The sequence below is a fragment of the Streptomyces sp. NPDC020958 genome, assembly GCF_055562175.1.
This window is the reverse complement of sequence record NZ_JBVHFU010000014.1, coordinates 1-112,216: the sequence shown is the minus strand read 5'-3', so window position 1 is coordinate 112,216 and position 112,216 is coordinate 1. Positions and strand designations below refer to the sequence as shown.

Here is a 112,216-nt window from a genome sequence, read left to right as displayed (position 1 = left end):
CCGACGCTGGCCAAGCGCTATCCGTCGGTGCACGTCGATCCACGGGAACTCTTCGTGGACGACGGGGACGTCCTGACCTCGGCCGGTACGGCGGCCGGGATCGACCTCTGCCTCCACATCGTGCGCACGGACCACGGCAACGAGGCGGCCGGGGCACTGGCCCGCCGCCTGGTGGTACCGCCGCGCCGCTCCGGCGGTCAGGAGCGCTACCTCGATCGGTCTTTACCAGAGGAGATCGGCGCCGACCCGCTCGCCGAGGTCGTCGCCTGGGCGCTGGAGCACCTCCACGAACAGTTCGACGTGGAGACGCTGGCGGCGCGCGCGTACATGAGCCGCCGCACCTTCGACCGCCGCTTCCGGTCGCTGACGGGCAGCGCCCCGCTCCAGTGGCTGATCACGCAGCGGGTCCTGCAGGCGCAGCGTCTCCTGGAGACGTCGGACTACTCGGTGGACGAGGTGGCGGGCCGCTGCGGCTTCCGCTCCCCCGTCGCGCTGCGCGGTCACTTCCGCCGCCAGCTCGGCTCGTCCCCCGCGGCCTACCGGGCGGCGTACCGTGCCCGCCGTCCGCAGCCCGACCGCTCCGACGCCCCGGAACCGGCCCCGCTGCCGCCGTCGGGTCCGCTGCCGGTCCAGTACCCCGAGGGGGTGCTGCCGATGCAGACCCGCAGGACAGCGGCGGTGGGCCTGTCGGCCAGCCTGCCGGGCCCGCGCACGGGCAGCTGATCCGCGTTCCCGCCCACCCGGCTCGGCCGGGTGGGCGGTCGCGTTTTCGGGGTGGCGCCGGTGACCTCGCGCACAAGGTCACCGCACGGCCGGTCCGGCTCGCGGCGGCGCGCCGTAAGGTTAGACACATGAACGATCGCATGGTGTGGATCGACTGCGAGATGACCGGCCTCTCGCTGTCCGACGACGCGCTCATCGAGGTGGCCGCACTGGTCACCGACTCCGAGCTGAACGTGCTCGGCGAGGGCGTGGACATCGTCATCCGTCCGCCGGCCAAGGCACTGGAGACCATGCCGGAGGTGGTGCGGCAGATGCACACCGCGTCCGGGCTGCTCGACGAGCTGGCCGGCGGCACGACGCTCGCCGAGGCCGAGGAACAGGTCCTGGCCTACGTGCGCGAGCACGTGAAGGAACCCGGCAAGGCCCCGCTGTGCGGGAACTCCGTCGGCACCGACCGCGGCTTCCTGGCGCGGGACATGGCGGCCCTGGAGGGATACCTCCACTACCGGATCGTCGACGTCTCCAGCGTCAAGGAGCTGGCGCGGCGCTGGTACCCGCGGGCGTACTTCAACAGCCCCGAGAAGAACGGCAACCACCGCGCGCTCGCCGACATCCGCGAGTCGATCGCCGAACTGCGCTACTACCGCGAGGCCATCTTCGTACCGCAGCCCGGCCCGGACTCGGACACCGCGAAGTCGATCGCGGCGAAGCACGTCCTGCCTGCCCAGTAGCCGTCCCGGGGTCCCGGGAGGCCCGCCGCGAAAGCCGTGCGCGAGCACCCCTTCGGACCCTGTACACTTTTTCTCGGCCGGTCGGAGAGACCACAAAGTCACCACCGGTCATGGTGGGTGTAGCTCAGCTGGTAGAGCACCTGGTTGTGGTCCAGGATGTCGCGGGTTCGAGTCCCGTCACTCACCCTTGAATGAAAGGCCCCAGGCCTGCGGAAACGCGGGCCTGGGGCCTTTCTGTCGTTTGGCCACGGCCGAACCACGGCCCATGCACCCGGTAGCAGACTGTGCGGATCCTGTGCATCGATCCGCCGGTGAGCGACAGGATCCTGGTCAGGGACGACGGACGCGAGGAGGGCAGTGGTACTGCGGATGCGGAGTGAACCGTCGCGCCCCTGACGCCGAGGCCGGCCTGCAGGTGTTCCCGTGTCCGCGCCCGTCCGTGCATGGTTGAGAAGTGCGCCGCGTTGTCGGGGGCATCGACATTCCTGTCGATGCCCCCGCACCTGCGGAGGCGCTTGGAGGCCCGTCGGCTGGCTGCAGGCCGTTAGCCTGTCGGCATGTCAGAGCGTGTCACGTCCGGTCGCACGGACGGCCTGATCACCCTGGGTGCCGCGGACGCTCTATGGGTCGATCTGACGGCCGGCAGCGCTGTGCCGACGTCTTCCGGGGCATTCACCCGCTCTCCTGCCCGCGCCCGGGCGGGATACGTCCTGCTCGGCGGCCATGTGGTGGCGACGGTGAGGGCGAGCGGCGGTCAGTGGAGTGTCCCGGAGGTCGAGGTGCACCGGGCGGCCGCGGAACTGAACGCGGTGCGAATGGATCCGCAGGACCTGGTCCGCATCGGTCCGTTTCGTGGGGCGCCGAGGCACGAGTGCGACGAGGAGACGCCGTTGCGTTGGCGCCGTCGCATCACGGGAGAACTACAGGAGCCCGGCGGTCCCGAGCAGGCAGCACGACGTGAAGTCAGCCGGCCGTACCACCTGGCGGGGATCGACTGGCGACAGATGCTCGTGGAGCAGACCCGCGCCGGGACACAACGGACGTGGTGGCTGCCGCGCGCCGTGGTCAGGCTGCTCGACGCGGCCGAACACACCGAAACGCAGTGGACGCGAGCCGCGCGGAGCCGCCAGGCAAGCGCAGCCGCGACCGAGCCACCCTCCCACCCCCGGCAGGCAGCCCGAGACGCCGACGGGCGGCAGACGACGAAGCCCGAAGGCCCCACCGCCCCACTGCGCCCGTACCACAAGGAGCTGGAAGGCCAGCTGTACTCGGTGCTCAGCAGGAAGCCCAACACCTCCCGCAGGATGGCCGGATGGGCGTGCGCCGTCTGCCGCACCGCGCCCGCCACCGTGCTCGACCACTGCCACGAACACGGTTACGTCCGCGCCCCCCTCTGCCATTCCTGCAACACCCTGGAACGCCCCGACCACCTGTACAGCAACGACATCCGCGTGGCCCAGCGCTACACACGCCTCTTCCACACCGACACCGACGACTGGCTCCGCCACTGGCACCGCTGCCCCGGCTGCCGCGCACGCACCACCCTGCCCCTGCCGCACCTCGCCGCATGGACCGCCCACACAGCCTGCCGGTCACTGCGCCCGACCCACCCCGCCTCCCGCGGGCGCAGACCCTGTGGTGTCCTGCGCGTGTCCTGGACAGGCAGTCAGAACACGCCGCGTTCCTGCCTGCTCACCGTCACCGTCGACTTCTGCCCCTCCGGCGAGCACCGCGTCCTGGCGCAGATCCCCTACCGCGAAGCCGCCGAGCGGTTTCGTGCCTGGCTGGCAGAGACGGCCCCCGCCGTGGCCGCCGCGGCCGGCCCTGACCGCCTGGACGGCCTGCCCGCCCAGCCCCGGCCAGTCGTCGCGGACACCAGTGGCGAGGACCTGGAACTGTTCTGAGCGGGCACCGGAGCACCGAGCATGGCCATCAGACGCACCCACCTCGGCCGTTCCGGCCATCTTCACTTGCCGGGATCGGCGAGTTTACGGCCCTGCTGGACCTGGAGTCCCGTGCGCCCGTCGCGCATCTCGCACTGCCCGGCAGGGACCCCGCCGAAGCGGGCCACCAGTGGTCCCCGTCTGAACTTCCTGACTGTCCGTGCCCCTTCGCCCTCACGACCGGTCGGGTCGGGGCAGCCACCGGCCGACTGCATATCGCCTGCAGTGCTGCTAAAATGATGGCATGACCGCGATCACCATCCGGGACGTCCCGGACGACACACTCAACGCCCTGAAGGTCCGCGCCGCACAGGCGGGCAAGTCGCTCCAGGCGTACGCCCTGGACCTTCTCGCCCGGGAGGCCGCCAAGCCCACCCTCGCGGAGATGGCCACGCGCCTGGATCGTGAAACACGCACCGAGCTCAGCACGACCGACATCCTCGACGCCATCGAGGACGGGCGGGACCGCCGTTGATCGTCATCGACTGCTCCAGCCTCGTGCACTTCCTCCTCGACCACGGCAAGACGGGAACCGCGATCCGTGAGCGGCTGAGCCGCACCGACATCCTCGCAGCGCCGGGCCTGCTGGACTACGAGATCACCTCGGCCGCCTTCGGGCTGGCCCGCGGCCGACGAGGGGACAAGCCCAAGATCACGGAAAGGGAAGCCCAGAAGGCAATCACCGACTACCAGAACCTCGCTCTCGACCTGCACCCCACACTGGTCCTGTGGCAGCGCGTACGTGAGCTGTCGAACAACCTCTCCGTCTACGACGCGCATTACGTGGCCCTCGCCGAGAGCCTCGGTGTCCCGCTGATCACCAGCGACGCCAGGATCGAGCGCAGCGGGGCAGCACGCTGCAGGATCGAGACCTTCGAGGCATCCAGCACCTGACCCCAGCGGCACGCGCGGGGTCCCACCACTCCTGAACGGCCGACGAGGCTCCATCGGCGTCCGGCGCGGACCTTGCCGCGGCACCGGCTCGCTCACGGCTTGCCGGCTCTGCCTCCCCGGACCTCCGGCCGGTCCACCACGTGGCCACCTGCCGCAACGACCGTCCGCCCGCATGAACCCGTCCAGGACGGCCCGATCGGCGGGGCCGTGCGGTCACACGGACACCTCCGTCGCGCGGAGCGACGAACTCGGCGCCCTCAGACCGCGTCGTGCAGGAGTGCAGCAGCTCTGCTGTAGACGTCGAGGGCCTGCCGTTGCCTTCCTGCGCAGGCCGGCGCGCGAGCAAGATTGCGCAGAGCCCGTCCCTCCTCGCGCTGGTTGCCGGCCTCGCGCAGCATCCAGGCGGCCCGGGTGTGTGCGTCGATGGCCGGCTCGAAGCTGTACAGGCTCTGCAAGGCTCCACCAAGGTTGTTGAGCGCCTCGCCCACCTGGCCGCGGCTGCCGTGCTCTTCGAGCAAGGGGACACATGTTCGGTAGATACGGGACATCGAGACCGGACACCCGGCACGACGGCGCCGACGACGCTCACGGTTGCGACCTCGGCAGGAGCGTTTCACCCTGAATGATCAAGGGCTGACCTGTGAGAACGGGTCATCCCTTCGTCATGTCCAGGGGGTTGGGGCCGTCACGAGGTGCCGGCGTCCCGGCGGCGTCCGAGAGCGTGTGTTCGGAATCCCCGTCGACCTGCTCAGGGTCCGTCCCTTCCGGCAGCGGCGGCGACGGCGGGAACAGGCGGTCTTCCAGCACGGGCAGCCCGAGCAGCATGACAAGCGGTACCACCGGGCCGAGCAGGGCTAGCACGATCACGGCGCCTCCCCGGGAAGCTGGCGATCACGGCTGGTACGTATGGGCGAACCGGCCACCTTCACCGTGCGCCCGAACGGGGGACGCCGCATCCGGGGCCGGGGCTCTCATAGGCCGAACAGGTGAACGCGCCGCACGGGAGCGCAGCGATGCCCCGCCGGCCCGAGGGGTCGGCGGGGCATCGCTGTCGTGTCGTCGGTGGGCGTCAGCCGACGTAGCCGGCCACGTCTGCGATCACGTTCGTGGTGCTGCTCGTGTAGAAGTCCACCTTGCCGTCGGAGCCGACGGGCACGATGACCTGGTTGGCGATCGTGCTGCCCTGTGCCCAGTTCAGGTTGGAGGCCGTCGGGCGGCTGCCGCCGTCGGCCCAGGCGGAGAGGTAGCCGCTGCCGGTGGTGCCGGTGACGGTGACGGTCAGCACGACCGCCTTGACGCCGGTGGACGGGATGGCGTCGCGCCCCGAGACCTGCAGGGCCAGGGTCTTGCCGGCGCCCAGCGCCGTCGTCTGGCGGGTGTCCAGCAGCCGCAGCGGGGTGACGGTCTGGAAGGCCGAACCGCTGGTGGAGAAGGAGCCGGACACGTCGGCGATCACATGGCTGGTGCCGTGGACGTAGATGCTGACGTTGCCGTCACTGCCGATCGGCACGACCACCAGGTTGGGGATGGTGGTCCCGGTCGCCGACCAGTTGACGTTGGACGCGGTCGGGCGGGTGGCGCCTTCGGGGTAGGCCTCCAGGTAACCCCCGCCGACGGTCTGGGTGGCCGTCAGGTTGAGCACCACCGCGGTGGCGGCGGTGGGCACGCCCCCGTGGCCGCGGACCTTGAGGCTGATCACCGCGTTGGAGATCTTGCTGGTGGTGGAGATGCCGACCTTGGAGCGGGTGTCCAGCAGCCGGGCCGGGGTCAGCGCCGTGTACTTCGAGCCGGTGGTGCCGCTGGTGTAGTAGCCCTGGACATCGGCGATCAGGTGGGTGGTGCTGCTCGTGGAGAGGTCCACCACGCCGTCGCCCGCCACCTTGACGGTCGCCGAGGCGGCGATGGTCTGGCTCGCGCCGGTCCAGTCGAGGTTGCTGGTCGAGGGCTTGCTGGTGCCGTCGGCCCAGGCGACCAGCGAACCCGCGCCGGTGGTGCCGGTGACCGTGAGGTTGAGCACGACGGCGGTCACGCCGCTGCTCGGGATCCCCCCGGCTCCCTCGACCTTGACCGGGGCGGTGCCGCCCGCGACCAGGGGCTTCGTGGTCGGGAGGGAACTGAGGCCCCAGCCGGTGCCGTTGCGGGTGTCCAGCAGGCGCTTGGGGCTGCTGAGCGGGTGGAAGGTGCCGGCGCCGGTGGCGGCCGTGCCCTTGGCCGCGCACAGTGCGCTGGTCAGGCCGGCCTCCTTGGGCGAGCCGAGCCCGGTCACCTCGTCGTAGCCGGTCGCCGCCGTGTAGCCGGTGGCGTACACGGAGTTGTCGCCGCTGGTGACGTCCCAGAAGTTCGTCGGGTAGCTGCTCCGCGCGGCCTGGTAGAGGGCGGTGTTGAGGAAGCCGACCCTGCCGTTGGCCTGGCAGGCCGTACCGGCGTTGGCCTGGACGATCGCGGCGGCCCAGGTCGGGGCCGCACCGCTGGTGCCGCCGATGACGCCGGGGACGGGGCTGCTGGACTGGCTGTCGTCCTGGAAGTAGATCGGGTAACCGTCGGCCGGGTCAGCCAGCGCGGAGACGTCCGGAACGGCACGCTTGGTGGTGGTGGCGACACCGCCCTGGTAGATGACGGGAGCCCAGCGGGAGGAGACGCCGCCCCCGGTGCCGCCGGAAGCGTTGCCCCACGTCGTCTGGGTCGTGGTGCCGCCCGAGGTGGTCATCGTGGTGCCGCCGACACCGGTGACGTAGGGCTGGCTCGCGGGGTCGTCGACGGCCTTGGCGGTGGAGCCCGTCGCGCGGTAGCAGTCGCTGGAGCCGTCGTCGCCCGAGGCGGCGACGACGCTCTGGCCCTGGGCCGCGGCCTCCGCGAAGACGGTGTTCTCGGCGTTCGCGGTCGCGCTGCTCTCGACCGCCTCGCACTCACCCCAACTGGTGGAGATGACCTGCGCCTGGTCGTCGGTGACCATCCGCTGGTAGACGTCGAGCACGTTCTGGTCGGTCGCGGACTCCGCGTCCGGCCCCTGGTAGTCGATGACGGCGGCGCCGGGCACCAGGCCTATCAGGTCCTCGATGTCGAGCGCCGACTCCACGCCGACCGAACCGTCGGTGGCCGGCGCGCCGGAGCCTGCCGTCGTGTCGACGTACACGTGGGACACCGAGGTGCTGGTGCCGACGCAGGACTGGTACGCGGCGATGCTGGCGGCGTCGACGTTCTCCAGCTCGAACACGGCCACGGTCTGCCCCGCACCGGCGGTGGCGGAGGCGGTCATCCCGTAGGCGCCGGCCAGCTTGCCGGGGCTGTAGTAGTCGGTGCCGTCGGTCATGCCCGAGCCGGTGAAGTCGGCGCAGAGGGCCGGGGTGTACGTGTGGGGGGCCACCGTGCGCGCACCGCGTCCCGAGACGGCGACGGAGTGGCGCCCACCCGCCCGCCGCACCGGGGAGTGGTGGCTGCTGACGGTGTTGACACTGCTCAGCCCGACGATCCCGGTCACCGAGGAGGCCACGTTCGCGGGCAGCGAGGGGGCCGAGGTGTTGAGGTAGTCGGTGGTGCCGTCCTTGAGCCGGACGTTGTGGAAGCCGGTGCCGAAGGCGTGGGACGCCTGCGCGGCGGTGGCGGTGACCGGGATGGACAGACCGTCCGGGCTCACCTTGCCGGGAGTGAGACCGGCCGCCTTCAACGCCCCGGAGACCGCCGCGATGGTGGCCCCCGTGGGACCGAAGACCGAGGCGAACTGCCCCTTGGCGAGGTAGTGGTGGTACTGGGCGTTCCCCGGCGTGGACACCGCGGTGACGAAGTCCGCCAGCGCCTGCGGGTCACGCGGGGTCAGGTTCACGCTGAGGTGCAGCGTGGTTCCGGGCGCGGTCGCGCCGGTCACCGTCGCGCCCGCCGGGACCCGCGGGGCCAGCCCTATTCGTCTGGGCGCGTGCGATCCGGCCGTTCCTCCCTGCGCGACCGCGCCACTGGCGGTCGCGGTGACGGCGACGAGGGCGACGGCAGCGGTGGAAGCCGCCACGATCGCCCTGGCCCGTCTGCCGGTCATGACTGCCGCGCGCCCGGGACGTCCCGGCGCGGCGTGGACCTTCTTGGCCATGCACACATCTCCTAGAACTGACACACCGCCACATCCATGTGCTGTGGCGGTGGTCGAAGCGTCACTCGGCCGACAGGCGCGTCCACGTCACGAGGCGTGCAGGAGCTGTCCCTCTTAACCGAAGTGTGCGCATTTTTTATCAGGCCATGACAGTTACTGTCTCTATTCGCCCGAGAACCATGAACGGATCTTTACGTCAGCGGCGCCGAACGCGGTGGCGGAGGTGGACGGCCCCTGAGCCGAAGGTGCGGGTCTCGACGAGTTCGAGGTCCACCCGCTGCTCGGCCCGGGGGAAGAACGGGATGCCGCCGCCGACCAGCACCGGGTGGACGATGGTGCGGTACTCGTCGATCAGGCCCAGCCCCGCCGCCTCGACGGCGAGGGTCGCGCCGCCGATCGCGATCTCGCCCTCGCCCGGTTCGGCCCGCAACCGCTCGATCTCCTCCGCCACGCTGCCGGAGGCCAGCCGGGCGTTGCCCTGCACCGTCGACAGGGTGGTGGAGAAGACCACCTTGGGGAGCGGCTTCCACAGCGCGGCCCACTCCAGCATCGGGGCGTCGAGCGACGGATCCTGGTCGGCGGTCTCCCAGTAGAGCATCGTCTCGTACAGCCGCCGCCCCATCAGGTGGACGCCGACCCCCCGGATCTCGTCGATCCAGTAGCGGAAGACGTCCGGGTCGGGCGCCGCCCAGTCGAAGCCGCCGTCCGGTCCGACGATGTAGCCGTCGAGCGAGACGCCCATCGAATAGGTCACGCTGCGCATCAGGGGCCCTCCTAGGTGACGAGTTCGACAGTACGACCGCCCGGCGCCACGGAACTCATCGCGGCGCCCGGTTTCTCAGCCGCCCCTCCCCTGCCGGGCCGCGCCGACGCCGTAGCCGTCGCATGTGGTCCCGCACCCGCACCAGCAGCCCGGGGACCGGCACACCCTGCGCTCGATGCGCACCGCCCCCGGACGCGGCGGAGCACGCCCGTCGGGCCACGGGCGGGATCGCCGAACTCCTGCGGCCGGCGCTCAGGGTGCCGACGGGGCCGGGCCGGGGGCCGGGTGGCTAGGAGGACGCCCGGATCACCAGTTCCGTGGGGAGCACCGCGTGCCTGCGTTCGGGGCCGCGGGACTCGGCCGGGCGGCGGTCGGCGATCTCGGTCAGCAGGAGGTCGATCATCGCGCGGCCCATCTCCACTATGGGCTGGCGGACGCTGGTGAGCGGCGGTTCCATGTGGCGGGCGATGGCCGAGTCGTCGTACCCGACCAGTGCCACGTCGTCGGGGATGCGGCGGCCCGCCTCGCGCAGCACCTGGCGGGCGCCCGCCGCCGTCACGTCGGAGCCGGCGAAGACCGCGTCCAGTGCGGGCTCGCGCTCCAGCAGCCGGGTCATCGCGCGCCGGCCGCCCTCCTCGGTGAAGTCCCCCGGTTCGATGAGGAGTTCGTTCACCTGGTGGCCGGCGTCGCGCAGGGCGTCGCGGTAGCCGTCGACGCGCCGCTGGGCGCCGTACACGTCCAGGCGGCCGGTGATGTGCGCGATCGTCCGGCGGCCGCCGGCCAGCAGGTGCTCGACGGCCGAGCGGCCGCCGCCGTAGTTGTCGGAGTCGACCGACGTCAGCGACTCGGCGGCGGAGCGCGGGCCGCTGATCACCGCGGGGATCTCCAGCTGGGCGAGCAGGTCGGGCAGCGGGTCGTCGGCGTGCACGGACACCAGCAGGACGCCGTCCACGCGGTGGGCGGCCAGGTACTGGGCGAGCCGCTCCCGCTCCCGGTCGCTGCCCGCGAAGATCAGCAGCAACTGCATCTCGGTGTCGGAGAGTTCGGCGCCCACTCCGCTGAGCATGTCGGAGAAGTACGGCTCCGCGAAGAACCGGGTCTCCGGCTCCGGTACGACCAGGGCGATGGCGTCCGTGCGGTTGGCGGCCAGCGCGCGGGCGGCGGTGTTGGGCACGTAGCCGAGTTCGTTGACGGCCGCCTCGACGGCCGCCCGGGTCGCATCGCTGACCCGCGGCGAGCCGTTGATCACCCGCGACACCGTGCCGCGGCCCACGCCGGCCCGGGCGGCGACCTCCTCCAGGGTCGGCCGCCGGGCGCCCCGGCCCCGCTCACCCTTGACCGTCATGGTCGCCGCCTTCCGTTCGCAGCTCTCAGGCCAGGAATGTAACAGCCGTGCCGGGTCAGCCCTGGTGGGCGGCGTCCGGCAGGGCGTTCTGGCGGATCACCTCCGCGTACCAGTGTGCGCTCGCCTTGGGGATGCGGCGCTGGGTGCCGTAGTCGACGTAGACGGCGCCGAAACGCTTCGAGTAGCCGTAGGACCACTCGAAGTTGTCCAGCAGGGACCACAGGAAGTAGCCGCGGACGTCCGCTCCGTCGGCGACGGCCTGCCGGACGGCGTCCAGGTGGGCGTGCAGGTAGGCGATCCGCTGCGGGTCGTTCACCCGGCCCTCGGGGGAGACGTAGTCGTCGAAGGCGGCGCCGTTCTCGGTGACCATCAGGGGCAGCCGGGGGTGCGAGGCGGCGAGGCCGGTCAGCAGGGTGTGCAGGCCGCTCGCGTCGATGGCCCAGTTCATCGCGGTGAGCTGGTCGTTGGCCAGGTGGAAGGCCACGTCGTCGGCGCCCGTCCACGGGGAGTGGTCGCTCGCGCCGTGCCCGTCGTCGCGGGTGCTCGCGTCGCCCTCGACGGCCGCGGAGACCACGGTCGGGGAGTAGTAGTTGACGCCCAGCAGGTCGATGGGGCGGGAGATGTCGGTGAGGTCGCCGTCGTGGATCAGCTCCGCCCAGTCGACGAGGTGCGCGGTGTCGGCGAGCAGGTCCTCGGGGTAGGCGCCGTCCAGGATCGGGCCGGTGAAGATCCGGTTGCCGACCGCGTCGATACGGCGGGCCGCCTCGGCGTCCGCGGCGCTGTCGGTCAGCGGGCGCACCTGGTGCAGGTTGAGGGTGAGGGAGGTCTGCGCGGTCGCGGGGAGGTTGTCCCGCAGCGCCCCGACCGCCCGGCCGTGGGCCAGGTTCAGGTGGTGCGCGGCGCGCAGGGTGGCCGCCGGGTCGGTACGGCCGGGGGCGTGCACGCCGGAGCCGTAGCCCAGGAAGGCGCTGCACCAGGGCTCGTTGAGGGTGGTCCACACGCCGACGCGGTCGCCCAGGGCACGGGCCATGATCTCGGCGTAGTCGGCGAAGCGGTACGCGGTGTCGCGCTGCGGCCAGCCGCCCGCGTCCTCCAGTTCCTGGGGCAGGTCCCAGTGGTAGAGGGTGACGACCGGGGTGATACCGGCGGTGAGGAGTTCGTCGGTGAGCCGCCGGTAGAAGTCCAGCCCGCGCTCGACGGCGGGTCCGCGGCCGGTGGGCTGCACCCGGGACCAGGAGACGGAGAACCGGTAGGCCTTGAGGCCGAGGTCCTTCATCAGGGCCACGTCGTCCCTGTAGCGGTGGTAGTGGTCGGCGGCGATGTCACCGGTGTCGCCGTTGCGGACCTTCCCGGGGGTGTGGCTGAAGGTGTCCCAGATGGACGGGGTGCGGCCGTCCTCGGCGGCGGCCCCCTCCACCTGGTACGCGGCGGTGGCGGCCCCCCAGACGAAGCCCGGCGGGAAGGAGGTGTGGGAGGCCGACTGGGCGGTGGCCTCGGTTCGTACGGCGGTCATGGTGAGAGCGCTCCCGAAGTGGCGTGGGAAAGGGGCAAGGGAGTCGGACAGGGTTGTGCTCTGGGGGATGGCGGGGGTCGCGGGGATGGCGGGATGGCACGGCCACGGCCCGGGGTCAGCCCTTGACGGCGCCCGCCATGATTCCTCCGACGATCTGCTTGCCGAAGATCACGAAGACCAGCAGCAGCGGGAGGGTGCTGATCAGCGCGCCGGCCATGACGATGCTCTGGTCGGGGGTGTAGGAGGCGCTGAGCTGGCCGAGGGCGACCTGGAGGGTGGGGTTGTCCTGGTTCAGGGCGAGGAAGGGCCAGAAGAAGTCGTTCCACGCCTGGACGAAGGTGAGCATGCCCAGCACCATCATCGCGGGCCGGGCGGCGGGCAGCACCACGTTCCACACGATGCGGATGTTGGTCGCGCCGTCCACCTTGGCCGCCTCGATGAGTTCGTAGGGCAGGGCCTCCAGCAGGTACTGGCGCATGAAGAAGACGCCGAAGGCGCCGACCAGAGTCGGGAAGATCACCGACTCCAGCTTTCCGCCCCAGCCGATGTCGGCCATCATCATGAACAGCGGTACGACGCTGAGCTGCGGCGGGATCGTCAGGGTGGCGATGACGGCGGTCATCAGGGCGCCCCGGCCGCGGAACCGCATCTTGGCGAAGGCGTAGCCGGCCAGGGTGCAGAAGAACAGGGTGGCCGCGGTGATGCAGCCCGACACGATCACGCTGTTGATGATGGCCTTGCCCAGGTTGGCCTGGTCCCAGGCGGTCTGGAGGTTGCTCCACAGCCTGCCGCCCGGCAGCAGCGGGGGCGGGCTGTCGAGGACCCGCTGCTGGTCGTGCGAGGCGGCCACCAGCGTCCAGTACAGCGGGAAGACGGAGCCGAGGCCGACGACGACCAGGGCGAGGTAGGTGAGGGGGCCGCCCTTGAGCTGCTGTCCGGCGCCGAGCTTGAGCCGTACGCGGTTCCTCGACGGGGCGGCGGCCGGCGGCAGCGGGTCGAGGCCCGGCGCGGTGTTGGTGGGGCTGGTCGTGGTCATCGATATCGCTCCCGTCAGGCCGCGCTCTTGCGCAGGAACCGGCCGACGATCAGGTTGATCAGGGCGATGAGCAGCAGCAGGGCGAGCATCGCCCAGGCGACCGCCGCGGCCGGACCGAGATGCCCCAGCTTCCAGCCGTAGTTGTAGAGGTAGATGCTGAGGGTTTCGTACTGGTGCTCGTTGCCGCCGGTGGAGCCGAGCGTGCCGCCCTGGAGCAGCAGCGGCTCACCGAACAGCTGCATGGAGCCGATCGTCGAGATGACGATGGTGAACAGGATGGTCGGCCGCAGCGAGGGGATGGTCACCTTCCGGAACTGCTGCCAGCGGGTCGCCCCGTCGATGGACGCGGCCTCGTACAGGTCGGTGGGCACCGCCTGCATGGCGGCCAGGTAGATCAGCGCGTTGTAGCCGGTCCAGCGCCAGATCACGATGACCGAGATGGCGATCTTCGAGGTCCACTCGCCGTTGCCCCAGTCGGTGTTGCCGATGCCGACGAAGTGCAGCACCCAGTTGAGGATGCCGCCGTCGGCGCGGAACACCAGGGCGAAGACCAGGGCCGCGGTCGCCACCGAGGTGGCGTACGGGGTGAGGACGACCGTCCGCCAGAACGTGCTGGCGCGCAGCTTGTAGTTGAGCAGGTGGGCGAGGCCGAGGGCCACGAGCAGCTGCGGGACGGTCGAGATGACGCCGATCAGGAAGGTGTTGGAGACGGCCGTCCAGAACTCCGAGTCCTGGAGGATCTTGGTGAAGTTGTCGAAGCCGACCCACTCCGACGTGCTGAGGCTCGTCATCTCCACCCGGTGCAGGGCGATCCACCCGGTGTAGATGAGCGGGTAGAGCCCGAAGGCACCGAAGATGAGGAAGAACGGGGCGATGTACGCGTACGGGGACGCGAGGTCGTCGAAGCGCCACAGCCGGCTGCGCCAGGCGCCGCGTCCGTTCGGCGCGGTACCGGAGCCGCCGGCGGGCGGGGTGGGGGCACCCCGTGTGGGTGTTGTCGTTGCCACGGGGGATTTCCTTCCTGGGGGTTCGGCCGGGGAACGGGGCGGGACGGGGCCGGTGGGACGAGGCCGGGCGGGACCGGGCGGGGCGACGGTGTCGGGGCCGCCGCGGCGGGAGCACCGCGCGTCGGTGTCCGGCACGTCCTACCCACGTGCCGGACACCGCGGTGCGGACCGCCGCCCGTACCGACGGGTCCTGGTACGGAGGTCCCGTCCGCCGGTCCGGGTGACGGCGTTCGGGGCGGCGGCCGCTCCGGTCGCGGCAGCGACCGCACGGCCCCGGACGCCACAGCGCGGTGCGGGCGGCCGGTGGGCCGCCCGCACCGCGGGTCGTCAGCCGATCACCTTGTCGATCGCGTCGGTCGCGGCCTTCCACGCGTCGGCGGGCTTGGTGCCCCGCTGCTCCATGTTGTTGATCTGCGTGGAGATCGTGTCCTTGATCGTCGCGTCCTTCGGGCCGAGCACCGCCTCGGGGATGGACTTGGCCTCGTCGGCGTAGATCTGGCCGATCGGCGCGTTGTTGAAGTACGGCAGCGTCGCGTTCTTCACGCTGGCGAGTTCATAGGCGCCCTTGTTCGACGGGAAGACGCCGATCGCCTTGAACACCTCGGCCTGCTGCTCCGGCGCGGTCAGCCACTTGACCAGCTCGGCGGCCTCCTTGGTGTGCTTGCCGCTCTTGGGCACGGCCAGGAAGGAGCCGCCCCAGTTGGCGGCGGTCGTACCGGGTGCCTTGGCGATGTCCCACTTGCCCTTGAAGGCGTCACCGGAGTTGGTGGAGATCTGGCCGGCCATCCAGGCGGGGCAGGCCACGGTGGCCACGCTGCCCTTGCGCAGCGCCGCCGTCCAGGCGTCGGTGAACTGCGCGAGGCCCTGGGTCAGCTTCTTCGACGCGGCCTCGGCGGCCAGGTTCCAGCCCTGCTGCACGGAGGGGCTGTTCTTGTAGATCGCCTTGCCGTCGGCGTCGTAGTACTGCTGTGCGGAGGAGCTGACCACCGCGTTGTACATGGCGCTCGCGGAGTCCATGAAGTAGGTCCCGGACGGGGCCTTCTTCTTGTACTGCTCGCCGAGCTTGAGGTAGTCCTCCCAGCCGCCCGCGACGGCCTTGGCGACGGCGTCACGGTCGGTGGGCAGGCCCGCCTGCTGGAAGAGGTCCCGGCGGTAGCACAGGGACATCGGGCCGATGTCGGTGCCGGCGCCTATGACCGTGCCGTCCTTGGCGGTGGCCTGCTTCTCCTTCCAGGAGACCCAGTCGTTCACGTCGATCGTCTTGCTCAGGTCGGTGAACTTGGCCGCCTGGGTGTCGACGACCTCCTTGATGCGCCCCACCTCGATGCCCGTGACGTCCGCCAGGCCACTGCCCGTGTTCAGCTGCTGAAGGAGCTTGGGGTAGTAGTCCTGCTCGTTCGCGGTGGTCTCTTCCTTCACCGTGATGTTCGGGTGCAGCTTGTGGTACTTCGCGAACAGGTCGGCTTCCTTGTAGCCGAACTGGCCGAAGTCGGCCACCTTGAGAGTGATGTTCCCGTTGGAGTCCGAGCTGTCCGAGTTGCTGTCGCTGCTGCAACCGGTCAGCAGCAGGGCCGAGGCGGTCAGAACCGTGGTGGTCAGGGCCGCAGCTCTGCGGCCGCGACCGCCGGGACGGGTGATGCGCATTCCACTACTCCTTGTTCCAGTGGGGAACGGGATCTCAGGAAGCAGACCGCCGGGGTCCGACGGTCCGGACCTGCCCTCTCGGTGCGAGCAGCGGCCGGCCCACAGCACTCGGTGTGCGGTGAAAAGGTGCTGGTCAACGGGGTGCGGTGACAACAGAGGGAAGGACCATGGGGTGGTTCGGTGCACACGGGAGGCGTTCCCCCGACTACCCGTGGGACCGCTCCCACGCGGCATGCCGGAAGACTGGTTCCTGCCGGGCCAGCTGTCAAGACTTGAAAACGGCGTTGTTGCCCAAGCGTGTTCCGTACGTCACGGGAATGTGTCGCCCCGCCGGGTTTCACCGGCCGGACACCGGCTCGTCTCGTCCTGGAATCACGCAGGTCACGGGCGCGCCGATCCCAGGGGTCACAGGGGTTGCAGGTCGGGAGGGGGTGGCGGCGGGGATTTCCGCGACGGGACGCGGGGGGCCGGGAAGGGCCGCCGGAAGGTGAACGAAGAGCTTCACGGGGGTGGCTGCCGCCGGGTATCCGGGGGGGGCGCGGGCCTGGCTCCCGCCGGTGCCCCTGCCGGCAAAGGCCCCTCCGGGGCGCCGGCAACCCGCCTGCCGCAACGCGAGCGTTCCCGGCCGCGGGCCCGCCGCGGCTCGGCGCACAGTTCCCGCGCCCCCCTGCGGTTGCCCCGACCCGCCCCCGAAGCCCGGGCGCCGCCGCCCCGGCAACCCGCCTGCCGCGACGCGAGCACTCCCGGCCGCGGGCCCGCCGCGGCTCGGCGCGCAGTTCCCCGCGCCCCCCTGCGGTTGCCCGGAACCGCCCTGTGGTTGTTCGGTGGGTGGGGTTTGTCGTGGGAGCGCTCCCATGCATAATGGGGGCCACATCGACCCATGGGAGCGCTTCCATGCCCGAACCGCTGACCGTGACCTTTCCTCCGGCCTTCCTCTGGGGCGCCGCGACCTCCGCCTACCAGATCGAGGGGGCGGTGCGGGAGGACGGCCGCACCCCCTCGATCTGGGACACCTTCAGCCATACGCCGGGCAAGACGGCCGGTGGCGACACCGGCGACGTCGCTGTCGACCACTACCACCGCTACCGCGACGACGTGGCGCTGATGGCGGACCTCGGCCTGACCGCGTACCGGTTCTCGGTCTCCTGGTCGCGGGTCCAGCCGACCGGGCGGGGCCCGGCGGTCCAGGTGGGCCTGGACTTCTACCGCAGGCTGGTGGACGAGCTGCTGGCGAAGGGCATCAAGCCCGCCGTCACCCTCTACCACTGGGACCTGCCGCAGGAGCTGGAGGACGCGGGCGGCTGGCCGGAGCGGGACACGGCCCACCGGTTCGCCGAGTACGCGGGGATCGTCGGTGAGGCGCTCGGCGACCGCGTCGACCAGTGGATCACCCTCAACGAGCCCTGGTGCAGCGCCTTCCTGGGCTACGGCTCCGGCGTGCACGCCCCCGGCCGTACCGACCCGGCGGCCACCCTGCGCGCCGCCCACCACCTGAACCTGGCGCACGGCCTGGCCACTTCGGCGCTGCGTTCGGTGCTGCCGGGCCGCCACCAGGTGGCGATCAGCCTCAACTCCTCGGTGGTGCGGCCGCTGTCGCAGGACCCGGCGGACCTGGCGGCCGTCCGGAAGATCGACGACCTGGCCAACGGGGTGTTCCACGGCCCGATCCTGCACGGCGCGTACCCGGAGTCCCTGTTCGAGGCCACGGCGTCCGTGACGGACTGGTCGTACGTCCTGGACGGCGACCTGGCCACCGTCCACCAGCCGCTGGACGCCCTCGGGCTGAACTACTACACGCCCGCCCTGGTGTCCGCGGGCGCCGGCGAGGCGGGCGGCCCGCGCGCGGACGGACACGGTGGCGGCGACCACTCGCCCTGGCCGGGCGCCGAGGACGTGACGTTCCACCAGACCCCGGGCGAGCGCACCGAGATGGGCTGGACGATCGACCCGACGGGCCTGCACGAGCTGATCATGCGCTACTCCCGGGAGGCCCCGGGGCTGCCTCTGTACATCACCGAGAACGGCGCGGCCTACGACGACAAGCCCGACCCGGACGGCACCGTCCACGACCCCGAGCGCATCGCCTACCTGCACGGCCACCTCTCGGCGGTGCGCCGCGCCATCAGCGACGGCGCGGACGTGCGCGGCTACTACCTGTGGTCCCTGATGGACAACTTCGAGTGGGCGTACGGCTACGGCAAGCGGTTCGGCGCGGTGTACGTCGACTACGCGACCCTCGCCCGCACCCCGAAGGCCAGCGCGCACTGGTACGCGCAGGCGGCCCGCACGGGCACCCTGCCGCCGGCCCGGGCGGCGGCGGTCTGAGCCGAGGGGGCGCGGCCCTTGGGGGGTGCCGCGCCCCCTCCTCCCTCCCCTCATGTGCCGGCCCCACCGCCACCGGCGGGGGCGCGTCAGCCGAACGTCCTGAAGGCGTTCGAGAAGGCGAACGGGTTCTGGACGACCGAGCTGCAGGTGGCGTCCGCGGTGGGCTTGGCGCCGCCCGCGCACTGCTTGTCGCGGGTGGCCGACCACATCGACAGGCCGCCGAGGCCCTTGGACCTGGCGAAGTCCGCGAGCTGGGTGGCGTCGTCGACCTTGAACACCTCGGAGGAGACGTCGTTGACGCCGATCATCGGGGTGACCGCGACGGACTTCCAGGCGGCGGCGTCGGAGAGGCCGAGGACGCTCTTGATCTGAGCCTGGGTGGCGGTGGCGGCCTGGGTGGCGTAGGTGCCCATGTCGCCGTTGTAGGAGGCGCCGTAGTCCATCGCCATGATGTTGACGGTGCTGATCTTCACGCCGTTGGCCTTGGCGTCGGCGAGCAGGTTCACGCCGTCCTGGGTGAGGCCCTCGGGCATCACCGGGAGGGTGAAGGAGACGTTCAGGTCCGGGTGGCTCGCCTGGAGCCTGGCTATCGCCCTGGCCCGGTTGGTGTTCGCCGTGGCGTTGGGCAGCGCGCCGCCCTCCACGTCGAAGTCGACCTTGGTCAGCTTGTAGGCGTCCACGACCTTGCCGTACGCCGTCGCCAGCGCGTCCGCCGAGGAGCAGGTGGTGGCGAGTTCGGAGCCGGACGCGCCGCCGAAGGAGACCCGGACGTCTCCGCCCTTCGCGCGCAGCGCGCCGATCTGGGCGGCGACCCCGTCGCTGGACAGGTCCGACACCCCGCCCCACTTGGGGGTGCAGCCGCCGCCGTCGGTGATGAAGGCGAGGTTGTAGTTCTTCACTCCGGTCGCGTTCACCGCCGCGAGCAGGTCGAACGCCGGGTAGAGGGAGGTGTCCACGTAGGGCGCGAAGCCGGCGGAGGCGGTGGTGCCGGTTCCGGTGCCCGTTCCGGTGCTCTGGGTGGGGGTGGGGGTGGGGGTCGACGTGGGGGTCGGTGTGGGCGTGGGCGTGGGGGGCTGGGTCGGGCGGCCGCTGGGCTCCGGGGGCGTCGTGCCGCCCGCCGAACAGCTCGCGTCGTCGATGCGGCAGCCGGTCGGGTCCCCGCTGCCGGTGACGACGAATCCGACGGTGACCGACTTGCCGACCGCGAGGCCGTCCGTGTCCCACTTCGCCGGCTTCACGGTGACGTGCTGACCGCTCACCGTGGACTCGGCGTTCCACAGGGAGCTGAGCTTCGCGCCGGCCGGCAGGTCGAACTCCAGGGTCCAGTCCTTCTCCGTCGCACCGCTGTTGTTGGTGACGACGTACTGCGCGGTGTACCCCGTGGACCAGTCGCTGGTCCTCGTGTACGCGGCCCCTGCCCCGGCGGCCTGCGCGATGCCGCTGAACACGATCGCGCCGCCACCGACGACGGCCGCCGCGACCAGACCGCCGATCGCCTTGTTCCTGTTGCTGATCCTGCGCCGGTGCGTGCTCATGCGCGTGCCTGCCTTCGCCTGCCGAGAGGGGGTGGGATGCGGCAGCACGCTAGCGACCGGGAATCGGACAAACGGCTTGATAGGGATGGCTGTTCGGGATCTTAGGGCGCGCTTAAGGAAGGGATCGGGACCGATTAAAGGTCGAGACCAATGGTGCGCGTCCGGTGCCCGGCCCGGCGCCGGCGCACGCTCCCCCGATGCCCCGTGCGCTCCGGTTTCCGGCCGCCCAGCTGGATCCAGATCCGCACCTCGGTCCCGCCGAGCACCGACGAGCCGATCCGCACGTCGCCGCCCGTCGACTCGGCGAGCCGGCGCACGATGTCCAGCCCGAGCCCGGTCGAACCGGCCGCTCCGGACCCCCGGCCACGGGCCATCGCCGCCTCCGGGTCCCGGATGCCCTGACCGGCGTCGGAGACCAGCACGATGACCGCGTCGTCCGCGTTGTGCACGTCGACCGCGAAGGCGGTGCCCTCGGCGGTGTGCCGGAAGACGTTGCCGAGCAGCGCGTCCAGGGCGGCGGCCAGGTCCGCGCGGGCGACGGGTATGCGGACCGGCCGGTCCACGCCGGCCACCCGCCACTTGCGGCCCTCGTCCTCCGCGAGGGCCGACCAGAACCCCATCCGCTCCCGCACCACCTCGGCCGCGTCGCAGCCGGCGCCCGGCCCGACGGCCGCCGTCTGGGGCTTGGCCTCCCGGGCGGTACGGATGATGGTGTCGACCTCGCGCTCCAGCTGTGCGACGGCGGCCCGGGTCTGCTCGGCGGCGGTCCCGTCCCCGAGCGAGGCCGCGTTCAGCCGCAGCACGGTGAGCGGGGTGCGCAGCCGGTGCGACAGGTCGGCCGCCAGCTCCCGCTCGTTGGCCAGCAGTTGTACGACCTGGTCGGCCATGGAGTTGAAGGCGACCGCCGCCAGCCGCAGTTCGGTCGGACCCTCCTCGGGCACCCGCGCCCCCAGCCTGCCCTCCCCCAGTTCGTGCGCGCCCTCGACCAGCCGCTGGGCGGGCTGCACCATCCGCACGCCCAGCCGGTCGGCGACGGCGACGGAGCCGACGATCAGCGCCAGGCCGACGGCGCCGAGCACCGCCCAGGCCGCGAGGACGCCGTGGTTCACCTCGGACTCGGGGACGTACACCTCGACGACCGCGATGGCACCGGAGCCGAGCGCGACGGGCTGCAGCAGGGTCGATCCGCCGGCCACCCCCGTGGTGGAGGCCCGCCCCAGCTTCCGGACGGTGGCGATGTCCCCGTCGGCGGCGCGCTGCCGCCCGATGTCGACGGCCGCCTTGCCCCCGGCGGCGGGTATGTGCACGGCCATGCCCCGGTCGGCGCCCGCCGAGGCCACCACCCGCTCCAGCTTGTCCCGGTCGGTGGTGATGGACAGGGCGGGGGCGACGGCGGCGGCCTGTCGCTCGGCGTTGGAGAAGGCGCGGTCACGGGCCATCTCCTTGATGACCAGGCCGAGCGGGACCGCGAAGGCGACCACGACCATCGCGGTGACCGCCAGACAGACCTTGACCAGTGCCCATCTCATCCGACCGGCCTCACTTCCCCGCCCGGTGGCTCCAGCTTCACGCCGACCCCCCGAAGGGTGTGCAGATAGCGCGGCCGGGCCGCCGTCTCCCCCAGCTTCCGGCGCAGCCACGACAGGTGGACGTCGATCGTCTGGTCGTCCCCGTAGGACTGCTGCCACACCTCCGCGAGCAGTTCCCGGCGGGGCACGACGACCCCCGGCCGTCCCGCGAGGAACGCCAGCAGATCGAACTCCCGCCGGGTCAGATCGAGCCGTACGCCGTCCAACTCGGCCTGCCGGCGCAGCGGATCGACGGCCAGCCCGCCCACCCGCAGCACACTCGACGGCGGCGGCTCGCCCCCGCCGGACCGGGCCCGGCGCAGTACCGCCGCCATCCGCGCCGACAGGTGCTCGACGGAGAACGGCTTCGTCAGATAGTCGTCCGCGCCGGCGTTCAACAGCCGCACGATCTCCGCCTCGTCGTCCCGCGCGGTGGCGATGATCACCGGCACGTCCGTGATCCCGCGCAGCATCTTCAGGGCCTCGGAGCCGTCCAGGTCCGGCAGTCCGAGGTCCAGGACGACCACGTCGAAACGGAAATGGGCGACCTCGCGCAGCGCCTCCAGTGCCGTACCGACGCTGCGCACGGTGTGCGAGGCGTCGGTCAGCTGCCGGATGAGCGCCGAGCGTACGAACTGGTCGTCCTCGACCACGAGCACACTTGCCATGCGCCGCACCGTACGCCATGCGGCGGGACCCGGTCGGGGCCTGTGGACAACTCGGTGCGCGTGCGCACGGCGCTGCCGCTGGGGCAGTATGGCCCGCGATGCGCAGAGGACTCGTACACGTACTGGCCTGGCTGCTCGCCACGGGCGCGGCGGCCACGCTGTCGTGGTGGGGCGTGCACACGGTGCTGGCGGGCACGGCCTACGACCCGCCGCGCGCCCTGCCCGTGACGGCGACGGACGACGTCCCGACGACCCAGGGCGCCCGGCCGCCGACGGCACCGGCGTCCGGCCCGCCGTCGCGGACCGCGGCCCCGCCCCCGTCGGCGACACCCGCCCCGGCCCCCTCCCGCACCCCGGCGACGGCCCCGGGGCCGTCGGCCACCGCCACCGCGTCCGCCACCGCCTCCGGGCAGGTCAAGGCCTACGACACCGACGGCGGGCGGGCGGTCTTCGACCTGGGCGACGCCGACGCGACCCTGGTCTCGGCGACGCCGGGCACGGGCTGGTCGATGCAGGTGTGGAAGACGGAGACCTGGATCCGCGTCGAGTTCAGCAGGAGCACGGACCGGGTGACGGTCTTCTGCACCTGGCACGACGGCCCACCGCAGGTGCAGGTGGAGACGTACTGACCCGCGGACTCACCGGAAGACCGAGGGCGGCGGAGCGGGCGACGCCACGGCCGCCGCATCGGTCACGGCCACCGCACCGCCGGTGAAGTCCCGCAGGGTCCGGCCGTGTTCGAGCCGCCCCGGGTGCGGATCGGACGCACAGCGCCGGGTCAGCTCGGCGACGGGCAGCTGCGTGTCGGCCGCCACCAGCACCGCGTTGCCGAACCGTTTCCCCCGCCAGAGCGCCGCATCCGCGACCACCGCGACCTCCGTGAACCGCGCCGCCGCGGTGGCGATCTGTCCCCTCAGGTGGGCGAGCGGCGGCCCGTCCGCGAGGTTGGCCGCGTAGGCACCCCCCGGCCTCAGCACCCTGCGCACCTCGTCCAGGAACTCGGTGGACGTCAGATGCGCCGGGGTGCGCGCCCCGCTGAACACGTCCGCGAGGACCAGGTCCGCCCACGCCTCCGGGATCTTCCCGAGCCCCTCCCTGGCGTCCAGGGACCGCACCCGGATCCGGGCGGCCGGATCCGGCGGCAGCTCGCGGCGCACCAGCCGGACCAGGGCCGCGTCCCGCTCCACCACCTGCTGCGTGGAGCGGGGCCGGGTCGCCGCGACGTACCGCGCCAGCGTGAACGCCCCGCCGCCGAGGTGCACCACCTGCACCGGCCTGCCCGGCGGTGCGACGAGGTCGATGACGTGGCCGAGGCGGCGCTGGTACTCGAAGGAGAGGTACGCCGGGTCGTCGAGGTCGACGTGGGACTGCGGGGCGCCGTCGATGAGCAGGGTCCAGGCGCGGCCGCGGTCGGGGTCGGGTACGAGCTGCGCGAGGCCGCCGTCGACGGCCTCGACCACCGCTTCGGCGGCGGCCGGCCGGCGCCGGGTGTTCCTGGACTTGCCCATCGGGCCATTCTCCCAGGCGGCGACCGCCGGGGAAATCCAGGCGGCCACGGTGGCGGTCAGCGGCAGCTGTCCGCGGCCCTGATCAGTCGCGCCGCTTCCCAGAGCGCCCGGCGCAGCACCGCCGGGTCGGTCGCCGGGTCGGCCTCGCCGGGCGGCAGCAGCCAGTCGGAACCCTCGACCGGCGGTTGCGGATTGAGTCGCAGCCCGCGCCCGTCGGTGCCGGTGCAGGTGCTGCCGGGGACGTCCCAGCCCGCCGCCGTGCCGGCCGGCACCACGAAGCCGAGCGTGCCGCCCCCGTCGTGGTGGAGTACCGGCCCCACCGCCTCTCCGGCTCCCCGGCGCAGGATGTCGACGGCCTCCAGGCCCTGCCGGGCCGGCACCGTCACGAGGTCGCATCCCGCATCGTCTGCCGCCGGAGCCTCCGGCGGCGTACAAGGATCGTTGCTCTGGCTGGTCTCCATCCCGGCCTCCACCGCGCAGCCCTCTTGCAGTCCATGGGGTCCAACGCGCCACCGCGTCAACGGCTACGGCGGAAGTCAGCCGCAAAGGATGGCAGTTCATGGCAGATCGTGGATGAGATATCCGGTTTGTAGCTAAACACTGCGTCACGGGTCCGACACAGCAGGTACGTTCTTGCCCGCCGGAATCAAGGGTCCACTCGGACAACTCACCACGAGTCCGGCATGGTTCGACGGTTCGCACGAGAGGACCCGGCCATGGCGTCGTCCACCACGACCTCGTCGCAGCCCGATCGGCCGGCACGGCCGAACCTCGCCTTCCGGCAGCTGCGCGGCCGGCACTCGCCGGCCGAGTTCGCCGCGCTGGTACGGCGTGCCGCCCGCGAGATCGGCGAGCGGGTGAGCTGTGACGCGCGCTACATCGGCCGGGTCGAGGCGGGTGAGATCCGCTGCCCGAACTACGCGTACGAACGGGTGTTCCTCCATATGTTCCCCGGCCGCACGCTGGCCGACCTCGGTTTCGCGGCCCGCTCGTCCGTTCGCGGACGCGCGGCGCGGATCCCGGAGGACGTGCCCCACGCGTCGCTTCCCCGCACCGGGACTGAGACGCCGAGGGGCGCCGAGCCGTATGACCCGCAAAACCCGCACCGCCCGCATGAACCGCCTGAGACGCGGAACCCGCAGGACCCGTTCGAGACGCACGACAACTACGAGGAGAGCGACGTGCTGCGTCGCCTATTCATGACCGGCGGGGGCGCCACGGTGGCCGCCACCGCGCTGGGCCCCCTGGGCTTCACCATCGACGCGGTGGCGGCGGACCGGCCGGTGCGCCGTGCCGGGACCGCGCACGCGACCGCCCTGGAGGAGGCCGTACGCCGGATCCGGCTGCTGGACGACCGGCACGGCGCTGACGGGCTGTACCGGCGCGCGGCGGCTCCGCTGCGCGCGGCCTACGCGCTCCTTGACGCCGGCGCGACCCGGCAGACGACCGCCGAGCGGCTGCACTCGGGCGCCGGTGAACTGGCCATCTCCGTCGGATGGCTGGCACACGACTCCGGCCGCTTCGACGACGCCCGCTCGCACTACGCCGAGGCGCTGGCGACCGCGCGGATGACCGGGGACCCCGGCCTGGAGGCGCATGCCTTCTGCAACACGGCGTTCCTGGCACGGGACGCCGGGCGGCCCAGGGAGGCGGTGCGGGCGGCCCAGGCCGCGCAGCGCGTCGCGCGCCCGCTGGGCTCGGCCCGCCTGATGTCCCTGCTCGCGCTGCGCGAGGCGGGCGGCTGGGCGGGGCTCGCCGACCGCACCGGCTGCGAGCAGGCGCTGGCCCGTGCGCAGGCCCTCTTCGAGCGGGGCCACTCGGACGCCGATCCCGAGTGGATGAGCTTCTACGGAGAGGCCGAACTGGAGGGGCTGGAGGCGCAGTGCTGGTCGACGCTGGGCGACTGGCGCAGGGCCGCGCGGCACGCGCGCCGGGCGGCCGAGCTGCAGGACCCGCACTTCACCAGGAACATCGCCCTGTACACGGCGGAACTGGCCGACGACCTCGCGCGCGGCGGGCGCCCCGACGAGGCGGCGACGGCGGGGATGCGGGTCCTGGAGCTGCTGGACCAGGTCCAGTCGTCGCGGATCCAGGGGATGCTGGCGGGGACGGCGCGGGTGCTGCTGCCGCATCGGCGGGCGAGCGGCGTCCAGGAGTTCCTGGACCGGCACGCTTCGACACCCAGGGTGGTGTAGAGCGACCCCGTCCAGGGGCGCCCCGGCCGGCGTCAGCCCGCCAGGTGCCCCAGGTCGTTCCAGCTCTCGATGGCCGGCTCCCCGTAGGCCCAGCCCAGCACCGAAAGCGACGTCGGGTTCAGCCGGATCCGGGCCGCGAAGTCCAGCGGCAGGCCCAGCCACCGCGCGCCGATCGACCGCAGGACGTGCCCGTGGGCGAAGACCAGCACGTCCCGGTCGGCGGAGCGGGCCCAGGACACCACCTCGTCCGCCCGTGCGGTCACCTCGGCGAGCGTCTCGCCACCGGGCACGCCGTCCCGCCAGATCAGCCAGCCCGGGCGGGCGGCCTGGATGTCCGCCGGGGTCAGCCCCTCGTACGCCCCGTAGTCCCACTCCATCAGCGTGTCCCACACGTCGGCCCGGTCGCCGAAGCCCGCCAGTTCGCACGTCTCGCGCGCGCGTGCCAGCGGGCTGGTGCGCACCTCGGCGTCGGCGAGCCCGTCGTACGGCGGCCGGTGCAGCCGTTCGCCGAGCAGCTTGGCCCCCCGGCGGCCCTCCTCCAGGAGCGGTACGTCGGTCCTGCCGGTGTGCTTGCCGGACAGCGACCACTGCGTCTGTCCGTGCCGGGCCAGCAGGATGCGCGGTGCCATGGAGGGTGAACCTTTCGGGAGATGTTCGCAAGCGGGACACCTCCATCATCACCCACGCCGGGAACCCGCAGGCAACACGCAGGGACCACGCGGAGCAGGCAGCGGGCGCGGGCAACCCGGCGGGCGTCCACCGCGTCTTTGAGGGCTGAGCCGCCCCGCGTGGGCGGGAGTGCGCACACCGTAAAGTGTCACGGTCGGCCCGCCGGGCGCCGCGCAGCCAGGACGAGAAGGGGGAGGCAGTCGGATGCCGCAGACCGAGAAACCGGGCACCGAGGTGGCTGTGCGAACCCGGTTGCGCTGGTGGACCGAGCTGCCGCTGATCCTGCTGGTGTACGGCTGCTACACGGCCGGCCGGCTGCTCGCGCGCGGGAACACCTCCAGCGCCGTCGACCACGGTCTGGCGATCCTGCGCATCGAGAAGGACCTGCGCCTGAACGCCGAGCACCCGCTCAACCGCCTGTTCACGCACGAACCGTGGCTGGGCGTCCCGGCCGACTTCTGGTACGCCTCACTGCACTACCTGATCACCCCCCTGATATTGGTCTGGCTGTTCCGCAGGCGCGCCGAGATCTACCGGCGGGCCCGCACCTGGCTGATGACGTCCACGTTCATCGGCCTGATCGGCTTCACCCTGCTGCCCACCTGCCCGCCCCGGCTGCTGGCCGCGAAGTACGGATTCGTGGACACGATGGCCCAGTACAGCTCGTACGGCTGGTGGGGCAGTCAGGCCAGCGCTCCGCGCGGGATGGGCGGCATGACCAACCAGTACGCGGCGATGCCGAGTCTGCACTGCGGCTGGGCGCTGTGGTGCGGGGTGATGCTGTGGCGGTACGGCAACAGCCGGCTGACGAAGGTGCTCGGGGTGGCCTACCCCCTGCTGACCGCGATCGTCGTGATGGGCACCGCCAACCACTACTTCCTGGACGCCGTCGCGGGCGTCGCCGTGATGGGCGTCGGCTACCTGCTCGCGCCGTCCGTGATGCGGGTCGCGGACCTGGTCCGGGCCCGGGTCGTCCCGGGCGCCTCGCTCGTCGCAGCCCGCTCGGAGGGCGCGGGTTCCCCGATTGTCAGTGGCGGATGCCAGACTTCGGCGGGTGAGCGAATTCCATCGCAGCGCGAGTCCCGGCCCCGCTCCGGAGCCGAGCCGGACCCTGCCCCCACAGACGCGGGGGACGGCGCTCCGGCACCGGCTCGCTGAGCTGCGCGGCCCCGACGTCCCCGCCAAGGCCCTCGACGCGCGTGCCCTCGCGGCGCTCGCCGCGAACCCGGGGTGCAGGCGGCGGGCGATCCTGGACGGCGCCGGGGTGGACAAGACCGCGCTGGCGAGCGCGCTGGGTTCGCCCTCGGCCTTCGGCCAGTCACAGTTCGCGCTGACCCGGGGCAACGCGTTCGAGGCCAAGGTGAAGGCGGACGGCGGCGCGGAGTTGCTGCGGCTGGTGCGCGCCCACCTCGACCCGGGCGCCGAGCCGGCCGAGCGGGTCGCCGTGCCCGACCTGTCCGCGATCGGCCCCGAGGGGCGCACGGCCCGTACGGCGCTCGCGCTGCGCGAGGCGGCCGGGGCGGGCGGCTGGACGCTGCTCGACCATCCGATGCTGGCCCTGGAGGTGGCCGGCTCCCCCGCGTTCCTGGAGCCGGACGCGGTGGTCGTGCACCCCGACGGCGGCTGGACGGTCGTGGAGATCAAGTCCTTCCCGATGCTGGACGGTTCGGCCGACCCGGCGAAGGTGGGCGCGGCGGCCCGCCAGGCGGCGGTGTACGTGCTGGCCCTGGAGGAGGTCGCGGCCCGGCTCGACCCGGCCCCGCGGGTGCGCCACGACGTGCTGCTGGTCTGCCCCAGGGACTTCTCCAACCTGCCCACCGCCTCCGCCGTGGACGTCCGCAAGCAGCGTGCGGTCACCGCCCGCCAGCTGGACCGGCTCACCCGGATCGAGGAGATCGCCGAGGCGCTCCCGGAAGGCACCTGTTTCGCCCCCGACCTGCCGGCCGAGCAGCTCACGGCGGCCGTGGCGGCCGTCCCGGCGACCTACGCGCCGGAGTGCCTGTCCGCCTGTGAACTGGCCTTCCACTGCCGGCAGCACTCCCGCGCAGCCGACGAGGTCACCGCGCTGGGCCGCGCGGTCCGCGCCGAACTGGGCGGGCTGACCACCGTCGAGGAGGTGCTGTCGGCGGCGCGCGGCGAGAGCGGTGACCCCGGGGACCCGGCGGTCGCGGCCCTGCGCCGCGCGGCGGCCCTGCGGGCCGAGGCCCTCCAGGGGGCCGCGTGTCCCTGATCACCACCCTCGCCCGCCTGGAAGCCGTGAGCACGGGCACCGCGCAACCCGCCGCGACCGTCCGCCACCGGCACCTCTCCGGGCACCCGCTGGTCTTCGTGCCGCTCACCACCTCCGGCGAGGCCGGTGCCCCGCTGGGCGCCCTCGTCGGCACCGACCGGGACGCCCCGCGCCTGCTGGTCGTACCGCAGCCGCGCGACCGCGACCTGCGGTTCGCGTTCCTCGCCGCACTCGCCGACGTCGTGCTGCCGTACCTGGACTCCTACGCCGGGTCCGTGGAGGCCGCCGAGCGCACCGAGACCGACCCGGAGACCGGCAAGCGGGTCAAGGTGGAGGTCGAACTGTGCGCGGACGCGCCGCAGTTGATCGTCCCAGGGCGCGCGGGCATCGAGTACGTACGACTGCTGGGCCGCTCGATGCGCTTTCGGCGCACGGCGGAGCAGGATCCCGAGGCACCCTTCCCGGCGCCGCCCCGGGTGCCGTTGCTCGGCCGCTGGCTGACCCACTTCGGGGAGCGCGCCCGGGTCCCCGGCTCCTCCCTGCTGCTCGCCATGACGGACCTGCTGTCCCGGCACTGGGCGACCGGTCAGTCCGGCATCGAGGACCAGCACCTGGGCGCGCTGCTCGCCTGGATCGACCCTCCGCAGGGCAGCACGGGCGCGGCGGCCGCGCGCACGGCCGAGCTCGCGCGGGACGCGGACGGACAGCTGGTGTGCCCGCCGGCCGGCCCCGCCACCGACCCGGCGTTCGACAACAAACTGCTCGCGCCCGCCTTCGAGCGTTACGACCGGGCCCGCACCGCCCTGGCCACCGCCGAGGACGGCCTGCAGGCCGACGCCCGGCTGGCCATCCTCACCGCGGCCGAGCGGGAGATCCGCGACCTGGTCGAGAGCCGTACCCGGCCCACCTGGGACGCGGTGTGGCACGGCCTGGACCTGCTGCGCCGGCTGCCGGAGGGGGCCCGGGTCGAGGAGCGCTGGACGCGCGACCGCTGGTCCTTCACCGGGCACCGGGACCGGGTGCTGGCCGGTGAGCCGCCGCAGCCGCGCCGGGACGACGCGGTCACCGCGGCCAACAAGCTGGCCACCCGCGAGCGGGAACAGGCCCGGCTCGACGCCCAGGAGGCGCTCGACGACCCGCTGGTGATGGCGGGACGGCGGCTGGCCGGGGAGGCGTTCGCGGGCGAGGTCCTCGACGTCGTCATGGCGTACGGCGAAGGCAAGCGGCCCAGTCCGCGCCCGCTGGTGACCGTGCGCACGGAGGACCGGCCGCAACTGGCCGAGCGCGTGCGGACGTACCGCTCACTGGGCGGCAAGCCGCAGTCGATGGAGTTCGTCGGGTACGAGGGCGAGGGGGTCGTCGTGCTGCGGGTGCTGGACAAGATGGGCCGGGGGAAGGAACCGGAGCCCGGATCGGTCCCGGAGAAGGGCGACCGGCTCACCCTCACCCTGTTCGAGCACGAGCAGCGCGGCGGGGCGAAGCTGCCCGATGCGGAGGCGACCCCGTGGACGCACGGCGGCCCGCCGGGCGAGGGCGTGCCGGAGCCGGCCGACGCGATGACCCAGGAGGACGTCCTGTGACGACCACGGCCTTCGACCCGGGCGCCGAGGCCGCCCGCGCCACCGCCGCGATCCTCCACGACACCCTGCACGGCACCGACCGGGGTGTGGTCGTGGACTCCCCGCCGGGCGCGGGCAAGTCCACACTCGTGGTCCGCGCGGCCCTCGAACTCGCCGACGCGGGCCGCCCGCTGATGGTGGTCGCGCAGACCAACGCCCAGGTCGACGACCTGGTCCTGCGCCTCGCCGAGAAGAACCCGGAGCTGCCCGTCGGACGGCTGCACAGCAGCGACTCCGACCCGTACGACAAGGCGCTGGACGACCTGCCCCAGGTCCGCAAGTCGGCGAAGGCGGCCGATCTGCGCGAGACGCCGGTCGTGTTGTCCACGGCCGCGAAGTGGGCGCATGTCACGGTGGACGAGCCGTGGCGGCACGCGATCGTCGACGAGGCGTACCAGATGCGCTCGGACTCGCTGCTCGCGGTGGCCGGGCTGTTCGAACGGGCGCTGTTCGTGGGCGACCCCGGCCAGCTGGACCCGTTCTCGATCGTCGGGGGCGAGCAGTGGGCGGGCCTGTCGTACGACCCCTCGGGGTCCGCCGTCTCGACGCTCCTCGCGCACAACCCGAACCTTCCGCAGCACCGCCTCCCGGTGTCCTGGCGGCTGCCCGCGTCCGCGGCCCCGCTGGTCTCCGGCGCGTTCTACCCGTACACGCCGTTCCGCAGCGGCACCGGGCCCGGTGACCGCCGGCTCTCCTTCGCCGTCCCCTCCGACGGCTCCGGCCCCGACCGGGTGATCGACGAGGCGGCGGAGTCCGGCTGGGGCCTGCTGGAGCTGCCCGCCCGGCACACCCCGCGCACCGACCCGGAGGCGGTGCGGGCGGTGGCGACGGTGGTGCGGCGGCTGCTCGACCGGGGTGGGGCGGCCGTCTCCGAGCGGGCACCGGAGCCGGCGCCGCTCACCGCCGACCGGGTGGCGGTCGGCACGGCCCACCGCGACCAGGCGGCGGCGGTCCGGGCGGCGCTCGCCGAGCTGGGGGTGGCGGACGTCACCGTGGACACGGCGAACCGTCTCCAAGGACGTGAGTACGACGTGACGGTGGTCCTGCACCCGCTCTCCGGCCGCCCCGACGCCACCGCCTTCCACCTGGAGACGGGCCGCCTCTGCGTCCTGGCCTCCCGGCACCGCCACGCCTGCATCATGATCTGCCGCGCAGGCGTGACCGACCTCCTGGACGACTACCCGTCGACGGAACCGGTCCAGCTGGGCACGGTGGTGAAGTTCCCGGACGGCTGGGAGGCGAACCACGCGGTCCTCGCCCACCTCACCGAGCACCGGGTGCCCTGGCGTCCCTGACCGAGGGAGCCGGGCCGGTGTGCCAAGCGGTGTGATCAGTGTGCGTGGTTGAAGGTCAGCGGAGGGTTGGCGTTGCCGGCGAGGGTGTGGGCGAAGTCCGGCCACCAGGCACCGGCGGGCGGATCCTCGACGCCGCCGTACTCGGGGTCTCCCGGTCCGGCCGTGCCGCGGTGGCAGGTGCCGTCGGACTGGCCGATGGTCTTCACGTACAGGTATGCGTCGGCCAAGGGGACGCCGGTCTGCGTCGTGGGACGGTTGCCGACTCCGCGGCCCGGGGCGTTGCACCAGACCTCGGCGTCGGTGTACTTGCCGGGCGGGGCGGTCCACGCACCCCGTCCGTTCCGGCTGGTGTCCAGGACGTAGTGGGTGAGCCGGTCGGCAGGAGGTGTGCCGACGTTGCTGTCGTACCAGGCGTCGGTCCAGTGCCAGGTCGAAGGATCGTCGGACTCGACAGCGTCGCCCGGGAGCCCGTCGTTGGGGGCAGCCGAGGAGTAGTACTGGCTGGCACACTGGTCGGCCCGCCCGGCGGGGTCAACGGATTCCGTGGCGTACCAGACGCATTTGGACACCCATGTGCCATAGCGGTTGAGCTGGTCGGTCGGCTGGTAGTTCGAGATGTTGAGGGCGAATCCCTGCGCCTGCCGCAGGCCCGCGTCGATCAGTCGGCCGGTGATCTCACCGACGGGCAGCCATTTGCTGTTGCCGGCGTCAAGGTAGACGGAGGTCGCCGGGTCGGCTTCCAGGGTGCCGACGGCCGATCTGACCTCGGCGATACGGGCGGTGGTGAGCGAACCTGTCGGGTCGGTGTCCGGGCCGCAGTCCTTGGGGAGCAGGGCGAGTGAGTCCGGTTCGACGATGACGACGGCCTTGTAGGTGCCGATGGCTCCGGCGACGGCCTTCACCCAGGCGTCGTAGGCGGCCGAGTCGGCCGCGCCGCCGGCCGAATAGGAGCCGCAGTCGCGACCAGGAACGTTGTAGAGGACCAGCAGGGGGACGGAGCGGGTCGCCTTCGCGGCCCGGACTATGCCTCGGACGCGATCGCCGACTTGTCGGGGGGTTCCGTCGGTCAGCCAGACCGCCTCGGGCCAGCTGGCGAGTTCGGCCATGTTGCGCGCGTCGGTCAGATGGCCGGCCCGCAGGTCGGAGAGGGCCTGGTGAGCGGCTTCGCTGTGTGGATCGACATAGAAGCGGGTGCCGCTGCCCAGTGTTCGGCTCGGTGCCGGTCCGGGGGCGGCCTGGGCGCCGGCGGGGGTGAGGCCCGTCACCGCGAGAGCCGCCACACAGGCCGCGAGGGCCAGCCGGCGGAGCGCTCTGCCATTGATCATGGGGTGGAGTCTCCCTTTCCGTAGGTGTGGGTGTGCCGGGCGACTCCGGTTGGGAGCGCTTCCAGGGTGGTTCCAAGTTGGTGATGATTGAGCGCACGAGAGCCCGTGTCAAGCCCGAAGTGGATGACGTATACGACTACATGAGCAACGAAGGCGGCGGTCGCGTCGCCTCACCCTTGCATTCATGTGCTGAACTCGGTGACCCGCAACGTCCGGATCAGCACTACCTTCAGTTCAATCGAGCTCGCTCATCGAAGTGATCGGCCCGTTCTTGTTCAACAGTTGAAGTCGAAGCTATTGACAGCCGATTACGGCGCTGTCATGTTCACCGTCACGGAGCGAAGTGCCCCCTTCTGCTGGAAGCGCTTCCAAAAAATGCCTCCACGGCCGAGCAACGGAGCTCACCATGACAGCTGGTCTCTTCACGTCGGTCCGCGGCGCGGCCACGTTGGTGGCGGCGTGCCTGCTGCTGCCCTTCTCCGCTCACCCGGCGCATGCCAGTTCCTGGGGAAGTCCCCAGACCGTCAACTCGTGGAACGTCATCAATGGGAGGTGGACCGCCAACAACGAGCTGGAGACGTACACGCCGAACTGCGTCTGGTACGACGGCGGCACCCTGATGATCAAGACGTACAAGGCCGCCAACGGGACCTACTACTCGGGCCGCGTGGAGTCGAAGGCGCTCTACGGCTACGGAACCTACAGCTTCACCGCGAACATGCCCGACGGACGCGGGCTGCTCCCGGCGGTGTGGGCGGCCTACCTGAACCCGTGGCTGCCCGAGTTCGACGCCGCCGAGATCGTCGGCCAGAACAACCGCACCGTATACCAGACACTTCACGACCAGAACAACGGGCAGACCCAGTACTCGAAGAACAACTCCTCGGGGTGGACGAACGCGTTCCACACGTATTCGTTCACGTGGTGGCCCGACCACGTCGACTTCGCGGTGGACGGCACCATCACGGGCTCGAAGTCCTACACCACGCCGGCCGGCACCGGCATGCACTTCATCGTCAACACGGCGGTGGGAGGCGACTGGCCCGGCAATCCGGACAACTCGACCTGGGCAACGGCGGACGGCGCCCGCTACCTGAAGGTCTCCTCGATCACCTACACGCCGTACTACCCGTGACCTGACCGGCGGCCGTCCTCCGGGACGGCCGCCGCCCGTGCGGGATCCCGCGAGGGCGGTCCGCACGGTCAGGCGCTGGACCGCACCACCAGATGAGACGGCAGCAGCAGGGGAGTGGGGTCCGCGCCCTCGATGACACCGACCAGCATGCGGGCCATCTCCCGTCCCAGGGCACGGATCGGCTGGTGCACGGTGGTCAGCGGCGGGTGTGCGATCTGCGCCACGGGGAGATCGTCGAAGCCCACGACGGCGACGTCGTGCGGAACCGAGCGGCTGCCCGCGCGCAGTGCACGCAGGGCCCCCGCCGCCATGTTGTCGTTCGCCGCGAACACTCCGTCCACGGCGGGATGTCTCTCGAGCAGCCTGGCCATGGCCGCGGCCCCGCTGGGCTCGTTGAAGTCCCCGGTCTCGGGGGCGTGCGGCCTCCTCCCGGCGAGCAGCATCGCTTCCCGGTACCCCTGGTAGCGCGCACGGCCCACCTCCGTGTCCAGCGGCCCGCAGATGGTGGCGATGTCGGTGCGTCCGCCGGCGAGCAGGTGCTCGGTGGCGCGCCGTGCGCCGGCGACGTTGTCTATGTCCACGTACCAGCGGGGGTCGGCGCCTCCGGGGCGTCCGCCGTAGACGACCGGCAGCTCCGTCTCCGCTGCCAGGTGCGCCAGGGGGTCGTCGGCGTGCAGCGCCATCATCATCACGCCGTCCACGCCTCGGGACCGCAGCAGGTCCCCGACCCGCTTTCGGCCCCGGTCGGAGGCGGCCAGGCAGAGCATGAGATGCAGGTCGGCCTCTTCGAGGACACTGGAGACTCCGGCGATGACCTGTCCGAAGAAAGGGTCCGCGAGCACTGAGGGATCATGCTCCGAGATGACGAGAGCCGCTGCTCCCGCCTGACGCGTGGCCAGCGCCCGGGCCCTGGGGTTCGGCACGTATCCGAGTTCCCGTACGGCCCGCTCCACCGCCTCGCGTTTGGCACGGCTGACATGCGGAGCGTTGTTGAGCGCCCTTGACGCGACGGAACGGGAGACCTCGGCGAGCGCGGCCACCTCGTCGAGCGTCGGCCGTCCCGACCGCGAGACCTCGTTCATCACTTGCCCCTTCATGTCACCGCGTACGTGGAAGCCCTTCCATTCTTGTCTGCGCCGTCCTGCGACGTGCGGCCCGGGCGGGCGTACGCAGCGTGAGTCGGCGGCCCCGGGGTGGGCTTGCGCGGGCGCGAGACAATGGACGGTGGCCATCGGAACGTACGAGGAGGACCAGACATGCCGGAGCCCACGCCGCGACCGAACGAACCGCGGCTACGCCCCGCGCCCCTGCTCTTCGAGCCCGTGGAAGCGGTCGCCGACCCGGAGCGCTTCTTCGGGCTGGAGTCGATCGAGGATCCCGGGACGCTGCTGGCACGGGCGACGGAGCTGACCCTGGCGTTCCGGGTGGCCACCGACCGGGCGGTCGAGTTCCAGGCCATGGCCGCCGCCCAGCTCGCCGACCCGCGCCGCTTCGACCGTCTCACCCCTGCCGACATCGCCGAGCGGGCCGGCTGGACCGAGGACTACGCGAAGAAGATGGTCGAGTTCGGCCGGGACCTGCTGAAGGGGACGGAAGGGACGGAGCCGGCCGAGCCCATCTAGCGGGCGGTCCATCCTGGGGGCATATGCCAGGCGGGCAAGATACTCCGCCGTGCCCCGGCCCGTACCGGTTTCCCGCAACTCGCGGCGAGCGGGCGCTCACGAGGCGTATCACATCCCTATGAGCAGCACACCGCACGAGACCTTCCCCGGCGGCCCGGCGACAGTCGAGGACGCGGCCGGGGTCACCTCCGAGGGAGCCGCCTGGCTCGCCTCCGCAGGAACGTATCCGCGGAGCACGCTCGCCCTGTGGGAGGAGCATCCGGACGCCCCGGTCGTCCTGCCCTGCGGTACCGCGTTCGACGTGGTGAACACCCCCGTGATCCACGGCCGCCGCATGCTCGACCGGCTGTGGGACGAGGGCCCGGGCTCCGGTCCCGTCGCGGTGTTCCGGGGCCGGATGCTCCTGTTCGCCGTCCCCGGCACCGCCGCCCGGCTGCCCGCGCTGCTGGACTGGGAGGAGTGGTGCGGCCGGGGCCGACCCGTACCGCCGCTGCTGTGCCACGGGACCGGCGACGCGGTGACCGTCCCGGCGCTGAACGGCGACCGCTCCCCCGCTCCGGCCGGCGCCCGCTGGCTGGTCGCCCCGGACACCCGGCACCCCTGGCTCCCCGGCCCCGAGATCCTGCTGTGGGCGGCGGTGCGGGCGGCCCGCTCGACCGTACGCATATCGATTTTTCCTCCCGCCGATCAGGATGCTAAGGTCTACGACGTCAGCAGGCGCCGCTAGCTCAGTTGGTTAGAGCAGCTGACTCTTAATCAGCGGGTCCGGGGTTCGAGTCCCTGGCGGCGCACGCGAAGTAGATGACAGATGGGCCAAGCTCCTGGAGCTTGGCCCATCTGTTCGTGCGCCTCCGGTCACAGCGCCAGGGGCTGTCCGGCGGATCATGCCGCAGACGCGGGGTCTGGCACGCCCTCCCCCACTGCCCCAAAGGCGTGGGGGGACCCCCAGCGGCGTTGTCGTCGGTCCCCGACGTCCCCCAGCCTCCGGCCGGGAGGTACCCCCACCGCGTCGCCCGCCGCGGCAGCGGCTGATCGGCCACGGCTCCTCCGCCGTGCAGCCGGACGCACCAGAGACCCCGCTCACCTCGGCCGACGAGTCACCCTTGCTTTCCTGCAACTTGATCCGCCGGACAGCCCCTAGGCCAGCTCCCTCGGGGTGATCTTCACGTTCCAGGCGCCGGACGCCGTGCGCCCCTCCACCTCCACCTTCACCCCGTCCCCGGGCACCGTGAAGCTCTCCCCGAGCGCGACCGGGGCGTCGGCCAGCGGCGGGTAGACCGAGTTCTCCCAGCAGGCCTCGGTGCGCGGATGGGCGTCGACCACCTCGATCGGGCCGCCGCCGGAGGCCGTCTCGTCCCGAACCCGGTAGACCAGGACGCCCTGCCGGCAGGCCGTGCCGTCGTCGCCGGTCGCGCCCCGCGCCTCGAAGGCCAGCGCGCTGTCGGGACCGGTGCGCACCACCGCCAGCTTGGTGCCGCCGCCGAGCCCGAACGCCGGCGCGCCCTCGGGTCCCTGCTGGGGCACCCCCGGCCCGGCGGACAGCGGCTCCAGGGTCAGCCGGGTCGGTCCGGCCCCCCGTACACACACCACCTGGCGCGGATCCAGCCAGCCCAGCTTCCACTTGTGCCAGGCGAAGAAGTCCGGGGAGAGACCGAACTGGCTGCCCATCAGGTCCCAGTCGCCGACATAGGTGTCCCAGTCGCCCTTGCCGTCCTCCGGCCGGTGGTAGAGGTCGGGGAGGTCGAAGAGGTGCCCGGTCTCATGGGCGAGAACCAGCCGGTCCGGCGGGTGCTTCTCGAAGACGGTGACCACCCGGCGCACGTCCGTGCCGTCGACGTGCGCCGGGGTGTCCAGATTGACCACCTTCGTGGCGTCCGAGTCGACGCCGGGCGCGTCCGGGTCGGCCACGAAGTACACGATGTCGTAGCGCGAGAAGTCGACCACCGGATCGGCCGCGGCGAACGCGTCCCGCAGGTAGGCGGCCCGAAGTGGCATGCTCCAGTCACGCTGTATGCCGTACGCGACCGACGGACGGGGCATTTTCAGCCAGTGCCCGAGCGGGTGCGGGCGGATGGTGAACTTCCCGTAGGAAGCCTGCTCGTAGAAGCGGCTGGTGGCCGGGAAGTGGTCGGCGGTGAGCTCCGCGGGGGTGGTGCGGGGGGTGGCGTCCGGGAAGGAGAGGAACACCATCACGGCCGAGAGCGGGCGGGTGGGGCGGGTGTAGTCGGGGTTCCAGGTGTCGACGCCCTCGGAGTGGTGCGCGTCCGTGCGGGGCAGTGCGCAGGGAGCCGTGGAGAACGGCTCGGCGGCCGACGGCCCGGTCAGGATCGTCGTCGCGACGAGCGCCGTCATCGTGGTGAGGACGGCGGCGCTGCTGCGCAGCAGGAGACGCGGCACGGAAGGACCTCCGGGGGCGGTTCGCGGGACACCGCACCCAGACTGCTGGCATTTGTCACGTTATGACCTGTTTATCTGCACCAGAAGGGTGAGGAACCCCCTGCTCGCCGGGGAGCGACCCGAACGGCCGACACCCCGACGTACTCACGGAACGTCACAAGTGATCGGGCGACTCAAGAACCCGTCCAGGTGCGGGCAGAAACGATCTGTCAGAACCACCGGTTCATCGGGGACACTGGACAGTGGCTGGAAGGCCCTCGGGCCAGCCTCTATGATCGGCACACTTTCCTGCACGGACAGAGATCGAGTGCACTGCGGGAGCGAGCGGTGAGCGGAACGTCCGAAGGGCCGACGCCCGCGGCAGACCTCGACCGGTCCGCCGTCACAGACAGTGACAAGACCTATCGGAAGTCGTACGAGACGACAGAACTGAAAACCTACGAGTACGCCTTCTCGGCCGCGGCGCTGCCCATGGTCGTGGTCGACGGCGAAGGCCTCGTCGGCGCCGCCAACGAGGCGTTCGCCACCCTGATCGGCGCCGATCGGGCCGGGCTCACCGGGCGGGTCGCCGCGGACCTGGTGGACCTGGCCTCCGACGCCCGTTCCTGGCACGCCTACCGCGAGGTGCTGCGCGGCCGGCAGGCCAAGCTGCGCTGCACCCGGCGGCTGAAGCACCCCGACGGCCACTCGGTGTGGGTCCAGGTGAGCATCGCCCCGCTGGCCAAGGGAGCGCCGGGCGTCCTGATGTCGGTCACCGACATCAACGACCGCCGTGAACTCCAGGCCCGGCTGCGCCACTTGCAGATGCACGACCCGGTGACCCGGCTGCCCAACCGGACGCTGTTCTTCGAACGGCTGTCGGCCGCCTTGGAGGCGGAGTCGTACGAGCAGAGCGGCACCGGCCGGATCGGCCTGTGCTACCTGGACCTGGACGGCTTCAAAGCGGTCAACGACACCCTGGGCCACCGGTTCGGCGACCGGCTGCTGGCCGCCGTCGCCGAACGGCTGACCAGGATCGCCGACGAGGCCGGCTGCGCGCGCGCCGGGGCGCCGCTGGTGGCCCGGCTCGGTGGCGACGAGTTCGCCCTGCTGGTCGAGGACTCCACGGGCACCGAACAGCTGGCGGACCTCGCCGAGTCGGCGCTGGCCGCGCTCCAGGCCCCGTTCGACCTGGCCGGGCAGCGGCTGTCGTTGTCGGCGTCGATCGGGGTGGTGGAACGCCATGCCGCCGGCACCACCGCGACCGGTCTCATGCAGGCCGCCGACACGACCCTGTACTGGGCGAAGGCCGACGGCAAGGCCCGCTGGACACTCTTCGACCCGGAGCGCAACGCCCACCTGGTGACCCGTCAGGCGCTCTCCTCCACCCTCCGGCACGCCATCGAACGCGGTGAGTTCGTGCTCGAGTACCAGCCGCTGGTGGGCATGGGCGACGGGCGGCTCAACGGCGTCGAGGCCCTGGTCCGCTGGCATCACCCGCAGTTCGGCACGCTGACGCCGAATCGGTTCATCGGACTGGCGGAGGAGGACGGCTCGATCGTGCCGCTCGGCCGCTGGGCCCTGACCACCGCCTGCCGCCAGGCCCGCCGCTGGCAGCTGGACCACCCCGGCGAACCGCCGATCTTCGTGAGCGTCAACGTCGCCGTCCGCCAGGTCTGGGACTCCGACCTGGTCGCGGACGTGGCCGAGACCCTCGCCGAGACCGGGCTGGCCCCGCACCTGCTGCAACTGGAGCTCACGGAGTCGGCGGTCATGGGCTCGGCGGGCCGGCCGCTCCAGGCCCTCCAGGCGCTCAGCGACATGGGGGTGCGCATCGCCATCGACGACTTCGGCACCGGTTACTCGAACCTCGCCTACCTCAGCCGTCTCCCGGTCTCCGTCCTCAAGCTGGACGGCTCCTTCGTCCGGGGCTTCCAGTACGACGACCCGGGCGACCGCCCGAACCCGGCCGACGAGGTCGTGGTGGAGGCGATGATCCAGCTGGCCCACCGGCTGGGCCTGACCGTCACCGCCGAATGCGTCGAGACGTCGGCGCAGGCCTCCCGGCTGCGGCACATCGGCTGCGACACCGGCCAGGGGTGGCTCTACTCCCGGCCGGTGACGGCGGATCGTATCTCCGAGCTGCTGGACACCCGGAGCTACGCGGACACGCCGGTCGGCAACCCGTAGGCGTCGGCGACCAGTTCGTAGGAGCGCAGGCGCAGCTCGCCGCGGTGGGCGTGCGAGGTGAGCATCAGCTCGTCGGCGCCGGTGCGCTTGTGGAGGTCGTCGAGGCCCGCGCGGACCTCGTCGGGGGTGCCGTGCACGATGTTCGACGTCCAGGAGTGCACGAACTCCTCCTCCATGGGCGAGAACTCGTGCCGGTCGGCGTCGTCCGGGTCGGGGAACAGGCCGGGTCGTCCGGTGCGCAGCCGCAGCATGTTCAGCGCGCCGGCCCGCACCTGGCGCCGTGCCTCGCGTTCGTCGTCCATCGCGAGGACGGAGACGCCGATGAGGGCGTAGGGCGCGTCGAGGACGTCGGAGGGGGTGAAGGACTCCCGGTACAGGTCCAGGGCCGGGATGGTGTTCTGCGCGGAGAAGTGGTGCGCGAAGGCGAACGGCAGCCCGAGCATGCCGGCCAGCCGGGCGCTGAACCCGGAGGAGCCGAGCAGCCAGACCGGCGGCCGGTGCGGGGACTGCACGCCGCCCGGGGTGGTGCTCTGGACGGGGCCGGGGATGGCGTGGATCCGCCGGTAAGGGTGCCCGTCCGGGAAGTCGTCGTCCAGGAACCGGGTGAGTTCGGCGAGCTGCTGCGGGAAGTCGTCGGCGCCCTCGTTGAGGGTCTGGGTGCGGCGCAGCGCGGCGGCGGTGGCCCCGTCGGTGCCCGGCGCCCGGCCGAGGCCCAGGTCGATCCGTCCCGGGGCCATGGCCTCCAGGGTGCCGAACTGCTCGGCGATGACGAGGGGGGCGTGGTTGGGCAGCATGACGCCGCCCGAGCCGAGCCGGATGCGCTCGGTGTGGGCGGCGAGGTGGGCGAGGATCACGGCGGGTGAGGAGGAGGCCACGCCGGGCATCGAGTGGTGCTCGGCGACCCAGTACCGGTGGAAGCCGCGTGCCTCGCCGAGCCGGGCGAGCGCGACGCTGGTGCGCAGGGCGTCGGTGGCGGTGCTGCCGGTGCCGACGGTCACCAGGTCCAGTACGGAGAGGGGTACGGGGGCGGTCCCGTGTGCCTCGCCTCGGATCTCGCCTGCCGCCACTTCGGCCTCCTGGTGTGTACGTCCTGCGGTCGGAGGAGCAAACAGGAGAACCCCTCCGGGTATTCCCCGGGCCGGTCGTCCCACCGCCCGGCGGCTGCGGCCGTCCGGCGTGGGCGTCCCCGGATTCGACAGCAGATGCGCGGCGCCCCGCTCCGGGGCCGGTGTGCACGCGACGAGGAGCGCATGGCCCGGCTCGTCCGAGAACTGGACCGCGGGGTGGGGCAGGCTCACGCGGCGCAGCCGCCCCCTCCCTGAACCGGCCCGCCGCGGCCCCGCCGGGCCGACGGCACCCGCCCCGCCCGGCGGTGGCCGCCGCGGAGTCCCGGGCAGCCGGCCGGCCGGCCGCTTGTCCTCACATCTGCACGACCGGTTCGCGGGTGAACAGCGTGCCCAGTGCCGGGGCGTTCACCCGCCGGTCCGCCAGGCGCAGCCCCTCCCACACCGTCACCTGGTTCGCCGTGAGCACCGGCTTGGCCAGCGTCTTCTCCAGCAGGGGCAGGTGCGCCGCCGTGTGCAGGGCGGTGTCCGGCAGGAGCACCGCCTCGGCCTCGTCCGCGTCCGCGGTGCGCGCCAGCGCGAGGACCTCCGCCTCCCCCCACGTCGCCGCCTCGGCCGCCGTGGCGGTCCCCGAGGCGCGCACGCCGGTCACCTCCAGGCCGCCGGCCCGCAGGAACTCCGCGAAGAGCCGGGCCACGTCGTCCGGATAGGTCGCGCCGACCGCCACCCGCCGCACCCCGAGTTCCCGTGCCGCGTGCACGAACGCGAAGGGCGTCGCCGACGCCGGCAGCCCGGCCGCCTGGGCGAGGGCGCGGACCTGCTGCTGGGCGCCCTCCCAGCCGTGCACGAAGCTTCCGCTGGTGCACGCCCACACCACCGCGTCCGCGCCCGCGAGCCGCAGCTCCGCCACCCCGGCGGCGAGCCGGTCGGCGGAACCCGTCGCGCGCAGCGTGTCCACCCCGCGGGCGTCCTCGCCGGGGTCGGTGTGGACGACGTCCACCCGGATGTCGCTGCCGAGGAGCTGCTCGATACGCGGGTAGTCGTCCTCGGCGGAGTGCCCCGGGTAGAGGAGTCCGAGCGCTGTCATGTCCACCCTTCCTGCTGTTCTTCCGGCAGTACGGGCCGCCAGGGCCCAACCGCTCGGGTACCCACCCTGGGCGGCGCCGCCCACATCGTGACCTGGTTGGCCGACAGGAGGGGGGTCCTCGGTGGCGGTCACGGCTGCCGGCACCCCCGTGTTGACGTGGGCGGGTTCGGGTGCCAGCGTGGTCGATCCGCGCATCTCAGACGTTTCCATCCGCCCGTGTCAGACGCCGCCGGACGCCGGGAGGCCGCCCCGCATGACGCCGCCTGTGCCCACCGTGCTGGTCCTCGACGCCGACCCGCCGCCCCGGCTCGGCCGGCTCACCGGCCGCGCCCGGATCGTGCACACCGACGCGGCGGGGCTCGCCGCCCGGCTGCCGGCCGCCGACGTCCTCCTGGTCTGGGACTTCACCTCGCACGCGGTCCGCGAGGCCTGGCCCGGGGAGGGGCCGAGGCCGCGCTGGGTGCACACGGCGAGCGCGGGCGTCGACCATCTGATGTGTCCCGAGCTGGTCGCGTCCGACACGGTCGTCACCAACGCGCGCGGGGTCTTCGACCAACCGGTCGCCGAGTACGTGGCCGCGCTGGTGCTGGCGGTCGCCAAGGACCTGCCGCGCACCCTCGATCTGCAGCGGGAGCGGACCTGGCGGCACCGCGAGGGCCGCCGGGTGGCGGGCACGCGCGCGTGCGTGGTCGGTTCCGGTCCGGTCGGGCGGGCGATCGTCCGCATCCTGAAGGCGCTCGGCGTCACGACCGCGCTGGTCGGCCGGGTGCCGCGGACCGGCGTCCACGGCCCGGACGACCTGGACCGGCTGATGTCCCGGGCGGACTGGGTGATCGCCGCCGCCCCGCTGACCGAGCAGACGCACGGCATGTTCGACGCGCACCGCTTCGGGGTGATGCAGCCGTCGGCCTGCTTCATCAACGTCGGCCGGGGCCGGCTCGTCGACGAGGACGCGCTCGTCCAGGCGCTCACCAGACGCTGGATCGCCGCCGCGGCCCTGGACGTCCTCGCCACCGAACCGCTCCCCGCCGACAGCCCGTTGTGGGAGGTGCCGGGCCTGGTCGTCTCCCCGCACATGAGCGGAGACACGGTCGGCTGGCGGGACGAACTGGGCGCCCAGTTCGTGGAGTTGTACGAGCGCTGGGCGGCCGGCAGATCCCTGCTGAACGTGGTCGACAAGAAACGCGGATACGTGCCCGGTCACTGAACCGCCGGGAGCGACCCGCTCCGCGGCGAACGGCGGCCTCCGCCATGCCGATTGCCCGTGCAATCCATGGCGCATAAGTCGGTTGGACTCGGGTAGCTGCGCCGCCATGGCTCCACCACACGGCAACGATACAGACATATCCGGGTATGAAACCAGACATTCTCGGCGGGCGGTGCTCGCGGGCATCGCCGCCGTCGGCGCACTCGCCGCCGGGTGCACGCGGGTGGCCACCGCGTCCACCAGCAATGGCGGTGACCTGCTGCAACGCCTGCGCGCCCAGGGTGTCGTACGACTCGGGATCGCCGGTGAGATCCCCTTCGGGTACATCGACAGGAACGGTCGGCTGACCGGTGAGGCACCGAAGCTGGCCGAGGCGATCTTCAAGCGGCTCGGGGTCGGCCAGGTGCAGCCGGTGCCCACCGAGTTCGGTTCGCTGATTCCCGGACTGAATTCGCAGCAGTTCGATGTCGTGGCCGCCGGGATGTACGTCACCCCGGAGCGGTGCGCGCAGGTCATCTTCGCCGATCCCGACTACCAGATGCTCGACTCGTTCGTGGTGCGCAAGGGCAATCCCAAGGGGCTGCACGACTACCGGGACGTCGTCGCGAAGAAGGCGAAGTTCGCCACGGGGACGGGCTACGCCCAGATCCAGCACGCGGTCGAGGCCGGGTACAAGCAGAGCGACATCCTGATCGTGCCCGACCAGGTCGCCGGACTGAACGCGGTGGAGGCGGGACGGGTCGACGTGTTCGCCGGGACCGCGGTCACCGTCCGCGAGGTCGTCAAGAAGTCCGCCAAGGCCGAGGGGACCAGGCCGTTCGCGCCGCTCGTGGGCGGCAGGCCGGCGATCGACGGGGGCGCGTTCGCGTTCCGGTCGGCGGAGACGCGGCTGCGGGACGCCTTCAACGTGGAGCTGCGCAAGCTCAAGAAGAGCGGCGAACTGCTGCGGATCCTGCGGCCGTTCGGCTTCACCCAGGCGGAGATGACCGACCTGACGGCCAAGGAGCTGTGCGGGGGAGGCAAGAGCGGATGACCTCCGGACTGTGGGAACTCGTGCTCAGGGGCACCTGGACGACCCTCCAGCTGCTGGTGCTCAGCGGGCTGCTGATGACGGCCGTGGCCCTGGTGGTGGGCGTGGCACGGACCGACCGGCGCTGGATCGTGCGGTTCCTCGCCGGCCTGTACACCGAGGTGTTCCGCGGCACCTCGGCGCTGGTGATGATCTTCTGGGTGTTCTTCGTGCTGCCGGTCGCCTTCGGCTGGCAGCTGGTGCCGCTGTGGGCGGGCACCCTCGCGCTGGGGCTGACGTACGGCGCGTACGGCGCGGAGATCGTGCGCGGCGCGCTGAACGCGGTCGACCCGGCGCAGCAGGAGGGCGGGATCGCGCTCAACTTCACGCCCTGGCAGCGGCTGCGGCTGATCCTGCTGCCGCAGGCCGTGCCGGAGATGATCCCGTCGTACTGCAACCTGCTCGTCGAGCTGCTCAAGGGCACCGCGCTGGTGTCGATCACCGGCATGGGCGACCTGGCGTTCAGCGGGAACCTGGTGCGGCTGGCGTTGCAGGAGAGCGCGCACATCTACACGTACCTGCTGGTCATCTACTTCGTGATCGCGTTCGTCATCACCCGGCTGATGCGCGGTCTCGAGAAGAGGCTGAAGGCCGGGATCGGCAAGGACGTGGGGAACGGGCGTGCGGCGCGGGCGGCCGAGCGCAAGGAGACGACCGGGGTCGGTGGTGTCGCGTGAAGTGGGACTGGAGTGCCGTCAGCGGGTTCATGCCGCACTTGTGGGACGGTCTGCTGGTCACCCTGCAGGCGCTGGCCCTCGGTTCGCTGATCTCGTTCTCCCTGGGGCTGGTGTGGACGCTGCTGCTGCGGACGCCCACCAGGTGGGTGCGCTGGCCGGTCGGGGTGGTGACCGAGTTCGTGCGCAACACCCCGCTGCTGGTTCAGCTGTTCTTCCTGTTCTACGTGCTGCCCGAGTGGGGCCTGACGTTCTCCGCGCTGACCACCGGTGTCTTCGCGATCGGCCTGCACTACTCGACGTACACCATGCAGGTCTACCGGGCCGGGATCGAGGCGGTGCCCGTCGGCCAGTGGGAGGCGGCGACGGCGCTCAGCCTGCCGCCCCGGCGGACCTGGACCGTGGTGATCCTGCCGCAGGCCCTGCGCCGGGTGGTGCCGCCGCTCGGCAACTACGTGATCTCGATGCTCAAGGACACCCCGATCCTGATGTCGATCACCGTGCTGGAGATGCTCGGCCAGGCGCGGCTCTTCTCTCAGCAGCACTTCCAGTTCACCGAGCCGGTGACGGTGATCGGCGTCGCCTTCATCGTCATCTCCTACCTCGCCTCCCTTCTCCTGCGCACCCTGGAGCGTCGCCTTGTCCGTTGAGACCAGCAAGCAGACCGATCAGCAGCCCGCCACGGCCGGTACGGCCTCCGCCGACCTCGTCCGCCTGGAGGGGATCACCAAGCGGTTCGGGGACAACACCGTCCTGGACGGTCTCGACCTGAGCGTGCGGGCGGGCCGGCACGTGACCCTGATCGGGCCCTCCGGCTCCGGCAAGACCACGATCCTGCGGCTGCTGATGACCCTGACGAAGCCGGACACCGGCACCATCACCGTCGACGGGCAGCGGCTCTTCCCGGCGTCGGAGAAGGAGCTGCGGGAGGTCCGCAAGCAGATCGGGATGGTGTTCCAGCAGTTCAACCTGTTCCCGAACATGACCGTGCTGCGCAACCTCACCGAGGCCCCGGTCACCGTGCTCGGCCTGTCCAAGGACGAGGCGGAGGCGCGCGCCCGGGAGCTGCTGGACCTGGTGGGCCTCGCCGACAAGGCCGACGCCCGGCCGACGAAGCTCTCCGGCGGCCAGCAGCAGCGGGTCGCGATCGCTCGCGCGCTGGCCATGCGGCCCAAGGTGCTGCTCCTCGACGAGGTGACCTCGGCGCTCGACCCCGAGCTGGTCGCGGGCGTGCTCGACCTGCTCAGGGACATCGCCCGCACCACCGACATCACGATGCTCTGCGTGACCCATGAGATGAACTTCGCCCGGGACATCTCCGACCAGGTCCTGATGTTCGACTCGGGCCGGATCATCGAGGCGGGTCCGCCGGAGCAGATCTTCGGCGACCCCGAGCAGGAGCGGACCCGGGAGTTCCTGAGCGCCGTGCTGTAGATATTTCCATCGCGACACCGTAAAGGTTTCCCAACGCAGCCCTGTGACTACAGGAAGTGAACGCACGATCAGGCGAGGTCCGGCGGTCGGGTCATTCCGCTGGCATATGCCAGCGGGCTTTCGCCGCAGTTCGGAGCGCCGGAATCTCGCCAACACCCCCTCCGCTCCAGGCGCTTGGCCGTTACCCTGGAGACGATCCGCCATCCGGACCGCGGCCAGACCGTAGAAGTGCCGATCGAGCGCAGGGGGACCACCGTGGCGCTGAAGCACGAGCCGACCGCCCCGTACCACTCCGCCCAGGACGCCCTGCGTGTCCTGGAGACGGTGGCACGGCACTCCGCCGGCGTCACCGACACCGAGCTGGCCCGCGTGACCCGCCTGGACCCCGACCGGCTGACCGGGCTGCTGCGCATGCTGCGCCGCGAGGGCTATGTCGAGCAGGTCACCGACGGCGCCTACGTCACCGGCGAGACCCTGCGCCGCCTCGGCTCCGCGCACGACCGGGAGCGGGCCCTCGGCGAGCAGCTCCAGGGCACCCTCGACCGGCTGCGCGACTCGGTCGGCGCCGCCGTCTACCTCAGCCGGTACGTCGACGGCGAGGTGCGGATCGGCCCCTACGCGGCCGGCCCGGCCACCCCCGCGGTCAACGAGTGGGTGGACTTCCGCTCCTCCGCGCACGCCACCGCGATCGGCAAGAGCCTGCTCACCCAGCTCGATCACAACGCCCGCCGCGACCACCTCTCCCGGCACAAGATGGCCCGCCTCACCTCGCACACCATCACCAGCGACAAGGTGCTGCTCTCCCGGCTGGAGGCGCAGCCGCCGACGGTGCCCGTCCTGGACCTCCAGGAGTACGCGATCGGCACGGTCTGCGCGGCGGTCCCGATCACCGCCGGTTCGGCCGTGGGCTGCCTGGCCCTGTCCCTGCCGGTGGAGCACGCCCACCGGCTCCGCCAGGCCGCCGACACCCTGAACCGCAGCGCGGCTCCGCTGCTGCTGTCCCTCGCCATCTAGGGGCTGTCCGGCGGATCATGCCGCAGACGCGGGACAGCCCCTAGGGCCGTCGAGGGCCGCTCCCGGCGGCTCGGCCCGGTGGTCGGAAGCACCCCCGCGGACCAGGTAGTATTTTCTTCGTCGCCACCGCGAGAACGAGGTTCGAACGGTCGGCGAGAGTCATGCGCCGCTAGCTCAGTTGGTTAGAGCAGCTGACTCTTAATCAGCGGGTCCGGGGTTCGAGTCCCTGGCGGCGCACCGGTGAAGGGCCTCTCGTGGAAACGAGGGGCCCTTCGGCGTCCTCGGGTGTCAGCCTGCGGTACGTCCGCTCCCCTGGCGGCCGCCACCACACCGGGTCGGCGCACCGCACCCCCTCCCCGCGCAGCGCGGCCCGCTGGATCTTGTTGGTGGCCGTCACCGGCATCCGCTCCACCACCCGGACGAACCGGGGCGCCATCTTCGTCCCCAGGTCGGGCTGGGCCAGCAGGAACTCGGCGAAGCCCAGCGGGTCGAAGCGTCCGGCGACCGTCGCCATCACCTGGTCCCCGGTCACCGGGTCCGGCACCCCGTACACGGCGACGGCGTCCGCCCCCTCGTACCGGGCCAGGATGTTCTCGATCATCGCGGCGGCCAGGTTCTCCCCGTCGACCCGGATCCGGTCGTCGGTACGGCCCGCGAAGTACAGGTAGCCGTCCGCGTCCCGGTAGAACAGGTCCCCGGTCCAGTACCACCCCCCGCGCCGCCGCTCGGCCTCCGCCTCCGGGTTGCGCCAGTACCCCTCGAAGGGGTTGGGCGCCCGGTTCACCAGCTCCCCGATCGCCTGCTCCCCGTTGAGCAGCCGCCCGCCGGAGTCGAAGACGGCCGCCGGGCACTCCTTCCCCGTCTCCTGGTCGAGCACGACGAGACCGGGTGCCGCCCGTCCCACCGCCCCGGCCGGTGTCCCCGGCGACCACTGGACGGCCGCCCCGCCCTCGGAGGAGCCGTACCCCTCGACCAGCCGCACCCCGAACCGCTCCTCGAAGGCCGCCGCGTCCACGGCCCCGGCCTCCGTCCCGAACCCGAGCCGCAGCGGGTTCTCGCGGTCGTCGGGGCGCGGCTCGGTGGCGAGGACGTACTGCACCGCGCGGCCGACATAGGTGAAGTAGGTGGCCCGGTAGCGGCGCACGTCGGCCAGGAACCCCGACGCCGAGAACCGCCGACGCAGCGCCACCCCGGCGCCCGTCACCAGCGCGGGTGCCCAGTCGGCGATCACGGCGTTGCCGTGGAACATCGGCATGCAGACGTAGTGCACGTCGTCGGCGCACAGCCCGAACCGCGCCACGAGCGAGTGGCCGGCCGCCGCGAGCCGCCCCTGGGAGCAGAGGGCCGCCTTGGGAGCCCCGGTGGACCCGGAGGTGAAGTAGAGCAGCATCCGGTCGCCGGGGCGGGCCCGGGAGGCGTCCGGGAAGGCTCCGAGGTAGGGGGCGAGAAGCGCCCCGTACTCCGGTTCGTCGGTGACGAGGACCCGCACACCGGGCAGTTCGAGCCCGGCGAGCAACGGCGACCAGGCCCGCTCGGTGACCAGCACCGGGCACTCGGTGTGCAGGATGTCCCGGGCGAGTTCGCTCCCCCGCCGGGTCGGGTTGATCCCGGCGACGGCGGCCCCGGCCAGCGCGGCCGCCCCCAGCCAGAGCGGGAACTCGGGGGTGTTGTCGAGCAGCACACCGACATGCGGCACGCCCCCGGCCGGCAGCAGGTCGTCCAGCAGGGCCGCCCGCGCGGCGGCCCCGCCGGCCACCTCGTGGTGACTGAAGACCCGCTCCCCGCACCACAACCCCGGCCGATGGTCCCCCCACCGGGCAGCCACCGCCTCAGCGACCGTGCGTATCTCAGAGGTCATGGGGAGGCAGGTTAACTGACGCTCCGTCAGATGTGGAGCGCCGCGCACCTCACGGCATCACGTCACCCCACGCCGAGAAGATCAGATGCGCCGCCCCCATGAAGGCCAGCGCGATCCCGATGAACACCACGAAGAAGGCCAGCGAACACCCCGTCCCCACCGCCAGCCTCCCCTGTGCCGGCGGCTGCGCGGTGGCCCCCTCCGGCCGCTCCGGCAGGTAGTGCACCGTCACGAAGTCACCCTCGACCACGGTCCGCGGCCCGTTCGGCTCGTCGATGCGGACGACCCGCCCCTCGGCCGTGGTGAACTCGTACACGTGGTGCAGCGTGGTCGTCACGGCCGTGTCCCCGGCGCCGCCGCTGGTCGTCGTGTACGCCCGCAGACAGCGCGCCTCGGCCGTACGCCCGTGCCGCCACGCCCGGCTGATCTCGCTCGACCGCCGCAGCGTCCTGACCACCCCGACGACCCCGACCACGACGAAGAGAGCGGGAAGGATGTAGAAGAACGCTTCCATGAAGCCCATGAGAGTCCCCCGGCCCGAACACCGGTCCGACTGACCGGCACGGCGGGAACGTACCTCCCTGGCCTGCGGCGGGTCCTCAAGCGAAGCTCAGATCCACCCGGTGTTACGCACTCGTCGAACGACTCCGGTCAGAACGTGACGTCCGAGCAGGCGTAGAACGCGTTGCCCGTGTCGGCGACCGTCCAGACCGCCAGGATCACGTGGTGCCCGCTCAGCCCCGTCGGCAGGGTGCCGCTGTGGCTGAGGGTGGCCGGCGGGCGCTGGCCGTTGTAGGGGACGGTGAGGAACGGGGTGGTGTCGAGATCCGAACGGGCGAGGGCGTGGTTCTGGTTCCAGCCCTGCCGGGTGACGTAGTACCTGAAGTCGGTGGTGGCGTGCATCGCCGTGAACTGCCAGCGGAACGTGTACGACTGGCCGCCCGTCACCCTGGTGGTGAGCCAGGCCCCGCCCGACGGCGTCCTGGGTGCGCTGAGCTGGGCGAACCGGCTGAGCCCGCCGTTGCAGAGCTGGCCGTCGGCGGGACCGGCCGCCGGGAAGCCCTTGGGGCCCTCGACGCTCTGCGGCTCGTACTGGATGTCGCCGCAGCCGGTCACGGTGCCGTTGGCGCAGAGCTTCTGCCTGCTGATGGGGAGGTCGGTGTAGCCGTGTCCGCTGGCACCGCCGGTGGAGAGCGCGAAGGCTCCGGCGGTCGCCACACCGAGCACGACGGCCGACACCTTGGTCCGTTTGCGCATGCTGCCGCTCCTGGGGAACGTGGGGGAAGTCCGGTGAGCCGTGCAGGTCTAGACCAAGTCCCCAGAATATTGCCGCCTGTTGACCGTGTCCATATCAAAGACAGGGTCCGTACCCGTCACGGCGCGGAGCCGGTGCGCCCCGAGCAGAACGCCACCGTCAGGTCCCGCACCAGCACCTTGCGCTCGTAGTCGTCGAGCTCCACCAGGCCGCGCATGGTCAGCCGGGTCACCGTGTCCTCCACGGAGTCCACGACGGAGGTGAGCACGGTGGCCCGCTGCTGGGCGTCGAGCGCGGCGATCCGGCGCCGGTGCATGACCTCGGCCACCTCCGGGGCGTACGCCACCCGGACCGGCTGCACGGAGAACACCTCCAGGCCGATCCCGGCCGCGTCCGCCGCCACCCGCCGGGTGAGCGCGTCCGTGGCGGCCTCGACCGAACCGCGCACCCCGCCGGGCATCTCCACCGGCACCCGGGCCAGCGCCGCCTCCACGCACTCGCGCAGATACGCCTCGTGGTCCTCGACGCCGAGCACGGCCCGCGCGGTGTCCCGCACCCGCCACACCACGAGCACGGCGACCCGCAGCGCCACTCCGTTGCCGTCCGCCGCCGGCATCTCCTCGCTGCGCCAGTGCCGCAGCCTGACGTCGACGCGGCGCCGCAGGTGCAGCGGGTTGATCCAGAGCAGACCGGTGCGCCGTACCGTCCCCCGGTAGCGGCCGAACAGACCGAGCACCCGGGCCTGCCCGGTCACCCCGCGCGCGAGCCCCGCGAAACCGCACACCCCGAGCGCGCCCGCCCCGGCGTACGCGGCCCACTGCGCCGGACCGAGCCCCGCGCCCGCGGACGCCGGCAGCCGCAGGGCGTGCACCGCCAGCGACGGCAGCACCCCGGCCCACCAGGAGGTGGCGAGACCGCCGGCCACCCCGCCGAGCCCGGCGAGCACCCCCACCGCGCCGGGCAGCACCCGGGCGGGGCTCTCCACCAGGTCGGGGTCGACGGCCGCGGCCGGCCGGGGTGCGGCGAGGGCCGGGCGGCGCAGCCGGGGCTGTTCGCCGGTGCCCTGCCGGCGGGCGACGACCGCGGGCCGCAACGGCACCGAGACGGGGGCGGGGTCGTCGCGGAACAGCAGGTGGACGGGGATCTCGGTGGTGGCCTCGTTCTGGATCAGCCGGGGGACCGGGCGGGTGGGCGGCCCGCTGTCGAGGGGGTCGCCCGATTCGGGGGTGTGCTCGGTGGTCGTACTCATGCCTGCCTCCAGCCTCCGCGCCAGATGCGTCAGGTGATGGGTTCGTGCGTGCTCGTGGGGGTCGTCACAGGAACAGCCGGCGCCAGGTCTCCGGGCCCGGGTAGCCGTCGGCCGCGCCGCCGCGCCAGCCCTGGGCCCGCTGGAACGCCTCGACGGCCCTGCGGTCCGCGTCGCCCCAGCGCGGCCCGGGGCCGTCGGGGTAGAAGCGGCCGTACCCCTTCTCGACCAGCCGTCTGCCGAGCCGGGTGACGTGGTCGTTCTCGGCGCCCGGACGGAAGTAGTTCTTGCCGGGGTAGCCGGGCACCCCGTGCGAGGCGGGGTCGGCCGGGGTCGCGGCCGGGCCGATGTCCTGGCCCCGGCCGGTGCTGAGCAGTTCCCAGGTGCGCGGCCCCGGCAGGCCGTCGGCGGCGGCGCCGGTCCAGCCCTGGGCCTGCTGGAAGGCGCGGGTGGCGCGCTGGTCCGCGGGGCCCCAGACCGGTCCGGGGCCCGTGCCGTAGAGGCCGCCGGCGCCCCGGGCGACCAGCATCCGGCCGAGCAGGGTGACGTACTCGTTGGCGGCGCCGGGACCGAAGTAGGCGGCCCCCGGGAACGGCCCGGCCGCCCTCCCGGCCTGCGCGCCCGCCGCACCCGGGTCCGCGACCAGGCCCTTGTAGCGGTAGGGGACGTACTTGGCGGAGTTGCTCCAGTAGGCGTACGGGGTGGTCTGGCGGCGGGCGTGCGGGGGCGCCTGCTCGTAGGCCGTGTAGGAGGTGCGGGTGTGGTCCGTCCAGCCGCCGAACAGCACCACGTGGGAGCCCTGCTCGGGGTCGGCCGTGTTGTGGAAGAGCAGCATGTCACCGGGTTGCAGCTCCGCCTTGGTGATCTTCGTGCCGAACTGGCCGAGGCTGCCGGTCCACTCGTTGCCGGTCAGCCCCCAGGCCATGGAGACGTAGCCGGAGCAGTCCTGCCGGTATCCGTCCGTCCAGTAGAGGCTGCTGCTGTACGGCACCTTGGCGGTGACCCAGCTCTTGGCGCGGTTGATGATCTCCGTACGGGTGCTGGGCGGGGTGGTGACCGGGCCCTGGACCGGTGCCCCGGCCGGGCCGTGCAGGGGGGACTTGACGCCCTGCGGGGTGGCGGGGTCGGGGTCCACGGGGACGGCGGACCGGTGCGGGGCGGGCGGGACGCCGTGGGCGGCGGCCGTCGGGGCGCCGGCGGCGAGGGCGGCGGACGCGGCGGCGGCCACGACCAGCACGCTCCGGGCCGCCGGGTGACCGCCGAAGCGGCCGGGCAGCGGGGCGGGGCCCACCCGCCGCCAGTGGACGCAGCCGGGGCATTCGCAGTCGTTCGCGGGGTCGAATTCCTCGAATACCGGGGCCGGCATGCGATTCCCCTCACACTTCGGGTGGATATGTCCGAGACCGTGCACATGGAGCAGTTTCCCAACTGTCGTCCCGGTGCGCATGCTGACGGTCCGAATGATGTACGGCAGGGGGCGGACGGGGGGCGCCCCGGTGGCCGGTGGTCGGGAGCACACCCGCCGGTCGGGTAGAGTTCTCGATGTCAGCAGGCGCCGCTAGCTCAGTTGGTTAGAGCAGCTGACTCTTAATCAGCGGGTCCGGGGTTCGAGTCCCTGGCGGCGCACAGACAGCCGAAAGGCCCTCCGCAGCAGCGGGGGGCCTTTCGGCGTTCACCCCGGATGTCAACCACCGACACGGCCGGTCCACAGCATCCCCACACGTTCCACAATGAACGCGTATGACCGGTAAACAGAGCGTTTCGCCCTTGCGATCATGCTGAGCACCGTAGAACCCTGGATGCCCAAAGTGCCGATGAATTGCGGCACTTGGGGGGTATGCAGCCGGTTGCCGGAGCCGCGGGGCGAGGGACCCCGGTCATGAATCGGTGCCGAGGGGGGCATCATGCAACCGGACGGTCACAGTCCGTGTCCATCGCGATGGAGGGCTGTGTCCCGCCATGGACGCGCCCGCGCGGGTCGAGGGGGACCCGGCCGGGCGGTGGGACCGAGGAACACGCGCTGACCTGCGTGTGGGGGGATGACTCATGACGTCGACGACGCCTGGGCACCGCACCGGCGCCCTGCGCCGGATCAAGAAGACACTGCCGAGATACGACTACGAGCACTACAGCCGGCTCGCGGGCCCCCTCACCCGGCCCGATCCGACCCGGCCCTACACGGTGCAGTACCGCTCGCTGCTCTCCCAGGAACCGCACCGCGTCCGCGCCGCCCTGATGCTGGGCGCGGCCCCGCTGCTGTCGCTGGTCCTGCTGACCTGGCTGCTGCAACCGGAGCACTGGACCCGGCGGGACCACCCGGCCCACGGCTTCCTGCCGGCGCTGGACGTCGTGATGCTGGTGTCGATCGGCCTGATCGAGTTCTTCCGCTGCATGAACGTGCTGTCCAACGCGCACGCCACCCTGGTCGCCCGCGATCCCGTCCCGGTGGTCCCCCAGACCGGCACCCGGGTCGCCTTCATCACCACGTTCGTGCCCGGCAAGGAACCCCTCGACATGGTCACCCGGACCCTCGAGGCGGCGGTCCGGCTGCGGCACCGGGGGCTGCTGCACGTCTGGCTGCTCGACGAGGGGGACGACCCGGAGGTGAAGCGGATCTGCGCGCGCCTGGGCGTGCACCACTTCACCCGCAAGGGCGTCGAGCGGTGGAACCGGCCCACCGGCCCGCACCGCGCGAAGACCAAGCACGGCAACTACAACGCCTGGCTGGAGGCGCACGGCGACGCGTACGACTTCTTCGCCTCCGTCGACACCGACCACGTCCCGCTCCCCAACTACCTGGAGCGGATGCTGGGCTACTTCCGCGACCCGGACGTCGGCTTCGTGATCGGCCCGCAGGTGTACGGCAACTACGACACGTTCGTCACCAAGGCCGCCGAGTCCCAGCAGTTCCTCTTCCACGCGCTGGTCCAGCGCGCCGGCAACCGCTACGGCGCCCCGATGTTCGTCGGCACCTCCAACGCCGTGCGCATCACGGCACTCCGGCAGGTCGGCGGCCTGTACGACTCGATCACCGAGGACATGGCCACCGGCTTCGAGATGCACCGCGCGAGGAACCCGGCGACCGGACGGAAGTGGCGCTCGGTGTACACCCCGGACGTGCTCGCGGTCGGCGAGGGCCCGAACGCCTGGACCGACTTCTTCACCCAGCAGCTGCGCTGGTCACGGGGGACGTACGAGACGATCCTCAAGCAGTACTGGAAGGGCCTGTTCTCGCTGCCGCCCGGCAGGCTCTTCAACTACACCATGATGATCATCTTCTATCCGATGTCGGCCCTCAACTGGATCCTCGCGGCCCTGAGCTGCGCGCTGTTCCTGGGCCTGGGCGCCTCCGGCGTCAACATCGACCCGACCGTGTGGCTGATGCTCTACGGCAACGCCTCCGCGCTCCAGATCGGCCTCTACGTCTGGAACCGCCGGCACAACGTCTCCCCGCACGAGCCGGAGGGCTCCGGCGGTGTGGCCGGCATGGCGATGTCGGCGCTGTCCGCACCGATCTACGCCCGCTCGCTGATGGACGCGGTGCTGCGCCGCAGGAGCCGGTTCGTGGTCACGCCCAAGGGCGAGTCCGCCAGCCCCGACACGCTGTTCGGGACGTTCCGGATCCACTGGTTCTTCATCCTGGTCTTCGGCGGTTCACTGGCCGCGGGGTTCGCCGGCGGCCACGCCCAGCCCGCGATGATCACCTGGGCGGCACTGGCCCTCCTGATCACGGCCGCGCCGATCCTCGCCTGGCGCTGCGCCCTGCTCCAGGAGCGCCGGCGCGGCGCCGAGCCCGCGGACGCGGTGCCACCGGGACACGCCCATGTCCCCCAGCAGCGGCCCCGCTGGACGCCCGCGGGCGGCGGCGACCCGGAACAGACCGTACGGATCGCGCTCGGCGGCGGCTTCGGGGGGCGTGAGGAATGACCGAGAGCGCCGGCCGCCGCCGGGCCCGTCGTCTCGCGATCGGCACCGCGGTGGTGCTCGTGCTGGCCGGGACGAACGGGCCGTGGATGTACCGCTTCGGGACCGAGCAGTACCACGAGTACGAGATCGACAGACCGGAGTACAAGGCCGCGAACGGCCACTGGGACATCGTCGAGTTCCCCGAGGGGTACCGCCAGGACACCATCCACGCGGTGCTCCTGCACACCGGGAAGGTCCTGCTGGTCGCGGGCTCGGGCAACAACCAGGACAACTTCGACGCCAAGCGGTACGACAGCCGGATCTGGGACCCGGTCAAGGGCACCGTCAAGAAGGTGCCCACCCCGGCCGACCTGTTCTGCACCGGCCACACCCAGCTCGCCGACGGCAACATCCTGATCGCGGGCGGCACCAAGCGGTACGAGAAGCTCAAGGGCGACGTCAAGAAGGCCGGCGGCGTCATGATCCTCTACAACGAGAACCCCGACAAACCGATGACCCTGCCCGAGGGCACCCGGTTCACCGGCAGACGCAACGGCAGGACCTTCCTCTCCGACGATTCGGTGCTCGTCCCGCGCGCGACCAAGGTCTTCGACCGGAGGACCGGCGCGTACCTGCGGAACAACCCCGGGTACGCGCGGGTGATCGTGGAGGCGCCGCAGCAGGGCACGCGGTACGAGACCGGCACCCAGGACAACTACCGCATCCAGGGCCTGACCGGCGCCGACGCCCGCAACACCTACGGCATCGCCAACAAACTCGGCCTCGACAAGCGGGACTTCGAGGGCATCAAGAACGCCTACGAATTCGATCCGGTCGCCGAGAAGTACATCAAGGTCGACCCGATGAACGAGGCCCGCTGGTACCCGACGCTCACCACCCTGTCGGACGGGAAGGTGCTCGGCGTCTCGGGGCTCGACGACATCGGGCAGCTGGTGCCGGGCAAGAACGAGGTCTTCGACCCGAAAACGCGCACCTGGACGTACACGAAACACCAGCGCCAGTTCCCGACCTACCCCGCGCTGTTCCTGCTGCAGAACGGCAAGATCTTCTACTCGGGTTCCAACGCCGGGTACGGGCCGGACGACGTGGGCCGCGACCCCGGGATCTGGGACGTGGACACCAACCGGTTCACCAGGCTCTCCGGGCTGAGCGACCCGGACCTGCTGGAGACGTCCGGGACCGTGCTGCTGCCGCCGGCCCAGGACGAGAAGTACCTGGTGGTCGGCGGCGGCGGGGTCGGCGAGTCGGCCCGCTCCACGAACCGGACCCGGCTGATCGACCTCAAGGACCCCGACCCGAGGTTCACGGACGGGCCCAGGCTGGCCAAGGGGACCCGCTACCCGCAGATCTCGGTGCTGCCGGACGACAGCGTGCTGGTGTCCGGCGGCTCCGAGGACTACCGCGGCCGCGGCGCCTCCGACATCAGGCAGGCACGGCTCTACGACCCCGCGTCCAACTCCTTCAGGAGGGTCGCCGACCCGCTGGTCGGCCGGGACTACCACTCCGGGTCGGTCCTGCTGCCGGACGGCCGGGTGATGTTCTTCGGTTCCAACCCGCTGTTCGCGGACAAGGCCGACACGCGCCCCGGGGTCTTCGAGCAGCGGATCGAGATCTACACCCCGCCCTACCTCTACCGGGACGCGCGGCCGTCGCTGGGCGGGGGCCCGGGGACCATCGCCCGCGGCGGCACCGGGACGTTCACCTCGCAGCAGGCCTCGGCCATCAGGAAGGTGCGGCTGATCCGCCCCGGCGCCACCACCCATGTGACCGACGTGGACCAGCGGTCGGTCGCGTTGGACTTCAAGACGTCCGGGAACCGGATCACGGTCACCGTGCCCGCGAACCGGAACCTGGTGCCGTCCGGGTGGTACATGCTGTTCGCCGACGACGACCAGGGCACACCCAGCACGGCGCGGTGGGTGAGGGTGCCGTAGGGCCGGTCACCGTGCCGCCCCGCCGGTCGGCCGGACGGGGGCGGCACGGTGGCCGCGGCGGTCAGGGCGTGACGTCGATGTGCCGGGCCAGCGCGGTGACCGAGAGGTCGCCGTGGTCGACCCATTCGGGGAACGCCAGCGTCTTGTGCTGGGTGGAGGCGGGCGGGGTGATCTCCAGGTAGGAGGCGTGCACCGCGCCCGAGGTGCCGGTGTTGGCATGGGTCCAGGCGACGACCGCCTCGGCGCTCTGACCGTCCTTCAGGACCAGGGTCTTCCTGCCCGGGTCCTTGGCGTACCAGGTGTCGCCCCAGTGGGTGTGGGTGGTCAGCGCCTTGTGCCGGGAGTTCTCCAGGCCGAGGCCGGGGTAGCCGCGCAGCGCGCAGGTCTTGCCGCTGAGGTTGCGCAGCCTGATGACGACGCCCTGGTGGTTCATCCCGCCGGCCAGCCCCTGGCCGAAGGTGGCCTTGAGCGCGGCGGCCGAACAGGTCGGCGTGGCCTTGGCGGTGCCGGCGTCCGCGGCCTCGGCGGTGCCCGCCCAGGCGAGCCCGAGACCGGCGAGGGCGGTCACGGCGAGCAGCGCCCGGCCGCGCCCGCGGCCGGTGCGGCGCCGGGACGCGGGACGGGCGAGGGTGGTCCGGTCGGTGGTGTTCCGGTCATCGTTCACGGTGACGGTGCTCCTCGTGTTCCGTGGCGCGGACCGGGCGTACGCCCCGCGCCTTCTGCTGGTGCCCTACACGAGGATTGATGCGTGCCGTGCCGGAAATGTTCGCGCGGGGCGACAGGTTTTTCACAACGGCTCAGGAATCCGTCGCTCGGGCCAGTTCCAGGGCGTAGGACGGCCACCAGTCGCCCGCCCGCGGGCCGCCCTTGCAGGTGCCGTCCGACTCACCCGGGCGTTTGACCCACAGGTAGGCGTCCACCAGGGGGTCACCCGTCCTCGTCGTAGGGGTCTCGCCGAGCGCCCGGCCCGGCGGGTTGCACCACCGTTCGGCGGGATCGCCGCCCGTGTACGGGCCGTTGCCGTTCCGGCTGGTGTCGATCACGAAGTGCTTGCCGCCCACCTGCGCCGAGAGCTGCCTGCCGTAGGCGATGGAGTCCCGGGTGGAGTAGAAGTTGGAGACGTTGACCGCGAAACCGTCCGCCTGCGCGGCGCCCGCCTGCTGGAGGGGCTGGTCGATCTGGTCGGGGTGGCCCCAGCCGGCGTTCCCCGCGTCCAGGTAGACCTTCGTGTTCTTCAGCGCCTTCAGCGTGGTGATCGCGCCGCGCAGCAGGTCGTAGCGCTCCTCGGCGAACCGGGCCGGGGTGCAGCCGTCGACCAGGTGCAGGACGGCGTCCGGTTCCAGGATCACCGTGGCGGGGCGGTCCTGGATGCCCCGGGCGACCCCGGCCAGCCACGCCCGGTACGCGTCGCCGTCGGCCGCGCCGCCCTGGCTGTACCGGCCGCAGTCACGGTGCGGGATGTCGTAGAGGACCAGCAGGGCGGTGCGGCCGGACCGCTGGGCGGCCTCGGTGAAGCCGCGCGCCTCCTGCTCGGGGTTCTCCGGGCCGATCCACTCGCCGGTCGGCTGGGCCGCGATCCTGCGGATCAGCCCGGCGTCGGAGTCCTGGCCGGCCTTCGCGTAACTCCGCACCTGGCGGGCCGCGTTGGAGTCGGGGTTCACCCAGAACGGGTCCGCCTCCCGGGGCTGCCGGGTGACGGCCGCGCCCGGGTCCGCGGCCCCCTTGCCGTCGCTCCCGCCGCCCGCGGAGCACCCGGCGAGCAGCAGCGCCGCCGCCAGTGCCACCGCCCGGGCGGACGACCGGGCCCGCCTGCTGTCGTACATCCAATTCCCCCCTGGGTGGCTGCACTTGGCCGGTCCCAATCGTGACATACCCACCGCACTCGCCACGAGTTCGCGCACGCGTTGTCGGCGAGCTGTTACAGCCCGCTGGGCCCGGGCACCCCTAGCCCTCTAGAGTCGCCAAGGGCGGCCGTCCAGCCCCCCGGCGCCGGCTTCCCAGCCTCCCGCGCCGACGCCGGGTCACTCCCGCGGCCCGAGCGCGCGTGGTCGAGGACCGGCCCGGTCGGCGGCCCCAGGGGAGCGGGCCGCCGACCGGGCGTCAGGTGCCCTACGGGGTGGTGCCGGTGAGGTACGCCGAGACGACCACGTTCGCCGTGTAGCTTCCGGTGGTCCGGTCGAAGGCGCCGCCGCAGGTGATCAGGCGGAGTTCGGCGCGGCCCGGCTCGCGGGGGCCGTAGGCCTGCCGGGCGTCGAAGTGGTCGCGGGGCAGGACCCGGGTGTCCTCGACGGTGAACTCGGCCACCGTGTTGTCGGAGCGGACCACTCGGATCGTCTCCCCCGGCCGCAGGGCACTGATCTTGTAGAAGACCGCGGGCCGGGTCCGGGTGTCGACGTGCCCGACCAGGACCGCGGTGCCCGCCGCTCCGGGGCCGGTCCCCGACCGGTACCAGCCGACCACGCCGGGCTGGTCGAAGGGCGGCGGGTCGACCCCGCCGTCGCGGTCGAGGCCGCGGGCCACCACGGGGGCCTGCACGCCCAGGTCGGGGATGTCGATGCGCTCGGGCACGGCCGGGCCCAACGGCGCGGCGGCGGACGGCAGCCCGGCGTCCGCGGGGCGGCCGACGGCGGCCATGTCACCCGTGGTGGGCCCGGTCAGGCCGTCGGGCACCTCGGTGACCCCGCGGCCCCACAGCCACAGCCCGAGCAGCAGGACGGCCCAGGTCATGCCGGTCAGCAGCCGTCCGGTCCCGGTGGAACGTTCGGTGTCGTCGGACATCGGCCCCGTCCTCAGCGCGAGCCGCGGCTCCGGCGGGCGCTCAGCAGCCCGACGGCGGCCGCGGCGAATCCGGCGAGGAGGAGGCCGGTGACCGCCTGCGCGGCGTCCGGACCGGCCGAACGGGAGTCCACCGAGGCGAGCGGAGCGGTGCCCCCGCCGCCCGCGTGCACGGGCGCGATGGGTGAGGAGAGCAGGGCGTCGGGCGCGTCCTGGCCGGACGGCGGCCGCGCCGCGACGGTGACGCTGCCGGTGACGGCCGCTCCGGCGCAGCCGACCCGGACGTCGTAGGAGCCGGGGGCCGCCGCGGAGCGGACCTGGGTCTCGCCGGTCAGCGTGCCGTCGGAGCCGCTGAGCCGGGCGTCCGAGACGAAGGCCGTCGAGGCGGCGGCGCCGGTCGTGCCGGAGCAGCCGCTGACCCGCAGGGTCACCACGGAGCCGGGGGCCGGCGAGGCCGGGGTCACGGTGATCCCCCGGCCGTCCGCCGCGGACGCGGCCGCCGGGAGGAGCCCGACGGCCGAGGCCAGGAGCCCGGTACAGAGAGTGAGGCGAAATGAGCCCATCGTGAACCTCCAGATATCTGGAGGCTCCCCCGCACCAGGCACCCACGCATCCTCGGAAGGCGCCAGATTGCTCCGTCCGGGTGAGGTCGGGTTTGGCCGCTCAGACCAGGTCGACGAGGTTCGCGATCGAGTCGACGACCTCGGAGGGACGGAACGGGTACCGGTCGACGTCGGCGGGCTGGGTGACGCCGGAGAGCACCAGGAAGGTGCGCATGCCGGCCTCCAGGCCCGCGAGGACGTCGGTGTCCATCCGGTCGCCGATCATCGCGGAGGTCTCCGAGTGCGCGCCGATCGCGTTCAGCCCGGCGCGCATCATCAGGGGGTTGGGCTTGCCGACGAAGTACGGCTTCTTGCCGGTCGCGGCCGTGATCAGCGCGGCGACGGAACCGGTGGCGGGCAGGTCGCCCTCGGTGGAGGGGCCCACGTTGTCGGGGTTGGTGGCGATGAACCGTGCGCCGTCGTTGATCAGGCGCACCGCCTTGGTGAGCGCCTCGAAGGAGTAGGTGCGGGTCTCGCCGAGGATCACGAAGTCGGGCTCGTGGTCGGTGAGGATGTACCCGATGTCGTGCAGCGCGGTGGTCAGACCGGCCTCGCCGATGACGTAGGCGCTGCCGCCGGGCCGCTGGTCGTCCAGGAACTGGGCGGTGGCGAGGGCGGAGGTCCAGATGTTCTCCACCGGCACGTCCAGGCCCATCCGCCGCAGCCGCGCGTGCAGGTCACGGGCGGTGTAGATGGAGTTGTTGGTCAGCACCAGGAAGGGCCGCCCGGACTCCTGGAGCTTCTTCAGGAAGGCGTCCGCGCCGGGGATCGGGACCCCCTCGTGGATGAGAACGCCGTCCATGTCGGTGAGCCACGACTCGATGGGCTTGCGGTCTGCCATGTGGGTGGGTCTCCTGGCGTGCGTATGCGGTGTGCGGTCATGCCTGGGCCGGGCGCGCCGGAACCACGGCGTACCGGCGCCCCCAGCCTAGACAACGCCGGGATCACCGGGGAACGCCCTGCTCACCTGCTGGTCGGCCACCGGACCGCGAACTGGCCGCCCGCGACGCACGACGCCCGTCAGGTGCCACCCTCAGGTCGACGGCCCGACGACCGCGACCTTGCGACTCCGCGCTCCGCGACTCCGGGCCACCGCGGCCCCCGCGCTCCGCAGCCCAGGACTTCGCGACCCCGCGACTCCGGGCCACCGCAGCCCGGGGGCTCCGCAGCCCAGGACTTCGCGACCCCGCGACTCCGGGCCACCGCAGCCCCCGCGCTCCGCAGCCCAGGACTTCGCGACCCCGCGACTCCGGGCCACCGCAGCCCCCGCGCTCCGCAGCCCAGGACTTCGCGACCCCGCGACCCCACGACTCCGGACCACCGCAGCCCCCGCGCTCCGCAGCCCAGGACTTCGCGACCCCGCGACTCCGGGCCACCGCAGCCCGGGGGCTCCGCAGCTGGGGGGCGGACAGCCGGGCACCCGGGCCCGGCGACCGGGCTGCCCTGGTAGCCCAGGAGCGGACAGCCGGGCACCCCGAGCAGGCAGGCGGGCTGTCCTGGCACCCGGGCTCCGGTCCACCCGGGTCACCGACGGCGGCGTGCCAGGACGAAGGCGCTCGCCCCCACGGCGAGCAGCGCGGCCGTGGCCGTGAGCAGTCCGTGGGCCACGCCGAGGCCGGTGCGGGCCAGCTCCCGGGCGCGTTCCCCGGCGTCCGCGGCCTCGGCGGCGAAGGGCAGGGCGGCGCCGTCGGAGGGGACGACTCCGGGGGTGGCCCCGGGGGAGGCGTCCGGGGTGGCCTCGCCGGAGACCGCCTCCGTGCCGTCCGAGGGGAGGGCGGAGGCCGGGGTGGCCGGGGCGGCCGTGATCGTGGGCGGCGGTGGGGGCGGCTCCTGGCCGATGCCGAAGCGGTAGTCGTTGGACTCCCCGACCCAGGCGCCGTCCGAGCCCCGCCGCTGCACGAGGGCGGCGTCCGCGGTGACCGCGTTCGGCACGGCGTCGGCGGCGAAGGCGACTCTGACCTTGACCGAGACGGTCGCCGCGGGCGCCACGGTGAACCCCGGGAAGTCGTTCCCGTCGAACACCCCGATGAGTTCGGACTCGTCGGTCCCGGTCAGCGGGACCGGGCGGGGGTGCGCGCCGTCGTAGAACTCCAGCTCGGTCTGGGAGGGCTTGAGGACACGGTGGTCGTCGACGAGGACGACGACCGGGTGGACGTCGGTGCAGGTGCGGTTCGTGGTGTTGGTGAGGTCCAGGTACCAGGTGCCGTAACCGCCGCCGGGCTCGTAGGACGTGGGGCCGCCGTGGATACGGGTGGTGAGCGGGAAGTCCCGTGCGTCGGCGCCCACACAGGACGCCTCGGCGACGAGAGGGGCCGCGGTCGCCGGCGGCACAGGCACGAGGACGACGGCTGCGGCGGCTAGGCAGAGGGACAGAGGGGTGCTCAGTCGCATGCGCATGAACAGGTGACTCTGCCGGACGCCGGCGGGGTCCGTCGGCCACCACTCCGAGCACGGGGGACAACTCCGCCCGTTCAGCCCCCCGCCCCCTCCCTCTCCCCCTCCTACCCGTCCGCCCGGCCGAAGAGCGGCGCCAGGAGCAGCTGCGCCGCGCCCTCCGCGACCGCGCGGTCCCCGCCGGGGGCGAGGCGGACGGGGACGGTCGTGCCGAGCGAACCCTCGCGCCGGGCGCGTTCGTCGAGGACGGCGGCGACCCCTCGGACGAAGGTCTCCGGCGCGGCGGCGATCGTGCGGCCGCCGAGCAGCACGAGGTCGATGTCGAGCAGCCCGGCGAGGTTCGCGGCCCCGGCGCCGAGGACCCGCGCCGCCTCTTCCGGCTCCGCCCGGCCCACCGCCGCCAGGCACAGCGCCTCGACGCAGCCACGGTTGCCGCAGTGGCACGGCGGGCCGTCCAGCTGGATGACCTGGTGGCCGAGCTCCCCCGCCCCGGTCCGCGGCCCCCGGTGCACGCTGCCGCCGATCACCAGCCCGGCTCCGAGGCCCGTCCCGAGGTGCACGTACGCGAAGGAACCGCCCTCCCCGCCGACCGCGAGCCCGAGGGCGGCCGCGTTGGTGTCCTTGTCGACGACCACCGGCACCCCGAGCCGCTCCGCGAGCGCGTCCCGCAGCGGGAACCCGTCCCACTCGGGGAACCCGGTGACCCGGTGCAGCACCCCGTGGACGTGGTCGAGCGGCCCGGGCGCCGCCACCCCGACCCCGAGCAACGAGGCGCCCCCGTACCCGATCAGCTCCCCGGCCGCCGCCGCGAGCGCCCCCAGCACGGCCACCGCCCCCGCCCCGAGGTCCAGTGCGGCGCGCCGCTCCGCCACCACCTTCCCGTCGAGGTCGACCAGCACCGCCCGCAGCTCGTCCCGGTCGAGATGCACCCCCACGGCGTGCCCCGCCTCCGGCACCAGCCGCAGCACGGTGGCCGGCTTGCCCCCCGTGGAAGCGCGCCGCCCGGCCTCCGCCGCGAGGCCCTCCTCCCGCAGCCGGGCGGTGATCTTGCTGACCGCCTGGGGGGTGAGCCCGGTCCGCCCGGCCAGTTCGAGCCGGCTGATGCCCCCGCTCCCGGCGGTCCGCAGCAGATCCAGCACCAGCGCGGTGTTGTGGCTGCGCACGGCGAGCAGGTTCGCCCCGACCGGCCCCGGCCCGCCCCTCGTGCCGCCCCGGGCACCGCCTCGCACAGCGCTGCTCCCCGTGCCGCTCGTCGTCATGTTCACACGCCCCATTCTCCCCGCCACTTGCACTTAGGCAACAGCGTTGCGAAAGTAGGACGCATGACAGCTGCCTCTCCCCTGCGCGTCGGCCTCATCGGCTACGGCCTCGCCGGATCCGTCTTCCACGCACCTCTGATCGCCGCCACCGAGGGCCTCGCCCTGGACACGGTGGTCACCTCGAACCCCGAGCGGCAGGCGCAGGCGAAGGCCGAGTTCACCGGCGTCCGGACGGTCGCCGCCCCGGCCGACCTGTTCGACCGGGCCGACGATCTCGACCTGGTCGTCATCGCCTCCCCGAACAAGACCCACGTCCCGCTCGCGACGACCGCCCTCAAGGCGGGCCTCCCGGTCGTGGTGGACAAGCCGGTCGCCGGTACCGCCGCCGAGGCCCGCGGCCTGGCCGCCCTCGCCGAGGAGCGTGGCCTGCTGCTCTCGGTCTTCCAGAACCGCCGCTGGGACAACGACTTCCTGACCCTGCGCAAGCTCCTGGCGGACGGCGAACTGGGCGAGGTGTGGCGCTTCGAGTCCCGCTTCGAACGCTGGCGCCCGCAGCCCAAGGGCGGCTGGCGCGAGTCCGGCGACCCCGCAGAGATCGGAGGTCTCCTCTACGACCTCGGCAGCCACGTCGTCGACCAGGCCCTGACCCTCTTCGGCCCGGCCACCGAGGTGTACGCGGAGGCGGTCGTCCGCCGGGACGGCGCCGAGACCGACGACGACACCTTCCTCGCGCTCACCCACGCGAACGGCGTCCGCTCCCACCTCTACGTCTCGGCGACTACGGCCCAGCTCGGCCCGCGCTTCCGGGTGCTGGGCTCGAAGGCGGGGTACGTGAAGTACGGCCTGGACCCGCAGGAGGCGGCCCTGCGCGAGGGCGACCGTCCGGGCGCCTCGGACGGCTGGGGCGTCGAACCGGAGTCGCTGCACGGCCGGATCGGCGCCGGCGAGTCCCCGGTCACCGGTGGCGGCCGCGCCGTCCCCACCCTCCCCGGCGACTACCCCGCGTACTACGCGGCCGTGGCCCGGGCCCTGCGGGGCGAGGGTCCCAACCCGGTGACCGCGCCGGAGGCGGCCGCCGCCCTGGACGTACTGGAAGCAGCCCGCCGTTCGGCGGCCGAGAAAGTGACGGTGACCCTCTGATGCACCACCCGCAGATCACCCCCCGGTCCACCCCCGAGCTCACCCCGTCGGTCGAGGAGCTGGAGGCCCAGCAACGCCGCCTGGTCTTCCCGCAGTTCACGAACGACGACGCGTGGGCGCTGGGCTCCCTGCTGGTGGAGATGGCACGGGAACGCCAGGCCCCGGTGGCCGTGGACATCCACCGCGCGGGCCAGCAGCTCTTCCACGCCGCCCTGCCCGGCTCCACCCCTGACAACGACGCCTGGATCACCCGCAAGCGCCGAGTGGTGGAGCGCTACGGCGCACCGTCCTACCTGGTGGGAGCCCGCTACCGGGCCAAGGGCACGACGTTCGAGGAGTCCTCCCGCCTGGACCCCGACGCGTACGCGGCCCACGGCGGCTCCTTCCCGATCACGGTGGAGAACGTGGGCGTGATCGGCTCCGTCACGGTCTCGGGCCTCCCCCAACTCCAGGACCACCGCTTCGTGGTGGAGGCTTTGGAGACATACTTGAAGCTGTAAACGCACGTCAGCTGGAGCGCGCCCCGAAGGGGCGCGGGGCTGTATTCGATGTGCGGCTCCGCCGCGCGGGCGCGAGCAACCACGGACTACCCGCACCCGCCCACGCAGCCGAACCCCCCGCCCCTCAGGCGTCCTTGAACACCTGCCGCTGCCGCCCGAGCCCGCCGATCTCCAGCTCGACCACATCCCCACTCCGAAGGAACGGCTTCGGCTCCGGCGCCCCCATGGCCACCCCCGCCGGCGTCCCCGTGTTGATGACGTCCCCGGGGTACAGCACCATGAACTGGCTGATGTACCGCACGACTTCGGCGACCGAGAAGATCTGCTCGGCGGTCGTCCCGTCCTGCTTCAGCTCCCCGTTCACCCACAGCTTGAGCGACAGCCCCTGCGGATCCCCCACCTCGTCGCCGGTCACCAGCCACGGCCCCAGCGGGTTGAACGTCTCGCAGTTCTTCCCCTTGTCCCAGGTCCCGCCCCGCTCGATCTGGAACTCCCGCTCGGAGACGTCGTGCGCGACGGCGTACCCGGCGACGTACGCCAGCGGGTCCTCGTCGTCCGCCACATAGCGGGCGGTGCGCCCGATGACGACGGCGAGCTCCACCTCCCAGTCGGTCTTCACCGACCCGCGCGGCACCAGCACGGTGTCGTACGGCCCGACGACCGTGTCCGCGGCCTTGAAGAAGACGACCGGCTCGGCCGGCGGCTCGGCCCCGGTCTCGCGGGCGTGGTCGTGGTAGTTGAGCCCGATGCACACGACCTTGCCGATCCGCCCCAGCGGCGGCCCGATCCGCAGCCCGGTCGCGTCGAGCGCGGGCAGCTCCCCGGCGTCGGCGGCGGCCCGGACCCGGCCGAGGGCGGCGTCGTCGGCGAGCAGCGCGCCGTCGATGTCGTCCACGACACCGGACAGGTCCCGCAGGACCCCCTCGGCGTCGAGCAGAGCGGGCCGCTCCGCACCCGCCGTACCGACTCGCAGCAGCTTCATGGTCGTCACCGTCTCCCTTGATAGCGAGCGCCCGGCCGATGGGTGCAGCCATCGGAGGACTGGTCGATCCTCCAAGATGCGCGTACAGCGGGCAAGAGCCTGTTCACGTACTGGACCGTAACCCTCCGCCCCTCGCCCCCTCACCCTCTCACCGGTACAGCACCGCGCGCTCCACCGCGCTCCAGGCGGTACTGGTCACCACGTACAGCGCGGCGGCGAGGGGCACCACGGCCACGGTGAAGAGCGTGAAGAACGACAGGTAGGGCATGACCTTGGTGACCGCCTCCACCCCCGGCACCGACTGCTCCCCCTCACCGACGACGGCGCCCGGCACCGCCGTCCGCTTCGCCCGCAGGAAGTTGAAGCCGGCGACGACGGCGACGAGGACGAACAGCCCCGCGTACACCAGTCCCGCACCGCCGAACACCCCGCCCCCGGTACCCCCCAGCAGATCGAGCCACCGACCGCCGAGCGGAGCCCCCAGCAGGTCATGGGCGAGCAGGCCGTTGTCCTGGCCGCCGATCGTCGGGTTGGAGAAGAGGTGGTAGAGGAGGAAGAACGCGGGCAGCTGCAACAGCCCCGGCAGGCAGCCGGACAACGGGGAGACCTTCTCCTCGGCGTGCAGCTCCAGCACGGCCTTCTGCAGGGCCTGCTGGTTCTTCCCGTGCTTCCTGCGCAGTTCGGCGACCCTGGGCTGGAGCGCGGCCCGGGCGCGCTGGCCGCGGGCGGCGGCTCGGGACAGGGGGTGCACGAGCAGTCGTACGAGTGCGGTGAACAGGACGATCGCGGCGGCGGCCGCGGACGCGTGGAAGAGCGGCTGGAGCAGGTCGGCGAGATGCTCGACCAGGCCGGCGAAAACGGACATGGGTGGGAGCCCTCCAGGGGGTCTCGTCGTGCCGTGGTGATGAGGTGGGACGGCATGACGACCCGCGCGGGGTCACCGGGAACGGGTTCCGGGTGCCTTACGCGGCGGTCGCCTGGAGGCGGATTCCGGGTGCTCGCGGCCTGGTACGGCCCTTCGCGTCCGGATCCCGTTGCGCGAGGAAGGCCGTGCGCCGGGCCCGGTCGCGGATCGCCGTACGGACCCGGGTGGGCGGCACGACGGGCGCGGAGCGCGCGGCGAGCAGGCAGCTGACGGCGAGGGCCGAACCGGCGGCGGCGGTCGCGGCGAGCGCGACGGTGGTGAAGAGGCTGCCGGAGTCGAGCAGCAGCAGATCGAACAGGACGAGCAGGAGCAGGGCGACGGAACGCGAGGCCAAGGCCCGGCGGCCGTATACGCGCATGTCAACTCCCCTCTCCTCACCGAACTTTATACGAGACCAGTTTCCCCCACACCACCATCCGGTACCGCGAGGTGAACTCGGGCGTGCAGGTGGTGAGCGTGATGTAGTACCCCGGCTCCCGGTACCCGTACGACGGTTTCACGATCGAACGCGGTACGGGCCGGACGACCCCGGAGTCCAGGGACGACGTCTGCGGCAGGATCTGGTCGACCGCGTAGGTGTAGGTCCCGGCGTCCGTCTCGACCTCGATCGTGTCCGCGCGCCGCAGCCGGGGGAGGTAGCGGAACGGTTCGCCGTGCGTGTTCCGGTGCCCGGCGAGCGCGAAGTTCCCGGCCTGGCCGGGCTGTTGGGTGCCCGGGTAGTGGCCGACGTACCCGTGGTTGAGCACCTTCGGCTTGCTGACGCCCTCGGCGATCGGCACGCGCAGGCCGAGCCGCGGGATGACGAGGACGGCGTACGCCTGGGAGGCGACGACCCGGGTGGTGTACGAGGTCCCCCGCCGTCCGGTGCCGGCACCGGCGGCCGACGCGGAACCCCCCGGCCCCCCTGTACCCCCCGCGCCCCCCGAACGCCCCTTGACCACGCCACCACGCACGCTCGACCCGTCGCCCTCCCCCCACTCACGCTCCAGCGCCTGCACCTTCCGCTCGGCCCCCTGCTTCGCCTCCCGGTTGGTCCACCACAGCTGGTGCACGACCAGGAGCATCAGCACCACGCCCACGGTGACGAGCAGTTCACCTCCGGTCCACAGCACCCGCCGCCCCACCCGCCCTCGCCCCACCCGCCCTCGCGCCACCCGCCGTCGCCGCACCGGCCACCGCCGGTCACCGTGCCCCACGACCCACCGCACCGCACACCTCCCGCCACCCCGCAGCCCGCCGGTTGGGCCCGCACGATAGGACGACCGCGACCAAGTCACCAGAGCTACCGCAACCCCCGCCCGAGCCCCACCCCCCAACCCCTTCCTCCACCGCTTTTAGAAAGCACTGCCACAACTCTCGACAACCCCACACGCCACACCTGATGCTTCGTGTTGGCATGCGGGGGGACGAGTCGACGCCGGTTCGGGAACCGGTGTTTGAGCCGCACGGAGAGGTTGAGAAGCAGCCATGATCCGACGCAGAACACTCCTGGCCGCCGCCGGAGGCGGCCTCCTGGGCAGCGCCCTGGCCACCGGCACGGCCCGCGCCGACGCGACGATCACCGTCAGCCCGTCGACGTCATGGGGCACCTGGGAGGGCTGGGGCACGTCCCTCGCCTGGTGGGGCAACGTCTTCGGCACCCGCGACGACTTCGCCGACATCTTCTTCACCACCAAGTCGACGACGTACAACAGCACTTCACTCCCGGGCCTGGGCCTGAACATCGCCCGCTACAACCTGGGCGCGTGCAGCTGGAACACCGTGAACGGCGAGAGCATGGTCGCCTCCGCCAACATCCCCGCGTTCAAGCAGATCGAGGGTTACTGGCAGGACTGGAACAACGAGGACCCCACCTCCTCGGCCTGGAACTGGACGGCGGACGCGACCCAGCGCGCGATGCTCGTCAAGGCCGTCAACCGGGGCGCCACCGCCGAGCTCTTCGCCAACTCGCCCATGTGGTGGATGTGCCTGAACCACAACCCGTCCGGCGCCTCGGACGGCGGCAACAACCTCCAGTCCTGGAACTACCGCCAGCACGCCTCCCACCTCGCCTCGGTCGCCCTGTACGCCAAGAACCACTGGGGCGTGAACTTCGCGACGGTGGAGGCCTTCAACGAACCGTCGTCCTCCTGGTGGACGGCGACCGGCACCCAGGAGGGCTGCCACATGGACGCGACCGTCCAGGCGGCCGTGCTCCCCTACCTCCGCAGCGAGTTGAACAGCAGGGGCCTCACCGGCACCAAGATCTCGGCATCGGACGAGACGAGCTACGACCTGGCCCGCACCACCTGGGGCGCCTTCTCCGCCACCACCAAGGGCTACGTGGACCGCGTCAACGTCCACGGCTACCAGGGCTCCGGAGGCCGCCGCGACCTCCTCTACACGGACGTCGTCACGACGGCCGGCAAGGCCCTGTGGAACTCGGAGACCGGCGACAACGACGGCACCGGCTACACCATGGCCTTCAACCTGCTCTACGACTTCCGCTGGCTGCACCCCACCGCGTGGGTCTACTGGCAGGTCATGGACCCGTCCACGAACTGGGCGATGATCTCGTACGACGCGAACACCCTGGCGGCGGGCGCGGTCACCACCAAGTACTACGTGATGGCCCAGTTCAGCCGTCACATCCGCCCCGGCATGAAGATCCTCGACACGGGCGTGAGCAACGCCGTGGCGGCCTACGACTCCTCGGCCAGACGCCTGGTGATCGTGGCCCTGAACACCGCCACCTCCGCCCAGACCTTCACCTTCAACCTCTCCGGCTTCAGCTCGGTGACCGGCGGCACCGGCGGCCTGGTCCCCCGCTGGAACACGGTGACGACGGGCGGCGACGCCTACAAGTCGTACTCGGACACCTATGTCTCCGGAAAGACGGTGGCGGTGTCGCTGCCGGCGAAGGCGGTACAGACCCTCCAGATAGACGGCGTGACGATCTGACCCTGCCCCCCACCCGCCCCGGTGCAGGGGGAACCGCCCCCATCCCCCTGCACCACAACCGACAGCCGCCCCTCCCTCTCTCCACCCCCTCCCGATCCCTCTCTCTCCTTTGTCACCGCCGGGCAGTACCGTGTCGTCCATGCGCCCCGACACGCCTGCCGAGAACGTCGTCGACCACACCGCCGAAGCGGCACGCCTGGAGCGGACCGCCGACCGCTACCCCGAAGACGCCGAAGCCCTCCTCCTCCGGGCCGCGGCCCACCTGGAACTGGCCGACGCCCGCCCCGCCGCCACCGCGCTCTACGACCGCCTCCTCGCCACCCAGGACACCCTGGAGAACGCGCCCCTCGTCCGGGCCCTCAAGGCGTCGAACCTGTGGGAGTACGACCACGAGGCGGAGGCCAGGGCGATCATCGACGGCATCCGTGCCACGGCCCCCCGCGACCCGGCCCCCTGGGTCATCGTCGCCGAATCCCTCGAATCCCACGACGAGCTGGAAGCGGCCCACGACACGTTCACGCAGGCGGCCACCCTCCTCCTGACGGACGTGGCCGAACCCCCCTACGCGACGCACCCGCTGCTCTTCGGCCGCCACCGGGTCCGCCGCATGCTCGGCCTCCCCCACGACGACTGGGACGCCCGCGCCGACACCCTGCACTCGTCCCCCGTCTCCCTGGACGAACTCCACGACCCGAAGCGCGTGTGGTCCCTGGGCTCCGACAACCCCCAGGAGCTGGAGGCAGAAATCTCGCGCCTCCGCGCCGAACTCGGCACCTACCGAGAGGCCCTCTCCCGCCCCTTCCCGGTGGCGGTCCTGCACTGGCCGGCGGAAGAACTGACGGAGCTCCTGTCGGCGTACCCGACCCTGACCACGGAGTACCCCTCCCACCCCGAGCACCTCGCGACCATAGAGTCCTCCCTCCGCGAACTCTCCACCTCCGGCACCCCCAACCTGGGCATCGTCACCGGCACGGTCCCCTCCTACGAGGCCTTCGCCGCCTCCGAGGGCTCCTCCCCCTCCGACACGACCCTCCTCCCCCAGTACGCCACGACCCTGGCAGCCCGAGGCCGCGCCGTGGCCTGGCCCCCACAGCGCACGTCGGACTGCTGGTGCGGCCAGAACCAGCCCTACGACACCTGCCACGGCGCATAGAGGAGACGTCCCTCAGCAAAGCGGCCCGCCGCGGAAACCCTCGGCGGGCCACTCAGCCGTACCGCTCCCTCAGGTGCTGCTCGTGCTGGACGACTGCAGCACCACGCAGGGGGAGTTCCACCACGGCAGCCCGCTCACAACCTGGCCGAGATCGCGCTCGCTGTAGTTCGGTGGCGCCTGAGGGATCCCGGACACTTCCAGCAGGTAGAAGTCCGCGCGGTCCGCCACGACGGAGAGAGCACCGTCCGGGAAGAACCCGAGGTTCAACCGAACCCCACCCTCAGCGCTCACCGAGGGCTCGTACTCCTGCACGGAAAACGCCATCAACGGCCGGCGTGTCGGCGTCCCGTCCCAGTGGAACGACCGCAGGCCATGGGCGATGAGGACCGCACCGTTCCCGACGCTGAACTGCTCCGCGGTACGCATCTCGAAAAGCAGCGCCGCACGATTCGACGTCGGGCACACCCTGCAGTCGAGGAGCTGCGCATCGAACAGAGCGTCGTCGTCCCTGAACGGGTCGCGGTCGACGGGACCTGCGGGCTCATGGCGGTCTCGCCGCGTAAAAATGTCTTCGATCAGAATCATGGGATCGGTAGGTGCCCCTACGGGTCGAGGTCGATAGTGTTCCCGGTCGTCGGAAGCCCACCCAGAGCAAAGAACGTCATCGGGTAACCGTGAGGACGTCCAGGAATCCCCTCCCGGTCACAGCACCACCGGGCGCCCTTCCGACCAACCCGGGTCAGGCGCTGCTCGTCGTGGACGACTGCAGCACGGTACACCGGGAATCCCACCACGGAAGGTCTTGGCGAGCCTCGTGCAGAGGCCGCTCGGGATAGAGCGGTAGAGCTTCCGGGATCCCATCGACCTCAAGGAGATGGAAGTCCGCCGCCTTGCCGCTGACGGAGAGTTCACCGTCGGGGAAAAGACCCATTCGCATCTGCCACATACGCCGGGACGCAGCGGGAGTACTCGACATGATTTTGAAAACGGCAAACATGCGCTCCAGCGGCTCTTCGCTCCATTGGAAGGAGCCCAGTCCGCGGACGACGAGGAGCGCCGCGTTTCCCGTGCGGTACTGCAGAGCGGTGCGCATGTCCAGGAGCAGCCCGGCACGGCCGGTCAGGGGGCACATTCTGCAGTCGAGCAGGCCGACTTCCTGCAGGGCGTCGGGCTCGCGCAGCGGATCCCAGTCGATGCGGTCGGCCGCCCTGCCGTCCTCTGCACCGCTGAAAAGAGCATCGATATATGTCACGGGATCGGTACGTTCCAATACAAGTTGAATGCCGCCAGAGGCTTGGCTAGAGTGCGTTTTCTTCCCTCACATGAAGCGCGCCGGAATGATCTCCAGGCTCCACACATCACCATGCCCCGGGTAGTCTCCACGGACGACATGAGGATCATCCAGGACGTGGACCGAAACCCCGAGAGAACGCGCCTGAAAGATACGGTATCCGGGCGAGCTGTCGATCACTTCCAAGACGCTGCTTCCGGGGGTCCGCTCATACTCCCGCTGGACGTCGCCCCAGCTAGTGAATGGATCGAACTGGACATCCAGTCGTTCGCGAACCTCCTCCCGCAGGTCTTGCAAATGGAGCAGCCTGTGAACTTCCAGGGAAATCGCCTGGCATGCCCAGTCTGGACCTCCACCATACGCCGCCTCGAAGAGGCCGTAGTCTCGCCGAAGAGTCCTGGAGTTCCCACGACCCGTGAAGTCGTCCACGTACGAGAGTGGAACTACAGAATCTGCCGCTTCAGGACTGTCACCGACCCCGAACCCGAGAAGCGAGCCAGTAGAGATCGCGCGGGCGATGAATTCTGCACCCGTCACCCCAGCTCCTCCCATGCCTTGCTCAAGAACTGGAGCTCGAGAGCCTGATTTTCTACGTCCTCCCAATTGTGCGCATTCATCTAATTTTGCGCAACCCTTGCTTTCTGAATCAGATCCTTCCGAAGTTCAGGACTGCTTCCGAGTGTGTCAAGAACCTTCTGAACACTCTTTTCCGACGCCATACCAGTTTTGAGTCGGATCCCCTTGGCACCTAGCCCTCCCCCGTGGCTGAAGACACGAATCTCGTCGGCGCCGACGTAGAAATGCGCTCCCTTCGGCGCCAAGCCGCGTTCACCGCAGTCGCCGTCACCTCCACCGGTCCGGGCTTGGCTCTGATTGGACTCGCGGGCGGCAGGGTCTACCACGCCCCCCAGGACGCAGACGAGAAGTGGTCGAAGCGGAGCGACGTCACCAACCTGCTCGACGCACTCGGCGACGTCACCCAGGTCACCACCGGACAGACCACCGGCGGCGACACGCAGATCGGCGTCGTCTCCGGGACCAAGACCTATCACGCCATCCGCCACTCCGACGACAAGTGGGACGCCACCGAGCAGGTCGTCGGCTACCCCGGAACCCCCAGAGCGTCGCCCTCACCGATAGCGCCGGCTGACAGCCGATGCGGCCAACGCCGCCTGAGCAATGATCATTGCCCAGGCGGTCGGCGCTCCGCAGCACTTGAAACAGTCGCACTCCGCAACCTGATGCCGGGCCCCGCGGTGGAACGTCCCCCCGATCGCGGCGTACGTTCCGCAGTCGATCCGTCACCACATTCCCGGGCGGGAAAGAGCACCACCGGACACTTTTTGAGCCCCTCCTCTCTCCGAACAACCCGCCAGCCGCCACCCCACCCGGCGTGCCCGGACGGTCGACCGCGCCCGCAACCCGGGCCAAGACCGCAGCCCACCCCGGTGGCACACCCCGCCAAGCCGCCCACTTTCCCCGGGCCGCCCGCTCGCTTCTCCCCCGTGCCGGAGCGGCCCGGGTCAAGGGTGGCCCGCAGGGCCATCGGCGCAGCCGACGCGCAGCGCCCTTGAGGCGGGCCGCGGAGGCACGACACTGGCAAAGAAGCGGGCGGTCCCTCTGCCGATGACGCCCACTCCAGTGAGGCGAGTCCTTCTCCGGCTACACGCCGAACCGCCTACGCCGGCAAAATGATCCCGTGCCGAACGTCGCCCCCTCCTCTCTTGCCGTTTCCGCCCGCATGAGCAAGCAGGTGAGCAAGGACACGGAGGCCGAGCTCGCCGTGCGACGGTTGTTGCACGCGGCCGGACTGCGATATCGCGTGGAGTATCCCGTGCCGGGCATGCCCAGGCGACGGATCGACGTGGCCTTCACTCGAGCCAAGGTCGCGGTCCTCATCGACGGCTGCTTCTGGCACGGCTGCCCCGTCCACGCCACGCACCCCAAGTCGAACGCGGAGTGGTGGCGGCAGAAGCTCGAGCGGAACATGGCGCGTGATCTGGAGACCACCGCGCATCTCGAAGCCGTCGGGTGGAACGTCTTGCGGTTCTGGGAGCACGAGGCACCCGAAGACGTTGCCCGGCGGGTCGCTGCGGTAGTGGAACAACGGGGAGCAGAGCTGAGAAGAGGGGGAACCGCCCGATGAGCCAACTGACGTTCGTCGACGTGTGCTCGGGAGCCGGTGGGCTCGCCCTGGGCCTCGAGAGGGCCGGTTTCGAGCCGAAACTGCTGCTGGACGAGGACGCCGATGCCTGCCGTACCCTCCGGACCAACAGACCGAACTGGAACGTGCTCGAAGCCGATCTGCTGGACCTGGATCCCGCTGAGCATCGAGAGTGCTACGACGTGGATCTCCTGTCGGCGGGACCCCCGAGGGTGAAGTCGAACGCCACGGTCACACGGACCGACTCGAGCACCGAGGAGCGGCTGCTGAGGGCCGCTGTCTATCTCGCCCACGCGATCAGGCCCCGGGCGCTGCTGATCGAGAACGTGCCCGGTTTCACGGACCCGAAGAAATTCCGCGGCTTCCACGACTTCGCCCACGCCGAACTGGAGCACCTCGGTTACGGGTTCAGATGGTTCATCCTCAACGCCGCCGACTTCGGAGTACCGCAGGACCGCAGGCAGGGGGTCCTGTTGGCGCTTAAGAGGGAGTGGTTCCCGGCCTTCCTGCAGCCCTCGCGCACCGCGTCGAGACACATACCGGTCGGCGAGGCCCTGGGACCTTCCATGCGATCACACGGCTGGCAGGACGCCGACCGCTGGGCGGCACAGGCGAGGTCCGTGGCGCCGACGTTGGTCGGTGGGTCGAAGAAGCGAGGCGGAGCCGATCTCGGCCCTTCCGGGACCAAACAAAAATGGGCGAGCATGGGCGTCAACGCCCATTCGCTGGGCGACACGATCCCTGGGCCAGACTTTCACTGGGACCCCGCGCTCGGCAGAGAAGGCATGGTGCAGATCACGGTGGACCAAGCGGCCCTCCTCCAAGGCTTTCCCCCGGAATGGGAGATCACCGGCAAGAAGACGGCCCGCTACCGTCAGATCGGTCACGCCTCCCCACCGCCTGTCGGTGAGGCCCTCGGCGCGGCGATCGCCCAGGCACTCCGGTCGTGAACGCAATTTCGCCGGTCAGAGGGCTGAGGACGGAGGCTCACACAGCCCCACGATCGCTACGAAAAAGATCATCACCGCCGGCTACACTCCATCCATGACCCACGCACCTCATCCGTACGCGAACCAGGACTCCCCCGTGATCGTAGATCTTTTCGCGGGACCCGGGGGCCTGGACATCGCGGCCGAGGTGCTAGGAATGCCAGCAATCGGTATCGAATGGGACAAGTCTACGCGAATCACTCGACGTGCTGCCGGCCTCCGCACCACCGAAGTGGGCGACGTCGCGAGGATGAACCCGCTCGATCCTGAGGTCTGTTCGGCCCGCGTCCTCACCGGAGGGCCGCCTTGCCAGACCTATTCGGTGGCCGGAAACCGGGAGGGGCACAAAGCGCTCGACGAAGTGACGGACCTCGCCGAGAAGGTGGGCGAGTGCGACACCCCTGAGGAGTTGGAGAAAGCCTGGGCGGAAGTGGAACGCAGAGCCGTCGAACTCGCGTGGGCCGACGAACGCACCGGACTGGTGCTCCAACCCCTGCGGTGGATCGTCGAGAAGCGGATCAAGTCGGTCCCCTACGAAGTCGTGATACTGGAGCAGGTCCCGACCGTCCTTCCCGTGTGGAAGAAGTACCGCGAAATCCTGCGAGAGCTTGGCTATGACGCCGAATGCGACATCTTCCATACCGAGGAGTACGGGGTACCACAGACGCGTCGCCGCGCGGTGCTGATCGCCCGGCTCCGCGGCGACGGTGACAGCCGGGGCGTGGAGTTTCCACGCATCACCCACCAGCGGTACCACAAGGGGGCACAACGCCTGTCCGCGGCGCGGAAAGAGACCGTTGCACAGCCGGTCGACCCACGACAGAACTCGCTCTTCGACGGTCCGGACTTGCGTCCCCGCCCGGTGCTGCCCTGGGTCTCCATGGGTGACGCACTCAAGGGGTCGCGCTCCACGGACTTTGTCGTCCGCTCCAACTACGGCTCCGGTGGCGACCCCAAAAAGCGGGGGCTCCGCACCTCCGACGCGCCCGCCGCCACCGTCACTGGCAAAGTGCGCCGCAACACGGTGTTCGATCTCAAGGGCTTCAACGCGCAGGGCGAGCCCGAACTGGGAACCGAGCAGGAACGCTTCACGTTCCGCGAGGCCGGCCTGTTGCAGACCTTCCCGGCCGAGTACCCCTGGCGGGGCACCGACGTGGCGCAGCAGATCGGGAACGCCATCCCACCGCTGCTCGCCGTGAACATGCTGTGCGCGGCCCTGCGGCTGGACGAGGGCCACAAGGAGCACGCTGTCGAGGCATTGAGGTCCTGGCAGCCCCCGCAGTCGCAGTAGCGGTGGCAATGGGGGCGGTGATCAGTCGTCCTCCATGTCCTCCGCGCTCGTCTCCTTGCCACGAACAGGCGCGTCCGTGAAGAGCTCCGCGAAGTGGTCCGTGAGGCGCTCCACCGATTCCTCGGGAACCCGTTCTTCGACGGGACCGGCGGGGAGGGAGTGGCGGTGCACGGTGACGCCTGCCTCCCCCTCGTCGATCCAGCTCCGCACGGCGCTGGCGTCCCGCTCCGCGTCCGGAGCGAGCACGTCGTACATCAGGGTCGCGGCCGCCGTGTTGACCGCCTTGGCCAGGGCGTTCGCATCTCGGCCCGTCCGTATGACCCCTCGCTTCAGCAGGCGGACCAGTGCCTGCGCGGTGGGTCGGTGGTCGATGACGTCCAGCCTCAGCACCGTGTTCAGCATGTCCTGGTTGCCGCAGGCGACGACGACAGGTTCGTAGTCGGAGCCGTCACGGAACAGTTCGGCGGACCACCAGAGTCGGGCGAACGCCTGCTTGTGGTACGGGCCCTTGAAATAGCGTGCGTTGACGGCCTTCTTCGATTCGGACAGGTGTCGCCAGACCACGAAGTCGGGGGCGACGCCCAGGGCGAGATAGTTCCACAGGGCGGAGTCTGCGGCCTCCGTGCGACTGAGGCGGAGTGTCGCGTGCAGGCGGGGCGCGAGCCAGGCGTCGGCCTGCGTGGGACGGCCGTCCCGGCACACGTACATGGCGTCCTCGACCAGGTCCCGCACCGCGCGCAATCGCCACCTCGGGCTCTCGGGCAGCGGCTCGGCGGCCTCGTTGAGGGCGATCGCCGGGACGTTGTCCTTCCCCGCCAGGAGGCCGTCCGTGAGGAACCGCACAGCCTCCTCGTCAGGCAGCCGGCCCAGGTGTTCCGGCAGATAATCTGGGGCCTGGGTCATACCTCGTCCTCACGCTTGAGCTTTTCCAGACTGCGTACCGTCTCCGAGAGCGCCCTGGGGACCTCGGCCCTGCGCATCGCCGCGTACTGGATACGCGGTTGCAGCTCGGTCCATCCCGTCGCGCCGGTACGACGGCGGTGCACCTCGCGCAAGGCGTCCTCCAAAGTCCGATCGGGCACGACATCGGGAAGCATCTCCCTTAGTACCTCGCCCTGCCAGCCGTGCGGGAACAGCGGGGTCCCGTCGTCCTCGATGTCCAGGTCGCCGATGGCCGAGTGGAAGACCGCGATCCACACGTCAGCCGCCATCTGAGACACCATCATCTCGTTGACCAATGCCTCGGGGCCCCGGCCCTCGGCTCCGAGGACGTCCGTGATGCCGGCGAAGTCGGTGTTGATGTGCACGGTGGGAAGGGTGCCCGACGCGTTCACGATCCACGGGGCGTCCGTGAACTTCCGCAGCCAGCCAGGTCCCTTCGCAAAGCCGACCTCCTTGATTTCGAAGCTCTGTTCCCGGGTCGGAGTGTCGCCCTTGGCGTCGATGATCCAGTCGTCGGCCGCCTCCGCGATAATCCGTCCCGGTACTCCGTCGACCGTGGCGACCACCTGGATCGTGAGGGCGGCGCGGTCAAAGAGGTCGGCACGCAGTACACGCAGTTCGCCGCGCCACTCGCGTCCGCCCTCCGCCTCGAGGACGAGCTTCGCCGTGACGCGGGTGTTGGTAGCTTTGTCGGTCAGCACGGCGACCACCACGACGTCGGACCACGGGGCGTCCGGGTCGGTGGCCTTGGACGGAATCGTGGCTGAGACGGTCAGCGCGGCTGCCTCCCAATCCTCCGTGTCGGCCAAGCCGAGAGCGACGACCCGCTCGACCACGGAGCGGGCCCGGGAATCGAGCCGCTCGCGCGGCTGCTCAAGTGCCTTGACGCTCGCTGCGTCCACCCGCAGGGAGACCGTGCCGCGCAATCTTTCGTACGGGAACACCTTCATGTCAGCGACTCCCCTTCACCGCTTCGCAGTTCGACGACGAGTCCGCTCAGACTCGTCCTGACGGCGTGGGTCGCGGGGTCGGTCACGCCACGGAAAGTAGCGGAGCGCCCCTCGCCGAAGCTCAGGGCACCTTCCACCACTTGACAGTTGTCCAGGCCTTCGAGCTCCGCCCAAGCGATGGCGGGACGTGGGCCGGATCGCACCTCGAACTTGGCCACCGGAACCAGCCGCCAGGAGTGTCCGCCAGTGGGGATCCGGATCTCGCCGGTCACCTCCCAGGCACCGTCGTCGCGCACCTTGGCATCCAGCTCCTCCAGCGCCGGCAGTGTCGCCGCCAAGGGTCGACGCGCCTTCTTCTGCGCGCCGACGGTCAGTCTGGGCGCCAGCCGCCCGCCGCCCGCCTTGGGCTTCTTCTTGGGACGGCTCACCAGCTCTTTGATCGCCGCGTTGGTGTCCCGGGTGAAGGCCGCGATCCTGCGGTGGGCCGACGGCGAGTAGGTGAGGTTCAACTCCTCGGTCTGACTCCATTTGTTGTGCTCCGGGGGCTCAGCAGCACGGAGGAACTCCTCGGCCTCGCCGGCGAACGGCGCCCGTGGTCCGGCGGCCGTACCGGCCAGCAGGACGGCCTGGAAGGGGGTAACCGACAGCGACAGTCCGGGAACCGCTGCGTCCCGCACTGTCATACGGTTGCCGCGCATCGCCGCGACGCGATTCTGCTTGCCGTCCGCGTCCTCGGCGTCCGTCACGAGGAGCACCGCGCGGTGCTCGCCCTGGGAGGCCCGCCCGCCTCCCTTCACCGGCAGGTTCAGCGGTACGGTGACGGCGGCCACCTGGCCGGACTCTGTCAACTGCTCCACGGTCGTGCCGTCGAAATACGCCTTGAGGGCGCGCGTGCGGGAGGGTTGGGTGACCGTGGGGTCCACACGCTCCTCCGGCAGGACCACCTCTCCGTTGCGCATGGTGCGCACCGAAGCTTCCAGCAGCGGCAGCTGATCACCCCCGCCCGTCATCGCGGCCCAGAAATTCCTGCCCAGCGCCCATACGAGCCTGTGATGCATCCGCACGATGCTGTCGGCATCGTCGCCCTCGTCGCCGTCAGCCACGGGACCGTCGTCCGCGAGACTGGCCACGTCGTGGGCTCCTACGATCAGGAACGACGTCCCGGGATCAGCACTTTCACGAGTCAGGTAGAGGGATTCGGCCTGCTCGTCGTCGGCCCACCAGGAGCGCGCCACGGCGGCTCCCTCCGACTCGGGGTCGGGGCGCCCCAGCCACGCCGGTCCCGCCCAGGGTTTGCCGTGGACCTCACGCCACGGCAGGTCCAGACGTCCGATCAATCGCCGTTCGGTACGGCCCTCGTGCGGTTCGGACAGTGTGGAGTTGATGAGCACAAGGCCCAGTCGACTCGTGGCCCACAGCGTCGCCTTGCCCAGGCCGTACGAACCGCCGGCCGAAGCACCGGACTTGTGACTGTCGAGCTGACGCCTCACCACGGCGGCGAAGCGACCGTCACCGTAGTCGTCCCCCGTCAGACCGGCGGCGTTGTAGTCGTCGACGCGCAGTAGGACGAGCCGGTCCCGCTCGTACATGTCGCGCAGCCCCGCGTCGATGGTCCTTCCGACCTTCTGCTGCTGCGCGGCGGCCGCCTCGAAGTGGGGGAAGAGGTCGTCCCACAGGATGGCCTCGCGGAACTTCGTCAGGGTCTCGCCGGTCAACTCGTGCAGGGTGTAACGCAGGCGGACCGGCAGCCCGTTGTCCCGAAGGCGCTCGTCGAGGCTGTTCTGACCAGTCTCCCGGGCCAGCACAGACACGTCCGCATCGAAGGCGAACGCGGCAGCGTTGCCCAACTCCCGCCCCCCGTCCAGGTGTCCGGGGCGGTGGTACCAGCTGACAGGGGGGCCGGCCTGAGTGTCGCTGGTGCGGGTGTGCACCGTGACCAGATCAGTGTTCAGGGCGCGAGCGATACGTTCGATCGTCTCGGGACGGGGAGTCGCCCTTCCTGTGATCCAGGCCGAGACAGCCGCACGCGTGACGTCGACGGCGCGGGCCAGCTCGGTCTGCGTCAGGTCGGCGAGCTTCAACTGCCGGGCCAGCCATGGACCGAAGTCCTCGCCTGCTTCCACGGTCACCTGCTCTCGGGTCGTGCGCGTACGTTCGGACAGCCAGCACACCCTACCGGGGCATTTGACAGAGAGGCCAGCGTCAAACAGTCTTTGACATCCCTCACTGAGCAGTTGAGTTCGAGGCGCTGGTAGACATAGCCCGTTCCACCCCGATTCGTCCCATTGCGCGCCATCGGGTGACCTCCCCCTTCGAACCCCCTTGCGGACTCTCGACGCAACCGGGTACGGTCCTTTCCGCGGCCCCACCCGCTCGGCGGAGAAGGAAATCCCCGAAGCCTTGGTAGAAGTGCGCCGCCTTCCCTCTTGAGATATTTCCCGACGATTCGCATGCAATCGGCGCGCACCTTCCTACGCATCGCCGCAAGCCATGACCCGAATTGTCACGCGTCTAACAAAAACAATTGCATCGCCTCGATGGAAAGTGCATGTCGCACGACGGAACCACCGTCACCGCGACGGCGTCCGTCCCAACAACCGCGAATGTCACGGTCCGACTCCCCACCGGTCGGACACCCGCTCGACCGACATCCCCACGACGTCGTCCCAACAGGCCGTTTCCCTCCAGGATCGGAGTCCCGTGTCACCCGAACCGAAGCCTGTGCTCGATACCGTGCTCGATCAGTCCTCCCGCGTTCTCCAGACGTACGCCGTCGATCCGGGCCTCGTCCCCGAACACGCGAACGGGGAGCGCCGGATCACCCAGGGCGGATACGGCGACAGGCAGCTCTTCGAGCTCGTGCAGAATGCTGCGGACGAAATCGCCGCCGAGCCCGGCGGCCGCGTCCACGTCGTCCTCACCGAAAAGCATCTCTATTGCGCGAACGAAGGGACCGCCGTCACGCCCGAGGGTGCGGAGACCATTCTCCGGATGAGCATGTCGCGGAAGCGCGGCGGCCAGATCGGTCGTTTCGGAGTGGGCGTGAAATCGGTTCTCGTCGTAACCGACGCCCCCCAGTTCTTCAGCACCACCGGTTGCTTCGGCTTCGACCGGGACTGGGCGCATGAGCGGATCCGTGCCGTGCCCGAAGTCGTCGCCCGGCTCGGGGAGGACTTCGAGACCCCGGTGCTGCGCATGGCTCGGGTGCTGGACGAGGCCGCCGAGCGTGCCGCCGACCCCGTGCTCGACGAACTCATGGGCTGGGCCACCACCGTCGTCCGTCTCCCCTTGCTGGACGGCGCCGCCGAGCGGCTCGCGCAAGACATGCACGGAGGTCAGTCGGCCGGTGTCCGCGAGGAGTTCCCCGCCGGATTCCAGCTCTTCTCGCCGCATGTGGGCAAGGTGGTCCTGGAGGACCGACGTCCGAGACCCGTCGTGCGACGGACGCTCACCGTGCGGCAAGAACAGGAGCTGCACACCGTCCATGAGGAGCGGCCCGGAAGGCCACCGGCCGACCACGCGTGGAAGGTGTTCACGCTCACCCACGAGCCGACCGAGGTCGCGCGTGCCGCCGCCGGTGAGCTGCACGACCGGATATCCATCGACCTCTCGTGGGCCGTGCGCGAGTACCAGAAGGAGGCCAACACCGGTCTGCTCACCTCGCCTCGGGGACGGGGCAGATTCTGGTCGTTCTTCCCGACCAAGTACGAGATGACGCTGAGCGGCATCCTCAACGGGGCCTGGAAGACCAACGAGGACCGGCAGAACCTGCTGGACTCCTCCCCCTTCAACGAGGAGATGATCCGGGTCGCCGCGCGGCTGGTGGTCGAGTCGCTGCCTCGGCTGGCGCCCACCGAGGATCCGGCCGCGTACCTGCCGTTGCTGCCCGGTCGTTCCCGCGAGTCGGAGACCGTGAGCTGGGCTGATCGCTACCTCACCGAGCGGATCTGGGAAGCAACCGCCCATCGCCCGTCGCTGCCGGACCAGGCCGGTGAGCTGCGCGTACCGCGCGACCTGAACGTCCACCCGTCGCTCGGCAAGGACAGCAAATCGCTGCTGCGCTGGCTGACCATGTGGAACGCCTATCCCGGTCGCCCCGCGAACTGGCTGCACCCTTCCGTAGAGGCCAATGACCTTCGTTCGGGCAAGGTGGAGCACGTCCTCAAGGCGGCCAAGCGCGAACGGGCTTCCGTACGGCAGTGGTTGGAGGCTTTGGTTGCCGACGGCACTGCCGAGGCGTCCAAGGCAGCCGTGCGCATCGTCGCCGACATGGTCAAGTCGTCCTCGTCGTACGCGGACGAGGCCCGTACCGCCCGGATCGTGCTGACCGAGGAGCACGGCATGGTGGCCCCGACGCTCGGGAAGGTTTTCCGACGCGTCGACCAGGACGGACTGCGCGAGTCCCTCGTGTACGTCGACACGGCACTCTCCGACGACCCGTCGCTCGCTGGTGCGCTGTCACTGCTCGGCATCCGCGAGGCGGACGTCCGAGGTCGCTTCGTGAGCGTCCTGGAACAGGGATTCACCTCGTACGGTCCCCAGGAGTGGACAAGGTTTTGGGAGCTGCTCCACCAAGCCGGCACCGCCAACCTGTCGCACGAGATCGTGCGACTCGTCCCCAACCCGCTCTCGACCCTTCACGTCCGCACGGCTGGCGGGAGTTCGCGGCCCATGCGGGACTGCCTGCTGCCCGGGCCGGTGGTGACGGCGGAATCGGACCCCACGATCGCTGTGGACACCCGGTTCCACTCCGACGACATGGCCTTCTTCCGCGAGGTCGGTCTACGTGACCGGCCGACGGCCGGTCACCGTCCGGAGGGGGAAGTGTGGTTCGGGCAGTACCGCGAGGCCGGGCACAAGGCGTACTGCTCGAAACTGCCCACCGAGGCGGCTCGGCCGGGACTCGCTCGGATGAGGCTGGAGGGAGCCGCGATCGGCGGGCCGTTGCACCTGTTGCCGCAGCTGTCTCCGGAGGCCCGCGCCAAGTTTCTCACCGCGCTGCCCGAGGAGGCCCTGGTAGACAGCTGGACACTCCAGGTCGGAGCTCAGGTCAGCACTCGTCAGGCGGTGTTCTCGCCGATCCGCTGGATGCTGCGTCGACACGGCCTCGTCCAGACCACACTGGGCCTCCGCTCGATCCCCGAGGCGGTCGGGCCTCAGCTCGACGCCTACGGTGACATCCTTCCGGTCGCGCGGATCACCTCCGAGAAGGCCCGCAAGTTGGGCCTGGCCGACAGTGTCGAGAAGGTCCCGACCGCGTTCTGGACGCAGCTCATGGAGAAGCTCCAGAGCAGCGAGGACGACGCGTTCGTCGGGAACACCTATGTGCTCCTGACCCGGCTGGGGGTGCCCTTCCCCGAGGATTCGCTCACACGCTGCCGCATCGGGGACGAGTGGGGCACGCGCCCCGACGGAGAGATCGCCGTCGCCTCGTCGCAGACGGAGTACCGCGCCCTGCGTGCCGAGAGGCAGCCGGCCCTGCTGACCGCGTCGCCCGGCGACGCCGCCCTGCTGGTCAAGCACTGGGGAATGCTGCCGTACGCCGACGTGATCAGCCGAGAGACCCGGTACGAGCCCGCAGGTGAGCCGATCCCGCTCAAGGAGGCGTACCCGGCGCTGCGCCAGCTGCGTGGTTCGCAGGTGGACCAGTACATGCTCCAGCGGTGCAAGGTCCTCGAGGAGGTGACACGCACCCCCAACGGCATGTGTCCCAGGACGTTGAACAGCAGCCTCCAGGGGGCCACCGTTCTCGTGCTGGAACCCGCCGACGCGCTCGAGGCACTCATGGCCGTGGACCGGGAACTGCGCTGGAACATGGGCGCCGCCGGCTGCCGGCAGGTTCTGGAAGCCCAGCGACGTCAGGAGGAGGACCAGAAGGTCAAGAACACGCTGAAGGCCGTGCGCGAGGCAGACGACGTGGTGTCCAAGCTGCTCCTGCTGCTGGGGGCCGACACCCTGCGGGATCGGCTCCCGACCGGTCTGCTCGACGGTGAGCGCGCCGAGAACGGCGGGGCCGAGCCCGACGGGTATCGCGTCGCGCAGATGGCGTTCAACGCCCATGGTGACAGCGTGCTGCACGAGCACGCCCGCGACCTGCAGAACCTCTACCCCACGCATGCCCCGTCGACATTCCGCGGCTCCTCCAACGCGGTGGCTTTCGTCGCCGACCTCCGTTTCCCCGACTCCTTCGCAGGCTTCCGGGCACCGTCGCTGGAGCCGCGCATCGACGTGGACGGACCGCGCCACTTCCCTCGGCTGCACGACTACCAGGAACGGTTGGCAGCCAATGTGTTCGCCCTGCTGGACCGCATGGTCCCGCAACGCGGCATGCTGTCGCTGCCGACCGGCGCCGGCAAGACGCGGGTGACCGCTGAGGCGGTGATCCGTTGGGTGAAGCAGGTCGGCAAACTCGACGGGCCGATCCTGTGGATCGCCCAGACCGAGGAGCTGTGCGAACAAGCTGTCCAGAGCTGGAAGTTCGTCTGGGAGAAGGTGGGCGCCGAGACACCGCTGGCCATCAACCGGCTGTGGTCGAGCAATGAGGCGGCCCCGGTCGTTGACCGGCCGCAGCTGGTCGTCGCCACCGACGCCAAGCTCCAGCAGCCGAACTGCCTGGCCGCCGACTCGTACGCCTGGCTGCGAAACGCGGCGCTGGTCATCGTCGACGAGGCGCACACAGCCATCACGCCCCGCTACACCGACATCCTGGCCCAGCTGGGGCTGACGGCCTCCCGCACGGAACGTCATCTCCTGGGCCTGACCGCGACACCCTTCCGGAACACCAACCAGGACGAGACGCGCCGCCTGATCAACCGCTTCGGCGCCCGGCGGCTGGACGAGGGCGTGTTCACGAGCGGCGACGCGTACGCCGAGCTGCAGCGCCTCGGGATGCTGGCGCAGGTCGAGCACCGGCTTCTGCAGGGCGGCACCATCACCCTCAACCACGAGGAGAAGCAGCACGCCGAGCAGCTCAGCGTCCTGTCGAGGGCGGCAGAGCAGCGGCTGGCGGACGACCACGACCGCAACAACCGCATCCTGGCAGAGATCTCGGCCATGCCGAAGGACTGGCCGGTGTTGGTTTTCGCCACCTCGGTCGACCACGCCAAGTTCCTGGCAGCGAAGCTCAGGGACCTGGACATCACCGCCTCCGCCGTCGACTCCAACACCTCGCCCCACGATCGGCGCCGCCGCATCGACGACTTCCGGTCGGGCCGCACCCGAGTCCTGACCAACTATGGCGTTCTCACGCAGGGTTTCGACGCGCCGGCCACGCGGGCGGTCGTCGTCGCCCGTCCCGTCTACAGCCCCAACGTGTACCAGCAGATGATCGGACGTGGCCTGCGCGGCCCCCTCAACGGCGGAAAGCCGACCTGTCGGATCCTCAACGTTCGCGACAACATCCGGAACTTCGACACCGCCCTGGCCTTCACCCAGTTCGAGCACCTGTGGAGCAGCAAGTGACCGACGCCTACGGCGACAGCCCCCTGCTCACCGACGAGCAGCGGGCCGTCGTGGAACTCCCCTGGGACACCCGGCTCCTGGTCACCGCGGCGGCGGGATCCGGCAAGACCCACACGGTCGTACGGCGCCTCGACGCACTGGTGGGGCACGAGGACCCGGAGGAGGCGCTGGAGGCCGGCGAGATCCTGGTCCTGAGCTTCTCCCGCGCGGCGGTGCGTGAGCTGCGGGACCGGGTTGCCCGCCACGGCGACCGAGCCCGCCGGGTGCGGGTCCAGACGTTCGACTCGTGGGCGTACCAGCTCCTCGTCCAGGCGTACCCCGACCAGGACTGGGCGTCCCGCAGTTTCGACGAGCGCATCCGCGAGGCCACGTACGCGATCGAGAGGGGCGCGGTGGAGGCCGGTGAGCTCGGGGCCCCTTCGCATGTGGTGATCGACGAGGCACAGGACCTGGTGGGCGACCGTCGGAACCTGGTGGAGACCCTGCTCGACTGCTACCAGCGTTCCTGCGGCTTCACCGTGGTCGGCGACTCCGCACAGGGCATCTACGGCTTTCAGGTCGAACCGGAGGAGCGCGCGGGCGAAACGGACCGGTTCTTCGACTGGCTGCGGGACTCCTACGACGATCTCGTCGAGTTGTCCCTGACGGAGAATTTCCGGGCCAAGACCCCGGAGGCCCGTACGGCACTCGCTCTCGGGCCCCGGCTGCAGCACCTCGCCCGCTCCCCGGAAGGCCAGGAGGCCGCGGCCTCCACGCTCCACGCCGAGTTGCGCGACCTGCTGCACGAGTTGCCGGGCCTCGGTGAACTGGCCGGGGGGTTCGCCCTGGAAGCTTTGAAGGCGTACCCAGGCACGTGCGCGGTGCTGACCCGCGACAACCGGCAGGCCCTCGCCGTCTCGGAACTGCTTTACGAGCATGGGGTCGAGCACATGCTGAAACGCTCGTTGCGGGACCGTCCGGTGCCGTACTGGGTGGCCGAACTGGTGCGTCGCGCCGAGTCGCTGACGCTCGCCGAGGACCGTTTTCTGGAACTGCTCGCCGAGATCCCGCTGTCGGCGGATGTGGATCCGCAGCGCTGTTGGCGTTCGCTGCGCGCCGCGACCCGCCGCACCGGGCGTGGTCTCGTCGACGTGTCCGCCGTACGGCATCTGGTGGCCGAGGGGCGCTTCCCCGACGACCTGGGGGACCCGGAGACCGCTTCACTCGTCGTCTCAACCGTGCACCGGGCCAAGGGCCTGGAGTACGACCGGGTGCTGCTGCTGTCGCCGCAGTCCGTGACGGAGTTGCGCAAGGTGCACAAGGACCTCGACGTGTCCGCCGAGGCTCGGGCCCTGTACGTCGGGATGACGCGGGCGCGAGAGGATCTGTACCACGTGGAACGTCCGGATATCGCTCGTATCCGGCGGCATCACGCCGGCCGCTGGTACGTGGGCGGTTGGTTGAAGTACGAACGCTTCGGCATCGAGGCCACGGCCGGTGACATCCACCGCGAGGAACCGCCCGGCTCGCCGGACTCCGACGGCACCGCCGCCGAGATCCAGACCTACCTGCTGGAGCATGTGCGGCCGGGCGACGCGATGACGCTGCAGCTGCGTCATCCGCTTCCCGCGGGGCCGGACCAGAGCCCGCCGTACGACCTGGTCCACGGCGACCGGGTCGTCGGCGAGGTCTCGGAGCGGTTCCGGCGGGACCTGTACTCGGTGGAGCGCGTCTCGCCCCGGTGGGAGATCAACTGGCCCACCGAGATCGTCGGGTTGCGGGTGGACACGCTGGAGACGGTCGCGGGCAGCTTGGCTGCCGGAGCCAACGCAGGTCTCGGCGACCACGGGGTGTGGATCGCTCCCCGGATCACCGGACTCGGAAGATATCAACGCGGCGAGCGCGCCGGGAAGGATGAAGAATGACGCAGGGCAACAGCCGGCACGCCGAGCACTATCGGGTCCGCGAGGAACTGGTGGCCCGACTGCGCCGCGAGCTTCTCGGACCGGACGTCGAGGCGGGTGACGACCCGGTGGAAGTCCTCACCCAGGACGCCCCGATCAGCCGTTACCCGATCGGTGTGCTGTTCCCGAGGGCGGCGGACCGTGAGGCCGAAGCACGGTTGTCGGAGGACGCCGACGCGCAGAAGGGCACGGTGGACCAGGCACCGCTGCTGAGCAGCGACGACTCCGAGGACGGCAGCAGTGTCTTCGAACCGCCGATGTCGGGCGACCGTCGCCCCTCGACCATGGGACTCACGTTCGCGGTCGAACCGGAAACCGCCCCCGAGATCATCGTCTCCGCCCGAGCCGCCGTGTACGACCCCGTCGACAGCGAGGGCCGGCCCCTGTCCGCGAAGCGTGCCGAGGCCCGGATTACCGGTGCTCAGCGCGAGCACTGGAGGCGCCGGGAACTGGAGCTGCCGGACATCCGGGTCGACGTCACCCGGCCGCAGGGCCGTACCTGGAACCTCGTCGGCGAATCGGTGAAGCTGTACGTCCTCGTACGTCCGGTCCGCCCCGACGCCGGTACCGCCACGATCACCGTCACTCTGATCAACGCACAGGTCGTGAGCGAGCGTGATCTGCAGGACGCGTTCTCCCTGTTCCAGCCCAGCCTCCGGGTCTGGGCGGCCAACGGCACATCCGCATTCGTGGAACGCCCCGCCACGCTGGCCTCGGGAGACGTGGATGTCGCCGCGAGCCGTCTGCTGTACCGCCACGCCCCGACCTTCGCGGTGGGCCACGGCTGCTCGGCTCACTGGGACTGGACGCCGCCGCAGGTCGGTCTCACCGACATAAGGCCTGCGGCGATCGACGAGATCCGCTCCGAGTTCGTGCCCTCCCACGAGGTGCTACTGACCGACTCGAACCCGGAGATCGACGACTCGGCGCTCGGAATGCTCGGCCTGGCCGACGGTACCGATGCCCAGGTACTCGACGCCCTGCGCGGACTGGCCCGAGGTTACGAGCAGTGGATCGACGCCAAGGACACCGAGGCCTCCGCCCTCGCGGGGACCGTCCATGAGGAGGCCGCGCAGGCGCAGCTCGACGCCTGCCGCGAGGCTCTCGGCCGGATGCGGCAGGGCATCCATCTGCTGGCCGAGGAACCGAAGGTCATGGCGGCCTTCAAACTGGCGAACCGGGCCATGGCGCAGCAGCGGGCGCGCAGCGAGTGGGTGAAGAAAGGCCGCGAGGGCGAGCCGAAGCTGTCCGCCCAACGCTGGCGGCCGTTCCAGATCGCCTTCATGCTGCTCTGCCTGAGCGGCATCGCAAACCCGAATCATCCCGACCGCAAGGTCTCGGATTTGCTGTGGTTTCCGACCGGTGGTGGCAAGACCGAGGCGTACCTCGGTCTGATCGCATTCACCACGTTTCTGCGTCGGCTGCGCGGCGGGGCCACGGGCGGGGGTGTCACCGTGCTCATGCGCTACACGCTGCGGCTGCTCACCCTGCAGCAGTTCGAGCGCGCGACCATTCTCATCTGCGCCATGGAGCTGATGCGCCGGAAGGATCCGGCGCAACTCGGGGACGAAGGCATCTCGATCGGCATGTGGGTCGGTAAGTCGGCCACTCCGAACAGGCTGAAGGTGGCCGCCGAACGGCTGGACATGCTGCGCGGCGGGCAGAACCTGCAGAAGGAGAACCCGGTCCAACTGCACGCCTGCCCCTGGTGCGGAACGGCGTTGGACGCCCACCACTACGCGGTGGACGAGGACGAGGTGTGCATGGACGTGCGCTGCCCCGGCCCCGGCTGCGACTTCGCCTCGGGTCTCCCGGTGCACGTCGTTGACGAGACCGTCTACGCGGCTCGTCCGACCCTCGTCATCGCCACAGTAGACAAGTTCGCCTCCATGCCGTGGCGGCAGGAGACCGCCGCGCTGTTCAACCGGGACCGCACGGGCGACGCGACACCGCCCCCGGAACTGATCGTCCAGGACGAACTCCACTTGATCTCGGGCCCGCTGGGTACCTTGACCGGCCTGTACGAGACAGCTGTCGACGCACTCTCCGGCGAACCGAAGGTGATCGCCTCCACGGCGACCATCCGTCGCGCGGCCGACCAGGGACGCAATCTCTTCGACCGCGATGTGCGCCAGTTCCCCCCAGCCGGCCTGGACGCACGTGACTCCTGGTTCGCCGTGGAGACCGACCGAGCGGCCAAGGCCAGCCGCCGTTACGTGGGCCTGCTCGCCCCCGGCACCAGCCAGTCGACGCTGTTGATCCGCACGTACGCGACGCTGCTCCACCAGGCCATGTACTCGGACACCAGTGACGAGGTCCGCGACGCGTACTGGACGCTGGTGGGCTACTTCAACAGTCTCCGTCTGCTCTCGGCCGCCGAACTCCAGGTGAACGACGACGTCGAGGACTACCTACGCCTTCTGGCCGAGCGGGACGGCACGAAAGTGCGGATCTCCACCCGCTACTCGGAGCTGACGAGCCGGGTCGAGGCGAGCCTGATCCCGGCCCGGCTCAAGGAGATCGAGAAACGCTACCCGGACCGGGACGTCCGTGACGTCCTGCTCGCCACCAACATGATCGCAGTCGGTGTCGACGTGGACCGTCTCGGCCTCATGGCAGTGATGGGCCAGCCTCAGACCACCGCCGAGTACATCCAGGCGACCAGCCGCGTGGGCCGCGCCCATCCGGGCCTGGTGGCGGTGATGCTCAACTCGACTCGCTCGCGCGACCGTTCGCACTACGAGAGCTTTCTGCACTTCCATTCCGCGCTCTATCGTGAGGTCGAGTCGACTTCGGTCACACCGTTCTCCGACAGGGCGCGCCACCGCGGCCTGCATGCCGTGATCGTGGCGTTGGTGCGGATCGCCTTCCCCGAGGCCCGGGAGAACGAGGCCGCCGGACGGATCGAGACGTATGTGGACCGTGTGTACGGCGAGATCAAACCACTGCTGATGAGTCGCGTGCAGCACATCGCTTCGGCGGAACGGTCGGACACCTCCGACGCCTTCGACGAATTCGTGGAGTGTTGGCGGGCAGCAGCAGCCGCGCACGGCGGTCTGCTGTACGAACCCCGCGGCAACACCGCTCCCGCGCTGCTCAAACCGTTCGACGACGAGTCCGACGATCCGGACGGTCCCTGGTCCACGATGTGGAGCCTGCGCGACGTCGACGCCGAGTCCGCTCTCTTCCTGGAGGCTTCCCGATGACCCCGCCGCCCAGCAGGCGCCGCCGCGGCTCCGGAGAACCGGGCGCGCGCCGCCTCGCTCTCCCCCGTCGAGGCGCGGTTCGCCGCTCGCAGATGATCACGACATACGGCGTCGGAGGGTTGATCGCCGTCGACAACGAGTCGTTCATCGTCTCCGGCATCGACGACGCCGATCGGATCTGGTCCGACGCCGAATCCCCGAGAATTTATGAGCACAGGCTCGCCCGGGTCCTGGGCGTGAGGCACTTCCGTCTGCCTCCGGCCTCCGACGAGTCGAGTCGGGACGGCGTCCGTGTCCGACGCTTTCCGTTGTGGCACTCGTGCCCTAAATGCGAGTCGTTGCAGCACGTTCGAGGCTTCAACCCGCCCCCGGGCAAGAACGTCTGCGGCGACTGCGAAGACGAGCCGCTCGTGCCGTCCAGATTCGTCGTGGCCTGCGAGAAAGGACACCTGGACGACTTCCCCTACTGGAAGTGGCTGCACCGCAAGAACCGCGAGGAAGGCACGTCCGGCCACTGCGGCGGGCAGATGAGCCTGCGCTTCGACGGCCAGAGCACCTCCCTGCGCTCCATCGTCGTGTCGTGCACGTGCGGCGTGCCGAAGGTGTCCATGGAGGGCGCCTTCCGCCGTTCGGCCCTGAGCGACCTGGGGTTGCGCTGCGAAGGACGGCGTCCCTGGCTCAAGGACGCCCCCGTTGAGTCCTGCACGCAGACGCCGCGCACTCTCCAGCGGGGTTCGTCGGCGGTGTGGCAGCCGGTGCTGAGGTCCGCGCTGTCCATCCCGCCGTGGAGCGGCGGTCTCGCCGCCAAACTCGCGGACCACTGGGACAACCTGCGGGCGTACTCCTCCCGCATGGAGATCGAGATCTACCTCAAGGGTGCTTTCCGGAACGACGACTCCGTCACCGTCGACGCGGTGATGGAACTCCTGGAGGCGGAGCAGCAGGAGGACCCGACCCCCGAGAGTGACGCGCACGCGACTGCGACGAGCCGCTACCAGGCGCTGCGCCGCCAGGAGTACGAGAGCCTCCGCTCCGGCAACGAGCTGGGAGACAAGGGACGCCAGGAGCAGTTCGTCTGTGAACCGCCGGTGTCGAACCCTGCGGCTCTCGCGCCGTTCGGCGTCGCACGGCCGATGTTGGTCAAGCGACTGCGCGAGGTGCGCGCGTTGAAGGCGTTCACGCGCGTGGCGGACCCGGAGTCGGCGTCCGAAGCGCACGAGGCAGCGTTGTCCCTCACGCGGACAGACTGGCTGCCGGCCATGGAGGTGCACGGCGAGGGGGTCTTCATACACCTCGACGAGAAACAACTCGACAAGTGGGTCGGATCGACCTCTGCGGCGACCCGGGTCGAGCGCATACGTACCAGCCACGACCGGATGCTGCGGGAACGCGCCCGTAAGGGAACGGAGCCTGCCGTTTCCCCCGCCACTCCCCGCATGGTGCTGCTGCACACGCTCGCGCACGTGCTGATCAACGAATGGAGTCTGGAGGCGGGTTATCCGTCGGGCGCGTTGCGTGAGCGCCTCTACACGGACGATTCGATGGCCGGTTTCCTGATCTACACGGCGACCAGTGACTCTGCCGGCAGTCTCGGCGGCCTGGTGGCCCAGGGAGAGCCCGAGCGCCTCGTCGAGACACTCGGTGCGGCCCTCCACCGAGCCGCGTGGTGCTCTGCGGACCCGTTGTGCATCGAGGCGGGGGCTTCCGGTTCGGGCGGCGCGAACCTGGCCGCGTGCCACGCCTGCGTGATGCTTCCGGAGACGAGCTGTGAACACAACAACATCCTCCTGGACCGCGCGCTGCTGGTCGGCACCCCGGAGGACCCGGACACAGGATTCTTCGCCGACATACTGAATCCCTGAGACCGACCTGCCATGGCGAAGGCGCCGGCCCCGACCGGCGGCGCCTTCGCCATACTTCGAGAGAGACAACACACCAGAAGCCGTCTGGCGCGACGACCGTCCGTCACCGTGCAGGTTGTCGCGTGTCCGACTCGAACTGCACCTGGGCACGGTCGAGCGCCTTATCGGTGTCGTGGCCATGGGCTCGGAGCCAGTGGAGAAGATCGGCGATGACGTCGATCGCCACCTCCTCCACGGCGGTGCCGCTCAGCCTGCTCGATCCCGCCAGTTGGGTTGGCAACCCCGCGCTGTAGAGGTGCAGACAACTCGCGGCTCTGGAGACCCGAACGTCTCTGCTGTGGCCGTTCGCCTCCGTCAGTCCCGACCCCAGTTCGACCCACGTGATCTTGCGATCGGGCAGGAGCTGGACGCCCCAGCGTTCGGACAGCGCGGCCACGAGAGCCATGCCGCGCCCCGCCTCGGCGTCGCCGGCCGAGTCGACCAGACGCGGTAAAGCCCGAGTGTCGGGATCATGGACTTCGATACGCAGGCGCGTACCGCTGACGGAGACGGCCAAAGTCGTCGGGGTGCCGGGGCCCACGTGAGTGATCACGTTGGAGATGAGTTCGCTCAGGCAGAGCTGGGCCGACTCCGTCAGCTCCGCCAGTCCCCAAAAGCCCAGACGATTCCGGAGCAAGCGCCGCAGCGTCGCCACTTCCGTCGGCTCGGCAGCGAAAGAAAGTCCCCAAGGTTCTCTCGGCGTACACGCACCGCAATCCATGTCCTACTCCTTCGTCCACCTGTTTCGTTGCGCTGCTCGTGAAGCAGTGGCCTGTCACCCTGGCGCAGGCCGCCCCTCCCAGGGCAGGAGAGAACAGGGGGCATACGCGATGCGCTTCTGCTCGCTGTGCGTGAGCGGCGCGATGTCCAAGCTAGAAGACCGCTTGGCAAATTTGCCACTCAACTCGGCAAATTAGCTCGTTCGTGGCTTGCGGGCCGCACAGCACGGCAGACTGCCCTCCGAGCCCGAGACGGAAGGATCGACATGGCCCCGAGGGCAGTACCGACGCAACGCCAGAGGCGCCTCGGTCATGAGTTGCGCAGGATGCGGGTGGCTGCGGGAGTGTCCGCGGAGCAGGCCGCGAACCTCCTCGGCGTGGACCGCGGAAAGATCTCCAACATGGAGTCCGGGGTCCGGACCATCAGCGAAGAACGTCTGCGCACCCTGGCTCACCACTGCCGTTGCGACGACGAGAAGTACGTGGCCGCCCTGGTCGAAATGGCCTCACCCAGCGCCTCCGGCTGGTGGGAGCGGTATCGCGGAACTCTTCCTCAAGGCCTGCTGGACATCGCCGAGTTGGAGTGGCAGGCGGTTCACATGCGCACCGCGTGCACCGTGCACATTCCTGGGCTGCTCCAAACGACCGACTACGCCCTCGCGGTCTTCCGCGCCGTCCTTCCGCAGCTGCCCGAACACGAGGTCGCCTTGAGAGCGGCTCACCGCAACAACCGCCAGGAGGTACTCGCCTCCGAGGCGGCCCCCACCTTCACAGGCATCGTGCACGAGGCGGCGCTGCGGATGCAGTTCGGAGGCCCCAGGGTCAGCCGCGCCCAGCTCGAACACCTGGTTGACCAGTCCGAGAGGCAGGGTCGAACGGTTCTGGTCGTCCCCTTCACCAGCGGAGCCTTTCCCGGGGCAGGGCAGACCGTGCTGTACGCGGAAGGGCCGACGGAGCAGCTGGACACCGTGCAGATCGACAACTCCCACGGGCCGGACTTCCTCTACGGCGAGGCAGAATTGGCCAAGTACCGGGCTCACTTGGATCGGTTGGAGGAGTTGGCCCTGTCCCCCGAGGACTCAAGAGCCTTCATCCACGCCGTCGCACGCGAACTCTAGGAGACGTCATGCCGGAGATTCAGTGGGAAGAGCCGTTCTGCGGGGAAGGCAACTCGTGCTTCCGGATGGGCGTGGACGACTCCGGCAACGCGTACATAGCGGTGCAGGGCCAGGAGGACCGTTACATCATGGACAGCCGGGACGCCCTGCGGACCATGATCCGCGATATCAAGGCCGGCAAAGCGGACCACCTGCTGAGGTGAGGCACCCCCGGGCAAACCTGCCCGGTTCCTCCACCTACCCGGCTACTCTCCTCCCATGATCCGCGCAGTCGTCTTCGACGTAGGTGAGTGCCTGGTGGACGAGACCAGGGAGTACGGCACCTGGGCCGACTGGCTCGGCGTGCCCCGGCACACGTTCCACGCGATGTTCGGGGCCGTGATCGCTCAGGGGCGGGACTACCGAGACGTCTTCCAGGAGTTCCGGCCCGGGTTCGATCTCCACGAGGAGCGGGAGAAGCGGGCGAGCGCAGGTAAGCCGGAGTCCTTCGGGGAGGAGGACCTCTACGCGGATGTCAGGCCCGCGCTTGCCGCCCTGCGGGAGAACGGGCTCTGGCTCGGGATCGCCGGGAACCAGACCGTCCGGGCGGGCGGGATCCTGCGGGAGCTGTTCTCCGACGACGTGGATCTGATCGGTACGTCGGACGACTGGGGCGCCAGTAAGCCCGACCTCGAGTTCTTCAAGCGGGTCGCCGACGCCGTGCCGTTCGACGTCGGCGAGATTCTTTACGTCGGGGACCGCTGCGACAACGACATCCGACCTGCGCGACAGGCCGGCATGCTGACCGCCCTGGTGCACCGCGGACCTTGGGCCACCATCCAGTGGAACGGACGGGAGGCCAGGGACCTCCCCACATTCCGGGTCGAAGGTCTGCTTGAACTGCCGCCCTTGGTCCGTCGCTTCAACGACCGAGCGCGCTGAGCGTCGTCGACCAGTCGTACAGGCGGTCGTCGAGGTCGCGTACGCACCGCTCGGCCTGGTGGGGCGCGAGCGCTCTGCGTACCTCACGCACCCGGTCCATGCCGGTCGCGTACCAGGTGACCGCCAGCTGGTCGAGGGCCTTGGCCGCGTACTCGCACGCCTGCTCCGGGTTTCCCGATGCCGCCTCCACGGCTGCCAGGTCGCCGTACACCACCGAGCGTTGCTTGTCCTCGGACGGTGTCATCGCGCCCAGCGCCCGCAGCAGGCTCTCGCGGGCCTGCGGGAGATGGCCCGCGATCATTTGCGTGTTGCCCTTGAAGGCCGCCAGGCGGGCCGGGGAGAACCAGTCCAGCCACTCGGGCGAAGGGTGCTCGTTCCCCACTGCCAGTACGTCCTCGGCGTGGCCCAGGAGATGCAGCGCCGTGCGACAGTTGCCCGAACGTGTCTCGCACTCGGCCTCCACCGCGTCGAGCCACGCCAGGAACTCCGCGGAGGCCGGCGCACGCCGTGCGTAGGTGCGGGCGGCCGTCATGCGTTCGAGCGCGCCGTCGCGGTCCGCCACCCATCCCGGGACGAACGCCATGTGTGCGATGACCGCCGAACCGAGCAGCGCGTCATCCGCCTCTCCCGCCGCCTGCAGTGCCAGCAGGAGGGTGTCGTTGGCCGTGGCCGGCTCGCGCAGGTCGAAGAATTCGATACGGCCCGCCAGAAGGTAGGTCTCCGCCATGGCGCCCGCGACCTCCCGCCGTGTCGAGTCCGTCGTCTCCGGGAGCAGGACACAGCCCAGGGTCGCGTGCGCGACGACGGCCGGGTGCAGTTCGGCCGGTGCGACCGTCCAGTAGAGCCGACGGTGCGCGCGGGTCACCGCCATGAAGTCCGCGCCCGCCGTGGACGGCTGCGGTGCCACGACGGCTCTCCGGGGCAGCGTCGTCCGGCGTCTCGGCGCTGTCGGGCCGCCGGCGGCCATGCTGTTGCGCCGCACGTGGTCTGCGCTCTGTGGCCCGTCGGAACCCCACGGAGGCGTGAAGCCCAACGCCTCCATGCTCTGCCCGAGCAGGTGGACAAGAACGCGTTGGCAGTCCGGCTGCGGCCAGGGCGGGTTGTCCGACTCCCAGCGGCGGACCTGTCGTACACCGATCGACAACCCTCTGACACCCATGTCTTTGGCGTGCTTGGTGAGTGCGTCCGCCAAATCCTGCTGGGAGTTGAAACCCGCGGCTACGCGGGCGGCCTTGAGTCGGACGTTGCCGGTGGGCCTGGACACTGAGCACCTCCTGCTACGGCTCCTCCAACTCTCCCACAGGAGGTCCCATTTCAGACGTGCCATCCCTCTGAAGACGTCACGAAAGCCCTTTGTGAGTCCCCTTGACGGCCTTTTCAAGTCCTTGTAACGGGCGCTCGGTTACTGGACGCTTTGTGGCGTCCCCAGAACAGGAGGCAGTTGTGGACACGCAAGAGTCCTTGGACAGAGCGATCGCCGAATGGCTCGCGCGAGCCCATCCGACACCTGCGCAGGCCTGGCACGAGTGGGCGGCCCACGGCGTCGCCCTGCTGCCGCTCGGAGATCGGTTCGCGGCCGTGCGCATGGCGGCCGAGGAGGTGCACGCCGCCGTGGATTCGAGCGACCCGGACCACGTCGCCGTCTGCCTCGGCCTCTTACTGGGCGGCTCGATCATCTACGACCGGCGTGCCACGGGCGGCACGTACTACGCCCTGATTCAGGGGCACGCCGGCCTGGCCTGGGCGTACGACGACGTCGCCACATGCCTGGGGCGCGGCACCTATCTCGGCGTACCGCGCCTCGATCGGCAGCAGCCGCCCGGCACCTACTGGCTTGCGCCGCCGCGCTACGAGGGTGACCTGTGCACCCCGCGTTCCCTCATGTCCCTGGTCAAGAGGGGGCGGTCACGGCTGGCCGCTCGCTCGGAAGCCTGACATTCCGCCGCTGAGAACCTCGAACGAAACGGTGAGCAAAGCTATGTCGAAAACGGCAGTTCAGGTGCCCTGGGCCCTGAGGTTGGTGACCGACCGCCTGCCTGTCGGGCCTCCCGCGTACGCGTCCGTCGTGCTGGATGGCGTCTCGCAGACCGCCGTGTACGCGGACGCCTGCGGTCGGGTGGTCGAGATGGGCAAGCACGGGACGTCGCGGACGACGGGGACGGCGTCGGTCTCCGGTGGTGGGGACGGGCAGCAGCCCCAGCCGCAGACTCAGGACGACAACACGACCGACTACGAGTCGGACTGAGCCGTGGGAGCCACTGTTCTCGTGCTCACCGCGCTGGAGGACGTCACCGCGGATCGGGTCGTCGAGGCCCTGAATGAGCGTGGTGCCAACGTCGTGCGCGTGGATCCGGGGGATGTCGGGCCGGACCTCGGTTTCGGGTTCCGGCTCGGTCACTGCGAGGCGGGGTCGGGCGAGTCGGTGTGGGGCGGGTGGTTGCGTACCGCCAGTCGGGAGGTGGAGGTGGCGGCCGTGACCGCGGTCTACTGGCGTCGCCCCACCCCGTACGCCGCCCGCTTCGGTCGACTGCCCAAGCAGGCACGGGAGTTCGCCGCCGCCGAGGCACGTCATGGGCTCGGCGGCGTGCTGAACGGCCTGAGTCGTGCGCTGTACGTCAATCACCCGGCCGCCGTGGCCCGCGCCGACTTCAAGCCCGTCCAGTTGCAGAGGTTCGCCGCGCTGGGTCTGCGTGTTCCGGCGACCCTCGTCACCAATGACGTGACGGAGGCACGGAGGTTCGCCGTCGAACACGGGCGGGTCGTCTACAAGTCGTTCCGGGGGCTGCCGGAGGGGACCGACGGGCGGGCCGGGGCGATCTGGGCCCAGCTGATCGACGCCGACGCGCTGGACGACTCCGTCTCGGTGACCGCGCACCTCTTTCAGGCCGAGGTGCCCAAGAGCGGGGACGTACGGGTCACCGTGGTCGGGCGTCGGGTGTTCGCGCAGCGGATCACCACGCCGGACGGTGCGTTGGACTGGCGGCGGGGTGACTGGGGGCGGCTGGTGCACACCCCCGTCGAGGTCCCGGGGACGGTGCGGGCCGCTCTGCACGGCTATCTGGCCTCGTTCGGGCTGGTCTTCGGTTGTTTCGACTTCGCGCTCACCGGTGAGGGGACGGCTCCCGAGGACTGGTGGGCGATCGAGTGCAATCCGAACGGGCAGTGGGGGTGGCTTCCGGACGCGCCGGCCATCGCCGCCGCGTTCGCCGACATCCTGAGCGGGGAGGAAGGAGAGGGCCGTGACGACGCGAAGTGACGTCGAGGTCGATGCCGTTCGGCTGCGGCGGGAGATGGCGGAGGGGCTCGCGCGGGACGGCTCGGTGGGTGATCTGCGGTGGCTGGCGGCCGTTGCGGAGGTGCCCCGGCATCGGTTCGTGCCCGGCTTCTACCTCGCCACCGGGAAGTCCGACGAGCACGGGCTCACGGTGTGGGAGCCCGTCACTGCCGAACTCGACCCCGGGAAGTGGCTTGCCGCCGCGTATTCCGACGCCACGCTGATCACCCAGTTCGACGACGAGGAGCCGGACTGGACCGCGCCCGGGGTCCGGCACGGCGGGGCGCCGACCTCGTCCTCGACCTTGCCGTCCCTGGTCCTGCGGATGTGGGCCGATGCCGACTTGGAGGACGGGCACACGGTGTTGGAGATCGGCACCGGCAGCGGTTACTCCACCGCGCTGGCCTGCGAGCGCCTCGGGTCCGCCGACGTGACGAGCATCGAGGTCGATCCGCGCCGGCTGGCGGTGGCGGCGGACGCGCTGTACGGCTGCGGTTACACGCCGACCCTGGCCGTGGCGGACGGGCTGTACGGCTACTGGCCCGAGGCCCGCTTCGACCGGATCGTGGCCGCCTGCTCCTTCCGTTCCGTGCCGGACGCGCTCGTCGCGCAGACCCGGCCGGGCGGGAAGATCCTGCTCACGCTGTCGGGGTGGTTGTACGGGTACGCGCGCGTGCTCCTCACCGTCGCCGGGGACGGCACGGCCGAGGGGCCGCTGCTGCCCGGCACCGTCTCCTTCATGTCGGTCCGGGCGCAGGCGGCTCCGGCCTTCGGGAACCCCGCCCACTGGGCCGCAGGACTGCCGGAGCGGGGCCGGGCGGCGCGGTACGGGCCCGAGCGGATCTCGGCCGCCGGTCCGGAGGCGTTTCACCTGCGCTTCCTCGCCCAGTGCGCGGTGCCGGACGCCCAGATGACCACCGTGGGCGGGGTCGTGCACCTGGTCGACGTCGTCCATGGCTCCGCCGCTTCGCTGACGCCGGGCGACGACGGCGGGTGGGAGGTGCGGGAGGCGGGGCCGGTGCGGCTGTGGGAGCGCGTGGAGGAGGTCGTGGCCGCCTTCGACTCCGCGGGGCGGCCTGGGCCCGAGCAGTTCCGTCTCCGGGTGTGCGGGGGTGAGCGGCGGCTGGTGCATCCGCGGATGTGCGGTCTTGAGGTGCCCAGGCTGTGAGTCGCACTGACGGTTGCCCCGACGATGTGGCCACATCCTCCCGTCACCGGTCGCCGCCCGCCGTGGCGGGGATGGCGTTGTCGATGAGGACGGCGGCGGTGGGGAAGGCGTCGGCATCGAGGACCCGGGTGCGGGCCGCGACGCCGTCGAGGAGCAGCGCGAGGTGTTCGCCGAGCTGTTCGGGGTCGGCGGCGCCGGCTTCACGGGCGGTGTCGGCGAGCCGCGCGGCGACCGCCTTCTTGTACTCGCATGCGTACTGGGATGCCGGGTGCCGCGGGTCGTGGAGTTCGACGGCGACGGCGATGTAGGGGCACAGAGGGGAGTCGGGGGGAACGTCGAAGGCGGCGAGGAGCCGTTCGCGAGGTGTGAGGTCGGTGCGGTCGCCACCGGGACCAGCTCGGTCGTCGAACTCCGTGACCCGACCGCGCATGCCGAGGTCATGGCCCTGCGGGCCGCGGGCGGCAAGCTCGGCCGCCACCTCATGGAAGACGCCGTGATGTACTCCAGCAGCGAGCCGTGCCCCATGTGCCTGGTGGCCTGCTACTGGGCCCGCGTCTCACGGCCCGTCTATGCCGCCACCAGTCACGACGTCGGGGTCAACGGATTCGAGGACCTCCAGTACTACCGTGAACTGAGCGTCCCCAACGCGGAGCGGACCCTGCTCAAGGAAACGGCAGTTGGCGGAGAGGCCCGGGAGATCGCGGCGGCGGCCCTGGCCAGCTGGGCGGACAAGCTCCCCTTTCCCGTAGAACCCAAGCTCTGAAGTTTCGATCGGTTTGGTGACTCATTGCAGCCTCTCAATGGCCTTGACCACTGTCCTTCGACAGCGAAGTTGGTCGTGCGCAGCACGCTGATCTGGGCGGACTGAATTGGATGTCGGGCTGAGAGCGGCGTACGGCATCATGGGCCGGTGGACTTCGAGTCGTACCGGGGTGAGCTACTCGCGTTCTGTTACCGGATGCTGGGCTCGTTCCACGAGGCCGAGGATGTGGTTCAGGAGACACTGTTGCGCGCCTGGAAGGCCCGGGATCGGTATGACCCCGCGCGCGCGTCGGTGCGTACCTGGCTGTACCGGATCGCAACGAACGCGTGCCTGAGCGCGCTGGAGGGGCGTGGTCGGCGCCCTCTGCCGTGTGGGCTGGGTGCGCCAAGCGACGATCCGGAGGCTGCGCTGACGCCGGCGCTCGATGTCCCCTGGCTGGAGCCGTTTCCTGATGCGCGGCTGGATGTCCAGGCGCGGGCTGACCTGCGCCTGGCGTGGGTGGCTGCGGTGCAGGTGCTTCCGGCCCGGCAGCGTGCAGTGCTGGTGCTGCGGGAGGTGCTGGGGTTCACTGCGGCCGAGGTCGCCGAACAGCTGGGAACCACGGTGGCGGCGGTCAACAGCGCGCTGCAGCGCGCTCGTGCCGCCCTCGCGGGCGCGGGCGGTCCGGATGTGGTGCGTGAGCCGGACGATCCCGGGGTGCGGGCGGTGGTGCAGCGGTATGTGCGGGCGTTCGAGGCCGCCGATGTGCCCGCACTGGTGCGGTTGCTGGCCGAGGACGCGATCCTGGAGATGCCGCCGGTTGCGCTGTGGTACCGGGGCAGCACCGACTACGGCCGGTTCCTGGAGCGCGTCTTCCGGACGCGCGGCACCGGCTGGGCTGTGCGGGAGCTCTCGGCGAACGGGCAGCCTGCGCTGGCGGCGTACGCGCCGGAACCCGGCGGCGGGCACCGGCTGCACACCCTGCAGGTGCTCACCGTCACCGGCGGCCTGGTGGCGCACAACGTCGTCTTCGCCGATCCGGGCGTCTTCGACGTCTTCGAGCTGCCGCGGCACATTCCTGCCGGGGATTTCGCACCGGAGCGATGAGTCGGATGGGCGGCGCCGGTATGTACCGGTGAGCATTCGACCTGAGCGAGAGGAACATCGCTGTGAGCATCATCGTGATCGGGTTCGTCACCGTAGACGGGATCATGTCCGACCCCACCGGTTCGGAGGGGACGCCGCTGGGCGGCTGGGCGCTGCGGCACGGCCGCGAAGCCGTCGACGGGGACAAGTTCCGGCTCGGCCGCACGCTGGACGACGGCGTGCTGCTGTTCGGCCGCACGACCTGGCAGATCTTTTCCCGCCTGTGGCCCGGACGTGAGGGCCCGTTCGCCGCACGCATGAACGCCGCCCCGAAACTGGTCGCCTCCCGCACGCCGAGCGGCACGGACACCGCGGCGTGGGCGAACTCGCGGATCCTGGAAGGCGACGTCATCGACGCCGTCAAGCAGGAAGCGCGCGATGTGGTCGTCATCGGCAGCCTCAGCATCGTGCGCCAGCTGATGGCCGAGGACCTGATCGACGAATACCGGCTGCTGACCTTCCCCACCGTCCTCGGCACCGGCGACCGGCTCTTCCCCGCGGGCGGCCCTCACGCGGAGCTGGAGTGCCTGTCGGCGCAACAGGTCGGTCCCGCCGTCCTCACCCGCTATCGCAGGGCCACCCGTTGACCGCCCGCTTCATCGTCTTGTACGAGACGCCGGCCGACCCCGCAGCATTCGACCGCCACTACCGCGAAGTCCACCTCCCGCTCGTACGCCGACTCCCGGGGCTGCGCTGCTACACGCTCGGGCGCGACGCGGTCGCCGTCCGCGGCGGCGAACCGTACTACCTGGTCGCCGAATTGGAATGGGACACGATGGAGGAACTACGTGCAGCCTTTGCCTCCTCCGCAGGGCGCGCTGCCGCAGCCGATTCGGCCCGACTCCAGGAGCTCACCCCGGTCCGCAGCATGATCTACACGGTCGACGAGAGCGTGCTGTAGGGGCGCGAACGCGCAACTGGGGAGCGCGGCTCACTGGATGGTCCGCGTCTCCCCTTTCGAAGACGTCTGCTTGCCCGAGCGTCGCGAGTGGACTGGCTGTCCGCCTTCGTTTCGGGCCGGCGCGAGGGGTGGCAGGTCTCCGGTTCGCAGCGGTCGTCGTTCGTCCGCGCGGAGGGGCTTGTGCGATCAGTCGCCGCTGACGTGCCGCCGGTCGAACGGATTCTGCTGCCGTCCTCAGCGGGCGGGCGGCCAGTTCCGTGACAGCCCGCAGGTGCGGCCCGGTGCCGGGCAGCCGGTGTCGCGTACCGGCGGGTGCGGCCGCGCGACCGGCAGTGTGTCCGGTCCGGCCGCGGCGTGCCACGTCAACGTGGCACATCCTCCCGTGGCCGGTCGTCGCCCGCCGTGGCGGGGATGGCGTTGTCGATGAGGACGGCGGCGATGGCGGCGGCGGTGGGGAAGGCGTCGGCATCGAGGACCCGGGTGCGGGCCGCGGCGCCGTCGAGGAGCAGCGCGAGGTGTTCGCCGAGCTGTTCGGGGTCGGCGGCGCCGGCTTCACGGGCGGTGTCGGCGAGCCGCGCGGCGACGGCCTTCTTGTACTCGCGTGCGTACTGGGATGCCGGGTGCCGCGGGTCGTGGAGTTCGACGGCGACGGCGCCGAACAGGCGCTCACAACTACGTTGTTCTGTAAGGGTGTTAGCTTTCCTGCTCATGACGCAGCACCAGGATGAGACCAGGGCGGCCTACGACGGGGTCGTCGAGCTGTACGCGTCGCTGTTCGCCGACAAGTTGGAGGGGCGTCCGTTCGCGCGCAACATGATCAGCTCCTTCGCCGAGTTGGTGCGCGCGACAGGGAACCTGCGGGTGGCCGACGTCGGATGCGGGCCGGGGCATCTGACGGCCATGCTGCACGACCTGGGGCTCGACGCCTGCGGGTTCGACCTGTCCCCGGGCATGGTCGCGCACGCCCGGCGGTCCCATCCGGCGCTGCGGTTCGACGAGGCGCGGATGGAGGCCCTGCCCGTCGAGGACGGCGCGCTCGGCGGGGTGCTGGCCCACTATTCGATGATCCACACCCCGCCCGGGGAACTGCCCGCGCTGCTCGCCGAACAGGCACGTGTCCTGGACCCCGGTGGTCTGCTCCTGGTCTCGTTCTTCGCGACCGACGGACCGGAACCGGTCCGCTTCGACCACAAGGTGACGCCTGCCTACAGCTGGCCGGTGGACCGCTTCGCCGAGTTGCTGGCCGGGGCCGGGCTCGACACGTTCGCCCGGCTCATCCACGACCCGGCCTCGGAACGCGGCTTCCTCGACGCCCATGTGCTGACCCGCCTCCGCTCCGCACGTTGACCTCCGCAGTCGCCCCACGTGTGCTGCATCGGGCGGCGGTCAGTCGTCGTCCTCGTCGTCCTCGTCGTCCGGTTCGGGTGCCCGGGTGAAGGCAAGCTCGAGGACGTAGCGTTCGTCGGCGGTGCACTCGGTCCAGGCCTGCCGGATCTGCTCCGGGGTCCAGTCGTCGGTGATGCCGGCCAGGATCTCGTCGTAGTAGACGGAGGCCGCTTCGCGTCCGGCCCACCACGCGTAGCCCTCGTAAACGCCCGGGCGGGGCAAGGTCATCTCACCGGCCGGTCCCCGGGTCAACTGGTTCACGACGAGGATGCCGGTCTCGGACTCGATGGTGACCGGAGTGTGGCCCTCGGCCTCGGCGGGGGGCTCGGGGGGTGTGTCCCAGATGCGGACGGTGACCTTCACGTCGATGTCGGGCTGACCGCTGAGCAGGTACAGGTGGTAGCCGTTGCCCGCCACCACCTGTACTTCCGCGGCTTTCAAGGCTGCCCCGTCACCGAGGTACGCGTCGGCGTCGTAGACCTCGACAATGCGACGGTCGGGGCTTGCGGTGACGGTGTACTCGGTGAGGAATGCCATGGAGAACCTCTGTGTCGGTCGGCGACGCCCGGAGTGCACAGACCTCCTAGTACAAGGAGGCCACCAGGCCACGGTCCACCGAAATGGCGTCGCGATCCAGTGCGGGCAGTCCCAGATGGTCACAGATCAGCTGGGTCAGCTGCTCCTCACGATTCTCGCTCCGAGGGTCCAGGCCGGCCGCCGAGATGAGGGGAGCCATCTTGTTGGGCCAGTACTCTCCGACGTATTCGGGGTCTTCGTAGTCGATGCAGGACGATATCCGGCCGTCCTTGTAGTGGTACGCCTTGGGTCCGTGGGCCTTGGCAACGCACGGATTGGGCACGAACACCATCAGCTCAGCGCCCTCAGGGCACAGTTCGCGGTAGTCGATCTCGTCGTAGTCGTCGCGGTTGAACATGTGGTGCACGATCACGCCCCAGTCGCCGGGAGCCGTGTCGGTGCCGTGGGCGAACGGCGGTCGCTGCAGCGCGGAGAGGCCTTCGGCCATGGCGGCCAGGCTGGTTCCCTTGAAGTAGACCAGGACGGTTTCATCTTCCCGGTACGGCTGTTCGTCCACCCAGGCCATGACGCCGCAGTCGATCCAACTTGTCATGCCCAGCAACGTAGCCGGTGCCACTGACATAGCGGTGTGCGAGATCGCGAGCAGACCAAAACCGGGACGACGGGCCGTGTGCGGGCTGGGCTGGAACCTGTCCAGCCCAGCCCGGTAGATGAACCGATGCCTCGTCACATACGTCTTTCGCTGGACCAGTTGTTTCCGCTGAGGTCCGGGGACCCTTTATGAGCTCAAGCAAATCCAGACGCGAGGACACGTCGCGACGCCACCGTTCGGCCGTGCTGACCGCCGTCGCCGCGCTCGTCGTCGCGGGTGCGGCGGCCGTGCCGGTGCCGGCGTTGGCCGCCGGTGGTGTCGTGGCCGGGAGCACCGGCCTGCAAGGGGAGTTCGACGCCGCCGCCGACGCCTACCACGTGCCCCGTCAGGTGCTGCTCGCGGTGGCGTACCAGGAGTCGGCCTGGGACACGCACGCCGGGGCGTACAGCACGGACGGCGGGTACGGGCCGATGCACCTCACGGACGTCACCCCGGCGATGATGGCCGGGGGCGGCGCGGGGGCGGCGGGGCGGGGGGAGTTGGCGAAGCTGGCCGCCGATCCGGGCCTGCACACCCTGCGGGCCGCCGCCGGGCTGACCGGTCTGTCGGCGGCGGAGTTGCGCGGCGACCCGGCGGCCAACATCCGCGGCGGTGCCGCGCTGCTCGCCTCGTACCAGAAGGCCGCCACCGGTGCCGTCTCCGCGGATCCCGGCGACTGGTACGCGGCCGTGGCCCGTTACAGCCAGTCCGGGCGACAGCAGGGCGCTGCGGCCTTCGCCGGGCGGGTGTTCGCCACCATCAAGGCGGGTGCGGCGCGCACCACGGCCGACGGAGAGCGGGTGCGGCTGGCCGCCGACAGCGGTGTCCGGCCGGACACCGGGCAGTTGGCCGGCCTGCACCTGAAGGCCGCGGTGACCACGGACACCGAGTGCCCCGCCACCGTCGCGTGCACCTTCGTCCCGGCGGCGGCGTCCAACGGCCAGGTGTCCAACCGCCCCGCCAACGGCATCCGCATCGACAGCATCGTCATCCACGACACCGAGACGTCGTACGACACCGCGATCAACCTGTTCCAGCAGCCGGGCGGTAACTCGGCGCACTACGTCATGCGGTCCTCCGACGGCGCGGTGACGCAGATGGTGCCGACGAAGGACCTCGCCTTCCAGGCGGGCAACTACTCGACCAACATGCACTCGATCGGTATCGAGCACGAGGGGTACGCCGCGCACGGCGGCGCCTGGTACACCGAGGCGCAGTACGAGGCCACGGCCGAGTTGGTGCGGTACCTCGCCGACCGGTTCGGCATACCGCTGGACCGGCAGCACATCCTCGGGCACGACAACGTCGTCGGTCCGAAGTCGTCGCTCGTCTCCAGCATGCACTGGGATCCGGGCCCGTCGTGGGACTGGAACCACTTCATGAGCCTGCTCGGGGTGCACACCGGGTGGCACGGCGTCGGCCCGGTCGGCTCGGTGGTCACCATCGCGCCCCGGTTCCACGAGAACCTGCAGACCGTGCAGATCTGCCCCTCCGACGACCCGACCGGCGCCACCACCGCGTGCACCGAGACGCAGCAGCCGTCGAACTTCGTCTACCTGCGCACCGAGCCCAGCGACACCGCTCCGCTCTTCGGGGACCAGGCGCTGCACCCGGGCGCGGCCGGTACCGACCGCATCAACGACTGGGGCAGCACGGCGGCGGCCGGGCAGCAGTTCGTGGTCGCCGACCAGGACGGTGACTGGACGGCCGTCTGGTACAGCGGCGCGAAGGTGTGGTTCTACAACCCGCACGGCTGCAACACCGCGCCCGCGCACGGGGTGAAGGTGATCTCGGCGGCCGGTACGGCCCCGGTGGCGGTGTACGGGTCCAGCTACCCGGACGCCGCCGAGTACCCGGCGGGGCTTTCGCCGTCGACGCAGGCGCCGCTCAGCATGTACACCGTCCCGGCCGGTCAGGCCTACGTGGCCACCGTGGCGCCGTCCCTGACGGACGACTTCTTCCCCTCCAGCGGCACGGTCGTCACCGGGGCGAAGGCGATGTACACCATCCAGTACAACCACCGGGTGGCGCTCGTGTACGCCTCGGACGTCACGGCCACGGACGACTGACGGCTGACGGCTGACGGCAGACAGAGCAACTTGCGCCCAGGGGGTTCTGCCTCCTGGGCACCGCTCGTGTCCCGGGCTCAGAGCGCCGTCGCGGCCCTGACGAGTCCGGCGACCGCCCTCGACCTGCTGTGCGGGGGCCAGGCGATCACGGTGGTGACGGGTGGCGCGTCCAGAACGGGTACGGTCGCGAGGTCCTCGCGCAGTTGGGTACGGCAGGACTCCGGCGCCACCCAGCAGGCGCGGCCGAGTGCGATCAGCTGGTGCAGCTGGGCGTGGTCGCGGGCCTGGGGGCCGGGGCCGTCGGGGTAGGTGCCGTCCGGGCGGGGCCAGCGGGGCAGCGGCAGGCCGGGCAGGTCGGTGGCGTCGGCCAGCCGGACGTGCGGGCGGGTGGTGAGGGGGTGCCCGGCGGGGAGGACCAGGACCTGGTTCTCCGTCAGCAGTTCCTCGGTGTCGAGGCCCGCCGTGGAGTCGAACGGCAGGTGCAGCAGGGCGACGTCGGCGCGGCCGTCGCGCAGCATGTGCTCCTGTTCACCGATGCCGCACAGGAGGAGGTCGACGGTGACCGCGTCGGGTTCGGCGGCGTAGGCGTCGAGGAGTTTCGCCAGGAGTTCGCCGGAGGCGCCCGCCTTGGTGGCGAGGACCACGCCGGGGTGGCCGGTGGCGGCGAGAGCGGCGCGGCGGGTGCGGCGCTCGGCCGCCGCCACGGCGTCCAGGGCGGCGCGGGCCTCCCGCAGGAGCACCGAACCGGCGTCGGTCAGGGTGACCGCGCGGCTGGTGCGTTCCAGCAGGGTCGCGCCGAGGCGCCGTTCCAGCAGGCCGATCGCCCGGGACAGCGGGGGCTGGGCGATGCCGAGCCGCTCGGCGGCCCTGCCGAAGTGCAGTTCCTCGGCGACGGCCACGAAATAGCGCAGCTCACGCGTCTCCACCTCGCCATGCTACTGCGGCCGGCCGGGATCGATACCCGGTGGGTATCGCCGGCCACCCGATCGGTGTTGGCCGGGCCGGGGCTGCCGGGACCAGGATCGACGGCATGAACGAACAGACCGATGGACAGACCGGCGGACAGGCAGACGGACAGACGGTCGCGCTGGTGACCGGTGCGAACAAGGGGATCGGATACGAGATCGCCGCGGGCCTCGGCGCCCTCGGCTGGCGGGTCGGGGTCGGTGCCCGGAGCGAGGAGGCGCGCGAGGGTGCCGTGGCCAAGCTGCGGGCGGCGGGCGTGGACGCGTTCGGCGTGCCGCTGGACGTGACCGACGACGCGAGCGTGGCCGCCGCCGCCGCGCTGGTCGAGGAGCGCGCCGGACGGCTCGACGTGCTGGTGAACAACGCCGGGATCACCGGCGGCCCGCAGCAGTTGCCCACCACGGTCGACGTCGCGACGGTACGGGCGGCGGTGGAGACCAACGTCATCGGCGTCATCCGGGTCACCAACGCGATGCTGCCGTTGCTGCGCCGCTCGGCGTCGCCGCGGATCGTGAACATGTCCAGCAGCGTCGGCTCGCTCACCCGGCAGTCCACCCCGGGCGCGGAGACGGGCCCGATCTCGGTGGCCTACGCGCCGTCGAAGACGTTCCTCAACGCCGTGACCGTGCAGTACGCCAAGGAGCTGGCCGGCACGAACATCCTGATCAACGCGGCCTGCCCGGGCTACTGCGCGACCGACCTCAACGGTTTCCACGGCGTGCGCACCCCGGAACAGGGCGCGGCGATCGCGGTCCGGCTCGCCACCCTGCCGGACGACGGCCCGACCGGCGGCTACTTCGACGACGAGGGGGAGCTGCCCTGGTGACGACGCGGGAGGCCGCCCCGCTGTCATGATGTGGGCATGACGCTGATCCACGGGGAAGTCGCAGCCGGGTTCGAGGGTGTACGGGAGGCGTTCGCCGCCAACTTCGAGCAGCGCGGGGATGTCGGGGCAGCCGTGTGCGTGTACCGGGACGGGCGGCCGGTGGTGGACCTGTGGGGCGGGGTCGCCGATCCCGGTACCGGGCGGCCCTGGGAGCGGGACACCTTGCAGCTCGTGTACTCCGCGACCAAGGGAGCCACCGCCACCGCCGCTCATCTGCTCGCCCAGCGGGGTGAGTTGGACCTCGACGCACCGGTGGCGGCGTACTGGCCCGAGTTCGCGGCGAACGGCAAGGCGGACATTCCGGTGCGGTGGTTGCTGTCGCACCGAGCCGGGCTGGTCACGCTGGACCGGCCGGTGCCGCTCGGCGACGCGCTCGGGTGGGACGCGATGGTGGCCGCGCTGGCCGGGCAACGGCCGCAGTGGGAACCGGGGACCGCGCACGGCTACCACGGGCGGACCTTCGGGTGGCTGGTCGGGGAGGTGATCCGGCGGGTGTCCGGCCGTACGCCCGGCCGGTTCTTCGCGGAGGAGGTCGCCGGGCCGCTCGGGCTGGACTTCTTCATCGGGCTGCCGGCGGCCGAACGGGCGCGGGTCAGCCGGATGGTGTACCCGAAACCGGAGGTCGACCTGAGCACCGTACCGCTGGACGCCGTGCCGCCGGAGGCGCGCGAGTTCGTCGCGGCGCTGCAGGATCCGCGGTCGCTGAGCAACCGGGCGTTCGCCCTCACCGACCCCGCCGAGATCGACTTCAACTCGGCCGAGGTACAGGCCGCCGAGATCCCCGCGTCCAACGGGATCTGCACCGCGCGCGGCCTCGCCCGGATGTACGCCGCGCTGGTCGGGGAGGTGGACGGGGTACGGCTGTTCAGCCCCGGGACGCTGGCGGCGGCGACCGCGGAGCAGGCCGCCGGGACGGACAAGGTCATCATGTTCCCGGTCCGCTTCGCCTCCGGTTACATGCTGCCCGTGGAGACGAACCCCCTGACCGGTCCGAGCGCCTTCGGCCATCCCGGCCGGGGCGGCTCGTTGGGTTTCGCCGACCCCGAGCACGGCGTCGCCTTCGGTTACGTCATGAACAGCATCGTCGAGGGCGCCGAGGACCCCCGCGCGACCTCGCTCGTCGACGCGGTACGGGCTGCGCTGGCCTAGATGATCTATTCCAAGGGGTGCCTGTAGAGACGTAAACGAGGGTGTCCAAGATCGTTGTGTGACGAACAACCTGGACACCCTCGCGACCG

98 protein-coding genes, 4 tRNA genes and 2 pseudogenes (1 of these 104 cut by a window edge) are annotated in these 112,216 nt (G+C 71.0%); 54 read left to right on the top strand and 50 right to left on the bottom strand.

Going from position 1 to position 112,216, the window contains the following annotated elements; all coding sequences use genetic code 11:
* The 6 genes from ACZ3KP_RS31930 to ACZ3KP_RS31905 all read left to right on the top strand — a co-directional run.
* A protein-coding gene (locus ACZ3KP_RS31930; RefSeq protein ID WP_132890654.1) for a helix-turn-helix domain-containing protein crosses the window boundary here: on the top strand, positions 1-723 show its 3' portion. Its footprint begins 450 nt before the window's first position; the window shows 723 of its 1,173 coding nt (coding positions 451-1,173); its start codon lies off the left edge, out of view; it ends in the stop codon at positions 721-723.
* Positions 724-851: 128 nt separating this feature from the next.
* On the top strand, positions 852-1,454 hold the full coding sequence (gene orn, locus ACZ3KP_RS31925; protein ID WP_132890653.1) for an oligoribonuclease: 603 nt from the start codon (positions 852-854) through the stop codon (positions 1,452-1,454).
* A 113-nt stretch (positions 1,455-1,567) separates the two neighbouring features.
* Positions 1,568-1,640 (top strand) — tRNA-His (locus tag ACZ3KP_RS31920).
* 371 nt (positions 1,641-2,011) lie between these two features.
* Positions 2,012-3,358: an endonuclease domain-containing protein gene (locus ACZ3KP_RS31915; RefSeq protein ID WP_467503679.1), complete on the top strand. Its 1,347-nt coding sequence runs from the start codon at positions 2,012-2,014 to the stop codon at positions 3,356-3,358.
* A gap of 283 nt (positions 3,359-3,641) precedes the next feature.
* The gene (locus ACZ3KP_RS31910; RefSeq protein WP_467503678.1) at positions 3,642-3,872 is read left to right on the top strand and encodes a FitA-like ribbon-helix-helix domain-containing protein; all 231 of its coding nucleotides are present in this window, start codon (positions 3,642-3,644) and stop codon (positions 3,870-3,872) included.
* The gene (locus ACZ3KP_RS31905) at positions 3,869-4,291 is read left to right on the top strand and encodes a type II toxin-antitoxin system VapC family toxin (RefSeq protein ID WP_467503676.1); all 423 of its coding nucleotides are present in this window, start codon (positions 3,869-3,871) and stop codon (positions 4,289-4,291) included. Before ACZ3KP_RS31910 ends, ACZ3KP_RS31905 begins: the two co-directional genes overlap by 4 nt.
* A gap of 257 nt (positions 4,292-4,548) precedes the next feature.
* Here the strand turns inward: ACZ3KP_RS31905 and ACZ3KP_RS31900 are convergent, their stop codons facing one another.
* The 9 genes from ACZ3KP_RS31900 to ACZ3KP_RS31860 all read right to left on the bottom strand — a co-directional run bounded on the left by ACZ3KP_RS31900 (position 4,549) and on the right by ACZ3KP_RS31860 (position 15,677).
* Complete coding sequence (locus ACZ3KP_RS31900; RefSeq protein ID WP_467503675.1) at positions 4,549-4,809, bottom strand: hypothetical protein; 261 nt, start codon at positions 4,807-4,809, stop codon at positions 4,549-4,551.
* A 133-nt stretch (positions 4,810-4,942) separates the two neighbouring features.
* Positions 4,943-5,158 (bottom strand): hypothetical protein, encoded by a 216-nt coding sequence (locus ACZ3KP_RS31895; protein WP_467503673.1) that lies wholly within the window; start codon positions 5,156-5,158, stop codon positions 4,943-4,945.
* A 202-nt stretch (positions 5,159-5,360) separates the two neighbouring features.
* Positions 5,361-8,369, bottom strand: coding sequence for a S53 family peptidase (locus tag ACZ3KP_RS31890; protein ID WP_467503672.1), 3,009 nt, complete (start codon positions 8,367-8,369; stop codon positions 5,361-5,363).
* 196 nt (positions 8,370-8,565) lie between these two features.
* Positions 8,566-9,132 carry a dihydrofolate reductase family protein gene (locus tag ACZ3KP_RS31885; protein ID WP_467503670.1) on the bottom strand — a complete coding sequence of 189 codons (567 nt, stop codon included), beginning with the start codon at positions 9,130-9,132 and terminating at the stop codon, positions 8,566-8,568.
* Positions 9,133-9,421: 289 nt separating this feature from the next.
* Positions 9,422-10,477 carry a LacI family DNA-binding transcriptional regulator gene (locus ACZ3KP_RS31880; RefSeq protein ID WP_358988080.1) on the bottom strand — a complete coding sequence of 352 codons (1,056 nt, stop codon included), beginning with the start codon at positions 10,475-10,477 and terminating at the stop codon, positions 9,422-9,424.
* Positions 10,478-10,532: 55 nt separating this feature from the next.
* Entirely contained in the window at positions 10,533-11,990 is a 1,458-nt protein-coding gene (locus ACZ3KP_RS31875; protein ID WP_467503668.1) for a GH1 family beta-glucosidase, read from the bottom strand.
* A 115-nt stretch (positions 11,991-12,105) separates the two neighbouring features.
* Positions 12,106-13,026 (bottom strand): carbohydrate ABC transporter permease, encoded by a 921-nt coding sequence (locus ACZ3KP_RS31870; RefSeq protein WP_358988086.1) that lies wholly within the window; start codon positions 13,024-13,026, stop codon positions 12,106-12,108.
* Between the two features lie 14 nt (positions 13,027-13,040).
* The gene (locus ACZ3KP_RS31865; protein ID WP_360565751.1) at positions 13,041-14,033 is read right to left on the bottom strand and encodes a carbohydrate ABC transporter permease; all 993 of its coding nucleotides are present in this window, start codon (positions 14,031-14,033) and stop codon (positions 13,041-13,043) included.
* A gap of 327 nt (positions 14,034-14,360) precedes the next feature.
* Positions 14,361-15,677 (bottom strand): ABC transporter substrate-binding protein, encoded by a 1,317-nt coding sequence (locus ACZ3KP_RS31860; RefSeq protein ID WP_467503666.1) that lies wholly within the window; start codon positions 15,675-15,677, stop codon positions 14,361-14,363.
* Between the two features lie 894 nt (positions 15,678-16,571).
* On the opposite strand from ACZ3KP_RS31860, the gene ACZ3KP_RS31855 reads away from it, so the two are divergent.
* Positions 16,572-18,002 (top strand): GH1 family beta-glucosidase, encoded by a 1,431-nt coding sequence (locus ACZ3KP_RS31855; protein ID WP_467503665.1) that lies wholly within the window; start codon positions 16,572-16,574, stop codon positions 18,000-18,002.
* A gap of 86 nt (positions 18,003-18,088) precedes the next feature.
* On the opposite strand, the gene ACZ3KP_RS31850 is transcribed toward ACZ3KP_RS31855, so the two are convergent.
* The 3 genes from ACZ3KP_RS31850 to ACZ3KP_RS31840 form a co-directional block, all read right to left on the bottom strand.
* A complete protein-coding gene (locus ACZ3KP_RS31850) occupies positions 18,089-19,537 on the bottom strand; it encodes a glycoside hydrolase family 18 protein (protein WP_467503663.1) in 1,449 nt (482 codons plus the stop codon).
* A gap of 134 nt (positions 19,538-19,671) precedes the next feature.
* On the bottom strand, positions 19,672-21,066 hold the full coding sequence (locus ACZ3KP_RS31845) for a sensor histidine kinase (RefSeq protein WP_467503661.1): 1,395 nt from the start codon (positions 21,064-21,066) through the stop codon (positions 19,672-19,674).
* Positions 21,063-21,773, bottom strand: a complete 711-nt coding sequence (locus ACZ3KP_RS31840; RefSeq protein ID WP_467503660.1) for a response regulator transcription factor — start codon at positions 21,771-21,773, stop codon at positions 21,063-21,065. Before ACZ3KP_RS31840 ends, ACZ3KP_RS31845 begins: the two co-directional genes overlap by 4 nt.
* A 98-nt stretch (positions 21,774-21,871) precedes the next feature.
* On the opposite strand from ACZ3KP_RS31840, the gene ACZ3KP_RS31835 reads away from it, so the two are divergent.
* Complete coding sequence (locus ACZ3KP_RS31835) at positions 21,872-22,402, top strand: hypothetical protein (RefSeq protein WP_467503659.1); 531 nt, start codon at positions 21,872-21,874, stop codon at positions 22,400-22,402.
* A gap of 9 nt (positions 22,403-22,411) precedes the next feature.
* Here ACZ3KP_RS31835 and ACZ3KP_RS31830 read toward each other — a convergent pair whose 3' ends face one another.
* Both ACZ3KP_RS31830 and ACZ3KP_RS31825 read right to left on the bottom strand, forming a co-directional pair.
* Positions 22,412-23,281 (bottom strand): spermidine synthase, encoded by an 870-nt coding sequence (locus tag ACZ3KP_RS31830; protein WP_467503657.1) that lies wholly within the window; start codon positions 23,279-23,281, stop codon positions 22,412-22,414.
* A gap of 56 nt (positions 23,282-23,337) precedes the next feature.
* Positions 23,338-23,742, bottom strand: a complete 405-nt coding sequence (locus ACZ3KP_RS31825) for a hypothetical protein (protein WP_467503655.1) — start codon at positions 23,740-23,742, stop codon at positions 23,338-23,340.
* A 255-nt stretch (positions 23,743-23,997) separates the two neighbouring features.
* Here ACZ3KP_RS31825 and ACZ3KP_RS31820 point away from each other — a divergent pair, with 255 nt between their 5' ends.
* Positions 23,998-25,476, top strand: a complete 1,479-nt coding sequence (locus ACZ3KP_RS31820) for a hypothetical protein (protein ID WP_467503653.1) — start codon at positions 23,998-24,000, stop codon at positions 25,474-25,476.
* Between the two features lie 32 nt (positions 25,477-25,508).
* Here the strand turns inward: ACZ3KP_RS31820 and ACZ3KP_RS31815 are convergent, their stop codons facing one another.
* Positions 25,509-26,105: a histidine phosphatase family protein gene (locus tag ACZ3KP_RS31815; RefSeq protein WP_358982300.1), complete on the bottom strand. Its 597-nt coding sequence runs from the start codon at positions 26,103-26,105 to the stop codon at positions 25,509-25,511.
* Positions 26,106-26,349: 244 nt separating this feature from the next.
* Between ACZ3KP_RS31815 and ACZ3KP_RS31810 the strand changes: the two genes are divergently transcribed.
* Genes ACZ3KP_RS31810 through ACZ3KP_RS31795 form a run of 4 tightly spaced genes read left to right on the top strand, consistent with a single transcriptional unit; the run spans position 26,350 to position 31,289 of the window.
* On the top strand, positions 26,350-27,303 hold the full coding sequence (locus ACZ3KP_RS31810; RefSeq protein WP_467503651.1) for a phosphatase PAP2 family protein: 954 nt from the start codon (positions 26,350-26,352) through the stop codon (positions 27,301-27,303).
* Complete coding sequence (locus tag ACZ3KP_RS31805; RefSeq protein ID WP_467503852.1) at positions 27,257-28,375, top strand: hypothetical protein; 1,119 nt, start codon at positions 27,257-27,259, stop codon at positions 28,373-28,375. Before ACZ3KP_RS31810 ends, ACZ3KP_RS31805 begins: the two co-directional genes overlap by 47 nt.
* Positions 28,366-29,955, top strand: coding sequence for a hypothetical protein (locus ACZ3KP_RS31800; protein ID WP_467503650.1), 1,590 nt, complete (start codon positions 28,366-28,368; stop codon positions 29,953-29,955). Before ACZ3KP_RS31805 ends, ACZ3KP_RS31800 begins: the two co-directional genes overlap by 10 nt.
* A complete protein-coding gene (locus ACZ3KP_RS31795; RefSeq protein ID WP_467503648.1) occupies positions 29,952-31,289 on the top strand; it encodes a DEAD/DEAH box helicase family protein in 1,338 nt (445 codons plus the stop codon). The genes ACZ3KP_RS31800 and ACZ3KP_RS31795 overlap by 4 nt, the downstream gene beginning before the upstream one ends.
* Positions 31,290-31,324: 35 nt before the next feature.
* On the opposite strand, the gene ACZ3KP_RS31790 is transcribed toward ACZ3KP_RS31795, so the two are convergent.
* Positions 31,325-32,614, bottom strand: a complete 1,290-nt coding sequence (locus ACZ3KP_RS31790) for a glycoside hydrolase family 6 protein (protein ID WP_467503647.1) — start codon at positions 32,612-32,614, stop codon at positions 31,325-31,327.
* 406 nt (positions 32,615-33,020) lie between these two features.
* Between ACZ3KP_RS31790 and ACZ3KP_RS31785 the strand changes: the two genes are divergently transcribed.
* The gene (locus ACZ3KP_RS31785) at positions 33,021-33,749 is read left to right on the top strand and encodes a glycoside hydrolase family 16 protein (protein ID WP_467503645.1); all 729 of its coding nucleotides are present in this window, start codon (positions 33,021-33,023) and stop codon (positions 33,747-33,749) included.
* A 68-nt stretch (positions 33,750-33,817) separates the two neighbouring features.
* Here ACZ3KP_RS31785 and ACZ3KP_RS31780 read toward each other — a convergent pair whose 3' ends face one another.
* Positions 33,818-34,831 (bottom strand): LacI family DNA-binding transcriptional regulator, encoded by a 1,014-nt coding sequence (locus ACZ3KP_RS31780; RefSeq protein WP_467503643.1) that lies wholly within the window; start codon positions 34,829-34,831, stop codon positions 33,818-33,820.
* Positions 34,832-35,005: 174 nt separating this feature from the next.
* Between ACZ3KP_RS31780 and ACZ3KP_RS31775 the strand changes: the two genes are divergently transcribed.
* The 3 genes from ACZ3KP_RS31775 to ACZ3KP_RS31765 all read left to right on the top strand — a co-directional run bounded on the left by ACZ3KP_RS31775 (position 35,006) and on the right by ACZ3KP_RS31765 (position 36,162).
* Positions 35,006-35,371 (top strand): hypothetical protein, encoded by a 366-nt coding sequence (locus tag ACZ3KP_RS31775; RefSeq protein ID WP_467503642.1) that lies wholly within the window; start codon positions 35,006-35,008, stop codon positions 35,369-35,371.
* Between the two features lie 118 nt (positions 35,372-35,489).
* Positions 35,490-36,098, top strand: a complete 609-nt coding sequence (locus ACZ3KP_RS31770) for a bifunctional DNA primase/polymerase (RefSeq protein ID WP_467503640.1) — start codon at positions 35,490-35,492, stop codon at positions 36,096-36,098.
* Positions 36,089-36,162, top strand: a tRNA-Lys gene (locus ACZ3KP_RS31765). The genes ACZ3KP_RS31770 and ACZ3KP_RS31765 overlap by 10 nt, the downstream gene beginning before the upstream one ends.
* Positions 36,163-36,508: 346 nt before the next feature.
* On the opposite strand, the gene ACZ3KP_RS31760 is transcribed toward ACZ3KP_RS31765, so the two are convergent.
* Positions 36,509-37,723 carry a M6 family metalloprotease domain-containing protein gene (locus ACZ3KP_RS31760; protein WP_467503850.1) on the bottom strand — a complete coding sequence of 405 codons (1,215 nt, stop codon included), beginning with the start codon at positions 37,721-37,723 and terminating at the stop codon, positions 36,509-36,511.
* A 372-nt stretch (positions 37,724-38,095) separates the two neighbouring features.
* Here ACZ3KP_RS31760 and ACZ3KP_RS31755 point away from each other — a divergent pair, with 372 nt between their 5' ends.
* Complete coding sequence (locus ACZ3KP_RS31755) at positions 38,096-39,937, top strand: putative bifunctional diguanylate cyclase/phosphodiesterase (protein WP_467503638.1); 1,842 nt, start codon at positions 38,096-38,098, stop codon at positions 39,935-39,937.
* On the opposite strand, the gene ACZ3KP_RS31750 is transcribed toward ACZ3KP_RS31755, so the two are convergent.
* From ACZ3KP_RS31750 to ACZ3KP_RS31740, 3 genes and pseudogenes are all read right to left on the bottom strand, one after another.
* Complete coding sequence (locus ACZ3KP_RS31750) at positions 39,907-41,004, bottom strand: LLM class flavin-dependent oxidoreductase (protein ID WP_467503637.1); 1,098 nt, start codon at positions 41,002-41,004, stop codon at positions 39,907-39,909. The two genes, ACZ3KP_RS31755 and ACZ3KP_RS31750, sit on opposite strands and share 31 nt — an antisense overlap.
* A 352-nt stretch (positions 41,005-41,356) precedes the next feature.
* Entirely contained in the window at positions 41,357-42,088 is a 732-nt protein-coding gene (locus ACZ3KP_RS31745) for a maleate cis-trans isomerase family protein (RefSeq protein WP_467503636.1), read from the bottom strand.
* A pseudogene (locus ACZ3KP_RS31740) lies at positions 42,085-42,207 on the bottom strand (maleate cis-trans isomerase family protein); the annotation flags it as partial. The pseudogene ACZ3KP_RS31740 and the gene ACZ3KP_RS31745, both read right to left, overlap by 4 nt.
* A 134-nt stretch (positions 42,208-42,341) precedes the next feature.
* Between ACZ3KP_RS31740 and ACZ3KP_RS31735 the strand changes: the two are divergent.
* The 7 genes from ACZ3KP_RS31735 to ACZ3KP_RS31705 all read left to right on the top strand — a co-directional run bounded on the left by ACZ3KP_RS31735 (position 42,342) and on the right by ACZ3KP_RS31705 (position 47,723).
* Complete coding sequence (locus tag ACZ3KP_RS31735) at positions 42,342-43,295, top strand: D-2-hydroxyacid dehydrogenase (protein ID WP_467503634.1); 954 nt, start codon at positions 42,342-42,344, stop codon at positions 43,293-43,295.
* A gap of 106 nt (positions 43,296-43,401) precedes the next feature.
* The gene (ehuB, locus tag ACZ3KP_RS31730; RefSeq protein WP_467503633.1) at positions 43,402-44,328 is read left to right on the top strand and encodes an ectoine/hydroxyectoine ABC transporter substrate-binding protein EhuB; all 927 of its coding nucleotides are present in this window, start codon (positions 43,402-43,404) and stop codon (positions 44,326-44,328) included.
* Entirely contained in the window at positions 44,325-45,041 is a 717-nt protein-coding gene (ehuC, locus tag ACZ3KP_RS31725; protein ID WP_358982269.1) for an ectoine/hydroxyectoine ABC transporter permease subunit EhuC, read from the top strand. The genes ehuB and ehuC overlap by 4 nt, the downstream gene beginning before the upstream one ends.
* A complete protein-coding gene (ehuD, locus tag ACZ3KP_RS31720) occupies positions 45,038-45,688 on the top strand; it encodes an ectoine/hydroxyectoine ABC transporter permease subunit EhuD (protein ID WP_467503631.1) in 651 nt (216 codons plus the stop codon). Before ehuC ends, ehuD begins: the two co-directional genes overlap by 4 nt.
* The gene (gene ehuA / locus ACZ3KP_RS31715) at positions 45,678-46,472 is read left to right on the top strand and encodes an ectoine/hydroxyectoine ABC transporter ATP-binding protein EhuA (protein WP_358982264.1); all 795 of its coding nucleotides are present in this window, start codon (positions 45,678-45,680) and stop codon (positions 46,470-46,472) included. The genes ehuD and ehuA overlap by 11 nt, the downstream gene beginning before the upstream one ends.
* A gap of 255 nt (positions 46,473-46,727) precedes the next feature.
* Positions 46,728-47,486, top strand: a complete 759-nt coding sequence (locus tag ACZ3KP_RS31710; protein ID WP_467503849.1) for an IclR family transcriptional regulator — start codon at positions 46,728-46,730, stop codon at positions 47,484-47,486.
* A gap of 163 nt (positions 47,487-47,649) precedes the next feature.
* Positions 47,650-47,723, top strand: a tRNA-Lys gene (locus tag ACZ3KP_RS31705).
* On the opposite strand, the gene ACZ3KP_RS31700 is transcribed toward ACZ3KP_RS31705, so the two are convergent.
* The 5 genes from ACZ3KP_RS31700 to ACZ3KP_RS31680 form a co-directional block, all read right to left on the bottom strand.
* Positions 47,689-49,344: a long-chain-fatty-acid--CoA ligase gene (locus ACZ3KP_RS31700; protein WP_467503630.1), complete on the bottom strand. Its 1,656-nt coding sequence runs from the start codon at positions 49,342-49,344 to the stop codon at positions 47,689-47,691. The two genes, ACZ3KP_RS31705 and ACZ3KP_RS31700, sit on opposite strands and share 35 nt — an antisense overlap.
* Positions 49,345-49,393: 49 nt before the next feature.
* Positions 49,394-49,867 carry a DUF3592 domain-containing protein gene (locus tag ACZ3KP_RS31695; protein WP_467503628.1) on the bottom strand — a complete coding sequence of 158 codons (474 nt, stop codon included), beginning with the start codon at positions 49,865-49,867 and terminating at the stop codon, positions 49,394-49,396.
* A 128-nt stretch (positions 49,868-49,995) separates the two neighbouring features.
* Positions 49,996-50,601: a lytic polysaccharide monooxygenase auxiliary activity family 9 protein gene (locus ACZ3KP_RS31690; protein WP_467503626.1), complete on the bottom strand. Its 606-nt coding sequence runs from the start codon at positions 50,599-50,601 to the stop codon at positions 49,996-49,998.
* Positions 50,602-50,717: 116 nt separating this feature from the next.
* The gene (locus ACZ3KP_RS31685) at positions 50,718-51,848 is read right to left on the bottom strand and encodes an SPFH domain-containing protein (RefSeq protein WP_467503625.1); all 1,131 of its coding nucleotides are present in this window, start codon (positions 51,846-51,848) and stop codon (positions 50,718-50,720) included.
* A gap of 64 nt (positions 51,849-51,912) precedes the next feature.
* Positions 51,913-53,211, bottom strand: a complete 1,299-nt coding sequence (locus ACZ3KP_RS31680; protein WP_467503624.1) for a peptidoglycan-binding protein — start codon at positions 53,209-53,211, stop codon at positions 51,913-51,915.
* Between the two features lie 186 nt (positions 53,212-53,397).
* Here ACZ3KP_RS31680 and ACZ3KP_RS31675 point away from each other — a divergent pair.
* From ACZ3KP_RS31675 to glxA, 3 genes are all read left to right on the top strand, one after another.
* Positions 53,398-53,471 (top strand) — tRNA-Lys (locus tag ACZ3KP_RS31675).
* Positions 53,472-53,891: 420 nt separating this feature from the next.
* The gene (locus ACZ3KP_RS31670) at positions 53,892-55,772 is read left to right on the top strand and encodes a glycosyltransferase family 2 protein (protein ID WP_467503622.1); all 1,881 of its coding nucleotides are present in this window, start codon (positions 53,892-53,894) and stop codon (positions 55,770-55,772) included.
* The gene (gene glxA, locus ACZ3KP_RS31665) at positions 55,769-57,706 is read left to right on the top strand and encodes a radical copper oxidase GlxA (RefSeq protein ID WP_467503620.1); all 1,938 of its coding nucleotides are present in this window, start codon (positions 55,769-55,771) and stop codon (positions 57,704-57,706) included. Before ACZ3KP_RS31670 ends, glxA begins: the two co-directional genes overlap by 4 nt.
* A gap of 61 nt (positions 57,707-57,767) precedes the next feature.
* Here the strand turns inward: glxA and ACZ3KP_RS31660 are convergent, their stop codons facing one another.
* The 7 genes from ACZ3KP_RS31660 to ACZ3KP_RS31630 all read right to left on the bottom strand — a co-directional run bounded on the left by ACZ3KP_RS31660 (position 57,768) and on the right by ACZ3KP_RS31630 (position 64,751).
* Positions 57,768-58,370, bottom strand: coding sequence for a DUF4232 domain-containing protein (locus tag ACZ3KP_RS31660; RefSeq protein ID WP_358982244.1), 603 nt, complete (start codon positions 58,368-58,370; stop codon positions 57,768-57,770).
* Positions 58,371-58,503: 133 nt separating this feature from the next.
* Complete coding sequence (locus tag ACZ3KP_RS31655) at positions 58,504-59,529, bottom strand: glycoside hydrolase family 6 protein (protein ID WP_467503618.1); 1,026 nt, start codon at positions 59,527-59,529, stop codon at positions 58,504-58,506.
* 286 nt (positions 59,530-59,815) lie between these two features.
* Entirely contained in the window at positions 59,816-60,484 is a 669-nt protein-coding gene (locus tag ACZ3KP_RS31650; RefSeq protein WP_467503616.1) for a class F sortase, read from the bottom strand.
* 11 nt (positions 60,485-60,495) lie between these two features.
* Positions 60,496-61,044: a hypothetical protein gene (locus ACZ3KP_RS31645; protein ID WP_467503614.1), complete on the bottom strand. Its 549-nt coding sequence runs from the start codon at positions 61,042-61,044 to the stop codon at positions 60,496-60,498.
* Positions 61,045-61,144: 100 nt separating this feature from the next.
* On the bottom strand, positions 61,145-61,924 hold the full coding sequence (locus ACZ3KP_RS31640; protein WP_358982235.1) for an HAD-IIA family hydrolase: 780 nt from the start codon (positions 61,922-61,924) through the stop codon (positions 61,145-61,147).
* A 683-nt stretch (positions 61,925-62,607) separates the two neighbouring features.
* Positions 62,608-63,480 carry a hypothetical protein gene (locus tag ACZ3KP_RS31635; protein ID WP_467503612.1) on the bottom strand — a complete coding sequence of 291 codons (873 nt, stop codon included), beginning with the start codon at positions 63,478-63,480 and terminating at the stop codon, positions 62,608-62,610.
* A gap of 104 nt (positions 63,481-63,584) precedes the next feature.
* Positions 63,585-64,751: an ROK family transcriptional regulator gene (locus ACZ3KP_RS31630; RefSeq protein ID WP_467503611.1), complete on the bottom strand. Its 1,167-nt coding sequence runs from the start codon at positions 64,749-64,751 to the stop codon at positions 63,585-63,587.
* 48 nt (positions 64,752-64,799) lie between these two features.
* Here ACZ3KP_RS31630 and ACZ3KP_RS31625 point away from each other — a divergent pair, with 48 nt between their 5' ends.
* Positions 64,800-65,876 carry a Gfo/Idh/MocA family protein gene (locus ACZ3KP_RS31625; protein ID WP_467503609.1) on the top strand — a complete coding sequence of 359 codons (1,077 nt, stop codon included), beginning with the start codon at positions 64,800-64,802 and terminating at the stop codon, positions 65,874-65,876.
* A complete protein-coding gene (locus tag ACZ3KP_RS31620; protein WP_358982229.1) occupies positions 65,876-66,376 on the top strand; it encodes a heme-degrading domain-containing protein in 501 nt (166 codons plus the stop codon). The genes ACZ3KP_RS31625 and ACZ3KP_RS31620 overlap by 1 nt, the downstream gene beginning before the upstream one ends.
* A gap of 124 nt (positions 66,377-66,500) precedes the next feature.
* On the opposite strand, the gene ACZ3KP_RS31615 is transcribed toward ACZ3KP_RS31620, so the two are convergent.
* From ACZ3KP_RS31615 to ACZ3KP_RS31600, 4 genes are all read right to left on the bottom strand, one after another.
* Positions 66,501-67,358, bottom strand: coding sequence for a fumarylacetoacetate hydrolase family protein (locus tag ACZ3KP_RS31615; protein ID WP_467503607.1), 858 nt, complete (start codon positions 67,356-67,358; stop codon positions 66,501-66,503).
* A 148-nt stretch (positions 67,359-67,506) separates the two neighbouring features.
* A complete protein-coding gene (locus ACZ3KP_RS31610) occupies positions 67,507-68,223 on the bottom strand; it encodes a YidC/Oxa1 family membrane protein insertase (RefSeq protein ID WP_467503605.1) in 717 nt (238 codons plus the stop codon).
* 97 nt (positions 68,224-68,320) lie between these two features.
* On the bottom strand, positions 68,321-68,641 hold the full coding sequence (locus ACZ3KP_RS31605; RefSeq protein ID WP_358982221.1) for a DUF6412 domain-containing protein: 321 nt from the start codon (positions 68,639-68,641) through the stop codon (positions 68,321-68,323).
* 16 nt (positions 68,642-68,657) lie between these two features.
* Positions 68,658-69,395 carry a class E sortase gene (locus ACZ3KP_RS31600; protein WP_467503602.1) on the bottom strand — a complete coding sequence of 246 codons (738 nt, stop codon included), beginning with the start codon at positions 69,393-69,395 and terminating at the stop codon, positions 68,658-68,660.
* A 355-nt stretch (positions 69,396-69,750) separates the two neighbouring features.
* On the opposite strand from ACZ3KP_RS31600, the gene ACZ3KP_RS31595 reads away from it, so the two are divergent.
* Positions 69,751-71,223 (top strand): glycoside hydrolase, encoded by a 1,473-nt coding sequence (locus ACZ3KP_RS31595; RefSeq protein WP_467503600.1) that lies wholly within the window; start codon positions 69,751-69,753, stop codon positions 71,221-71,223.
* A gap of 139 nt (positions 71,224-71,362) precedes the next feature.
* Entirely contained in the window at positions 71,363-72,376 is a 1,014-nt protein-coding gene (locus tag ACZ3KP_RS31590; protein WP_467503598.1) for a hypothetical protein, read from the top strand.
* A 69-nt stretch (positions 72,377-72,445) separates the two neighbouring features.
* On the opposite strand, the gene ACZ3KP_RS31585 is transcribed toward ACZ3KP_RS31590, so the two are convergent.
* The 3 genes from ACZ3KP_RS31585 to ACZ3KP_RS31575 all read right to left on the bottom strand — a co-directional run bounded on the left by ACZ3KP_RS31585 (position 72,446) and on the right by ACZ3KP_RS31575 (position 74,204).
* Positions 72,446-72,961, bottom strand: coding sequence for a hypothetical protein (locus ACZ3KP_RS31585; protein WP_467503597.1), 516 nt, complete (start codon positions 72,959-72,961; stop codon positions 72,446-72,448).
* A gap of 154 nt (positions 72,962-73,115) precedes the next feature.
* Positions 73,116-73,628 carry a hypothetical protein gene (locus tag ACZ3KP_RS31580; protein WP_467503595.1) on the bottom strand — a complete coding sequence of 171 codons (513 nt, stop codon included), beginning with the start codon at positions 73,626-73,628 and terminating at the stop codon, positions 73,116-73,118.
* 66 nt (positions 73,629-73,694) lie between these two features.
* A complete protein-coding gene (locus ACZ3KP_RS31575; protein ID WP_467503593.1) occupies positions 73,695-74,204 on the bottom strand; it encodes a hypothetical protein in 510 nt (169 codons plus the stop codon).
* A 1,204-nt stretch (positions 74,205-75,408) separates the two neighbouring features.
* On the opposite strand from ACZ3KP_RS31575, the gene ACZ3KP_RS31570 reads away from it, so the two are divergent.
* The 3 genes from ACZ3KP_RS31570 to ACZ3KP_RS31560 all read left to right on the top strand — a co-directional run bounded on the left by ACZ3KP_RS31570 (position 75,409) and on the right by ACZ3KP_RS31560 (position 78,111).
* Positions 75,409-75,813 carry a very short patch repair endonuclease gene (locus ACZ3KP_RS31570; protein WP_467503848.1) on the top strand — a complete coding sequence of 135 codons (405 nt, stop codon included), beginning with the start codon at positions 75,409-75,411 and terminating at the stop codon, positions 75,811-75,813.
* Positions 75,810-76,781 (top strand): DNA cytosine methyltransferase, encoded by a 972-nt coding sequence (locus tag ACZ3KP_RS31565; RefSeq protein WP_467503591.1) that lies wholly within the window; start codon positions 75,810-75,812, stop codon positions 76,779-76,781. Before ACZ3KP_RS31570 ends, ACZ3KP_RS31565 begins: the two co-directional genes overlap by 4 nt.
* Before the next feature lie 94 nt (positions 76,782-76,875).
* Positions 76,876-78,111, top strand: a complete 1,236-nt coding sequence (locus ACZ3KP_RS31560) for a DNA cytosine methyltransferase (RefSeq protein WP_467503590.1) — start codon at positions 76,876-76,878, stop codon at positions 78,109-78,111.
* A gap of 21 nt (positions 78,112-78,132) precedes the next feature.
* Here the strand turns inward: ACZ3KP_RS31560 and ACZ3KP_RS31555 are convergent, their stop codons facing one another.
* Genes ACZ3KP_RS31555 through ACZ3KP_RS31545 form a run of 3 tightly spaced genes read right to left on the bottom strand, consistent with a single transcriptional unit; the run spans position 78,133 to position 82,126 of the window.
* Positions 78,133-79,014: a DUF6339 family protein gene (locus tag ACZ3KP_RS31555; protein WP_467503588.1), complete on the bottom strand. Its 882-nt coding sequence runs from the start codon at positions 79,012-79,014 to the stop codon at positions 78,133-78,135.
* Positions 79,011-80,003, bottom strand: coding sequence for a hypothetical protein (locus ACZ3KP_RS31550; RefSeq protein WP_467503586.1), 993 nt, complete (start codon positions 80,001-80,003; stop codon positions 79,011-79,013). The genes ACZ3KP_RS31555 and ACZ3KP_RS31550 overlap by 4 nt, the downstream gene beginning before the upstream one ends.
* Positions 80,000-82,126, bottom strand: a complete 2,127-nt coding sequence (locus ACZ3KP_RS31545) for a helix-turn-helix transcriptional regulator (RefSeq protein ID WP_467503847.1) — start codon at positions 82,124-82,126, stop codon at positions 80,000-80,002. The genes ACZ3KP_RS31550 and ACZ3KP_RS31545 overlap by 4 nt, the downstream gene beginning before the upstream one ends.
* 577 nt (positions 82,127-82,703) lie before the next feature.
* Here ACZ3KP_RS31545 and ACZ3KP_RS31540 point away from each other — a divergent pair.
* From ACZ3KP_RS31540 to drmB, 4 genes are read left to right on the top strand one after another with little or no spacing between them, the layout of a single operon-like run.
* Complete coding sequence (locus ACZ3KP_RS31540; RefSeq protein WP_467503846.1) at positions 82,704-87,464, top strand: DEAD/DEAH box helicase; 4,761 nt, start codon at positions 82,704-82,706, stop codon at positions 87,462-87,464.
* Positions 87,461-89,368 carry a UvrD-helicase domain-containing protein gene (locus ACZ3KP_RS31535; RefSeq protein WP_467503584.1) on the top strand — a complete coding sequence of 636 codons (1,908 nt, stop codon included), beginning with the start codon at positions 87,461-87,463 and terminating at the stop codon, positions 89,366-89,368. Before ACZ3KP_RS31540 ends, ACZ3KP_RS31535 begins: the two co-directional genes overlap by 4 nt.
* A complete protein-coding gene (locus ACZ3KP_RS31530) occupies positions 89,365-92,613 on the top strand; it encodes a helicase-related protein (RefSeq protein WP_467503582.1) in 3,249 nt (1,082 codons plus the stop codon). Before ACZ3KP_RS31535 ends, ACZ3KP_RS31530 begins: the two co-directional genes overlap by 4 nt.
* Positions 92,610-94,475, top strand: coding sequence for a DrmB family protein (gene drmB, locus ACZ3KP_RS31525; protein WP_467503581.1), 1,866 nt, complete (start codon positions 92,610-92,612; stop codon positions 94,473-94,475). Before ACZ3KP_RS31530 ends, drmB begins: the two co-directional genes overlap by 4 nt.
* A 103-nt stretch (positions 94,476-94,578) precedes the next feature.
* Here drmB and ACZ3KP_RS31520 read toward each other — a convergent pair whose 3' ends face one another.
* Positions 94,579-95,235: an ATP-binding protein gene (locus tag ACZ3KP_RS31520; RefSeq protein WP_467503579.1), complete on the bottom strand. Its 657-nt coding sequence runs from the start codon at positions 95,233-95,235 to the stop codon at positions 94,579-94,581.
* A 264-nt stretch (positions 95,236-95,499) separates the two neighbouring features.
* On the opposite strand from ACZ3KP_RS31520, the gene ACZ3KP_RS31515 reads away from it, so the two are divergent.
* From ACZ3KP_RS31515 to ACZ3KP_RS31505, 3 genes are read left to right on the top strand one after another with little or no spacing between them, the layout of a single operon-like run.
* Complete coding sequence (locus ACZ3KP_RS31515; RefSeq protein ID WP_467503577.1) at positions 95,500-96,351, top strand: helix-turn-helix domain-containing protein; 852 nt, start codon at positions 95,500-95,502, stop codon at positions 96,349-96,351.
* Between the two features lie 8 nt (positions 96,352-96,359).
* Complete coding sequence (locus ACZ3KP_RS31510; RefSeq protein ID WP_467503576.1) at positions 96,360-96,554, top strand: hypothetical protein; 195 nt, start codon at positions 96,360-96,362, stop codon at positions 96,552-96,554.
* Between the two features lie 55 nt (positions 96,555-96,609).
* Complete coding sequence (locus tag ACZ3KP_RS31505) at positions 96,610-97,272, top strand: HAD family hydrolase (protein ID WP_467503574.1); 663 nt, start codon at positions 96,610-96,612, stop codon at positions 97,270-97,272.
* Here the strand turns inward: ACZ3KP_RS31505 and ACZ3KP_RS31500 are convergent.
* The gene (locus ACZ3KP_RS31500) at positions 97,253-98,536 is read right to left on the bottom strand and encodes a transcriptional regulator (protein ID WP_467503572.1); all 1,284 of its coding nucleotides are present in this window, start codon (positions 98,534-98,536) and stop codon (positions 97,253-97,255) included. The genes ACZ3KP_RS31505 and ACZ3KP_RS31500 overlap by 20 nt on opposite strands.
* Positions 98,537-98,715: 179 nt before the next feature.
* Between ACZ3KP_RS31500 and ACZ3KP_RS31495 the strand changes: the two genes are divergently transcribed.
* Genes ACZ3KP_RS31495 through tgmC form a run of 4 tightly spaced genes read left to right on the top strand, consistent with a single transcriptional unit; the run spans position 98,716 to position 101,714 of the window.
* Complete coding sequence (locus ACZ3KP_RS31495) at positions 98,716-99,207, top strand: hypothetical protein (protein WP_467503571.1); 492 nt, start codon at positions 98,716-98,718, stop codon at positions 99,205-99,207.
* A 43-nt stretch (positions 99,208-99,250) separates the two neighbouring features.
* Positions 99,251-99,517: a putative ATP-grasp-modified RiPP gene (locus ACZ3KP_RS31490; RefSeq protein WP_467503569.1), complete on the top strand. Its 267-nt coding sequence runs from the start codon at positions 99,251-99,253 to the stop codon at positions 99,515-99,517.
* A 3-nt stretch (positions 99,518-99,520) separates the two neighbouring features.
* Positions 99,521-100,528: an ATP-grasp ribosomal peptide maturase gene (gene tgmB / locus ACZ3KP_RS31485; RefSeq protein ID WP_467503567.1), complete on the top strand. Its 1,008-nt coding sequence runs from the start codon at positions 99,521-99,523 to the stop codon at positions 100,526-100,528.
* Positions 100,512-101,714, top strand: a complete 1,203-nt coding sequence (gene tgmC / locus ACZ3KP_RS31480; protein ID WP_467503565.1) for an ATP-grasp peptide maturase system methyltransferase — start codon at positions 100,512-100,514, stop codon at positions 101,712-101,714. Before tgmB ends, tgmC begins: the two co-directional genes overlap by 17 nt.
* Positions 101,715-101,757: 43 nt before the next feature.
* Here the strand turns inward: tgmC and ACZ3KP_RS31475 are convergent, their stop codons facing one another.
* Complete coding sequence (locus tag ACZ3KP_RS31475; RefSeq protein WP_467503869.1) at positions 101,758-102,144, bottom strand: hypothetical protein; 387 nt, start codon at positions 102,142-102,144, stop codon at positions 101,758-101,760.
* A gap of 6 nt (positions 102,145-102,150) precedes the next feature.
* Here ACZ3KP_RS31475 and ACZ3KP_RS31470 point away from each other — a divergent pair.
* The 4 genes and pseudogenes from ACZ3KP_RS31470 to ACZ3KP_RS31455 form a co-directional block, all read left to right on the top strand.
* A pseudogene (locus ACZ3KP_RS31470) lies at positions 102,151-102,477 on the top strand (cytidine/deoxycytidylate deaminase family protein); the annotation flags it as partial.
* Between the two features lie 147 nt (positions 102,478-102,624).
* The gene (locus tag ACZ3KP_RS31465; protein ID WP_467503563.1) at positions 102,625-103,563 is read left to right on the top strand and encodes a sigma-70 family RNA polymerase sigma factor; all 939 of its coding nucleotides are present in this window, start codon (positions 102,625-102,627) and stop codon (positions 103,561-103,563) included.
* A gap of 62 nt (positions 103,564-103,625) precedes the next feature.
* The gene (locus ACZ3KP_RS31460; protein ID WP_467503561.1) at positions 103,626-104,189 is read left to right on the top strand and encodes a dihydrofolate reductase family protein; all 564 of its coding nucleotides are present in this window, start codon (positions 103,626-103,628) and stop codon (positions 104,187-104,189) included.
* Positions 104,186-104,503, top strand: coding sequence for an EthD family reductase (locus ACZ3KP_RS31455; protein ID WP_467503559.1), 318 nt, complete (start codon positions 104,186-104,188; stop codon positions 104,501-104,503). The genes ACZ3KP_RS31460 and ACZ3KP_RS31455 overlap by 4 nt, the downstream gene beginning before the upstream one ends.
* Before the next feature lie 362 nt (positions 104,504-104,865).
* Here ACZ3KP_RS31455 and ACZ3KP_RS31450 read toward each other — a convergent pair whose 3' ends face one another.
* Positions 104,866-105,213: a hypothetical protein gene (locus ACZ3KP_RS31450; protein ID WP_467503557.1), complete on the bottom strand. Its 348-nt coding sequence runs from the start codon at positions 105,211-105,213 to the stop codon at positions 104,866-104,868.
* On the opposite strand from ACZ3KP_RS31450, the gene ACZ3KP_RS31445 reads away from it, so the two are divergent.
* On the top strand, positions 105,212-105,850 hold the full coding sequence (locus ACZ3KP_RS31445; RefSeq protein WP_467503556.1) for a class I SAM-dependent DNA methyltransferase: 639 nt from the start codon (positions 105,212-105,214) through the stop codon (positions 105,848-105,850). The two genes, ACZ3KP_RS31450 and ACZ3KP_RS31445, sit on opposite strands and share 2 nt — an antisense overlap.
* Before the next feature lie 39 nt (positions 105,851-105,889).
* Here the strand turns inward: ACZ3KP_RS31445 and ACZ3KP_RS31440 are convergent, their stop codons facing one another.
* Both ACZ3KP_RS31440 and ACZ3KP_RS31435 read right to left on the bottom strand, forming a co-directional pair.
* Entirely contained in the window at positions 105,890-106,426 is a 537-nt protein-coding gene (locus ACZ3KP_RS31440; protein ID WP_467503554.1) for a hypothetical protein, read from the bottom strand.
* 46 nt (positions 106,427-106,472) lie between these two features.
* On the bottom strand, positions 106,473-107,018 hold the full coding sequence (locus ACZ3KP_RS31435) for a hypothetical protein (protein ID WP_467503552.1): 546 nt from the start codon (positions 107,016-107,018) through the stop codon (positions 106,473-106,475).
* Between the two features lie 188 nt (positions 107,019-107,206).
* On the opposite strand from ACZ3KP_RS31435, the gene ACZ3KP_RS31430 reads away from it, so the two are divergent.
* Positions 107,207-109,126 carry an N-acetylmuramoyl-L-alanine amidase gene (locus ACZ3KP_RS31430; protein ID WP_467503550.1) on the top strand — a complete coding sequence of 640 codons (1,920 nt, stop codon included), beginning with the start codon at positions 107,207-107,209 and terminating at the stop codon, positions 109,124-109,126.
* Between the two features lie 77 nt (positions 109,127-109,203).
* On the opposite strand, the gene ACZ3KP_RS31425 is transcribed toward ACZ3KP_RS31430, so the two are convergent.
* Positions 109,204-110,052: a LysR family transcriptional regulator gene (locus ACZ3KP_RS31425; protein WP_467503548.1), complete on the bottom strand. Its 849-nt coding sequence runs from the start codon at positions 110,050-110,052 to the stop codon at positions 109,204-109,206.
* Positions 110,053-110,156: 104 nt separating this feature from the next.
* Between ACZ3KP_RS31425 and ACZ3KP_RS31420 the strand changes: the two genes are divergently transcribed.
* Together ACZ3KP_RS31420 and ACZ3KP_RS31415 are read left to right on the top strand one after the other, a co-directional pair.
* The gene (locus ACZ3KP_RS31420) at positions 110,157-110,918 is read left to right on the top strand and encodes an SDR family oxidoreductase (protein ID WP_467503546.1); all 762 of its coding nucleotides are present in this window, start codon (positions 110,157-110,159) and stop codon (positions 110,916-110,918) included.
* Between the two features lie 36 nt (positions 110,919-110,954).
* Positions 110,955-112,127: a serine hydrolase domain-containing protein gene (locus ACZ3KP_RS31415; protein WP_467503545.1), complete on the top strand. Its 1,173-nt coding sequence runs from the start codon at positions 110,955-110,957 to the stop codon at positions 112,125-112,127.
* Positions 112,128-112,216 lie beyond the last annotated feature (89 nt).

What these genes read in the sequence shown, in the direction of transcription:
- ACZ3KP_RS31550 (WP_467503586.1), bottom strand. Translation starts at nt 80,003, where the DNA reads ATGAAGGTGTTCCCGTACGAAAGATTGCGCGGCACGGTCTCCCTGCGG.
- ACZ3KP_RS31790 (WP_467503647.1), bottom strand. Translation starts at nt 32,614, where the DNA reads ATGATCAATGGCAGAGCGCTCCGCCGGCTGGCCCTCGCGGCCTGTGTG.
- ACZ3KP_RS31510 (WP_467503576.1), top strand. Translation starts at nt 96,360, where the DNA reads ATGCCGGAGATTCAGTGGGAAGAGCCGTTCTGCGGGGAAGGCAACTCG.
- ACZ3KP_RS31650 (WP_467503616.1), bottom strand. Translation starts at nt 60,484, where the DNA reads ATGTCCGACGACACCGAACGTTCCACCGGGACCGGACGGCTGCTGACC.
- ACZ3KP_RS31625 (WP_467503609.1), top strand. Translation starts at nt 64,800, where the DNA reads ATGACAGCTGCCTCTCCCCTGCGCGTCGGCCTCATCGGCTACGGCCTC.
- ACZ3KP_RS31685 (WP_467503625.1), bottom strand. Translation starts at nt 51,848, where the DNA reads ATGAGTACGACCACCGAGCACACCCCCGAATCGGGCGACCCCCTCGAC.
- ACZ3KP_RS31620 (WP_358982229.1), top strand. Translation starts at nt 65,876, where the DNA reads ATGCACCACCCGCAGATCACCCCCCGGTCCACCCCCGAGCTCACCCCG.
- ACZ3KP_RS31570 (WP_467503848.1), top strand. Translation starts at nt 75,409, where the DNA reads ATGAGCAAGCAGGTGAGCAAGGACACGGAGGCCGAGCTCGCCGTGCGA.
- ACZ3KP_RS31590 (WP_467503598.1), top strand. Translation starts at nt 71,363, where the DNA reads ATGCGCCCCGACACGCCTGCCGAGAACGTCGTCGACCACACCGCCGAA.
- ACZ3KP_RS31700 (WP_467503630.1), bottom strand. Translation starts at nt 49,344, where the DNA reads ATGACCTCTGAGATACGCACGGTCGCTGAGGCGGTGGCTGCCCGGTGG.
- ACZ3KP_RS31695 (WP_467503628.1), bottom strand. Translation starts at nt 49,867, where the DNA reads ATGGGCTTCATGGAAGCGTTCTTCTACATCCTTCCCGCTCTCTTCGTC.
- ACZ3KP_RS31655 (WP_467503618.1), bottom strand. Translation starts at nt 59,529, where the DNA reads ATGTACGACAGCAGGCGGGCCCGGTCGTCCGCCCGGGCGGTGGCACTG.
- ACZ3KP_RS31420 (WP_467503546.1), top strand. Translation starts at nt 110,157, where the DNA reads ATGAACGAACAGACCGATGGACAGACCGGCGGACAGGCAGACGGACAG.
- ACZ3KP_RS31875 (WP_467503668.1), bottom strand. Translation starts at nt 11,990, where the DNA reads ATGACCGCCGTACGAACCGAGGCCACCGCCCAGTCGGCCTCCCACACC.
- orn (WP_132890653.1), top strand. Translation starts at nt 852, where the DNA reads ATGAACGATCGCATGGTGTGGATCGACTGCGAGATGACCGGCCTCTCG.
- ACZ3KP_RS31605 (WP_358982221.1), bottom strand. Translation starts at nt 68,641, where the DNA reads ATGCGCGTATACGGCCGCCGGGCCTTGGCCTCGCGTTCCGTCGCCCTG.
- ACZ3KP_RS31595 (WP_467503600.1), top strand. Translation starts at nt 69,751, where the DNA reads ATGATCCGACGCAGAACACTCCTGGCCGCCGCCGGAGGCGGCCTCCTG.
- ACZ3KP_RS31735 (WP_467503634.1), top strand. Translation starts at nt 42,342, where the DNA reads ATGACGCCGCCTGTGCCCACCGTGCTGGTCCTCGACGCCGACCCGCCG.
- ACZ3KP_RS31830 (WP_467503657.1), bottom strand. Translation starts at nt 23,281, where the DNA reads ATGGGCAAGTCCAGGAACACCCGGCGCCGGCCGGCCGCCGCCGAAGCG.
- ACZ3KP_RS31775 (WP_467503642.1), top strand. Translation starts at nt 35,006, where the DNA reads ATGCCGGAGCCCACGCCGCGACCGAACGAACCGCGGCTACGCCCCGCG.
- ACZ3KP_RS31745 (WP_467503636.1), bottom strand. Translation starts at nt 42,088, where the DNA reads ATGACAGCGCTCGGACTCCTCTACCCGGGGCACTCCGCCGAGGACGAC.
- ACZ3KP_RS31615 (WP_467503607.1), bottom strand. Translation starts at nt 67,358, where the DNA reads ATGAAGCTGCTGCGAGTCGGTACGGCGGGTGCGGAGCGGCCCGCTCTG.
- ACZ3KP_RS31445 (WP_467503556.1), top strand. Translation starts at nt 105,212, where the DNA reads ATGACGCAGCACCAGGATGAGACCAGGGCGGCCTACGACGGGGTCGTC.
- ACZ3KP_RS31680 (WP_467503624.1), bottom strand. Translation starts at nt 53,211, where the DNA reads ATGCCGGCCCCGGTATTCGAGGAATTCGACCCCGCGAACGACTGCGAA.
- ACZ3KP_RS31560 (WP_467503590.1), top strand. Translation starts at nt 76,876, where the DNA reads ATGACCCACGCACCTCATCCGTACGCGAACCAGGACTCCCCCGTGATC.
- ACZ3KP_RS31820 (WP_467503653.1), top strand. Translation starts at nt 23,998, where the DNA reads ATGGCGTCGTCCACCACGACCTCGTCGCAGCCCGATCGGCCGGCACGG.
- ACZ3KP_RS31880 (WP_358988080.1), bottom strand. Translation starts at nt 10,477, where the DNA reads ATGACGGTCAAGGGTGAGCGGGGCCGGGGCGCCCGGCGGCCGACCCTG.
- ehuC (WP_358982269.1), top strand. Translation starts at nt 44,325, where the DNA reads ATGACCTCCGGACTGTGGGAACTCGTGCTCAGGGGCACCTGGACGACC.
- ACZ3KP_RS31630 (WP_467503611.1), bottom strand. Translation starts at nt 64,751, where the DNA reads ATGGGGCGTGTGAACATGACGACGAGCGGCACGGGGAGCAGCGCTGTG.
- ACZ3KP_RS31850 (WP_467503663.1), bottom strand. Translation starts at nt 19,537, where the DNA reads ATGAGCACGCACCGGCGCAGGATCAGCAACAGGAACAAGGCGATCGGC.
- ACZ3KP_RS31645 (WP_467503614.1), bottom strand. Translation starts at nt 61,044, where the DNA reads ATGGGCTCATTTCGCCTCACTCTCTGTACCGGGCTCCTGGCCTCGGCC.
- drmB (WP_467503581.1), top strand. Translation starts at nt 92,610, where the DNA reads ATGACCCCGCCGCCCAGCAGGCGCCGCCGCGGCTCCGGAGAACCGGGC.
- ehuB (WP_467503633.1), top strand. Translation starts at nt 43,402, where the DNA reads ATGGCTCCACCACACGGCAACGATACAGACATATCCGGGTATGAAACC.
- ACZ3KP_RS31530 (WP_467503582.1), top strand. Translation starts at nt 89,365, where the DNA reads ATGACGCAGGGCAACAGCCGGCACGCCGAGCACTATCGGGTCCGCGAG.
- ACZ3KP_RS31415 (WP_467503545.1), top strand. Translation starts at nt 110,955, where the DNA reads ATGACGCTGATCCACGGGGAAGTCGCAGCCGGGTTCGAGGGTGTACGG.
- ACZ3KP_RS31825 (WP_467503655.1), bottom strand. Translation starts at nt 23,742, where the DNA reads ATGGAGACCAGCCAGAGCAACGATCCTTGTACGCCGCCGGAGGCTCCG.
- ACZ3KP_RS31555 (WP_467503588.1), bottom strand. Translation starts at nt 79,014, where the DNA reads ATGACCCAGGCCCCAGATTATCTGCCGGAACACCTGGGCCGGCTGCCT.
- ACZ3KP_RS31845 (WP_467503661.1), bottom strand. Translation starts at nt 21,066, where the DNA reads ATGAGATGGGCACTGGTCAAGGTCTGTCTGGCGGTCACCGCGATGGTC.
- glxA (WP_467503620.1), top strand. Translation starts at nt 55,769, where the DNA reads ATGACCGAGAGCGCCGGCCGCCGCCGGGCCCGTCGTCTCGCGATCGGC.
- ACZ3KP_RS31810 (WP_467503651.1), top strand. Translation starts at nt 26,350, where the DNA reads ATGCCGCAGACCGAGAAACCGGGCACCGAGGTGGCTGTGCGAACCCGG.
- ACZ3KP_RS31565 (WP_467503591.1), top strand. Translation starts at nt 75,810, where the DNA reads ATGAGCCAACTGACGTTCGTCGACGTGTGCTCGGGAGCCGGTGGGCTC.
- ACZ3KP_RS31490 (WP_467503569.1), top strand. Translation starts at nt 99,251, where the DNA reads ATGTCGAAAACGGCAGTTCAGGTGCCCTGGGCCCTGAGGTTGGTGACC.
- ACZ3KP_RS31505 (WP_467503574.1), top strand. Translation starts at nt 96,610, where the DNA reads ATGATCCGCGCAGTCGTCTTCGACGTAGGTGAGTGCCTGGTGGACGAG.
- ACZ3KP_RS31840 (WP_467503660.1), bottom strand. Translation starts at nt 21,773, where the DNA reads ATGGCAAGTGTGCTCGTGGTCGAGGACGACCAGTTCGTACGCTCGGCG.
- ACZ3KP_RS31760 (WP_467503850.1), bottom strand. Translation starts at nt 37,723, where the DNA reads ATGACGGCGCTCGTCGCGACGACGATCCTGACCGGGCCGTCGGCCGCC.
- ACZ3KP_RS31635 (WP_467503612.1), bottom strand. Translation starts at nt 63,480, where the DNA reads ATGCGCATGCGACTGAGCACCCCTCTGTCCCTCTGCCTAGCCGCCGCA.
- ACZ3KP_RS31835 (WP_467503659.1), top strand. Translation starts at nt 21,872, where the DNA reads ATGCGCAGAGGACTCGTACACGTACTGGCCTGGCTGCTCGCCACGGGC.
- ACZ3KP_RS31475 (WP_467503869.1), bottom strand. Translation starts at nt 102,144, where the DNA reads ATGCGCGGTCGGGTCACGGAGTTCGACGACCGAGCTGGTCCCGGTGGC.
- ACZ3KP_RS31690 (WP_467503626.1), bottom strand. Translation starts at nt 50,601, where the DNA reads ATGCGCAAACGGACCAAGGTGTCGGCCGTCGTGCTCGGTGTGGCGACC.
- ACZ3KP_RS31670 (WP_467503622.1), top strand. Translation starts at nt 53,892, where the DNA reads ATGACGTCGACGACGCCTGGGCACCGCACCGGCGCCCTGCGCCGGATC.
- ACZ3KP_RS31785 (WP_467503645.1), top strand. Translation starts at nt 33,021, where the DNA reads ATGACAGCTGGTCTCTTCACGTCGGTCCGCGGCGCGGCCACGTTGGTG.
- ACZ3KP_RS31520 (WP_467503579.1), bottom strand. Translation starts at nt 95,235, where the DNA reads ATGGATTGCGGTGCGTGTACGCCGAGAGAACCTTGGGGACTTTCTTTC.
- ACZ3KP_RS31585 (WP_467503597.1), bottom strand. Translation starts at nt 72,961, where the DNA reads ATGATTCTGATCGAAGACATTTTTACGCGGCGAGACCGCCATGAGCCC.
- ACZ3KP_RS31780 (WP_467503643.1), bottom strand. Translation starts at nt 34,831, where the DNA reads ATGAACGAGGTCTCGCGGTCGGGACGGCCGACGCTCGACGAGGTGGCC.
- ACZ3KP_RS31770 (WP_467503640.1), top strand. Translation starts at nt 35,490, where the DNA reads ATGAGCAGCACACCGCACGAGACCTTCCCCGGCGGCCCGGCGACAGTC.
- ACZ3KP_RS31440 (WP_467503554.1), bottom strand. Translation starts at nt 106,426, where the DNA reads ATGGCATTCCTCACCGAGTACACCGTCACCGCAAGCCCCGACCGTCGC.
- ACZ3KP_RS31855 (WP_467503665.1), top strand. Translation starts at nt 16,572, where the DNA reads ATGCCCGAACCGCTGACCGTGACCTTTCCTCCGGCCTTCCTCTGGGGC.
- ACZ3KP_RS31885 (WP_467503670.1), bottom strand. Translation starts at nt 9,132, where the DNA reads ATGCGCAGCGTGACCTATTCGATGGGCGTCTCGCTCGACGGCTACATC.
- ACZ3KP_RS31435 (WP_467503552.1), bottom strand. Translation starts at nt 107,018, where the DNA reads ATGACAAGTTGGATCGACTGCGGCGTCATGGCCTGGGTGGACGAACAG.
- ACZ3KP_RS31915 (WP_467503679.1), top strand. Translation starts at nt 2,012, where the DNA reads ATGTCAGAGCGTGTCACGTCCGGTCGCACGGACGGCCTGATCACCCTG.
- ACZ3KP_RS31910 (WP_467503678.1), top strand. Translation starts at nt 3,642, where the DNA reads ATGACCGCGATCACCATCCGGGACGTCCCGGACGACACACTCAACGCC.
- ACZ3KP_RS31870 (WP_358988086.1), bottom strand. Translation starts at nt 13,026, where the DNA reads ATGACCACGACCAGCCCCACCAACACCGCGCCGGGCCTCGACCCGCTG.
- ACZ3KP_RS31430 (WP_467503550.1), top strand. Translation starts at nt 107,207, where the DNA reads ATGAGCTCAAGCAAATCCAGACGCGAGGACACGTCGCGACGCCACCGT.
- ACZ3KP_RS31815 (WP_358982300.1), bottom strand. Translation starts at nt 26,105, where the DNA reads ATGGCACCGCGCATCCTGCTGGCCCGGCACGGACAGACGCAGTGGTCG.
- ACZ3KP_RS31450 (WP_467503557.1), bottom strand. Translation starts at nt 105,213, where the DNA reads ATGAGCAGGAAAGCTAACACCCTTACAGAACAACGTAGTTGTGAGCGC.
- ACZ3KP_RS31860 (WP_467503666.1), bottom strand. Translation starts at nt 15,677, where the DNA reads ATGCGCATCACCCGTCCCGGCGGTCGCGGCCGCAGAGCTGCGGCCCTG.
- ACZ3KP_RS31640 (WP_358982235.1), bottom strand. Translation starts at nt 61,924, where the DNA reads ATGGCAGACCGCAAGCCCATCGAGTCGTGGCTCACCGACATGGACGGC.
- ACZ3KP_RS31515 (WP_467503577.1), top strand. Translation starts at nt 95,500, where the DNA reads ATGGCCCCGAGGGCAGTACCGACGCAACGCCAGAGGCGCCTCGGTCAT.
- ACZ3KP_RS31610 (WP_467503605.1), bottom strand. Translation starts at nt 68,223, where the DNA reads ATGTCCGTTTTCGCCGGCCTGGTCGAGCATCTCGCCGACCTGCTCCAG.
- ACZ3KP_RS31890 (WP_467503672.1), bottom strand. Translation starts at nt 8,369, where the DNA reads ATGGCCAAGAAGGTCCACGCCGCGCCGGGACGTCCCGGGCGCGCGGCA.